The following is a 115343-nucleotide window of genomic DNA, read 5'->3' as shown; positions in this document are numbered from 1 at the left end:
TCCCACGACAAGTGATAATATCTCCTTCAAGTGTAACAATTCTGTCGTTAAATCCTTTTTTCAAAAGCTCTGTCCCAACTTCCAGACTTTCCACAACAACCGAATTTCCATACACAAACTGAATAACCTTTTCTACATCTTCATTCAAAAATTTCTTATCAACTTTTACAATGTTTCTTGCAAAATCAATAATTCCATTTTTCCCCTTTGTATTTAAAATAATATTTTGAACTTCATCTTGAGATATTTTATTTTGAAAATTCTTTTGTTGTGAAACTTGTTCAATTTTTGGCAAAAATTCGTTCATTCTTGAAATTCGAATATTTTCAATTGGTAAAAACGAAGCTCTTCCAAGTTTTCTGTCTTTCAGAATTTCAATACATTTTTTTCCAATTTCACTATCTCTTACTACAATATCCTGAAACATTCCACCAGACAAAGTCTGTATTGCTTCCTCAAATCCCGATGGAACATCAATTAAGTTAACAAAGGCTCCAATTACACCATCAATTTTTTCATTCAAAATATGTTTTATACTTCTGTTAAAAGTCTCATTTTTTTCAATTGCACTAGCTATCGCCTTATGTTTAACTTCAAAACTTTCAAGTTTGTAGCTAATTTCATTTTTTTGCTTATTTATTTCAGCATATTCTTTTCTAAGTTCATCAATCTTTTCGTTAAGTTTTTTTATTTTCAGCTCTTTTTCAAGCTTTTCTTTTTCTTTTTCTGACTTTTGAATTTCAAACGTCTGTTTTTCCTTATTTATTTTATTAAACTCAGCTTCTACATCATTTCTTTCGGCAATTTGTCTTTTATTTTCATTTTTTGCCCCTTGAACTCTTTTTTCAAGGTCTTCATTTTCTCCAGCGACTTTTATCTTATCCACTTCAAAATTAGAATTCTTTTGTGTCCGTTCTTTTAACTCAATTGTAATTTTATCGCATTTATGCTTGAGTTCTCCAACTTTTTCCTCCCATTTATCCTTTTCTTCTTCCTTCACAGCCAATTCCCTTGTTATCAAATCAAGCTCATTTCTGGAATTATTCAAAAGTTCTTCTTTTTCAGCAATATCTTTTTCCAAAATACTTTTTCTTTTATTTTTTTCATTGGCCTCGGTTTCTAAGTTAGAATTCTGATTTACAAGTTTTGAATATTCTTCTTTCAGAATTTCCATATTCTTAAAGTTTTCGCTGTTTTCATTTTTCTGGTTTTCCAGATTTTCGTACAATTCTTTTCTTATTTCATTCGTTTTTTCAAGTTCAACTTGCTTTTCTGAAAAATTATTTTCATTTTTTTCCAGTTCTTCCTTTATTTCCTGACTTTTTCCTCATATTCATATTTTAATGAAGTTTTTCATTAACATTGTATTCAAGAATCATAAACCGCTGTACATCAATTTTTTTTGTGTATGCTTTAAAAAGTCTAGCTTTTTCCTGCTCATTTTTTAAATAATCAACACGTTTTTTTAAATCTTTTTCTACATATTCAATTTTTTCAATTTCATTTTTCAAGTCCTGCAGCTTTTTCTCAGACTCTTCCTTTTCAATTTTAGCCCTCTTTACTCCCGCCGCCTCTTCAATAATTTCCTTTAATTCCTTTGGCGAAGATCCAATAATTCTCTCCACACGCCCTTGTCCAATTATAGAATAAGCCTGTTTTCCAATCCCAGTATCCATAAAAAGATTATGAATATCTTTAAGCCTAGATTTCTTATTATTTATAAGATATTCATTTTCCCCTGTCTTAAAAATTCTTCGAGTAATCTTAACCTCTGAAAAATCTACATCCAGATATCTATCTCCGTTATCAATAATAAGACTGACTTCCGCCATAGACTTTGGCTTCTTATTCTTCCCGCCAGAAAAAATAATATCCGAACTCTCTTTTGCCCGTATATTTTTATAACTTTGCTCTCCCAAAACCCACAAAATCGCATCCAAAATATTACTCTTTCCACTCCCGTTAGGTCCAACAATCGAGGTAATCCCATTGTCAAACTCCACAACAGTCCTATTTGCAAACGATTTAAACCCTGTCAGCTCCAATGCTTTTAAGTACATCTTTTCTCTCCTAATTTTTTAACTCTTTTTTATTTAATGTAATTTTATCATATTTTCCTCTACTAAGCCACATTCTTCCCTAATATTTTCTCCAATTTCTTCAATTACAACACTACTTTTTCCATCATTCACATCATAACGAATATAAATAGTTGAAGTATCTTCTGCAATATATTCTGTTTCTTTACTATCAAAATTTACTTTTTTACGTTCAATATACTTCCCGATTATCCCATCTTTATAATAAAATGAATCTTTTGGAGCCAAAAAAGCGTTAAAAAAGTGCATATCCTTTAACTTTTCCTTATCAATCTTACCATATTGAAAATAAAATTTAAAATCTTTTAATTCTGATATTTCTCTTTCGGTATTTTTATAATAAAATTTATCATTTCTATATACAATATCAAAAATTTTATCATTTAATTTATACTTTCCTTCCCAAACATTATTTTTTTTCTCCAAAATCAATTTCATCAAAAAATTATTTTTACGAATTTCCAGCCTGTAATCCTTCTCACAAAATTCATCCAATTTATTTTTTTTATATAATTTTTCTATATTTTCTTCTATTTTTGCAATTTCATTTGATATTTTCATTTCATTGTATATAAAATAAATTATTAATGAAAATATCGGTAATAATATAATTATTAATATTGTTAGTATTTTTTTCATATACATCTACAGCTTCTCCGTTTTATGCCTCAATACACATATCCACAAGTTTCTACAATTTTTGTTTTCGATTTAGAATCTATAAATTCAATCTCCCCCATAGTTCCTCCTCTATTTTGTGAATATATTTTTATTTTTTCAAAATTTTCTTTTATTTCAAACTGACTAATATAATTACTTATCGAATTTTTATCTTTGTATTCTCCAAATAATGCGGAAAACATCGAATCTTTTTTATCAACTTCACTCAAAATTTTAATTTCATTCTTTTTTATGGTATTTGTCTGAAAAAATAATTTAAAATTTTCTAGTTCTTTTATTTTTTTATTTTCTAAATCATAAAAAATTCCATTTTTATATTTAATTTTTGTAATTTTCTCATTTACTTGATACTCACCTTCCCAAATTCCATTCCCTATTTTTGATAAACTTATTTTTTTACTGTACTTTTTATTATTTTTAAAATAACTAATCAACAAACTATACCGATTTTCTTCGCAAAATTCCTCTATATTTTGCTTATTTTGATACATTTTTTCCAGTGCTTCTATCACAATTTGAGAATTTTTAGGTTTACACGATACTAAAATCAATAATAGCAATGAAATTGTCATTTTTTTCATATCATTTCCTTTTAAAATTTTATTTTATATATCTGCAACTTTCCCACAAATGTAATTTTTCATTTTCAGTTTTTATCTCCATCTGATAATAAAGAGTCCACTTACTTTGATAATACACGTTTATTTTCAAATCACCTTCTAAATTCCAATCTGAATCTTTAAAGAATTCCTTGAATGACTTCTTATCTAAATATTTTCCACGAAAATATCCTTTGTTTGGAGTGTAATCGGATATAATTCCCATACTTACTTCTTCTGTTGTCTCCAATTCATCATATTTTATTATGTCACTTTGAAAATACGGTATAAAATCTTTTATTTCTTTTCCTGTTTTAGAATCATAATATTTTTCATTTTCATATACGACTTCTGTTTCTATCCCTACCTCATTGATTGATTTATAATATTTTCCAGTCCATATATTTCCCCCTGTTCTTCTCAAATTCATTGATTCATAATATTTATCCTTATCTTTATTATATGCTTTTGCAAATTCATAATAATCACTGCAAAAAGTATTTATAGTTTTATTTTTATCATTATATTCAGATACCATAAATTTTTTTGTTTTTTCAGAAGTTTTATAATCATAGAATATTATTATGTAAAGTAGGATAAATAAAATTGTTAAAATAATTGAAGTAATTATAATAAATTTTTTCATTCTGATACTTCTCCTTAAAATTTTATTTTATATACCTACACTTTTCACCTAAAACCAACTCACCATTTTCTGTTTCAAGTCGCATTTGATAATATAATGGCTCTATACTTTGATAATATACATCTATTTTTATATCTCCTTCTAAATTCCAATCTGAATCTTTAAAAATTCCTTGAATGACTTCTTATCTAAATATTTTCCACGAAAATATCCTTCATTTGGGGTATAATCTGATATAATTCCCATACTTACTTCTTCTGTTGTCTCCAATTCATCATATTTTATTATGTCACTTTGAAAATACGGTATAAAATCTTTTATTTCTTTTCCTGTTTTAGAATCATAATATTTTTCATTTTCATATACAATTTCTGTTTCTACCCCTATTTCATTAGTTGATTTATAATACTTTCCAATCCATTTGTTTTTATCTACTCTTCGTAAATTTAATGTTTCACTATGCTCAATTCCGTTTTCAATATAAACTTTTCCAAGATGATAATAATCTGTACAAAAAGTATTTATAGTTTTATTTTTATCACTATACTGAGACACCATAAATTTTTTGTTTTTCAGAAGTTTTATAATCATGGAATATTATTACATAAAGCAGGACGAATAAAACAAATAAGATAATCAAAGTAATTAAAATAAATTTTTTCATTTTCATGACTCCATTAATAAATGTAAAAAATAACATTCATTACCTTCTCTCAAAAATTTAAAATCATTATCTCCCTTTTCCAAAAATTACAATCGTAACCGTCTTTAACAATATCTTCATATCAAACAAAATATCATGATTTTTTATATAATACAAGTCATACTGCAATTTTCTGTAAGCATCTTCAATGCTTGCTCCATACGGATACATAACTTGTGCCCAGCCAGTAAGTCCTGGTTTTACAGTATGTCTTAAATTGTAGTACATAATTTCCTTTTCCAGCTGTTTTATAAAAAATTCTCTTTCTGGACGTGGTCCTACAAAGCTCATTTCTCCACGTAGCACATTCCATAGTTGTGGCAATTCATCAATTCTTGTAAGACGCATAAATTTACCAAATTTTGTGACACGATTGTCATTTTTTGTAGCCCATTTTGGTCCATCTTTTTCGGCATCAGTTGTCATTGAACGAAATTTTACTATTTTAAACGGCTTATTTCCTTCACCAATTCTTTCCTGTATAAAGAATATCGGTCCTTTCGATTCCAGTTTTATTATTATTGCAGCAATAATCATAATTGGAATTACACAAACTCCGATTAAAAGTGCAAAAATTATATCGAGAATACGTTTGGCTTTCAAGTTAAAACTGTTGTAGTAAATTTCAAATCCTGTATTTTCCAAAAACCATTTTGGACTCAAGTTTGAAACTGGCAATTTATTCTCATACATTTCATAAAATTCTAAATAGTTATAATATTGCATTCCACCAAGTTTGTACTGTAAAAGCTTATCCACAAGTTTAGTATCGTATAAAAGATTGCTTGTAAAATCAACGATTATGTCAACTTTTTTATTTTCACATAAAGTTAACAGTTTTTCTGTCAAAGAACTCAAATTTTTTTCTTCTTTTAGAAAGTCCGATAATTTATATTGACGGTCTTTCTTTATACTCTCCAACAAATCATTTGTATATCCATTTTCTCCAACAAAAACAACTCTTTTTCGCTCTGAAAGTCCTACAATTATAATATAACGATATATAATCTGAAACATTGTAATCAACCCAAACAGAATTATTGCTTCATTTACAATAAAAATCCGTAAAAACGCTGTAATTACAACAAGTATAAAATTAATTCCAACAATAATTATAATATCCCTCAATCTGTAGATTCCAGTCATATTATATACATTTGCCACATAATATATTATCATTGAACAAACAATTACAGCCACATTTGTAAATCCAAGTCCACGATTTACAAGTAATAATCCTATAAAATACGTCACAATTGTCAATATCCCAAACAAATAGGAATAATTTTTTTTCATTCCGCTTACTGCCATTCTAAATTACACTTCCTTTTTTATTTTTCTTCTTTAAAATTAAATGTTAATAACTTATAATTCCATTTTTACAATATACATTCAGCAACTTAACACCTATTGCCTTATTCTTTCTGAATAATAGTTAATTATAATTTTACTTCATTATTTCATATTTCATTTCAAGTTTTTTTCTATAAAACGCGAGTCCAACACAGACAATTTTATCTATTTCTCTATTTTTTAATTCCACATCGTACTCTTTTTCTTTTATCTGCTCAAATCCAGTTTTTGCATAATTTTCCAGCTCGTCTTCATTATTTACAACTTTAAATTCAAATATGTACGCTGGATTTATTTTATTTTTAGGCTCTAAAACTAAATCTGCCCTTCCATAGCCACTTTCTCTTTCTGATAGTCTAATGTAGTCATTTGCAAGTATTATAAATATTCCAATTAAAAATATTTTGTAATACTTTTCATCTTTTTCCGTGTCAAAATAACTAAGTGAGGAAAGTATCTCATCTTGAAGCCCTTTTGCAAACTCTTCTATTTTTCCATTTTTTAAATTCTCTACAATATTTGAAAACTGTGTATAATTTCCAACAAATCTATCTATAAAAATTTTTCTAAAAAAAGTCTGTATTTCTTTATTCGGAAGCCTTAACGGATAGAGTTCCCCTTTTTTCTCGCCATCAGTTGTCAAATATCCGCTGTACAAAAATAATTCCCATATATCACTTGCATTAAATACATATTCCATATACTCATTTATTGCCTTATAAACTGTTTTCCCCACAAAAAGTTTTTCCAAATCTTCTATTACTTTTTTATCCGCTTTTCCTAATAAATCATATATTGTCTTGTTTCCTGAAACGCCTATCCAATAGGGACGTAATTTTTTTTCATCCAAAAAGTTAATAATCGACCACGGATTATAAATTTCAGTTTCTCCAAACTGATAACCGTCATACCACTCCCTGACATCTTCCATCTCGTATTCCAGCCCATAATATTTCACAGCCTCAACAACTTCATTTTCAGTAAGTCCATAATACTCTGAATATTTTTCACTAAAGATATTGTTTACCTTCAAATTATTTAACCCTGAAAAAATTCCTTCTTTTGCAATTCTCAATATTCCAGTCATAATTCCAAACTGTAAATATTCATTATCCTTCATTGCATCTCCATAAAACTTCTTAAAAAAAGAAATTGCCTGTTTATAATATCCCTCCTGATAAGCCTGAATTATCGGCGTATCATATTCATCTATTAGCACAACAGCTTTTTTCCCATAATATTCATACAAATATTTTGTCAACGCCTTCAATGAGCCTTTCCAATCTACTATATCTTTATTAAACCAGACATTATCAAAATAAAATAATTCTCTTTCATCCATTTCTTCTCTTATGAATTTAAATTCATCATACATATTACTTATTAATTGTCTAATTGCAATATGAGAATTTTCCCAACTAACCTCTTCCATGTTCCTAAAACTTATATATATAACAGGATATTGCCCCTGCTCCTGCATGTGTTCACTTTCAGAAATATTTAATCCGTCAAATAATTTTCGATTTTCTTCTTTATTTTCTATATCAAAAAAATATTTAATCATTGACATATTAAGGGTTTTTCCAAATCTTCTTGGACGTGTAAACAAGTTTACTTTTGCCCTGTAGTGTAAAATATCTTTAATTAGCTTTGTTTTATCAATATAATAATAATTATTTTCTACAATTTCCTTAAAATCAGACACCCCTATTGGCAAAGGCTTTCTATTTCTAGTCTTTTTTTCCGCCATATTTCTCCCTCCATTTATTCATTCCAGCTAAAAAATTATATATTCTATCTAATATTTCGCTTGTAAAAAATGATAGCAAAAATACTATTAAAAACGTAATAATTATATATAAAAAATAATTCATTCTAGATTTTAATATTCTTTCACAAAAAAATAAAAAAATCGGATGAATTAAATAAATATCATAAGTTTTTGCTGATACAGGCTTTATAATTCCTTTTACTTTGCCTAAAACTTTTTCTCCATCAAAAACATTTACAATATAATCATAAAGAAAAACTGTGGCTATAAATACACTAACTGAGTGATAATCATAAAAATAGTCAAAAAATTTTCCACTTGATTTTGTAAATATATACGTTAAAAAGACAGTTAATGACACTGCTATAAAAAAAACTGTGTATTTTTGCCATTTTTTCATATTCAAAGGCTTTTCTGCAAGTAAATAGCCAATTAAGAAATAACCGACATATTGCCCAGCTGGAGAATATATTTTTATATTTTTCTTAAAAATCACATTTAGAAATGGTACTAAAATCATAAATATTATCCACACAAAAACTAGATAATTAATACTTTTTCTATCGACTTTTGCTACAACTTTTCGTAAAAACGGAGTTATCAAATAAAGCGATAATATCATATAAATATACCACAAATGATAGTAAATTTTCCCTTGAAAAAAGTTTGAAAAAAAATTATTATAACTTTCTTTCTGGAAAAAAATCGAAATTATGGTCTTATAAGTTGATTTTCTAAAAAAAACTGAAAATAATTCATTATCCTTAACATCTTTAAAAATTATTGTAAATATAAAAAAAATAACAGAATATACAAAAAACTTAGGCAAAATTTTTGCAAATCTTTTTTTAAAAAATATTTTCACATTCTCGTCTTTTCTCAACAGAAAAAATCCACTAACCATAACAAATATCGGTACACACATTCTGCTAAATGAATCTATAATATTTGCCATCATCCATCTATTTCCAGATATTTTACCATAATTATATAGCTCGCTTGCAACAATATGAATAAATAAAACCATACTAATTGCAATACATTTTAAAATATCAAAATTAAAAAATCTGTCCTTATTTTTTACCATTTATAAATCTCCAAATTTATCAATTTCCCTCAATAAAAATATAACTAATTTTAACATAATTCAGGCTATTTTTCAATCAATTTTCCTTTATATAAATAGTCTTACGATTATACTTATTGGTCTCAAACACCAAATTTATATGACTTTAACAGTTTAATAACTATTTTTATTTTTTAAATAAAACTTGCATTTTGAATAAATGCGGGTATAATTCTATTAGATAGTTTGATAATCAAATTTTTTTGTGATAAGGAGGAACGTGTTATGGGAATAAAACTTGACAATGTTTCTGAAACTATGCTTGTTACCTTATATGCACGTGCAAAAGATGCTAACAGCAAAAATCCAATTTTAAATGACAAAAAATCTTTCGAGATTTTTTCACAGCTGGATTATGATTTTTCAAAATTTGAAAAGGCGTGGGCTTCATACTATGGAATTCTGTCACGTGCAAAAGTCATGGACAATCAAGTAAAAAATTTATGGAAAAGTATCCAGATTGTGTAATTGTATCCATAGGAAGCGGTCTTGATACACGATTTTTAAGAGTTGACAATGGGAAAATACGATGGTATAACCTTGACTTGCCTGAAGTAATTGAAGAAAGAAAATTATTTTTTGAGCCTAGCGAAAGGGTTACTGACATTCCAAAATCGGCATTTGATTCGAGCTGGACTAAGGAAATTAAGTTAAATGGTAAAAAACTGCTTATCATTTCAGAAGGTGTTCTCATGTATTTTGAGGAAAAACAGATTAAAGAGTTTTTGGAAATGCTGACTGACAGTTTTGATTCTTTTGAAGCTCAGTTTGACTTGCTTTACAAAGGAACAGTAAAAGCGACAAAACATCACGATGTACTAAAAAATATGAACGCAACTTTTAAATGGGGAGTAAAGGATGGAAGTGAAGTTGTAAAATTAAATCCAAAATTAAAGCAAACTGGACTTATTAATTTTACTGATGAAATGAAATTACATCTTCCTGGCTGGAAAAAATTACTTATTCCACTTTTTTACATTGTTAATAACAGGCTTGGAATTTATACTTTTGAAAAATAGAATTTTTCCTTAATTTATATTTATTGTCCTTGTTTACTAAGATTTCTTTATTATGTTTAAAATTTCTTAAAGCCAGATCTCCTGAAATTAAATATTCTTAAGTACAAATAAAAAATACTCAATCTGCAGACTTCATACATTTTTACAGTTTGAGTATTTTTGTTAACTATCTAATCCTTTAAAAGCGGATCCTTTTTCGTAACCTCGACCACCAGTTTATGCAATCCAATCAATGCTATCAAATTCGGAATTACCATAAGTCCGTTAAACATATCAGCCAGTTCCCACACTAAATCAACTTTTTGAAGTGAACCGGCAATTATGCAAATCATTACTAAAACTCTATAAATATTAAGCGCTTTTTTACCAAAGAGATATTTCACATTAGCTTCCCCAAAGAAATACCATCCAATTATAGTAGAAAACGCAAAAAAGAATAATGCAACTGCAACAAAAATCACTCCAAAATGCCCCAATACTGCGTGAAACGCCTGTTGTGTCAATGAAATCCCAGTTCCATCTGCTTTTCCATCTGCAATCAAAATTACTAGTGCTGATAATGTCAAAATTACAAAAGTGTCAATAAAAACTGTGACAATTGCAACATGCCCTTGATCTTCAGGATTTTTAACCTTTGCAATTGCATGAGCATGCGGAGTTGATCCCATTCCAGCCTCATTTGAAAATAGCCCTCTTGCCACTCCAAATCTTATCGCCTTTTTTATCCCCATTCCTAAAAATCCACCTAAAACTGCCTTTGTCGAAAAAGCATTCACAAAAATCGCTTTAAATGCCAAACCTGCATTTCCAATATTTAACACAATAATGAACAGACATATTACAACATAAAGAACTGCCATAATAGGAACTATTTTTTCAGTAACGGAAGCAATTCTTTTTACTCCTCCAAAAAATATAAATCCAGATAAAATTGCCAAAAATATACCTGTTATAACTGTCGGAACATGAAAAGCATTATGAAAAGCATCTCCTACAGAATTTGCCTGAACCGCATTTCCCATAAATCCTAAAGACAGTACGCATGAAACCGCAAAGAATCCTGCCAGAAATTTGGCCACTTTTCCTCCTTTAAATAATGTTTCAATGTAGTATGCTGGGCCTCCTGTCATTTCTCCATCTTTTTTCTGTTTAAAAATCTGACTTAATACAGCTTCTGAATAGATAGTTGCCATTCCAAAAAATGCACTTACCCACATCCAGAATATTGCCCCCGGTCCTCCTGATACAATCGCTGTTGCCGCTCCTGCAAGGTTTCCTGTTCCAACTTGTGCCGCAATAGCTGTTGCTAAAGCCTGAAACGACGACATTCCATTATTATCCGCCTTTTCTCCGCTTAAATCAAATCCGCTCGTCAACTGTTTCAAACCGCTTTTAAACTCCCTAACTTGAATAAATTTTAGCCGAAATGTATAAAATACTCCTGTTCCAACTAACAAAACAATTAAAATAACTCCCCAAAAAAATTCATTAAAATTTTTAATAATTTCTAACATCTAAATCCTTCTCCTTCGTTTTTTATTTCTGAATTTTAGAATGGATAGAAAAGTTTAAAGCGTTTTAATACAAATCTTATTATAAATCAAAGAAAAAGGCTGTCTTTTACTTAAATAAAGTCAAGACAACCTCTTTAAATTTCTTTTATATTAAAAAAGAAATATAAAATCCATAATTTTATATGTATCATTCTCTGTTCTTTTACCTGAGAGTTTAGGGAATAAATATTCCTTTGCTCCTTCGGTGCCGTCATTTAAGACAGTCTCTCCAGAGGCTCGTCCACTATGAGTCCTTTTACCTGAAAGAGTTACTTCTTCGGTGTTTTATTCTACATTTAAAAAATTTATAAATGAGACAAAATCTCTCCTCATACCTTCATCCAAATTATTCACTTTTCTATATGTTAGCATATTTTTTTCTGTGTGTCAAAAAATATTTTATTTTACTTTTCTTTCAAAAAAGCTTTTAATACATAGTTTTTTATTTACATTTCCTTTTTCCAAAATATTTTATTTACTTTTTAGTACAGCCCTGATTGCATAATGTAAAAAATAATAAACTGACTTCAAAAACGGTAATTTCTCAACTTTTCGATAAATTTCCCAACGAACTTTTGCCGTTTTAGCCTTATTGCTCGAACGGGAATTATCCAGCACTCGATAATAAGCCAAATTTTCCTTGAGTCCAAAAATTGTTTTCACATCTTTCACAATCTCCAGCCAAAGTACATAATCCTCATTTTTCTCCAGTTCCTTAAAATACCGCTTCCCGACTTTTTCCACATCATACATAACTGTAAGACAGCCTAGATAATTATTTTTCAGCATATCAGTATAAGAGATTTCTGGTTTAATTACAACTTCATTGATTTTTTCGCCATTTTCCTTAACTCTCGTGTACTCTGTACAGCTTATGCCTGCATTTTTTTCTTTCATAAATTGTATCTGCTTTTCCAATTTTTGGCTGTGCCAGTAATCATCAGCATCCAAAAATACAATAAATTTCCCAATTGCCAAATCAATCAAATGATTTCTCCCTTTTACAACACCCATATTTTTTTCAGTATTCAAAACCTTTATTCTATCATCCTTTTTTGCATATTCATTTACAACTGCAAGACTGTTATCTGTTGAAACATCATTCATAATAAGCATTTCCCAATTTTCATAAGTCTGTGAAAGCACTGATTCTATTGTTTTTCCAATAAACTTTTCTGCATTGTACATTGGCACAATTATTGAAACTTTTTCTTTATCCATTTTCTCTCCTTATTTTATTTTTTAAATTTTAAGAAATTTTATCCTCAAACCGCTTTAATAACCAATTAAAAGGCAACTATTCTATTAAAATCAAAGATTCATCCTGATTAATTAGGTATTAGAGACGTTCGAGCATACTTTTAAAGTATATCCATTATTTTTTTAAATACAATTTATCAAAAAATTCATCAAAGTTATCTCCTAATTTTATCCATTTCCATTTTTCCCTATTTCCTCCTTCAGTAAAAATTTTATGTATATCATCAGCAAAATAATACATAAAAATCTCCTTTGTTTCTTTAGAAATAAATATGTACTCATCTTCATCTGCACCTATTGCCACATAGTTGTTTCTCCAAAAATATGTTCTTTTTAAATTAGGATTTTTTTCATATTCCATCTCATCAAATTCCGTAAGCAGATTTTTTCCTCTCTCAACTGTTTCATCATCAAAATATAAATACGAAATAAATTTATCATTTATATTTTCATCATCAATGGGTATATATACAGTTTCCTTAAAATAAATTTCAGAATATTTTTTAACCATATCTCTGTATTCTTCTTTTTCAATTCCCAAACTTTCTATAAACTCATCGTCATAATAGTAGCTTTCCTCTTCCCTCACTTCACAATCTTCTATCTCCAGTATTTCTTCCAAATGCTTTTGTCTATCCATTTCTATCATCTCCTATCTTTCTTCATCCAATTGTTCCAGCAGTCCATCAACAAATTTTGTCAGTTGCTCTTTTTCTTCCTTAGACATTTCTTTATTGTCTTTTGGATCTACATACAGTTTTTCAATAAATTCATCAAAATTTTCTGCTAATTTTACCCATTTCCAATAAACTCCTTTACTTTCATCCTCTAAATCTGAATATGAAGAATACTGCACTATCCTATTTGATGCCTTTGATATATACATATAGGCATAAGATTCCCCACTTATTATTGGTATATAATTATCCTCTTCATAGTTTACTTCAATTTTTTTAGCATCTTTTCCATATTTCTTCTTATGAATTTTTTCGGAGTACCATCTTAATTTTTTTCTTCCATTTTCATACATTTCATCACTAAAATCTAATTCAAAAAATAAAGACTTGCCTTCTTCATTCGTTTCTGGGTCAATATTTTTACAACGAAGTAGTGGATTAAATGCTATCAATTCATAATCTAATACTAAATTAACATATTTTCTTACTCCATATTTCTCAAGCAACTCTTTTGTATAATATTTGCTTTTCTCTTTTCTCTTCCCTTCTTTTTCAGTATATTCTATATCCACAGATTCCCAAAATTTTTTATATTTTTCCATTCTTTTCACCATTATAATTGATTTTTACCAATTACTGCCTTTCTTTTTCTATCAATTCGTATTCTATTATTTCTTCTAAATGTTTTTCTAGCCATGTTTAATTTTTTTAGATTTGAAGCAGTAATTTTTTGAATTTCTTGATTAAAAAGCTCCCCCCTTTTATTAATCCTGCGGAAACTTAATACCCGCCCCAAGTCTAGCTTTTGTCTGCACTTGACTTACCAGCAGGCTTTTTTCCAGTTGTCTGTAGCAAAATTCCAAATCATTTTCATTTAATGCACGAATGAATGCTTTAAATTCAGGCACAACTCTATCTTTTGAAAATCCATCATCAAAGCTTTCTGTTGTTCCATCATACATTTTTAATGTGACTTTTCCGACAAGTGATGGTGCTTCTTCACTTATGATTTTCCCTTCACTTCCTTGAATCATGCCTATTCTTTTTCCTTCACTATCTTTTGCACATACACACATTGCATTGAAATTTTTGTATTCTATCATAAGAACTCCGCTCGTGTCAATATTTCGCTCAATGTTTGCATAGTATTTCACATTTTCAGGCTTTCCAAAAAGTCCTAAAACATAATGTAAATTATACAGTCCCAAGTCCATCAATGCTCCTCCAGCTTTTTCAGGATCAAATACAGGCAGAATTTCTCCTCTCTTAAAAGCGTCATATCTGCTGGAATACTGACTATACTGGCTCTGAACAAGTTTCACATCTCCGATTTTCCCAATCCAGTCTTTTATTTTTTTATAGTTTTCAAAATAAAGTGTCGTTATCGCTTCAAATAAAAATAGTTTTTTTTCCTTTGCTAAATCTGACAATTCTTTAGCTTGTCTATAATTAGTTGTCATCGGCTTTTCAACAATAACATTCAGACCTTTTTCCAATGCTTTTTTACAATATTCAAAGTGTAAAAAATTCGGAACAGCAATATAAACAGTATCAATTCCAAATTCACAAAGTTTGTTAAAATCATCAGTAAATTTCGAAATACCATATTTTACACAAATTTCCTCAACTTTTCCAATACTCTTTTTTGTCCCTTGTATCCCCACGATTTCCAGCCCTTCCAACCGAACAAGACTAGGCAAAAATTCCTGAACAATCATCCCTGAACCAACAATTCCTAATTTCATTCAAATTCCCTTCTTTCCACACACTTTACTTGAAGCTTCTTTTTAAAGTAAATTTATTTAAAATATTTTCTTCAATTCCAAATCTGCATAATTTCTAAAAAATTCAATAAATTATGCTTTTAAATCATCATATTCTCCACTTTCAAATTTTTTCACAATATAGCTGCAAATTGGCACAATTTTATACCCATTTTCTCTTGCATATTTCACACCAGCATCGAATAATTTTCCTGCAATCCCTTGCCCTCGCAATTCAGAAGATACGACTGTCGATTCAAAATACAATTTTTCCCCTTCTTTTCTATAAGTCAATTTTGCAAGTTCATCTCCATTTTCTCCAAATATAAAAAATCCTTCATTTACTACATGTCTTATTTCCATTTTTTCAAACTTCCTTTCAATATTTTATTTTATTATATAGTAAAATCATTTCAAAATCAAATTTAAAAAGTTTACAAATATTTCAATATTTCACGTTTATATTGAATAAATTTTTCAGACATTATAACTTCTTCATTATTATAGCCCTTGCTCTGACTATTTTTCAAGTCAACATTTATTTGTGCAGCAATTTTACCTGGACTTCCTGCCAAAATATAAATTCTGTCGGAAAGCAGTATCGCCTCATCAATATCATGAGTAATAAACAAAGTTGACATCTTAATTTTGTTCATTATGTTTAGATACCAGCTATGAATTTTATGCTTTGTAATGGCATCTAATGCACTGAAAGGCTCATCAAGAAGAGCAACTTCGCTGGAAAATAAATATGTTCTAAGCAATGCCGCTCTTTGTTTCATTCCGCCTGACAGTTTACTTGGATACAAATTTTCCGTACCTTCCAATCCAAAATCTTTAAAATACGGCTTTGCAATTTCCCGTGCCTTATTTTTATTTTCACCCCTTATCACAAGTGGAAGTGCCACATTGTCAATAATTTTTTTATGAGATAAAAGCAAGTCTTTTTGCAGCATGTAGCTTATTTTTCCAGATTTTCCAGTTATATCTTCTCCATTCATTTTCACATTTCCGCAATCAGGCTTTAAAAGTCCTGCAATAATGTTAAATAACGTTGTTTTCCCAGCACCACTTACTCCTAAAATACAAACCAGCTCATTTTCATACAAATCAATTGAAACATTTTCCAAAACTTTTTTATTTTCAAAAGAAATGGAAATACCTTTTATTTCAAGCTTTTTGTCTTTATTCACTTAATATTTCTCCTTTTGATAAATTTTTTATTTCAGATACTCGTTACTATATCCAAAATTCTTTGGTATTTCACGTTCTACAGCCTTATTTTTGTAAAGCCATTCATAAAATCTGTTCCAACGGCTTGCATCAATTATTCCCCATTCCTTTGCATCAGACTGATATTCTTTAGAAATCCATTTTTGACTGGCTGTTACAAGGTTTATATCAAGTTCTGGAGAATTTTTTACCAAGATTTTCGCTGATTCCTCTGGATTTTTCATTGCGTATTCATACCCTTTTTTTATTGCCTTCAAAACTTTTTTTGCAATTTCAGGATTTTTTTTCAGAAAGTCATTATTCGCGATAATTACAGGGCTGTAATAGTCAAGTTCTTCTCCATAGTCACGAATTTTTAGAAAATTTGTCTGAAGCCCTGCCCTTTCTGTAGCAATTCCATCCCACGCATAATAAACCCAGACAGCATCAACATCAGTCTTTAAGCCAGTTACAACATCTGTTATAGTATAAGGGATTAATTTTACTTTAGAAAAATCACCTTTATCATCTGTTACTAATTTTTTCAAGATAGCCTGCTCAATATTATCTTCCCAAGTGGCATATTTTTTACCTTCCAGTTTTTTTGGCGAATCTATTCCTTTTTTCTTTAATGAAATAATTCCAGATGTATTATGTTGAAGAATTGCCGCAACAGCAGTTACTGGTACAGGATTCTCCTTTGCAAACGATTTTGCCAATGTATCCTGAAAGCTTATTCCAAATTCTGCTCCTCCAGCTCCAATAAGTGCCGTTGTACTCCCTTCAGGCGGCTGCACAATTTCCACATCCATTCCTTCTTCCTTAAAATACCCCAAGTCTTTTGCCACATAAAGCCCCGTATGATTAGTATTTGGCACCCAGTCCAGTACGATTTTTATTTTCTGATTACTTTTAGATTTTCCACACGAAACAGCCAAAACCAAGATTAAACATAAAATTAAAATTTTTGAAATTTTTTTCATTTTTTATACCTCTCTTCACTTTTTATTTTGTTTTTTTGTTTTTTTTTAACAATAAATTTATTATAAACTTTTTTAGCAAAAGATAAAAACTTACTTTTCCCAAACCATGCACCATTTCTGTATTTTTTTTACAAGATACATAAGTAGCAGACTTATTGCAGAAATAAGAAAAATTACTGCAAACATCTTATCAAATGAATATGATTTTCTGACTCTTGTCATATAAACTCCAAGCCCGCTAAATCCACCAAGCCATTCTGCCACAACTGCTCCAATTATAGAATATGAAACCGAAATTCTAAGCCCTGCAAAAAAATATCCTAATGAGCCTGGCAATTTGACATGAATAAAATTCTGAAATGGCGTTGCTCCCATCGTTTTTAACAAATTCAGCATATCCTTGTCAGCCGAGCGAAATCCATCCAGAAGCCCAATAGTTATTGGAAAAAATGAAGTCATAACAATAAGCGTAATCTTTGGCAATATTCCATATCCCAGCCAAAGTACCAAAAGCGGTGCAATCGCAACTGTAGGTATTGTTTGACTAATTATCAAAACAGGATAAATCATTTTATATGCATATTCAAACCTGTCCATAATAACCGCCACGGCAAATCCAAAAATTATTCCCAGACCAAGTCCCAAAAATGCTTCAAGCAAAGTAATTTTTGTATGTTCCATAAGCAGCGGAAAATCCAAAACAAACGCTTTTACGACTTCAAATGGCGATGGCAACATAAATTTTGGAATAATATTCACCATTGACAAAATTTGCCAAATCATCAGCAATATAGCAATAATAATACTTGGTGCAATTTTATCTGTTATATTTTGAAATTTTTTCATCAATCTTTAAAATATCTCCTTTCGGTTTATAATTTATTTTTACATACGACATTACGCCCTCAGCCCCTGCCTTCACAGCCACAACTTGACATTCCTTCACAATTTCCATAAGCTCGTTAAAATCCCCTTCTACCGTTGTTTCAAATGGAGCAACATTCATTTTTAACCCTTTGCTTTTAATAAATTCAATAACTTCATCAACAACTCTTACAATTTCCTCATTTCCCACAACATTTGGTAATACCTGAATTGCAATACTCGCATTAATTTCTTTTCTTTCCATAATCTATCATTCCTTTCTCTAAAACTTTTTTTATCTAAACTTTCTTTATATAAAAAAATCCCCTTATCACAAGGAGATTCTATATTTCTATAAATTTTCTAAAATAATTTAAAAAGATATACAAAATAACTTTAAAATTATTTCTTATTTTATATAAAATACTCCCTCCGACAGCATTATCTGTACAGGTTATATGGGTTTGATTCTCAGCAAAATTGCTCCCCAGTATTTTTTACTATTCATTCTATTTATAAAATTGACTAATCAATATTCACGTCTTTAAAATCAGAATACAATTCTTTTAAGATGCGTTTATTTCTTTCGTTAATATTTACTATATACCATTTATTTTTATCCTCAAACACCAAAGATTTTTGATTCAGTTCTACTTTTTTTCCTTGACCAGAAACTATACTCTTTGTCGGTATAATTACATAATTTCTTCCAGTATTTGTCTGTCCTATTTTTACATTTTTCAAATCATATTCAACTTTTTCAATTTTTATATATTTTAAAGCATTCATCAATAGTTGTAATGTTATTTCTTTTGCTTTTTGAGGTGTTGTTGAAGCATTTTTTGCTTCCCATTCCCATAATCTTTCAGGTGCATTTTCCATACTTGTCGTAAAATTTCCAGCTAACAACTCTTTTGATATTTTATCTAACTTTGCTTCAATTTCAGGCTTTACTTTATTCCAAGCTTCTAATGCCAGTTCACTCTGTGCTTTTTCTACATTTTTACAGATTTTTTCATCTCTTTTTATTTTACATTTTTGGACTGTTTCTTTTAAAAGATTATTGTTTTTTTTCAAATTTTCAACGCTATATTTATTTCCACAGGCTGTAAAGATTGCTATAGAAATTGCAATTAAGTATAATATTCTTATTTTTTTCATTTAGCCTCCAAGTCTATTTTTCATTATTTCTATTTTATTTTAGCTAAATCTGGATACACATCCTTTAAGAAAATCATATACTCTTTTTCATAATTGATAATGTACCATTTATTTCCATCCTCAAATGCCATTGTTTTTCCTTCGCCATTTATTTTTTGTCCATTATAAATTATTGTAACTTTGGTTGGTATGATTGCATAATTTCTTCCTGTTTCAGTTTTCCCTACTTTAACATTTTCAAAATCATAGGTATTTTCAATTATTTTCATATTATCTGTTAGTTTACTCATCGTTTTTATAGTTAGATTTTTAAGTTCATTTACAGACATAGATCCCTTTTTAGCCAAGTATGTTAAAAATTTTTCTGGCATTTCATCAAAACTTGCTTTATAATTTCCTGCGACCAAATCTTTTGAAATTTTATTTAGCCGTATTTTAATCTCAGGTTTTACTCTTTCCCAAGCTTCCTGTGCTGTTTCTCCTTTTTTACTATTTTGAACAGTTGTATTCAAGTTTTGATTTCTATTTTTATTTGCAGGAGCAGCAAATGTAACAGCTGAAACAACTAACAATAATAAAATAATTTTTTTCATTTTTACCTCCAGAAGATTCATTTTTATTAATTATACCTCATATTTTTATATTTTCAAAATTTTTACTTTTTTAACAGATTATTTTCCAAGAATTTCAATGCTTTCTCAACATCAGCTTCTTTTCCTTCTTCAGAAACATATTCAATATATTTTACAGTATTATTTTCATCAAGAATCATAAGTGCCCTTGTTAAAAGACCTTTTTCCTTTATGAAAAATCCATTTTGAATACCAAATTGATGATATTTAAAATCAGAAACTGCTTTTAATCCATTAATTTCATTGGCAGTACAAAATCTTTCCTGTGCAAACGGAGTATCAACTGTTACCGAGTAAAATTTCACATTTGTATGAGTTTTTGCTGCTTCATTTAACTGTTTTGTCTGCAATGAACAAACTTTTGTGTCAAGCGATGGCGCTGTATAAACTACTTTTATATTTTTATCTTCAAAAATATTTTTTTCTTCCAGTTTTGTATTCACTACTAGAGGTACTTCCTTTATTTTATCGCCAACTTTTAATTCTTTTCCAACTATTGTTATTGGAACTTTTCCCATTGTAATTTTTAAATTATTATCAGCTTTTAAAGTATCCAAATATTGTGTATATTCTGCATTCTGTCCTGCCTTTCCTATTTCATTTTCTATTTTTGGTTTATTTCCGCAGGCAGCCAAAACTACTGTAATTGCTCCTAATAATAATATTTTTTTCATTTTTTTCCTTCTTTCGTAATTTATCTGTTGTTTGTAAAAATTTAAATTGTATGATTTTTACAGTTTTAATTTAAACTATTTTTATCTAATTTTATCATTTCTATTTTGATACTTCTCTAATTAAACTTGGATTATACAATAAACTTTCATTTTTTCTTACTTCTTCAAAAGTATATGTTTTTAAAATTTTTCCATTTTCAAAAACACATTCCATTACGGAATCTTCATGATATTGATTTTCAGGTAAATCTGAAATATTTACTGTTTCAAATTCTCCATTTTTATTTTTTATCAAGTCAAGCCGTCCTTTTTTACTGACTTTTCCTTTATCTGTAACAGGATTTTTGTAAACATCTCTAACTTCATTTCCAATTTTTATACAGCTACATTTCATGGCAAATTTATGAGTATCCCTGTTAATGCTAGATTTTTCATTTCCTTGCAAAAGAGATCCTCCGCAGCCCAAAGTAACATTTTCGGCAGAATATTTGTTATCCTTTAAAGATTTATAAATATCCCAGATTGTATCTTCATTAATTCCATCACCTTGTAAAATACGGACTTTATTAATTACTTTATATCCTTTGGAATTTATCGTATATCCAAAATTCTTTTCCAAACTTTCAAGCGCAAACAGAATATTTGTAATTGCGTCTCCACTATCTGGACGTATTGTAACCATTCCATCTCTTGCCAATATTTTTTCACGTAAATCTTTTCCGATAATATTTTCTACCGCATTAAAAAAATTATAACTGTCAAGAACGATCGAAACAATTCCTTTTGGAAATTTATCAAGCATATTTTCGTATGCTTCTTTTTCATATTTTTGAGTCCATGAAGTCATTGTGCTATGTTCAGAAGCAGGCACACTGTAAGCGGCTATTTTTTCATCATAATATTTACGGGCAAAGACAAGTGCATTTAAGGTATCTGTTCCATAAAAATTTGTAAGATGAGCCATTCCACCAATTCCGGCACTTTCCTCGCTGGAAACACCACGATAACCAAAATCATGCAATTTAAACTTCAATTCTGACTCCACATTATCACTTGTTTCCTCTAAAAAGTATTTTATAATCTGTTTTGCCTTGTATGAAAATGTCGCAACTGTAATTGGATACCATACTTTTAACAGCAATGTTTCCACCCATCCCACAATCCAAGGCACATTTTTGTCAGTTGATTCAACTGTAACCAGCACATTATGATTTTTTACAACACTGCCTTCTGGAACGGTTCTAATTCTAAGTGGCAATTTCCCGTCCAGTTTTTCTACAATATACCTCCATCCCTCTTCAAAAAATGTCAATCCATGCAATTCGCAAATTTCCTTAGCTTCATCTATCATTTCATTTGTAATTTTTTTTGTTAAATATTCCATTAAGTAATATTGGAGTCCAAAAAATTTTACATATCCGTACAAGCCACCACGACTTTCGATATAATCGTGCATATACGTCATATTTTCTGGATATTGAAATGGATGAGTAATTTTATAAGAATCTGTCGATAGTATTAAATTTTTCATTTTTATTTTGTATGATAATTTCAAGTTACGTAAAAATCATACTCTCCTTCCCTATACTTTTTTATTTGTATATTCAATTATAACTCTTTTTTCTTTGAAAACATACAAAAAATACAGTAAAACCTCTTTGAATTAAACAAAAAGATTTTTACTGTAATAAGATTTTTTTATTTTTCTAAAATTTTATCTGCCAGCACTAACGCTATTTTCTTTTCTCCAACCATAAATTCAACAATCATGCTTTTGGTATCCACTTTTTTTATTTTTCCACGTCCAAATTTCTTGTGATTAACCACATCTCCAACTTTATATTTAGAATTCACATTTGAAGTTGTTTGAGAACCTGATTTTTTACCAAATGTTCCCAGTTTATCTTTAGAAAATGGATTAAAGTTTTCTATTTTCGGTGTAAAACTTCTTGGAGCTGAAGATTGCCCTTTTAGGCTTGCATATTTTCCGCCCACATATTCCAGATTGTCTTGCTTCATTTCGTAGATAAATCTTGATGGACGACGTAAATTATCATCTTTTCCCCAAATTTTTCTTGATGAAGAATAAGAAATAAATAGTTCTTTTTTAGCACGAGTTATCGCTACATAACAAAGTCTACGTTCTTCTTCCAGCTCTTCTTCAGGAGCATCAAAAGAAATTGATGGGAACAGCCCGTCTTCCATTCCCGCAAGAAATACATAATCAAATTCCAGTCCTTTCGAGCTGTGAATTGTCATAAGTTTTACATAATTTTCATCATCTTCCATTTCATCAGTCGCTGAACTTAATGAAATCATATCAAGATATTCATTCAAGGACATACTTGGATTTTGCTTTTCAATTTCAGTAATACTGTTTAACAATTCCTCAATATTTCTAACTCTGTCTTCCTTATTGTCTTCAATTGAGTCAATATAACGTGTTCTTATAAGAATTTCATCAAATATTTCTTTAATTGACATTTCTTCAAGACTTGAGTAAATGCCTTGCATTAAATTGTAAAATTCCTTTAATGCCAGTTTTGTAGCTGCTCTTACAGGAATTTCATCAATGTAGTGAAGCGCTTCAAGCATCGAAATATTTTTTTCATTTGCAACTTCCTGTATTTTTTCGAGAGTCTTTTCGCCCACCGAACGTTTTGGAACGTTAATTATACGATAAAAATTATGATTATCATTTTTATTATTTAAAAGGCTTAAATATGCCAAAATATCCTTTATTTCCTTACGTTGAAAGAACTGCATCCCGCCGTAAATTTTGTAAGGAATATTTGCAGACAGCAGTTTTTCCTCCAGAACTCTTGACTGTGCATTCGTCCTGTACAGAATCGTCATATCCTTGTAATCGGCACCATCTCTTTTCTTTTTCTTCATCTCTGTCACAATAAAATCCGCTTCATCATAAACAGTCATTGCATTATAAATCTTGATTTTTTCTCCATCAGAACCATCTGTCCAAAGTGTTTTCCCTTTTGAGCTTTTATTATTTTTAATAAGCTCATTTGCTGTATCCAGTATTTTTTTTGTAGAACGGTAATTTCTTTCCAATTTTACTGTAAATGCTTCCTTATAATCTCTCTCAAAATTCAGAATGTTATTAATATTTGCCCCACGAAATGCATAAATACTCTGATCTTCATCTCCTACGACACAGATATTTCGATATTTTGCTGCAATTAGATTAATCATTTCATACTGAATATCGTTAGTATCCTGATACTCATCCACCACAATATACTGATATCTTTCCTGTATTCTTTCCAAAACAAAAGCATCATCCAGCAATTTTCTCGCATTCAAAAGCAAATCTGAAAAATCCATCGCATTATTTGCCTTCAAAACTTCATCATACTTTTGATAAATCTCACCAAAAAGCCTGTTCGCAGGAATTCTCATATCAATTTCACGTTCAAGCTCCTTAATTCCTATCCCCTGTTCCTTCAATTTACTAATTCTATTTGCAAGTTTTCCCGGCTGAACACCATCATTATCCTTAATTCCCATATCCTTTTTTATCTTTGTAATAATCGATTTCTGATCGTCCACATCATAAATATTAAAATTTCGCCCATATCCAATTCTTTCAGAATAAGTTTTAAGCAGTCTTACCGAAAACGAGTGAAATGTAGAAACTACAAGATTATTCGCCTCATGTCCAATAAGTGCCGCAGCCCTTTCCTTCATCTCCCTTGCCGCCTTATTCGTAAAAGTAAGTGCCAGAATATTAAGCGGCGAAATCCCTATTTCTTTTACCATGTGTGCGATTCTATAAGTAACTGTCCGTGTTTTACCACTTCCCGCTCCAGCCAGTATCAATACAGGCCCTTCTATTTTTTCTGCAGCTTTTCTCTGCTCTTCATTTAATTCATCTAAAATACTGCTCATATTTCTCCTTTTTTCTCATTATTTTTATATCTAATTTTTTATATTGTTTTTCATTTTGTATAATATATATTTTTTTGTATAAACAACTCAGAATATTCATTATTAAATAAGTTAATTTAAATCTTACAATTCTCTATATTTAACTTCCGTTATTTTCGATATTTTCTCAATAACACCATTTTCTTCCTTTTCTTCGCCAGCGTGACTACTCCCGTTCTTATAGACAATTTCTTTCAAGTTCAAATCCGATTTTTTTAGTAAATCCACTGTTAATAAAATCTGGTTAAGTACACCTTTTTTATTTTTTGAAACAATGATAACTTCTGAATTTTTTCTAAATTCACACATAAAATCGAGAATACTGTAGCTTCCTTCCAGCTTTAACAAAAGTCCGCCAGTAATTCTAACAAAGATATAATCGTTTTCAGCTAATGCCAAATTTATTTTTTCACGTAAATTTATTAAATCACTTTTTTCATTTTCCTCCATTTGCCCTTTTATAACTATTGTTGTTACTTTTTTATTTTCAAATAGCTGCTCTTCATACATTTTTTCAACAAATTTCTTGCCAACGTTAATTTCTGTTCCAACTACAAAATATATTTTTCCTTTTTTATCAGTTCTATGCCTTACAATATGATGCCTTCGGCATCTTGCCTCGTAATTTTCATTCGCACCGACCATAACCAGCGGATCGTCATAATAAGCAGGCTCCCCATTGATAAGACGCTGACTCGCATAAGCAGGCTTTCCACAAACCATACAAATTGCGTGAAGCTTATCCACCTGATCGGCAATGCTCATAAGTTCTGGCACTGGCTCGTAAGGCTCTGCCCTAAAGCTCATATCAAGCCCTGCGACAATCACTCTTTTCCCATATTCCACATACTTCTTACAAAACTCAACTATTTTTTCCCCAAAAAACTGCACCTCATCAATTCCAATTACTTCCGCATCAACATTTTTTTCCATAATTTCTTCCATTTGAGAAACATCACTCACGGGATAAGCCCTAAAACTGTCATTCCCATGCGAAAATACCCCTTCTTCCCCATATCTATTATCAATTGAATGCTTAAATGCCACAATTTTCTGCTTCGCATACTCAGCCCGTCTAAGCCTTCTTATAAGTTCCTCACTTTTTCCTGAAAACATGCTTCCAGTAACAACTTCTAATGTTCCTATTTTAGAATTTTGTATCATTTTATCTTCCTTTTTCTATCATTTTATAATTTACGTTTTAAAAGGGGGACTTGCCCCCATTCATTTTTAATTTTTATTTTGTCTAAATGAGTCAAATATATTCTTTGCATTACTGTATAAAACTTTGACTTCATAAGGTTTTACGTTAATTTGAATTTTTTTATCAGAAATTGCGTAATTTTCTTTTAAGTTCAGCTGATTTCGATAAAATCCAAATAATTTTGGTACTTGTAATGATAATGGATATTCATCTGGTCCGTTATTTACTACAACTATTATTGATTCATTCCCGTCTGAAATTTCATAGGAAATAAAGTCTGTATTTGGCCTTGCTGGCGTAAAATCACGTCCTTGGTACAATTTTGCCCGTCTATTCTGATCTGCTAAATAAGCAGATATTTCTGAATCAATACGACCTTGCGTTTTTGGATCGCTGTAAACTTCAAGAATTCTTAATTTACCATTTTTAAATAAATTTTTATGTTCTTTTCTAACTTTTAGTAGTGCTTTATAGTGGTTTTCTATATCTGCATTGCTATTTACAGGATACGAAATCCATTTTTGCACTTCGTTTACTTCCACAACGCTTGGCAAACTTCTAAGCCTGTCTTTATATTTAATAATATTGTCAGTTTCATTGTCATAAGGTTCATAATCCTCCCATAACATGGGCTTTCTATTTCGTGGCGAATCTGCTCCCCACATTCCCTTTTCATCACCATAATATATAACCGGTGTTGCAGGCAGCATCATTTGCATTGCAACGACTCTTTTAAGTTTACTTACAGCTGTTCCGTCATACAAATCAGGACGAATATTTAAGTATCCCTGATCCGACTGATTATTTCTATCATAAACTCTATTTGGATTTATCATTCCACTAAAGATTCTATCTGTATCAAGCGACCCAATAAAAACTTGTGTCATATTAAAACGATTGCTTGAATATCTGTTATAAATCTCATTTAATTTTGTTGCAAATTCTACACCGTTAATTCGGTAATTTGGATTAGTATTTACAGTATATTTTATAATATTATTGACAATATTGTAATCTGCCCCACTGTCATAAATTCCATCTTCAACATCTTTTGTAATACTATTTGAAACCTCTCCTGTAATTAACAAGTCAGGTTTATATTTTTTCAAATTTTCTGTAATTTGTGCAAGATATTCTTTATTCTCGTTGTCGTAATAAACATATCTTATTCCGTCAATTCCGTCATCATACACATCTTTTTTAAAAGTCTCATCAGGCCCTAAAATCCATTTTTTCATTGCATTTTCAATGTAATTTCTAACTTGCGGATTTTTTAAGTCAAGTACAGTATCCTTTAAATACCAGTTGGAAAATTCTTTATTATTTCTAGCAAAAAATCTGCTTGACGTTGTATCAGGAGCCACTTCCAGAACTACTTTCAGCCCTTTCTGGTGAGCCTGTTTTACAAGGCTTGCCAATTGTAAATCAGAATCTGTCCAAATCCAGCTTTTTACATTCAATAAATCCTCATCAAGTAAATTTTTATCCGTTTCAGGATTGAAAATAAGCAAGTTTAGCTCCTTATCTCCATTGTTATTATGAACTTTTGCCTTTATATCAAGCCCTTTTGATGTTCCAGTCTGCTCAATGTATCCAAAATACGGATCCACATGATTAAAATAAATCGTATCATATTTATGGTTTGAAAGCGAATAAAATGGCGATGATAGAATTATGTATTCCGCACCAAGATTTTTGATGTAGTCAAGTTTGTCAATTATTCCCTGTAAATCTCCACCATAGTAACGTGTGTAGTTTTGCACGTCATTTAGCGTATTTTCTTCCCATTCATTTTTTTCCTCATAGTTACTGTTCCATTCATTCAAAGAAAACTGCGGTTTTTCATTTCCACCCCAATATGCCAGCACTAAGTCTTTTTTTGAAGTTCCTGAACGAATTTCTCCAGTAGGCTCTGAAAAGTCATCTGTCCCAAATTCATTAAAAATCGCATCATTATCCACATCGCCATTTCTAAATGAATCAATATAAATCTGATATCCAACTGAGCCTCTAGCCCATTCTGGAATTGTTGTAAGCTTTGTAGAACGTGAATATTCAAATTTCTCTACATTTGCAGGATTTTTCGCAATATTTCTCCCCATATAATATTTAGTCTTGTCATCAGTCAATACAAAATAATAGCTTGACACATTGCTTGGAATTTCAGCCATAAAAATCTCGTTACCACCATAATTTCCAATTCCACGCATCATTTTTTTTCCGCCACTGTAGACAACTTCGGCAGAATAAACATCGTTATTTTTCGTTCTTAACATAATCTTTACATTATTTCCATTAAGTACCCTGAATTCAGAATCTTCCTTATGAACTAACGAATTCAAGTCAATAACTCCATCATTTCTTTGGCTATATTTCAATGATTCTGTTGAATTTTCCTCACTTTTCCCTGTTTCATTATTCTCTAGATTTTCAATATTTTCCTGTTTATTCTTATTTTTTCTTTTTACTGCACTAATCAAATAACCTTCACGATTGTTTACATCATTATTTTTAATATTCATTTGAAAATTTTCATTTTGTGCAGAAAATGAAACAACTGAACTTACCAAAAACAATAAAACTTTCATTTTTAATTTAAAACTCATATTTCTCCTCTATTTACCTTAATCTCCCTAGCCGCAGCCAGACAAAAAACAGTAATTTTTATATTATTTCCATTTTTTTTATCTTTATTATCAAATTGCCTTAAAATGCTATTTTTTATTTCCCTAAGCGTAGCTCCTGTCGTTACAATATCATCAAGTATCAAAATTTTTTTATTTCTCAAGTCAACATTTTTAGAAACTCTGAAAGCTCCCTCAATATTCCTGTTCCTTTCCTCTTCGTCTAAAATTCCAGCCATCTTTTTTGTATTTTTTATTCTCTCAATCCGAACATAATTCACTTTCAGACAGTTCAGAATCTCATCAACCTGATTATACCCTCTTTCATTCTTTCTTTTCCTGCTGACAGGCACACTCACGACAATATCTATCTTTTCACGTTTCAAGACATAATAAAATTCTTCCTTTATCAATTCAGCAATCAATTTTGCCATGATTTTTCTATGATTATATTTATAAGAATAAATTAACTTCTTAAACTCCTTATTGTAATCCCATACATAATAAATATTATTTAATTTTCGCAATTTTTTCAAACTTTTCAGAATATTTTTCGTATCTTTCGATACAATACCGTACTCAACTAATTCCACCCCTGAAATTATATCCTGGTTTCTAAATAAAATTCCTTTAAAATTAAATATTATTTCCTTAAAAAATTTAATATCCTTCAACGGGATCCTCAACCTTTTGAACTATTTTAGTTGAGTACATCTCTGTATATCCGCAATTTTTACATATTTTTAAATAAAATGTATCAATGGCAATCTGAGTTCCAGCAACTTTTTTTGTAGGAATTGCCACTTTTTTCATTTCAAACATTTCTTCTCCACATTTGCAACATTTCTCATCATTTCTCATACAATCACCTCAAAACGCATTTTTTAACCACTCAATACTGCTAGAGCCACGACTTACTCCAACAATATCATACCTTACATTTTTATCCCATTCCTTTTTTAAAAGATAAATTTGTGAACTTGCAAGAATCTTATTCTGCTTCTCCTCAGTCACCATCTCAATCGCCGATCCAAAAAAATCATTCTTCCGATATTTGACCTCCACAAATACCAGCGTCTGACTCTTCTTTTCAAAAAAAATCAAGTCAATTTCCCCAAACCTGGTATAAAAATTACTCTCAACAAACGTAAGCCCTTGCAAAATCAAATATTCCTTCGCCACATTCTCATACTTAAACCCAATTTCCCTTTTATTCATACTATATTCTCGTCCCATCCCCTTTTTTTACATTGTATCATAAATATCTATATTTATTCTTTTAATTTTATATTATATGATACCAATTTTTCACTTATTTTTCAAGACTGGAAAATTTCCTCTTCTTTTTTTATTATTTAATTTTTTCAAAATTTTCATTTACTTTAAAATTTTTAATTTTCTTACACGTTTCATGTTCATTTTTATTTTACTGAATAAATAAAAATCTACTTTTTCTTCCCGCTTCCATCCAATATCTTCTTCAAAAACGTCTTCCTATGATACCTACAAGCCCCTTTTTCAAGCAAGGTTTCTCTATGTTTCTTAGTTCCATATCCTTTATGTTTCTCAAATTGATACTCAGGAAATTCTTTTGCAATCTCACAAAGTATTCTATCTCTTGTAACCTTTGCCACAATCGAAGCTGTCGCAATAGCTAATGACTTGCTATCTCCCTTCACAATGCATTCCTGCTCTCCTTCATACTCACGAATCAAATGATTGCCATCAACTAGAACTATATCAAATGCTGATTTTTCAGCTACTTGATTAATCGCTCGACGCATTGCTAGAAATGTTGCATTCAAAATATTCATCTCATCAATTTCCTTTTCTGAAGCAATCCCGATTCCTACGATACAATTTTTTTCTATCGCTTCAAACAATCTTTCCCTTTTTTTCTCAGTCAACTTCTTCGAATCGTTAATCTCCTGCAATTCTGGGAAATCCTGAATCACAATTACAGCTCCAGCCACGACTGGCCCTGCCAAAGGCCCTCTCCCAGCCTCATCAACCCCAACAACAATCTTATTATATTTTTCGTCAAATTCCATTAATTCATTTTTTTTATCCATAAGCATATTCCTTTACTTTTTATAATATTTCTAAACTTAAAATTTGATAATCTATTTTTCATTCAATTAAATTAGTTTCTCAAATTCTATTTCAAATTTAATATTTTTTATTAGTTTTTAACGCAGAGGTATCAAACGCCATACCTCTGCACTCCCGCTTGACGCAAAAATTTCTTATAAGAGAAAAAGAAAACTCGCTTTTGATGTATAGTTTATTTTAAATTCGATAGTTGTATATAATTTAAGACTTATTTCAAAAGCTCAAACAGTTCTTTTTCTCTTAACAAAATTTTGCTTAATAATATTTCTAATTAATTTATCTAATACTAATAACTTATAATTCAACATTTTTAACTTAACTATAATAATTGATTTAATTAGAATGAATATTAAAAAAAATCAAGAAATTTCAAATTCCAGCCCACATTTTTTCAATGCCTTTTTAAAATCTTCTGGCAATTTTGCAATAAATTCTATATTTTCTTCTGTAATCGGATGTTGAAATTCAAGCTTATAGGCATGAAGCATTTGGCGTTTTTCGGTGTCTGTTCTGCCGTAGACACTGTCGCCTAAAATTGGGTATCCTAAATGTTTCATGTGAACTCTTATTTGGTGAGTTCTTCCAGTTTCAATATGAACTTTAACAAGCGTAAATTTTTCCGTCTGTGAAATTACTTCGTAATTCGTAATTGCAGTTTTTCCTGAATTTAAGTCATTTATTACGGTCATTTTCTTCCTGTCGTTTTTATCACGCCCGATTTGTGTTACAATTCTTCCGCTTTTCTGGTTTAGTTTTCCTTTTAAAATTGCAAGATAAGTTTTTTTTACAGTTTTATCGTGAAACATTTGTGACAATTTTAGATGTGACTTGTCATTTTTGGCGATTATTAAAAGTCCGCTTGTGTCCTTATCTAGCCTATGCACAATGCCAGGACGGATTTCTCCATTTATTCCTGACAAATCTTTGATGTGATACAAAATTGCATTTACAAGCGTTCCCGAATAATGCCCATTTGCAGGATGTACAACAATTCCAGCTTTTTTATTAATAACTGCCAAATCATTATCTTCATAAATTATTTCAATATCAATGTTTTCAGGTTTAATTTCAACAGTTTCCAGTTCTGGAATTACAACTTTTATTGTATCATTTTCTTCAATCTTATAAGCAGGCTTTGTCTTTTTTTTATTTACCAAAATATTTTCATCTTTTATAAGCTGTTGAATACGTGTTCGTGTCAACTCGAGCCTTTCTGACAAAAATTTATCAATCCTGCTCCCTGCCTCTTCCTTCAAAATAACAATATTTTCCTCATTTTCACTATTTTCAACATCTATTTCATCTTCAAATTCATTTTCAACTTCATATTTTTCATTCATAATTATCTATTTTTCTTTCTTTTATAATTTTTTATTTTCCAAAATTCTATTCTCTTTTAAAATTTATCCCGTCAATACAACGATTATAAATTAATTCCTTAATTGCACTCACATCATTAGTTTCATAAAATTTCACAAGCAATTCTAAAAATATTCTCCTCCAATGTCATTTTATACTTGTCTTTCATAAAATCACTCTTTTCTAAAAATTTTTCATCAATTTCTTAACTCTCATCATCACATTTCTGAAAAACACTCATTTCTTCTGAATATTCTCTATTATGATGATTTTTCGCCAAAACCGCTACTTCCTCATCGACTTTTTCCAACTTTTCAGAACTTCTTTGGGCGTGGTTTCGTAACTGCGTTTTAAATCCTAATTTATGCAAAACTCTCCTTATAATCGACACATTTTCTTTTCCACAGTCGTGCAGAAGTGCCAATTTTAAATATTTCTCATTATTTTTTAGTTCTGTTTTTTTTATCTTTTTATAAACTTCAAGCGAATGAAACTTATCATAATCAGACATTTCCAAAAATATTTTCTTTTCTTTTTCTGTCAATTTTTTCAAAGCCTCATTCATATAAGCCCTGTTAATTTTCGGTTTAAAATATTCCATTGCTTTTCTAATTATATACATTTTTCCACTCTTTTCCTAATCTTGATTTTTCTTATTTTTCTACATTTTCTGACAAAATACATCAATATCCTGTTATCAAATTTCATCATTCGATATTTTTCTATAAATAGTATCTAAAAACTTTTAAAAACAATAAATTTCTACATAATCTATAAAATATTTTCAATTTTTTCAAATCTCTTTTACAACTATATCTCCAAAAATCTTCTTTAACTTCCTAATATTTTTCCCTCTTTTCCCAATAAATTCGCCTTTATCTTTCTTCTCAACGAAAAATACCGTAAAATAACTATTTCTCTCAATTTTTTTAACTTTATCTGTGCTTTTTAATTGTTCATTCAAATCATCTATTTTGATTTCAGAATTTTCTATTTCAAAAATTTCATTATTATTCTTTTTCAAATTTATCAATTCTTCAATATTTTTCACATCAAAAAAACTGATTTTGTCCAATTTCTCTGAAAAATCAATTTTCATAAGTGTCAAATATTTCCCATCAAGCGGTTTATCTTTTATCCCTAATTTTCTATTTTCAAAATTTCCATCATTTAACTTTTCAATATCAAACTTTGTATTATTTAAAATAAAATTGCTCATAATCCGCACTTGCTGTGGCAAAAATCCATCTCCTACAAAATACAGCTTACCATTTTCATATTTCACAAAAATTTCTCTTGTATGATTTTTTAATTTTTTCCCCTTTTCCGAAGTAAACTCATAAAAATCCTTTTTTCCAGATACTTTCTTGCAAATCTGATTTATTTTCTCTTCATCGTTTTTCCTAAGTTTTTTTGGATATTCATAAATATAATATCTTTTTTCAATCATTTGTGGAAATTCAAGAAATGGCAATGTTCTCGCTATTTTATTGATTTTCATCCCTTCTGTTTCCAAAATTTTAATTTTGAAAAATCAATTATCCCTTTGGAATTTATATAAAGAATATTTCCTTTTGCACTTACATTTGCATCAGTTCTTCCAGCCTGCTGAATACCTTTAAAAATCTTGATTTTATTCTTTTCCAGAATTTTCCTAAATTCTGACTTAACACTCTTTTTATTAGGATTTTCATCAAAAGATTCAAATCTCTGTCCTTCATATTCTACAAAAAACATATATCCAAAATATTTTGTATTCTCAAAACCTCTTATTAATTTATCTAGCTTTATTTTTTCTGTATTAATATTTTCCATTTTATATCCTTTATCAATTTATTATTTACTTTTCTTTATAACACCAAAATACTTCATAAGTTAAAAACAATTTTACTAACATAATGTATTATATATTTTTAAAAAATATTATAATTCTAAATCTAATATTAAATTCCGTTAAATTTTTATAGTAGGGTTGTTTGATAGTTAATTCATAAATCATTCAACTAAATTGTTTTTTATTATTTTTTAGATATTTCAATTAATAAATTTTTTTCATTTTTATTTTCGTAGGATTGCTCATTGCCGCAAATCCTACAACCTATGGCTAGTCTACGCATTTTTCTGCACTGACAAAAAACTCGCTATGCTCAAACAGTTTTGCCAGTACATAAAAATGCTCCGACAGATTATATTTATACTAGACTTTATTTAAAAAATAAAAAATTATATTTTGATTATTTGAAATATTAGGTTTATATCTTTTATTAAAAAAGTTTTTAACGAATTCGTTATTTAAATGGGGTTTAGTATAAAATCTATTTAGTAAGCTCTCCCGCAATATTCATTAACAATCTTTCCTTAACTTTTTCAACATCATATTTCCCTAAAAGGCACATAAATTTCGTAATTGCAGCTTCTGGTGTCATATCGTATCCATTTACAACACCTAGTTCCGTAAGTATGGCATTTGACTCATAAAGTCCCATTTCCACACTTCCAACTGTGCATTGAGTTACATTCAGAATTATAACTCCCATGTCAATTATATATTTTATTGTTTCTAAAAATTCCTTATTTTGTGGAGTATTCCCACTTCCATAAGTCCGTAATACAAGTCCTTTTATACTATCATCATCTTGGAATATCCGTTTTAAAATTTTAGGATTAAATCCAGGAAATACATCCATCATCAGTACATTTGGATTAATTTTGTAATCTACATAAAATTTTCCCTCCGGCTTTGATAATAGCCTGTTTTCGTATATTTTTATTTTTGAGCCTGCCTGCCCTAATGGAAGATAATTTGGGGAAGAAAATCCAAAATAATTTGTAGAATCAAGCTTTCTTGAACGATTTCCCCTAAAAAGATGATCTCTGAAAAATACGCACACTTCTGGAATTACAGGCAGTATTTCATTTTCTGAATTACAAATTTCACTATTTACCTGAGTCTGTTTTTCAATTATTTCAATAGAAGTTAGCAAATTTTGCAGTCCATCACTTCTAATTTCCTGAATTGGACGCTGTGCTCCTGTCAAAATCACCGTTTTTCCAAGATTTTTTAACATAAAAGAAAGAACACTTGCAGTATAAGACATTGTATCCGTTCCATGCAGTATTACAAAACCTTTGTATTTATCGTAATTTTCTTCAATTATTTTACCAATTTCCAGCCAAATTTCATAATTCATATCAGAAGAATCAATGATTTTGCTTGTCTGAACATAATCAACATTCATATCCTTTAAAAATTGATAGTTATATATAACTTCCTCCCAAGATGAAGAGGGCTTCAATGCACTTTTATTGTCATCTTTATCTGAATGAACCATGCTGATTGTCCCACCTGTATTTATTACCAAAATCTTCTGACTTCTCTGCTCTTTCATACATCCCACCGTTCCTTCTTCTGCTTTTCATTTGTTACCCAAACTTTTTTATCTTGACTTTATTTTATCATTTTCTCTAGTAAATGTATAGCACTTTACAAATCAAAAAAAATCGCTTTAATATAAAATACTAAAACGATTTCTCTAAAAACTTTCTATTCACCTTTTATTCTCTCAATAATTTCCTGAACACCAGACACCTTCACATCTTCGTCAATTCCATCCTCGCCTTTCACTTCACCAAATCCCCATTTACAGTAAACAATATCAATTCCAGCATTTTTAGCTGTATTTACATCCACAAGCATATCTCCAACAAATAATATTTTTTCTTTTGAAATATTTAAATTTTGTGCCATTTTATCAACATTGTACGGATTTGGCTTATTTGGATATTCCTTTTCATTTGAGCCAAATATTCCATCAAATTTCCATTTGGATAACTTTTTATCAACAGCAGACAAAGCTGTTTCATGATCCTTATTTGTTACAATACCTTTTTTCACGCCATTCTGTTCCAAAAAATCAAGCAATTCAGGTATTCCTTCATAAGGCTCAACACCATAGTCAAAGTAAATATCATAATATTTTCTTATAACTTTTTCCATTTCCTCATTCGTTACATCCTCATATTTCTCTTTTCCCAAAATATTCCGTGCAAGCCCTGAAACTCCACCACCAACAAATTTTACACATTCATTAGCAGAATATTGCTTTTTCCCAAGTTCTTCCATCGCTGAATTTACAGTCTTTGTAATAGATTTCGACGTATCCATAAGCGTCCCGTCCAAATCAAATATAACTAAATCGTATTTCATAAATTTCCACTCACTCCCTTCCTAATCCACTTTAAACAATTACTAAAATCTCATCAATCCAACTTTGAATATTTTAAGAGATTAATCTCTAAATACTATTATTACTATTTTATTTACGCTTCAGGCTCAATAACATTCCCGTCATCATCAATTGGATTCCCATCATCATCCACTCTAACAACCTTAATGCTATCCAAATGCCCTCTCACACTTTCCTTAAATTTTTCAATATACATTTTTCTATATTTTTCACGCTCTTTCTTCTCTTCTTCGGTCAATTCCCTCTCACGTGCCAACTTTGAAAATTCATTTACTTTTTTAATAATATCTTCCATTTTTCTAATTTCCTTTCTAAAAAACATTATACATCATCTTGATTTTTATCTAAAATACAGCATAAAATAAAATTTATTGGTATTAAACTCTTAGTTTTGAGTTTATTTTTTATCTAATTTATAAATTTCATAATCCAAAAAGTATAGAACAATATTATTATACTGCATTACTCATAATTTATCAATACTTTTTCCTAAAGCATTTCCCTAAAAAAATTTAGACATTTCACAAATGTTTATATCAAAAAATCACAGTTAATCTTAATAACCGTGATTTTAATTTGAAGAAATTTTTTATTTTATATCAAATTTCATTTAAGAAACTGAAATTATATTTTAATTATTTAGTAACCCTATACCAGAAGAAATTCATAACAAACCTATTATTCAAATGAAAAATAGCATTATTTATTGTTTTCTTACTTCCTTTATTTAAATTCTTCCCATATTTTCGAACAACATAAAAGTTTTAAGTGAAATTGCAGATATATTGAGTAAATTAGCCATTATTAATGTTGAATATGTATATCTATTTAATCTATTATCATCTTTTACAAAATTTGCAATTATAAAAATCGGCATTTGTAAAACTATAATTCCATAAAATTGCATATTTCCATGATAAATCAATCCTAACAAATCAGTAAAAACTAAAGAAAAAGCAACATAAGACAAGAACTTGTTATTTTTTCTTTTCATTATCATAAACAATAAAACAACCAAAATACATACTATTACGTGCAAACCTTGGTTTTGTGAAAAAAAATCCTTGCCCAAAATTTTTATACATAAAAGCAAATACACTATTCCAAAAACTAAATCACCCCATAAAAACTTCTTAATTTCTTTTTTCTGAAAAACTTTTATAAAACAAAAAATAAATCTAAATAAGATATAAAGCATCAATAAATCTAAAAATATAAGCACAGTCAATTCTTCCAATTTATTTCACACTTCCAAATAAATCATTCAAAGCCTCACTCATTGTAGGGTGAGTAAATATCATATCTTTTAGGAATGTATATTTTTGTTCAGCTTTCATGGCTGCTGCAACAATGTTTATCATTTCGTGGGAAGTGTTGCATAATAAAGTACATCCTAGTATTTTGTCTGTTTTTGCATCTATAACTGCTTTAAGCAGTCCATCTGTTACACCTTCTATTTTTGCTTTTGGAATTACCATTGCTTCAAGTCTTCCTGTTTTTACTTCATACCCTTTGGCAATTGCTTCGCTTTCAGTCATTCCAACTCTTGATAAAGGTGGATTTATGAATACGCTGTATGGAATTACATTTCTGTCGTTTACCGTTCTGTTTCCTCCATTGTAAAGATTATCTCTTATTATTCTAAAGTCGTCAAGAGAAATATATGTAAATTGAAGTCCGCCTTTCACATCTCCCATTGCCCAAATGTTATCAGCTGTTGTTTTCAATGTTTCGTCAACTACAACAGCACCTTTTTCGTCAGTTTTTACTCCTGCCGCTTCTAGATTAAGCCCTTCTGTATTAGGTTTTCTTCCGATTGCCACAAGAATTGCGTCTGATTCAATTTCGCTCTTGCTTGCCCCTTGTGAAATTTGCACGTATCCTTTTCCATTTTTATCAACAATTTCCTCAATTTTTGATTCTAGTAAAAATTTAATTCCTTTTGCCTCAAATATAGCCTTTGCTCTATCAGCAATTTCTTCATCTTCTCTAGGCATAAGTCTTTGTGCCAAATCAATTACTGTAACTTCTGACCCAAAATCAGCATACATCGAAGCAAATTCCAGTCCAATGTACCCTGCTCCCAAAATAGTCAATTTTTTAGGAAGTTCCTTTAATTCCATAATTGAAGTGCTTGTATAAACATGATTACTTTCTTTAAGCCCTTTTATACCAGGAATTATGGTAGTCGAACCTGTATTTATAAATATTTTTTCTCCTTCAATCTGAACATTTTCACCATTACTCTCAATATTAACAACATTTTTTGAAGCAAAACTTCCAAATCCATCATAAATATCAATATTTTCCTTTGTAGCTAGCATTTCATAATTTTTTCCACGTAACGCACCAATTAATGTATTTTTATTATTTATGCTTTCTTCATAAAATTTTTCCTTTTCCTCAATACCGCTTAATCCTTTATTTTTAAGAACTTTTGTACTGTCAACAAGTTTTTTTGTAGGAATACACCCAATATTTATACAAGTTCCTCCATACATCTTGTCCGATTTCTCAATCAAAGCCACATTCTGACCTTTCCCAGCCAAAAATCCTGCCAAAGTTTTTCCACCTTTTCCAAATCCAATTATTATTGCATCATATCTTTTCATTTTCTTCGTCCTTTCCATTCTATACAATTAGTTACATAATTGTATTCATTATAAAATTAGATTTCCTTGTCTTAAGAATACCACATTTTTTATAAAAAAACAAGAGTATTTGTGTTTACAAATTTTATTATTAATATTTTTGTAATAAAAAACGCACCTCTTGTCATATATCTTAAAATTTGGGGTGCATATTTATCTTTATATGAATTTCTCTATCCTATTTTACTATTAAGAAATTCTATAAATTTATGATTAAATCCCTTTTTTGTTACAATACTTATATCGTTTAGTTCAATAAACGATGTATTTCTTTAAAAAAATATAAATCATTACAATTAACAAAAGATGTAATGGATAAAAACTGTAAAACATATATTTTGTAATTTTATTATGAATACCTTGCTTTCCATTGTAGAGCCATATGAAAACTAATGAAAATATTGCAAATGATTGTACTGGTGCATATATTTTATTTCCAAAAAGATTAAACGAAAAATCATATCTTGGTATAAGAAAAATATTTATCCATGCTAACAAGATAATTTGAATTACAAAATTCCACCATTTTCTATTTCTAAAAAAATAAAATACTAAAACCATCATAATTCCATATTCTAAATAATCACTAACTATAAGGCGTGTAATAAACATAGCTAAAATACTTATAATAATTTTTCCAAAAATTTTTACTATTACAGGTAAGTTATCTTTATTTTTAATTTTTTCAAGCAAAACTAACATATATAAAGCAATCCCAAAAGTCCATAAAACATTATTAAATGGAAAAAATATCGATGGACTCCCAAATACAGAAGTACTTACCAAAAGATTAAAAGGTATTTCTGAAATAACAGCAAAAATAAAAATACGCTTTAAATATTTACTCCTATTCTTTGTTTTATAAAACCCCTCTACAAGCATAAAGGCAAAAATAGGAAAGGCAAGTCTGCCTAAAAGATTCATCCATATCTGATTCTGATTAACAAAAAATACATTCCATAAATGGTCTAATATCATAAACGAAATAGCTAAAATATGCAGTGTGAAAGAATCTATCCCTTTTAAAAATATATTTTTTTGATTCATTTTATCTCCTAATTTTTTTGTCTAGATGAAATATTTTCGATGTATCTCATCAATTTCTTTTGCTTTTAACCTTTAATATCAAATCACAAAAATAACTATTATACTTTTCAATAGTTATTATTCAAAAAAACAGAAATCTAAATCCCAATAAAAATTTCCACTATATTTCTTATTTTCTGTAATACAGTCTGTTTTTTCACCTCTCTTGCTCCCTTTCTACGTGAAGTTGGTGGTAGGATGCTGTCTAATTCTGCACCAGCATAATCAACAAATCCTTTATTTATAGATTTTTCTATAAAACGTTCTGAATCTTTCTTTAAACCCTCATTTTCTATTAATTCATTAATTTTTATTTTCTTTTCTTTATTTGCATATTTATAGAATGATTCAAGAATATCACTGCTATTTTTCAGTTCAGATAAATCAGTTTTGTTAATAAAATTCATGACTAAATCTTCTTTAGCTCTTGTTCCTAGACTTGTTCTAATGATTCTACGTATTTCAGATTTTAAAGTTTCAATATCGTCGTGTTCTTCTGATTTTTTCAGAATCAGTGATAGAATATAATCTAAATTTATTTCATCTGTTTTCAGTAAATCAATCTGGAATTCAACATTAGAAAAATCGATTTCTTCTTCTCCATTTTTATTTTCATTATTTTTTCTGTCATTTCTTATATCTTCACAAATATCCACATAAACACTTTTCATATCCTGCATCTGTCTATCTGATATTATTTTTTCAAAGTTTTCAAATTCATCAAAATTCCTAAGTATATTTTCTGATTTAAGTAGCTCTCCAAATAATTCTGCAAATTCTTTTTTCTCTGAATCAAGTTCTATTTCTACTGGATTTGGAAACTTATCAACTATTTCATTACATAAATCAACATATCCTTTCATTGATTTTCCTGTTTCTTCATCTGTGAATCCATTAATGTATTCATCATAACTTTTTTCCAGAATTACATTAACACTGTTTTCATCTCCGAAAGTTTTTATTGCATCTTCGGTAGCTTTTTCAAGATTTCTGAAACATACAATGTTACCAAATGTCTTAACTTTATTTAAAATACGGTTTGTTCGGGAAAATGCCTGAATTAAACCATGGTATCTCAAATTTTTGTCAACAAAAAGTGTATTTAAAGTTGGAGCATCAAATCCAGTAAGGAACATTCCTACAACAATTAAAAGATCTATTTCCTTATCCTTAACCTTTTGGGATAAGTCCTTATAATAGTTCTGAAATTCCTTTCCATTTGTAGAATAATTAGTTTTAAAATATCCGTTATAATCAGATATTACTTTATCTAGAAATTCTTTAGAACTTGAATCCATCGCACCTGGTTCAAAATTTTCGTCAGGAATATCTCCTATTGCGTTCTGTTCTTCATTAGCAGTAAAACTATATATTGTCGCTATTTTTAGTCTCTTTTCTTCAGAAATATCCCTCTGCTGTTTTTTAAACTCTTCATAATAAAGTTTTGCCGCTTCTACGCTTTGCACTGCAAACATTGCATTAAACCCAATTAATCGTCTATGTTTCAAATCATACTGTTCATTTCTATGAGTTTTTGTATTATACACTTTTAAGATATATTCTGTTATCTCAGAAATACGTTCAGGATGCAAAAGCATTTTCTTTTCAATTGCCTTAATCTTTTTTTCGTCAGTTTCACTTTCAGCAGATTTGAATTTTGGTCTGATATCGTTGTAATCAACTTTAAATTTTAGAACTTTTTCATCCCGAATGGCATCCGTTATAACATAACTATGAAGCTGTGCTCCAAAAATTCCTGCTGTTGTTTCAACTCCAAGAGCATTTTCAGGAAAGATAGGAGTTCCTGTAAATCCAAACTGATAATAATGTTTAAAAGATTTTCTGATATTCTTCTGTGCATCTCCAAACTGTGAACGATGACATTCATCATATATTATTACACAATGTTTATCATAAATTTCGTGATTTGAATTTTTCTTAACAAATTCATTCAATTTCTGAATTGTTGTAACAACTATTTTATTGTCCTGTTTTTCTATACTTCGTTTAAGTTCCTTTGTATCCTTGCTTCCATTTACGCTATCAGGCTGAAACTTCTGATATTCCTTCATTGTCTGATAATCCAAATCTTTTCTGTCAACTACAAAAAACACTTTGTCTATATAATCAAGCTCTGTAGCAAGTTTTGCAGTCTTAAAGGAAGTCAAAGTCTTACCTGAACCTGTTGTATGCCAGATAAATCCTCCTGCTTCTATTTTTCCTGCTTTTCTACTTTGAAAGCTAGATTCTATTTTCCACAAAATACGTTCTGTTGCTGCAATCTGATAAGGTCTCATTATAAGGAGTGTATTATTTGAGTCAAAAACACAATATTTTGTCAGCACTTCAAGCATTGTACGTTTTTCAAAAAATGTTGCTGTAAAATCTTCCAAATCCCTGATAACTCTATTTTTTGCATCTGCCCATTCACATGTAAATTCATAATGATTTTTATTTTGTGCAGTAGTATTTGCAAAATAACGTGTATAAGTTCCATTTGAAATTACAAATATCTGCACATATTTATAAAGTGAATTTTCAGTATTGAAGCTTTCCTTACTATATCTATGAATCTGGTTAAATGCTTCATGAAGATTTACACCACGTTTTTTCAATTCTATATGAACAAGCGGCAGTCCATTAACCAGTATAGTTACATCATAACGGTTATTATGAGTGCCTTCCTGCCTAATCTGATTCGTTACCTGCAAGAAGTTATTGTGAATATTCTTTTTATCAATAATTTTTATATTTTTTAGATGTCTGTCATCAAATATAAAATCATAAATATGATTTTCCTGAATTTTTCTAGTTTTTTCTATCATACCGTCATTTGGTGAATCAAGAAATTCAGCTAAAAAACGTTTCCATTCTTCATCTGTAAAAGTTACTTTATTCAGCTTTTCAATCTGTATTTTTAAATTTTTATACAAATCATTTGATGTTTTTCCATTAAACTTCTCATAACCCTGCTGTACAAGATTTTTTATCATGCTTTCTTCTAATTCTGCTTCACTCTGGTAAGCTTCCTGTACTTGTAGTATTTTTTCATAATTAGCTAAAATAATTCCATTTGTCATTTCAGCAATAGTTGATGTTTCATAAACTGCACTTTTTTCTGACATTTAAAAATTCACTCCTTTTATATTCTCCCCCTTCTAAATGTCTATTTTTCAAAATTCAATAATTTTTCCCTGTAATATTCATACTGTTTCTGTCTTAATTCTATTTCTTTTGGTAATCCCTGTGATAAATCATTGACTAAAGCATCAAACTTATCCAGAATTGATACGATATATTCTTGTATTGGCAGTGGAGGTAGCATAACTTCTATTTTCGACAGTTCATTTAGGTTAATTGCTGGTACCCCAGCTTCTTTTTTTAATAATATAATCTGATTAGAATTCAATAAATAATAATATAAATATTTATTCATTAATATTTTTTCATCTTTTGACTTTATTCCATAACATAAAGCTCCAAGCCAAAATTTTTCTGATTGAAATCCTACAAATCCTATTCCTCCCTGTCCTCTTGATGGAGTTGTAACTGTATCTTTTTCATGATTAAAAGAAAAAATATATCCTGTTTCTGTTGTTCCAGCATTAATATATTTATATTTTGCTATTTTATTAGTTTCGTATATTTCTTCTTTAGGTTTTTTACCAGTTTTTATATTACAAATCTCTCCTAATGTTTTCCACTCAACTTTATCACTTACATCTATTCCAACAACTTTTCCTGCTTCTTTAAGTAATTCAAAAAATTCACTCGTTATTTGTCGCTGTGCTGTGCTGTGCTGTGCTGTGCTGTGCTGTGCTGTGCTGTGCTGTGCTGTGCTGTGCTGTGCTGTGCTGTGCTGTGCTGTGCTGTGCTGTGCTGTGCTGTGCTGTGCTGTGCTGTGCTGTGCTGTGCTGTGCTGTGCTTAGAGCATATCTTTCTTCTTTATCAAATGTCAATAGTTTTTCTCGATAATATTCATATTGTTTTCTTCTTTGTTCTATTTCTAAAGGAAGCAGTCCTTTTGTATCAGAAAGAAGTTCCTGAAACCTATCTAAAATTTTTACAATTTTATTTTGGATTTCTATTGGAGGTAATAAAACTTCTATTTTTTCAATATCATCTCTTGATAACCTTGGGACACTTGCTTTTCTGACTTTAGATTTTATTAAGTTTTGCTTATTTAGCAAAAAATAATATAAATACTTATTTAAAATATCATCTGTTGTTATTACAAGTACATCATCTGCAGCCCAAAAATCCCTATCTTGGTAAAAAATCTCTCCTGCTGCTCCAGCTGTGACAATGCAAGTCTTTCCTCCATCAAAATTTTTATTGTTATAATATCCTAAAGGAGTTAAACTATTTTGAAATACAGGATATTGACCATTTTCATGTAACTCCCTTCTTATTAATCTTTTTCCTCTACTTAATTTAGCTATTTCAATTAATTTTGTTTTATGAATTACATTGTTTGATTGTATAAAAATCTTATTTGAAATTTTATTTAAATAATCTTCACTTAATAACGTATCTCTATAATAGTTATACTGCTTATTTCTTGACTGTAATTCTGTCTGTAATTCTGTAACACATTTTGTGAAATTGTCAAGTATTTTTACAATTTTTTCTTGTATTTCTAGTGAAGGAATTGGAATTTTAAAATCTTTCAAAATTGGTAATGTAATATAAGGTATAGAGCCTGTTGTTTTATTTTTATCTATATATTTTTTTACAAATGCTTTGAAAAAATAATATAAAAATTTTATATCTATATTCTCTTCTGAAATTTCTATAACATATGTTCGTTGATATGCATCAAATTTACCTGAATATAAATTTACATGCCCTATTCTACTACCATTTCCAGATAATAAAATAGCTGTAGTATCAAAAGAATAAGTATCTATCTTACTTGGAATTTCATTACATGTAAAAAAAGGATACTTCCCATTTTCTACTTTAACATTTGCATTTAATTTACCTGTAGAAATATTACAAACTTCCCCCAACTTCTTCCACTCTACCTTTTCATCCTTTAAAAGTTCATCTATAAAATTCATTCCTTACCTCCCTTCTTACTACTTTTAACTTTTGTTTCGATATTCTTAATTTCCTCAAGATAATCTCTTTCAACTTTACTCAATGTATTTGCCTGATATTTCTTATATTCTTTTTCTACTTTATTTGTCATTTGGTTATGTGATATTTCCCCATTTCCGTCAAGCAAATTTTCTCCAGTAGCTGTCAGAATTCTATCTACATGCTCTATCCAATCTTTCATTGTCATTGTAACTTCTTTTTCTGCCTGTCTTTCTGCAAAGTCTAAATATCCTGAAACTAATTGATTTAAACCTTTAAGTTCCTTTTCTGTCAAATAATTCTTAGCAATTTTCGCTTCACTAAGAGTAGGTAGTTCACCCTTAAATGTTGAAAGTCCCATAAATTCCTTATCACTATCAACACGATTATAAATCAGTTCACTTGCTGTATGATTATGTATTGCAAAATGCATCTTATTCTGAACTGTAGCAAAAAAACATTTTGCTTCGTTGCTTTTTGAGTTATAGTCAACACTTGTTGCAAACAAGTCTAAAACTTGTCGATAAAAAACCTTTTCACTTGAACGGATATCCCTAATCCTATCCAAAAGTTCTTTAAAGTAATTTCCACCACCTAAGTTTTTAAGCCTTTCATCATCCATAGCAAAACCTTTAATTAAATATTCTTTCAAAATAGTTGTAGCATAATTTCTAAACTGTATTCCTCTTGGCGAACGTACACGATATCCAATAGCCAATATCATATCAAGATTATAGTAGGCAACTTTACGTCTAACCTCTCTTATTCCTTCATTTTGAACTGTCAACTGATAGTTGACAGTTGCTTTTTCCAATAATTCTCCATCTTCAAATATAGCTTTTATATGTTTACTCACATTCTGTTTCGTTGTTTCAAAAAGTTCTGCAATTTCCAGCTGACTTAGCCATACTGTTCCATTTTCCAGCTTTAGACTTATCTTTGACTTTCCGTCCTCTGTATTATAAATAATCATATCATTACTCATTTTCAAGCTCCTTTACTATCTCATTTATGGAAGCTCTGAGTACATCCATTCTTTTTACTGTTTCCTCAATTTCCTTATTTAGCACTTTAATATCAATTATCTCTCGTGTATCTTCTTTTTCAACATACATAGAAACTGACAGATTATAGTCATTTTCCATAATTTCACTATTATCTACCAATCTTGCAAAATATTCTACATCTGCTCTTTCCTTAAATTCCTTAACTATCGTTTCAATATTTTCAGGATTCAAAATATTATTATTTGTTTCTTTTTTAAATTCCTTGCTTGCATCTATAAAGAGCGTCTTATTTTCTGCCTTATTTTTTGCCATTACTAAAATACAAGTTGCAATAGATGTTCCAAAAAATAGATTTTCCGGCAGCTGTATCACACAATCTACAAAGTTATTATCCACTAAATATTTACGAATAGTTCTTTCTGCTCCTTTACGATAAAAAATACCAGGAAAACATACTATTGCTGCTCTACCTTTGCTAGATAAATAACTTAAAGAATGCATTATAAATGCATAATCTGCATAAGATTTTGGTGCGAGCTTTCCAGCAGGTGCAAAACGTACGTCGTTGATAAGTGTCGGATCGCCGTCCCCTATCCATTTTATCGAATACGGAGGATTGGAAACAATTGCATCAAAAGGCTTTTCATCATTATGTAACGGATTAAGTAATGTATCTCCACGTTTTATTGAAAAATTATTGTAGTTTACATTATGTAAAAACATATTCATACGAGCCAGATTAAAGTTAGTCATATTTATTTCCTGCCCAAAAAATCCTTCATCAATAATATGTTCTTCAAACTGTTTTTTCATCTGAAGTAATAAAGAACCACTTCCACAGGTTGGGTCATATACCTTATTGATACTTGTTTTTCCTTCCATTACAAGTTTTGCCAAAAGTTTAGAAACTGTCTGTGGTGTAAAGAATTCTCCTCCAGATTTTCCAGCATTACTGGCATAATTTGAAATCAAATATTCGTATGCATCTCCAAAAGCATCTATATCATTATCCTGAAAACTTCCAAAATTAATTTCAGAAATCCCTATTAAAATATCTGCTAATCTTGTATTCTTCTCTGCTACCGTTCCACCTAGACGGTTACTGGTTGTATCGACATCTTCAAACAATCCTTTAATATCATTTTCCGATTCAAAACCGATAGCACTTGCCTCAATGGATTTAAAAATATTAGCCAAATCAGTATTTAAATTTTCATTATTTCTCGCTGTTTTTACAACATTCTGAAATAATTGGCTTGGCAAAATAAAAAAACCTTTATCTTCTACTGTATTAGGTCTAAAATCTTCTTCTGCTTCTGCATCAGAGATATTTTCATAATTGAATTCTAAATCTCCAGCTTCATGTTCTGCCTTATTAAAAAATTCCACCATGTTCTCAGAAATAAATCTGTAGAATAAAATTCCTAAAATATACTGCTTGAAGTCCCAGCCATCTACTGCTCCACGTACATTATCAGCAATAGACCATATTTTTCTATGCAGTTCTGCTCTTTGCATCATCTCATTTGACCCTTTATTATCCATTTTTTATTTCTCTCCTAATTTTAAAATTTTTGTATTTTTTGTATTTTTTGTATTTACAATATATTTTATTATAAAATTTTTTAAAACACAAGTTTTAATAAATAAAAATTTGTCTTCTTCCAGCATATTTTAAATTCTTTTATTTTATTCCTGATTATTAAAAAATTCATCAAAAATATACAATTTTTCCTTTAAACTATTGCATTTCTGTCACTTTAAAGGTAAAATTATATTATAAAAACTTTTTTAGGGAGGAAAACTTATGAATTTATAGATACTTATTGGTATTGTTATTATTGTAGTAGGATTCACATTGAAGCTTGATGTGCTGGCAGTGGTGCTTACTGCTGGTATTGCTACAGGAATCGCTGCGAAAATGGATTTTTTAGAAATACTTGGAATTATTGGAAAGGCTTTTGTGGATAATAGACTTATGTCGATACTTCTTATAAGCTTGCCAGTTATTGCAGTCCTTGAAAGATATGGACTTAGAGAGAGGAGTGCAACTTTAATTGAAAAATTGAAAAATGCGACTGCTGGTAGAATTTTAGGACTCTATATGGTTATTCGTTCTATTGCAAGTGCGTTATCAATCAGAATTGGAGGGCATGTGCAGTTCATCCGTCCACTTATTTACCCAATGGCTGAAGCAGCTGCAAAATCTCACAAAGAACAGGAGCTTACAGAAAAAGAAACTGAAGAACTGAAAAGTTTGAGTGCTGCAATTGAAAATTACGGAAATTTCTTTGCTCAGAACATATTTATCGGTGCATCAGGACTTCTTCTGATTCAGACTACATTACAGGAAAATGGATACAATGTGTCATTAAAGCAATTAGCATTATTCTCAATCCCAATGGGAATTATCACAATAATCTTGACCTTTATTCAAGTTTATATTTATGATAAAAAAATAACAGCAAACAAAGGAGGTAATAAATAATGGATGTAAAAGCCCTTTTAAAAATTTTAACAGAAATTGTTTATATCCTTTGTGGATTTGTCAGTATTGCTACTGCGATTAGAGGTCTGAAGAATGAAAAATCAAGAATAGGAACATTTTTATTCTGGTTTATTCTTGGAATAATATTTATTTTTGGACCTGTTATTCCATACAAAGTTACTGGTGGACTACTTGTAGTTCTTGCTATAATTACTGTAACAAAACAACTTCATATAGGAAAATTTGAAAATATTTCATCACAATTCAAAATTGCACAAAGTGAAAGACTAAAAAACAAAATTTTCATTCCTGCCGCATTAATTGGAATTGCCGCTTTTCTAATACTTCAGTTTAAAATTGGAAAAACTGCAATACCGCCTGCATTAGGTATCGGTGGAGGTTCACTTGTTGCACTGTTAGCAGCTGCTATTATTATAAAACCAACATTTAAAGAAACAAATGAAGATACTTCAAGACTTCTTATGCAAATTGGTGCTACTGCCATTCTTCCACAGCTTCTTGCAGCATTAGGTGTAGTATTTACAAAAGCTGGTGTTGGAAAGGTCATAGCCGGAAGTATTTCTTCAGTTGTACCAACAGGAAATATTTTTATAGGAATTATTATTTATGCAGTTGGAATGGCTGTATTTACTATGATTATGGGAAATGCCTTTGCTGCTTTTTCAGTAATAACTGCAGGTATTGGTATACCTTTTATCATAAAGCACGGTGGAAATCCAGCTGTTATAGGTGCTTTGGGAATGACTGCAGGTTATTGCGGTACCCTTATGACTCCAATGGCGGCAAACTTTAATATCGTTCCTGCTTCAATCCTTGAAATAAAGGACAAGTATGGAATTATTAAAATTCAAGCTCCAATGGCTTTATTGCTACTTTTATCACACATTGTACTTATGCTATTTCTTTTTGGAGTAAAATAAATATCAAAAATTTAATTAATATAAAGAAAGGAGTGCATGAAATTATAAACCGTTATAGTATCGTGCAAAAAATATATGAAAATACTTGTTACAGGTTTTGACCCCTTTGGAGGAGAGCCTATAAATCCTGCTATTGAATCAGTAAAAAAATTACCTGATAATATTGCAGGAGCCGAAATTATCAAACTGGAAATTCCGACAGTGAAAAAAAAATCTATTGAAAAAATTGAAAAGGCTATTGAAGAATACAATCCAGATGTTATCCTGTCAATTGGGCAGGCAGGCGGAAGATTTGACATTTCCATCGAACGTATTGGAATAAATCTTGATGACTTCCGAATTCCAGATAATGAAGGAAATCAAACTATTGATGAACCAATTTTTCCAGATGGAGAAAATGCCTATTTCGTAAATCTGCCTGTAAAAGCCATGGTAAAAAATGTACAAAAAAATGAAATTCCAGCTTCAGTTTCATACACTGCAGGAACTTTTGTATGTAATCACGTTCTTTATGGTACTCTTTATCTCGTAAACAAAAAGTATAAAGGTAAAAAAGCTGGATTCATCCACATTCCATTTTTACCACAGCAAGTTATCGACAAAAAAAATACACCTTCAATGGAACTAAATGCCATTGTAAAAGGATTGACTGCAGCGATTGAAGCTATTGTAAAAAACGATGAAGACATCAAAGAAACTGGCGGAACTGTATGCTAAGAACTATAAATTAATTTGAATTTCAGACAAAAACCTGTTTTCATTTAAAAATATCTTGAAGCAGGTTTTTTCTATTACAAAGTCTATTTTTCTTATTCTCTAAGTCTTGTTGTTTTTAAATCCTAACTTTCTTTCTATACAATTACTTCCTTTTATAATTCAAATTTTTCTAAGACATTTTGAAATAATTGCTCTATAGTTATATAAATATTAAAATTAATATAAGTAAAAATAAATTGAAAAAACAAAAAAATTGTGGTAAACTTATTAAGTAAGGTATGATTGGATTTTTTTAAGTAATTATACAATAAATAATTTCTTGAAATTATTCAAATATATTTTTATTTTACTTTGTCTAAAGTAAAATTAGGAGGTAATTTATGAAGAATAAAAAGAAATTGGTAATTATAACTTCCATTTTGGCAGTAGGTATTCCACTACTGGCTATTGGGACACAATCAATATTAAAAAAAGTAAGGGATGATTATTACAAAACTCAAAAAGAGCAGATTGAAGCTGAAAAAGCCAGGGAAAAAGCTGAAAAAGAACAAAGATTAGCTCAAGAAAAAGCCGAAAGAGAAAGGCAGCTTCAATTAGAAAAAGCTGAAAAAGAACAAAAAATTGTCAGCGAAAAAACTGAAAAAAAACAACCAATAATTACTGGTCAATCTTCACAAAAAAATAAAAATGGAAAGGAAAAAGTTAAGATAAATAACGCAACTCCAACTTTTACTCCTACAACAACCGTTGTAGAAAAACGTGAATTAACACCAGAAGAAATAAAAAGAGCTAAAAAAGCTTTAAAAGAAGCAAGAGCTAGTTACTTTAGCGGTAATAAAGCCGCAAAATTGTCAAAAAGTTCAAAAAGTACTGATAAGATTATAATAAAATCTGACAGTAAAGGAAATGTTGAAGCAATAAGACAGACCAAAGAACAAAATGACAAAGCACAAAAAATCTTAAAAGAAATAAGAGAAAGTTATTACAAAGACAAAAAGAAATAAACACATATCAAAATGACTCATTTATGGGTCATTTTTATTTATAAATAAAAAACCTATTTCAAATCAAATACATCTAAAATAGGACATTTTTTTATAAATTGTTTTCAAACACATAGAAATTTTTTACAGTTTTTTATTATATACTCAAACCTATTTGAAATTAAACTACTAAAAATTATATTGATTAGGGTTTGAGTAAAATAGTCATAGCCTTTTGAGTTTAGTTTTAAAGCAGTTTTACTATACAATTTTTATCTTTTCATTATTTCAAATCCTTACTTCCCTCTTCCAAAATCTTTATTTGACAAATTATTTGTAACAATAGTCTTAACTTTTATTTTGTCTTTTCTCTGCAGTAAAAATGGAAGATGGTATCTGTTTGCACTTTTTCCATTTCCTATAATTCCTATTTTCATCATAATAATTATCCCTTCTATTCAATTTTATAAGTCAATCTGCTTAAAGATAAAGTACGAATATCTAAAAATCAATGGAATAGCTGTATACAACCTAAATTCTACACTCACTTTAAACTAAGATTTATTTTAAAATATTGTATAATTTAAAAGAGAAAAATTCAAATAAAATATCACAAAATGATTTTTATTCTAAAAATTCCCCTTTTAAACAATTTATAATTCTTTAGTATCTTTTACAATTTCTTATGATAAAAAAGTTTTTTATAACTTCATTATTTAACAAGATTTAGTCTAAATTTCTATATTTAGAATACAGGACATTTACACATAAAAGGATATTTTTATACCCAATTATACTGTTTAATATATTTTAAAATTCAATACAAAACTATTTTTGTTCCAGCCTCTTATACACTTCGATAAATTCATTCGCTAATTCTTTAAACAAAATTGCTGTCATCAAGTGATCCTGTGAGTGTACCATGATTAATCCAACATCAATTTTTTCTCCTCCAGCTTCGCTTACAATCAAATCTGTCTGTAATTCATGTGCCTTTAGCATTTCCTCGTTAGACTGCTTCATAAATTCTTCCGCTTCATCAAACTTCCCTGCTTTTGCCGCATTCATAGCCTGATAAGCCAAACTTTTAGTTTCTCCTGCATGTCCAATCAATGTCATCGCAATCATTTCAATATCCAATACTTCTTCAGCCATAGTAAATCCTCCTAAAAATAATTATATTTTATTGTATTAAAATTTATTCTTAATATTGTTATAACACACGTTTTTAACTATGTCAATTTTATATATTTTATTAATTTTTCTATTAATTAACCCATAATTTCAATATTTTCTTAAAATAGACGATTTAAAAATCTACATTTTTTCGTGTATAATATTTATTAAGAAGTTAAAAAATATAAAATTATATTTTAATTTTTAAAAATATTAGATTTATATCCTTTATTAAAAAAATTTACAATAAATTCATTATTAAAATAGAATTTTGTATAAAACAATTTATAGATTAAAAAACATAATTTTTTATAAAATTTGACTTCTAAAAAATTGGTGGTATACTATGAATGTAAAAGTTAACCTTATTCAGAACAAAACAATGAAAATATATTTAAAAGTAAATTTTTTGGCAAGAGAAGAAAGGGTGATTAAAAATGAAAAAAATCTTATTATGCTGTGCAGCAGGAATGTCTACTAGTCTATTAGTAAACAAAATGAAAGCTGAGGCTGAAAAGAGAGGGATTGAAACTAAAATCTGGGCAGAGCCTCTTGATAAAGCAAAAGAAGAATTTAAAAAAGCAGATGTTGTCCTATTGGGACCACAGGTTAAATATGCTTTACCTGAAGCAAAAAAAATTGCTGAAGAAAATAATATTAATATAGATGTGATTAATATGGTTGACTATGGAATGATGAACGGGGTAAAAGTACTGGATCAAGCCTTAAATTTGCTTAAATAGTTCCATTTAATTGTGTTTTATTAGAAGTTCAAATACTGAAAAAATCATTTTAATCATTAATAAAAGTTATGGTTAAATTAATAAAATATATTTTACAAAATACATTTTTTGTGGTATATTATTTGTAGAGTAAAATAATAAATAAAATTTTAAGGAGTGATTACAATGATTAAACAAACTTGGATTTGGTGGAAAAAATTAAATACAATTTAATATTTTTTTGCCAGCTATGTTGAAATTTATTGTAATTACTATTATTAAATATTGTGAGAAAAGCATTGGTGAAACAAAATCAATGCTTTTATTTTATACAATTCTCTTAGTCGGTAAAACGATTTAAGAGAATTTTTTTTATAAATTTCAACTAACACTAAACCTCATTTAGAAAATAGAAATAAAATTCTATAACAATTAATTTTATAATCTTAATTAAAAAAATTAAATCTAATTTTTAAGTATCCCTCTTAAAGACTTTTATAATTTTATTTATAAATAGTATGGTTAATAATAGTTCTTTTATTTTTTTATTCAAGTTTTTTGTAACGTAAGGGCATCAAACACCATGCCCTTACAACCCCGCTTTACGCAAAACTTTCTTATAAAGAAAAAATAAAACTCGCTTCGTAAAACTATGCTCAAACAGTTATTTTTCCTTTAACGAAATTTTGCTTATTTAGTATTTTCAAAATGTAAAAACCTAAAACTTAAATATAATAATCTTTATAATTTAATATAGAATGTCGTGATTTTTTTTGAAATGAAAACGACTAAACACATTTATGTGTTTCTTTCGCTAGAACCTTTATAGCAGATATATTTTATAGAGTTGTTCTAATTATTTATTTGCAAAAGTGAGTGTTAGTGAGTTTCGTTTTCGTAGTAATTCAAGTTTATCCAAATATAAATGTTTAGACTACTTTCCCAAATAAAATTTGGGAATATTTCAAAAAAATGCTTAGACGAGCCAGGGTTAGTGCATAGCACTTTCGCCATTCTCTTTAATATACCATTATTTAAAGATGTTAAAATAACTTTTATTGCGAAATAAAGGGAAATGGCGATTGATTTCCCTTGCTTATATAAAAAGAAAAAACATGAAATTATGAAAAAACATTTATTAACAGTAAGCAGTTTTTCAAATTTTAAATAAGAATTCTTATATAAATACTTGATGATAAAATTTAATTAAAGAATAATTTAATAGTTGGATAGATTGTAAAATAGTATAAATAAAGAAAAATACAATAATATAGAAAGTGAGATATTTTATGTTAACAAACAAACCTACTTATTACTACTCTATTATCAGAAAAAAATTTAGCAATTCCTATTTTGCTGAAGATGAAAGGCAAGTTATTATTGGGATTGACTGTGAATATTTTGATTCTAATGAATACAGTTATGACTCGTTAAAAAAAATATACAATTCTTTTGTAAAACAGAAAAGACTTTCCCCTTTTGTAGGACTTTTTGGAACATTTGCTTATGAGTCGATACATTTTTTTGAAAAAATTGGAAAAATTGAAAAAGAGCAGTTTAAATTTCCACAGTTTATTTTTGCCAATGCAAAGGCATATTTACACTATTCAAAGACTAGTAAAGAATTTTCATTTTATGGAGATGAAGAAAAATATTTTAGTTTTTTAAATGATGAAATTTCTGAAAAATTTAATGATTCTGATTTATTTTATGATATAAAAACAGATTTTGAAGAGGAACAATTACATTATTATAGAATTATTGAAAAAGCAAAGGAATATATTAAGTCTGGAGATATTTTTCAAGTTGTACTAAGCGAGCAGTTAAAACTTACGTCAAATATGGATTCTCTTGATTTTTATGAAAAATTGTCAAAGGCAAATCCGAGTCCATATATGTACCATTTTCCTACGAAATATGGAGATATTGTTGGTTCTAGTCCTGAAATACTGGTTGATATTTCATCGGATAATATTTATATCGCTCCTATCGCTGGAACTCGTCCCAGAGGAAAAGATGCCAACGAAGACGCATTTTTAGCAAACGACTTATTAAATGATGAAAAAGAATGTGCTGAACATAGGATGCTTGTTGACTTGGCTAGAAATGATATTGGGAAATTTGCAGAAAGTGGCTCAGTTGTTGTAAAAAATCTTATGCATATTAAGAATTATGAACATGTAATGCACATTGTAACTGATGTTTATGGGAAAAAGAGAAAAGATGTGTCGATATTTGAAGTTATCGCTCAGGCTCTTCCAGCGGGAACGCTTTCTGGATCGCCAAAAATTCGTGCTATGCAAATCATTTCAGAACTTGAGACATTTAAAAGAAATGTTTATGCTGGCGGAATTGGATTTTTGAGATTTAATGGTGATGTTCAACTTGCGATTATTATTCGTACTGCATTTTTTGAAAATAAAAATTATGACTTGAATAAAGTTGATGAGGTTCGGAATGTATTTATTCAAGCTGGAGCAGGAATTGTGTTTGATTCTGTGAAAGAGAAGGAATATGATGAAATTTGCCATAAAAGAGCATCTGTGCTAAATATTTTTAAAAAATTCTGTAATGAAGAAAAAAATAAAAACAATGAAAATAAAAGTGGAAAGGATGTGAAATAAATGATTTTGATGATTGACAATTATGATTCTTTTGTATTTAATGTTGAGCAGTATTTGAAGGAAATGACTGATGATGAAGTTATTACTGTTAGAAATGACGCAATAACAATTGATGATATAAAAAAAATGAATCCTAGTAAAATAATTTTTTCTCCAGGTCCAAAACATCCAAAGGACAGCGGAATTTGCCTAGAAATTTTAAATAATACTGATGAACTAGGGAATATTCCAATTTTAGGAATTTGTCTTGGGCATCAGGCAATTGGAATGAATTTTGGCGGAGAAATAAAAAGGCTTGAAAACCCATTACATGGTAAAACTTCAGAAATTACAGTTTTATCCGAGAATTCTGTATTATTTAAAAACTTGCCAAAAAAATTTAAAGTTATGAGATATCATTCACTTTATGTTGACGATATTCCAGAAAATCTTGAAGTTACGGCAAAATCTGAGGATGGGGTTGCAATGGCTGTGGAACACAAAAGTAAAAATATTTTTGGAATACAGTTTCATCCAGAATCAATTTTTACTGAATATGGAAAAAATATGATACGAAACTTCTTAAGTATTGAAGTTTCAGAAACTTTGCAAAATGATGAAAATTCTAATAATACTAACGAGAAAGGAAACTTTATAGATATGAATAAATATTTAAAAAAATTACAGGAAAATATTGCATTAACAGATACTGATTTTCGTGAAATCTGCAAAATTATTGATAGCAAAAATTATGACATTGTACAGCTTGGAGCCTTGCTTGTACTAATTTCAGAAAAAAGCCTTTATCCTGAATCGCTTACAGCATTTGTGAAAAATATTCTGGAATACAGTACAACTTTTGAAGATGATTCTGATATGATTGATGTTTGCGGGACTGGTGGCGATGGATTCAAGACGATAAATATTTCAACAGCTGTCGCATTTATTCTAGGAGCAATGGGAGTAAATGTGGCAAAACACGGAAACCGTGCAATCTCAAGTAAAAGCGGAAGCAGTGATGTGCTTGATAAACTAGGAGTACCGCTTGAAAACTCACTTGCAAATCAAATTGAAAAACTACACGTAAAAAATCTTGCTTTCTTTCATGCCCCATTTTTCCACAAATTAGTTGGAGAAGTTCGAGAAGTTAGAAGCCGTCTTGGAATAAGAACAGTATTTAACATTTTAGGTCCACTGCTTCATCCAAATACAAAATTAAAATACCAATTGGTTGGACTTTATCACGAGCCTGTACACAGATTGTACGCTGAAACATTACAATTACTGGGAAGAGAACATGCCTTAGTTGTTCGTGGAAATGATGGACTTGATGAAATCACGATTTGCGATGATACAAAAATTATCGAAGTAAAAGGAGATCAAATTCTTGAATATACAATATCTCCTGAAAGTTTTGGCTTTAAGCGTGCTTTCCATTCTGAAATTGAAGGCAGAACTCCAGAAGAAAATGCTGAAATCTTGATAAAAATCTTAAAAGGTGAAGAAAAATCAGCAAAATTTGATATTGTTGTATTAAATGCAATGTTCGCACTTTATACTGCGGATGTAGTAGATCACCCTGCGAAAGCAAAGGATATGGTTTTAGAAGCGATTGAGAGTGGGAAGGTTTATGAGTTTTATAAAGATTATGTGAAAATCACAAAATAATTTTTTGGATATAATTGATAAAATTACTAATTTGTAATTTTTTATAGATTGTAACTGATAAAAATTTCAAAAATATCTTTTTTATTAGTTGTAAGTATGATAAAATATTTATAGAGGTGATTTTATGATAGAAAGAAAAATTTATTTTGAAAAAATTAAACCCTTTATAGATAAAGATATTATTAAAGTTTTGACTGGAATTAGGAGAAGCGGTAAATCTGTAATGTTAAAATTGATTATGAAAGAATTGAAAAAAAACGGTGTTGATGAAAATCAATTTATTTATATCAATTTTGAAAATTTAAGAAATAGACATCTTTGCTATGCGGATACATTGAATGAATATATATTGGAAAAAGCAGAAAATATTCAAGAAAAATGCTATTTATTTTTGGATGAAATTCAGGAAGTAAAAGAATGGGAAAAGTGTATAAATTCATTAAGAACAGAAGATAAGCAATTTGATATTTATATAACAGGTTCCAACGCTAAACTATTATCAGGAGAACTTGCAACTTACCTTGCAGGAAGATATGTTGAAGTTGAAATTTATCCTTTTTCATTTAAAGAGTTTTGTTCAATATACCAAAATATAAATCAAAATATTTCAAAAGAAGAAATGTTTGAAAAGTTTGTCAAACTAGGTGGAATGCCATTTTTACATAATTTGAATTATGAAGTGGAATCAAGCATGCAATATTTAAAAGATATATATTCATCAATAATATTAAAAGATATTACTCAAAGAAACAATATAAGAAATACTGAATTATTAGAGCGAATCATCAATTACCTTGTAATGAACATTGGGAATACATTTTCTGCAAATTCAATTTCAAAATATTTTAAAAGCGAAAATAGAAAAGTTGCAGTAGATACTGTGCTAAATTACATAAAAGCCTGTGAAAACGCATTTCTGATTCACAAAGTCCCTCGTTACGAAATACAAGGTAAAGAAGTTCTAAATGTGAGTGAAAAATATTATATTGCAGACCATGGAATAAGAGAAGCAATTTTAGAAACAAACGAAAGAGATATAAATCAAATTTTTGAAAATATTGTATATATGGAATTATTGCGAAAAGGCTATAACATAAAAATTGGAAAATTGAATAATTTAGAAATAGATTTTGTCTGTACAAAAACAAATAATGAGAAAATTTATATTCAGGTGGCATATTTACTTGCATCTGAAGACACTATAAAAAGGGAATTTTTACCATTTGAAAAAATTAATGATAATTATCCTAAATATGTAATTTCTATGGACAGGTTTGATATGTCAAGAAACGGAATAAAACATTTGAATATTATTGATTTTTATTAAAAGACTAAAAAGAAACTGAAAATATTTATAAATTAAAATTTTTAGAAAGAATAATGCGAATATGATAAAAACTTTATATAGGGAACATTGTTTAAGATATTTTATAGTACCTGACATAATATTGCTTTTATTAGTTACAATTTTTTCTATCCTATGTTAGAATTTTTATTTTTTTGTTATTGGAAATATTCCTTTAATTTATATTTTGTTTAAAATAATAGCAATGTATTTAAGTTCGATAAAATTAAACAAAATAAATAAAGTTAAAGATGAAGAAAAAAGAAAAAAATCTAAAAATAAATTAAAATTAGTAATTTTTTTAATAAATTTAATAATGTTTAGTATCTATGTCAGTTTAGTAAAAAATGAAATTTTCATACCAAATATTTAAAAACAAAAGGAGAAATATGGATATTTTAGAAAAAATAAAAATTAAAAGAGATATACAGCTTGAAGATGAATTAAAGTCTTTTGAACAACCATCTTTAAAAAAGGCACTTAATCAAAAGGGAATTCAGATTATTGGGGAAATTAAGAGGGCTTCTCCATCGAATGGAAAAATTGCGAAAGATGATTTTGATTTGTTAAAACAGGCACAAAGTTATGTGGATAAAGGAATTTCCGCTTTTTCGATATTAACAGAAAAGGAATATTTTAAAGGAGAGAATGATTTTATAAAAGTTGTAAGGGAAAAATTTCCAGAAATGCCGATTTTGAGAAAGGATTTTATTTATACTCCGTTTCAGGTGGCTCATGCTAAATTTTTAGGGGCTTCAGCGATTTTGCTGATTGTGAGAATGTTAGATGATAAGACACTTTTGGACCTTCATAAGCTGGCACAGGATTTGGAAATGGATGTTCTGGTGGAAACTCATAATGAAGAGGAAATAAGAAGAGCTTTGAAGATTCCAAATTTGGAGATTTTGGGGATAAATAACCGAAATTTGAATACTTTTGAAGTTGATATTAAAACTACGGAAAAACTGATAAATGAAATTCCAAACGATGTTTTGAAAAATTTGACTATTGTAAGTGAAAGTGGATTTTTGTCAAAAGAAGATGTGAAATATGCAGAAAAATTGAACGTGGATGGACTACTAATTGGAGAGGCACTTATGAAAGGACTTCTTTAGAATTTGATAAAATAAATATTCTGAAACAAGGAGTCAAAGATCCTTGAGAAAATAAAAAACTTAGGTTGTTAAACTGGTCTTAGAAAAATAACTTTAAATTTATGGAAGGAAAAAAATTGGAGAAAAAAGAAAATAATGTAGCAACTGATAATCTTGCAGAAAATACTACCAAATTAAAAGTTTGTGGAATTAGGAGCATTACTGAAATTAATGAATTGAAAACTTTGGATATTGACTATTTTGGATGTATTTTTGCAGAAAGTCAAAGGCAAGTGGATAGTGAACTTGCCGCTAAAATTACACGGATTGCACATAGGCATGGGAAAAAGACAGTTGGAGTATTTGTAAATGCGATGATTGAGAATATTGTAAAAATTGTGGAAGAAACAGATATTGATGTCGTTCAGCTACATGGAGATGAGTCAGTAGAATATTGCATGGAACTTACTCAAAAATTAGAAAAATTGTACGAAAAAAATTGTTTTAGAAAACGTAAAAATTTCCCTGCTAAAACGAAGCTTTGGAAAGTTTTTGGCGTGACTGATGAACTTCCGAATATTACTGACTACAAGCCATATATTGAATATCCTCTATTTGATGCAAAAGGAGTAAATCGTGGGGGAAACGGAATTGTCTTTGACTGGGATATTTTGAAAAAATTGGAGAAATATTCATTTGTACTGGCTGGAGGGCTGTCGCTTGAGAATATTCAAAAAGCGCTTGACTACAATCCTGCCATTTTGGATATAAACAGCAAAGTTGAAGTTAATAATAGAAAAAGTAAGGAATTAGTTGAAAATGTTGTAAATTTGGTAAAAAAGAAATAATAATAATTTAAAAAGATTGATATGAAAGGAAAAAAATATGGAAAATAAACATTTTAATGAAAAGGCATATTTTGGGCAATTTGGTGGACAATTTGTACCTGAAACTGCGATGTTTGCTTTATCGGAACTGGAAACCGAATATGAAAAGCTAAAGAATGACAAGGAATTTTTTGAAGAATTTGATAATTTGCTAAAAAATTATGTTGGGCGTGAGACTCCGCTCTATTATGCCAAAAATTTGAGTGAACATTATAACCACGATATTTACTTGAAAAGAGAAGACTTGAATCATACTGGTGCTCATAAAATTAATAATGCACTTGGACAGGTTTTGCTTGCTAAAAAAATGGGAAAGAAGAAAGTTATTGCTGAAACTGGGGCTGGACAGCATGGAGTTGCTACTGCTACTGCCGCCGCTCTATTAGGTTTGGAGTGTGATGTTTACATGGGGGCTGTTGACATTGAACGGCAAAAATTAAATGTTTTTAGAATGGAACTTTTGGGTGCGAGAGTTATTTCCATTGAAGATGGGCTTAAAACTTTGAAGGAAGCTACAACTGCGGCTATTCAGTCTTGGGTTGCAGAGATAGAAACTGTGTTTTATGTAATCGGTTCTGTTGTAGGACCTCATCCATATCCGACTATCGTGCGTGATTTTCAGTCAATTATCGGTTACGAAGCAAAAGCACAGCTGGAGGAACTTGGAAAGCATGCTGATCATGTGATTGCCTGTGTTGGTGGAGGAAGTAATGCTATTGGTATTTTTAGTGCATTTTTAGAAGATAGCTCAACAAAACTTTACGGAGTCGAAGCTGGAGGATATGGAATTGACACAGATATGCACGCTGCCACATTGACACTTGGAAAACCTGGAATTATCCACGGAATGAAAACTTATGTTCTTCAAAACAAATACGGACAAATAAGCCCAGTTCACTCAATTTCAGCTGGGCTTGATTATCCAGGAGTAGGTCCCGAACATTCACATCTATTTGATACAAAAAGAGCAACTTACGCGCCGATTACTGATGATGAAGCAATGAAGGCGTTAATGCTTGTTACAAGAAAAGAAGGGATTATTCCAGCAATTGAGAGTTCCCATGCGTTAGCCTATCTTGAAAAATTATGTCCTACTCTTTCTAAAGACAAGAGAGAAACTATCATTGTAAATGTATCTGGACGTGGAGATAAAGATATGCATACTGTTTTTTCTGTACTAAAAGATAAGGAAACTGACGGAAAAAACGGAATTTATGAGTTAAATGGAGGTTTAGAAAATGAGTGAAAAAAATTTAGATAAAAAAATTATTGATATTTTTAGAGAAAAAGAAAAAGTAAACATTGGTTATATTGTCGCAGGCTATCCAAGTGTTGATTTTACAAAACAATTTTTACAAAATTTGGATAATACAGCTCTTGATATGCTTGAAATCGGAATTCCCTACTCCGACCCCCTAGCTGATGGAAAATTGATTTCACACTCTTCATTTCTTGCTTCAGAAGCTGGAGTTACTACCGATACAGTCTTTAAATTATTAACAGAAGTAAAAAATGATATTTCAAAACCTCTAATTTTTCTAGTTTATTACAATTTAGTCTTTGCTTATGGAATTGATGAATTTATCAAAAAATGCTGTGAAACTAATATTAAAGGAATAATCATTCCAGACTTGCCTTACGAAGAAGCCTTTGAAATGTCAGAAAAATTAAAGGAAAACAATATCGCTCTTATCCCTCTTGTAAGCGTTACTTCTGGAAGCAGAATGAAAAAAATTATTTCTCAAGGTAACGGCTTTATTTATGCAATCGGATCTCTTGGGGTAACAGGTTCAAAACAAGTTGATTTACCACGTTTGGAGTCTTTTATTAATGAAATTAGAGAAGTTTCAGACTTGCCAGTTTCATTAGGTTTTGGAATAAAAAATAACGATAATGTGAATACGATGAGAAAATATGCGGATGGGGTGATTGTTGGAACGAGTATTGTTGAGTTTACCCAGAAAAATGATGTGGATTATGTGATTCAAAAAATTAATGAACTTTTTAAATAGATATTTATACTAAATCCCGTTTAAAAATAGGAATATTTTTTTAGATATTTTGATTAATAAATATTTTTTCATTTTTATTTTCGTAGAATTGCTCATTATTTAAATGGGGTTTAGTATTAGTAAAGATAGTTAGAAATGACTATCTTTTTTGTAATATTGACTAAATTAAAAAAATACCCCTAAATAATATCAAATATCTAGGAATATTTTTTATTTCAATTATGACAATCTATTTCTAAAGTCCTCGTATCCGAACTTTCTAATAACCTCAACTCCACCTTTTTCTGTATAAACTGCAATCACAGGCAAATTTATACCATTGAAAGTATTCGTCTTCACCATGCTGTAATGTGCCATATCAGTAAAAATCAGCTTATCTCCTACTTTTACAGGATCATCAAAAGAGTAATCTCCAATTACATCTCCAGCAAGGCAAGTAGGCCCTCCCAATCTATAAGTGTATTTCTTTTCATTTGGCATTCCTGAGCCGAAAATAAATGGACGGTATGGCATTTCGATTACATCAGGCATATGACACGAAGCTGAAGTATCCATTAACAATATATCCATCTCATTTTTTGTAATATCTAAAACTTCTGAAACTAAAAATCCTGTATTCAGAGCAACCGCTTCTCCTGGCTCCAAATACACTTCCACATCATATTTTTCTTTTATATAATTTATGCAATTTACAAGTTTTTCAATATCATAATCTTCTCTTGTAATGTGGTGTCCCCCACCAAAATTAAGCCATTTCATATTATGTAAATATTTTCCAAATTTTTCTTCAAAAATTTTTAATACATTTTCAAGGGCATCCGAATTTTGTTCACAAAGTGCGTGAAAATGAAATCCATCCAATCCTTCAAGTTCATCTTCCTTGAAATTTTCAAGTGTTACTCCAAATCTCGAAAATCTTCCCGCTGGATTATAAATCTCAGTTTCAACTTCTGAAAATTCTGGATTTAATCGAAGTCCACAGCTAATTTTCTTACCATTTTTTTCTTCAAATTCCTTTACTTTACTTTTAAATTTTTTCCATTGATTGAAAGAATTAAAAACAATATGATTTGTTATTTCCATTATTTCATCAAACTCATCATCCCTGTAAGACGGATTAAAAATATGTGTTTCCAATTTTTTGTCAGGATTTTTTAGCTCCATTTCCTCATAGCCAAGTCTTGCCTCAAATAGGGAGCTTGCAGTCGTTCCATTTAAGTATTCACTAATTAACGGATAGAAATAAAACATTGAAAATCCCTTTTGTGCAAGCAATATTTTACATCCTGTTCTATCAATTACACTTTTTAATGTTTTAAGATTTCTTTTTAACAGCCTTTCATCGACTATAAAGGCTGGTGTTGGCAAATTTGTTATATCCATATCAAGATATTTATTTTTTGACATTTTTTATCATCTCCTTTTATACTTTACACTTTTTATTAATATGTAATTCAAATATATCTAAAATTTATTCCTTATTATATCACACTTTTCTCAAAATCTATAAAAAAAGATTATCCTAATTTAATATTTTTAAGATAATCAATTTTTATTTTTATCAAATTGTTAATTCTAATCTGTTCGCAGCGCTTCCATTGGCTCCAATGCAGCAGCTTTTTTCGCTGGATAAACTCCAAAAACTAATCCTATCATTGTAGAAACAAATATACACACAAACACTATAACTGGACTTAATATTGGCGATGCCTGTATAAACATGCCAACTAGAAGTGCTAATGAATATCCAATTACAACTCCAATTATACCACCAAAAAATGTCAAAATGACAGCTTCTATCAAAAATTGTATAAGAATGTGTATTGTTTTGGCTCCAATAGCCTTTCTTAGTCCAACTTCCCTTATTCTCTCGGTAACACTTACAAGCATTATATTCATAACTCCGATTCCACCTACAAATAACGAAATTGCAGCAACTCCACTTATGAAAAGTGAAAGCATGTTAAGAATGTTATTAAATTCATCCAAGCCTTGACTTGTTGAATATACATTGTAAATATTAGGTTCACTTCCCCTTGTTTTCAATAAATTTTTTACCACTTCCATTACTCTGTTCATTTCGTTGGCATCTCTTGCCTTTGCCTGTAATGCCATAAATTTCTCTTGTTCATTTCCTTCCAGATAATTCAAGTAATTATTGGGAAAAAGTGCTAAAGCAGCCATTCCATCTCCACCACCACCTAAACTAGCAAACGGATTTTTAAATACTCCAACAATTGTTACAGTTTGACTATTTTTTTTAAAGTTTAAAATCATTTTTTTCCCTATAGGATTCTGTCCAGGATATAATTGATCCGCCGTTGTACTGTCAATCATTATATATTTTCCATCTTTTCTGTATTCGTTTGGCAAAAATTTTCTTCCCTTTATTACCGTATAGTTTGACATTTTAAAATAATCTTCTGTCACTCCTGTGCCTGAAAGCATCATATCCGAGCCATTGCTCATTGATATTCTGGCAAATGTGCTTGAAGTTGGAGTAACCGCTTCAATACCTTCTATACTCTTTATTTTTTCAATATCTTTTTTTGTAAGTAAATCATGCGATTTATAGGTCTGTCCTGGAGAAGTGTCAATTGATATTTGAAAATTTGATACTCCAAGCTTATTCAAATCTCCCGTAATATTTTCCTTAACTCCTGCTCCTAATGAAGACATCATTATAACCGAAGATATTCCAATTATTATTCCAAGCATTGTCAAGAAGGAACGTACCTTATAGCTAAATAAATTTGATACTGACAATTTTAGTAATTCCATAAAATCCATTTACACTACACTCCTCTCCGATGCTGAACAATTTCATCCTTTTCTATTACACCGTCTTTTAATCTGATAATTCTTTTACAATGCTCTGCCACATCTTCCTCATGCGTAACCATTACTATCGTTGTCCCGTTATCGTTCAGTTTTTTAAAAATTTCTAAAACCTCTTCTCCAGATTTTGAATCTAGATTTCCTGTTGGCTCATCTGCAAGAAGTATTTTAGGATTGTTTATTATCGCTCTTGCTATTGCCACTCTCTGTCTTTGTCCCCCTGACATCTCATTCGGCTTATGATGAATTCTTTCACCAAGTCCCACACTTTCCAATGCTTCAGTTGCTCTTTTTATCCTTTCGGCTTTCTTTACTCCTGCATACAAAGCTGGAAGAGCCACATTTTCAACTGCCGTCATCTTTGGAAGTAAGTTAAACGTTTGGAATACAAACCCTATTTTTTTGTTTCTTACTTCAGCAAGTGCATCTCCTTTTATAGTTGAAACATCTTGATTATCCAATATATAAGTTCCAGAGGTAAGGCTGTCAAGACAGCCTAAAATATTCATAAGAGTAGATTTTCCACTTCCTGAAGGTCCCATAAAGGCCACATATTCCCCTTCACTTACAGAAAGATTAAGCCCTTTCAAAACTTTTAATTCCATGCTTCCATTTTTATATATTTTTACTATATCGCTCACTTTTATCATAAAAATTTACCTCTAAAGTTAAAGTTTATTTTTCTATCTTGGCGGTGGCCCATCAGGCCCTCCAGCATTTCCTGCCGGTTTTTCTTCCTTAAACATTACACCATTAGGAGCTACTTTCTGTTTTGACGGATCGGCAATTTTTATTTTTTGTCCATCTTTCAATCTCTCATCCGCAACAGTGATCACTCTTTCTCCCACTGATACACCAGATTCCACAGCATAAAATGTATCATCATTCATTCCAACTTTAATTTCTCTTTTTGAAACTTTATTACCTTTTCCTACAACAAAAGCATAATATTTACCATTTTCATTTATAACTGAACTATATGGAAATCTTGGTACATTTTTACTTTCTTTGTAAAAAATAGTCGCTGTTATCGTAGCACCAGGCTTCAATCCCTTAGTTTCATTTATCTGAATTTTTACAGTAGTGTTACTTTCATCAAGAGACGAACTCTTTTCAGCCACTCCAGAAATTTGCAAAACAGAGCCTTCTATTTTTTCTCCATCTGGCAATGAATCCGAAGTAATTTCAACTCTTTGCCCAACTTGAATATTTTTTACCTCATTGTCTGAAAGATTTACCTCTACCCTCATGTTTGTTGAATCCGATACTTTAAATAAAGTCGTTTCAGTATTTACACGATAATTTTCATCTGCAGTCATTTCTGTAATAACACCGTCAACTGGACTTGTTATTTCATCTTTTATAAGTGCCAGATCTTCTTGTAATGTTGCCAATTCTAATTTTGCTGTCTTTAATGATGTTCTTGCATCTTCAATGCTCGCCTTCTGCTCACTGTCAACCGTATCTAAATCCAGCCTTGAATTTCTTAGAGTCTTTCTTGCATCATCTACATTAACCCTTGTTTCCCCACCAACTTTATATAGCTCTTCTGCGTTATGCAAATCTCTTGATTTTTGTTGAATTTCTAAACTTTTCGATTCTTTTTTTCTTCTAAGTGAACCTTGAGCATCAGCTATATTTCTTTCATATTTTTGAATTTCCAAAGTTTTCATTTGTATTTTTCTCAAAGTTTCATTTTTATCAACTGGATAAAATGTCAGCACTACATCACCTTTTTTCACATTGTCTCCTTTTTTAAAGAACACTTTGTTTACTCTTTGACTTGAAGTTGTAAATACTGAAACCGCATTATCTGACACAACTTGTCCATTCTTTGAAACTGATAGCGAAATATCTCCCCTATCAACAGTTGTTACTTCATATTCAGGCTCAGCTTCTTTTTTTCCACATGAAACTGTAGCAAATAATATTACAGCAAATATTGTCATAAATTTATAAAAATAATTTTTATTTTTTGACTCTTTCCTCTTTGATTCAATAGTTTTAGCTATTTCAGAAAATTCTGTATTTATTTCCACAAAATCACCGCTTTCTTAATTTTCGTTTTTATTTTTCATATTAATAATTTCTATTTATAATATTTTATTTTTTTAGTAAATGCTGCAAGTTCATTTTTGGCTGTTTCGTAATCTATTACAGCTTTCTTATAGTTATTCCGTTTTTCCACATAGTTGGAATACGTGTCAACTCCCAGCTCGTACTTCTTAGCATAAATTTCATATTCTTTTTTCTTAATATTCATTGTATTTTGTGCTGTTAATTCATTTGTCTGATAGGTTGTGTAAGTTATCATCTGCTGTCCTGCATTTGACACTAGTTCATTTTTTTTCTGTTCATATTGTAATCTCAATTTATCTGCTTCATTTTTCAAATCTTCAACAGTATCATTATATCTTTTGAAAGTTTTTGACACAGATAATCCGACAACAACAGAATGATCCTTTAAGGAATATCCAATATCTCCTGATAATTTAGGATACTTGTAATCAATATTTTCCTTTCTTAGCTGTTCACTGTTAAGCTGCGAATTCAATTCTATTGTTTCAGCTTCTGAGAGTCTAAGAGCATAAAAATCATCCTTTTTCAGTTCAATTTTTTTCAGGTCATCAAGCTTCTCTTTTTCAGGTAAAGTCACATTGTAAACTGTAAATCGTTCTCCTAAAATTTGCAGTTCCCGACCAAGATTTTCATATTTCAGCTGAGAATTTTCATATTCTGTTTTTGCTAGTTCATAATCATACTGCGATGCTGTCCCCAGCTCATATTTTTTTGCCTGAATAGCATAATCTTTTTTAGTATCTTCTAAGGTAAGCGCTTCCTGTTCAATTTCCTTCTGTTTATTCTTATAATTTTTATATAAATCAATCAAATCACGTATTTCAGAATTTTTAGTAGTTTCATCGTTAATTTTCTGTATATTTCGTGAAATTTGATTAGTTTTTTTATTATAATTTACATCACTATATCCAAAATAATCGTTTAAAGTTTTAGAAATACCAATTTTATTTTCTGTAAGCTCACTACTTCTAAAATTATATTCATTTCTGTAATAAAGCATTCCATACTTTACATTATTTTGCATAGTTAGTCCATTTGCTGTTACGTGTAATGTATAATTATTATCTGAAGTTATACTGACTTCATTCCACTCCCCATTTTTCAAAGATTTCTCTTTTATATCAAACTTTCTCATATTTTTTTCATTAATTTTTGTCGTATATGAATTTTTTTCATACTGAGAAATCAAATCATCCACATTAACTGCAAAACTCACCGCACTAAATGTAAATAATGCTGATAAAATCTGTATCTTACTATTTTTAAAATTCAAAAATATCCCAACCATGTAATCTCCTTTCTTCTAGAATAAACAGCTTATTTCTTATTAAAATATATTATAACACTTATTTCATAGAATATCATTTTTTTTTGACAAAATTATGTCATTTTCAAATTTTTTTATTCTTTTTATTCTTAAAATCTAACACATTTATAAAATTTCATTTGTTAACAAAAAATTGTAATTAATACTAAACTCCGTTTAAATAGCGAATTTATTATAGACTTTTTCCAAGAGGAATAGCAACCTATTTTTCTAAATAATTATAGTAAAACTAGTTTAAAACAGAACTCAAAAATTATGACTATTTTACTCAAACCCTAAATTATATAATTTCTATCAGTTCAATTTTAAATGGGTTCGAGTGTAAAATATAATTTTTGCTTTTTAAATGAGAAATAGAATTCTCTTAGATATTAAAATAAAAATAACATAAAAATGATGGATTAAAGACAGATATATCCAAAATAAAATTAACATATTCTTATCAATATCAAAAAATGGGTATATTAAGTTAATACCCATTTTTAAAATTTATATTTTTATCCTCTACTTTCAATCATTTTTTCAACCAAGTTTCTAGCATGGTCTCCGATTCTTGTAAAGTGAGATACAACATCTATATAATAAAGCCCTGATTTTATGTCACATTCTTGTTTGCTTACACGGCTTATATGTGCTTTTCTTACTTCCTTCTCCTTTGCGTAAAGTTTGTTGTGTAAATCTACTACTGCAAAAGCTTTTTCTGAATCATTGTTTTTAAGAGCTTCTTCAGCCGTTTCAATGATTTGTTTTGAAATTAAGTATAATTTTTGCACTTCTTCATGAGCTGTTTCAGTAAATACTAATTTTTTCTTAATTTCATACCGTACATCTCGTACAATTCCAATCGCATGATCTCCTATACGTTCTACATCACGGCACATATCAAGATACATGCTGATTTCCTCTCCATCTTTTTCAGTTATATGTTCTTGTGACAATGAAGTTAAATATTTTGTAATTTCCTGATCGATATTATTTATTGCTTCTTCTCTTTTCTCAACTTTTTCCGCTAATTTTTCATTTCTTTCATGGAAAAATTCAACTGCTCTTCCTAAGCTCTTTAATGCTATTGAAATCATTGAAAGCATTTCCTGTTTTACCTGTCCTAATGCAATTGAAGGTGTGTAAATCAATGCTGAATCTAAATATTTTGGTTTATGTTCAACTTGATCTTCATCTTTTTCCCTAATCAATTTTACAACAACGTATTCCAAAACTCTAATGAATGGAAATAATAAAATTGTTGTCATAACATTAAATGATCCGTGTGCAAATGCTATTGTCACTTTTGGATTCAAATGCAGAATCTCCGCCATTTTTTGTACAAACATTGTAAACGGTGACAATAAAATCATAAAAATTATTGTTCCTATAACATTAAACATTGTATGTGACAAAGCAAGCCTTTTTGCTGAGGTATTTGCTCCTATTACTGCAATTATCGCTGTTATTGTTGTTCCTATATTATCTCCAAAAAGTACAGGCAATGCCGCTTTTAATGTTATAAGATTTTCCTGATACACATTTTGTAAAATACTAATTGTAGCACTTGAAGCCTGAACCAGCACTGTAATCATTGTTCCAATAAATACTCCTAAAACTGGACTATTACTTAATTTTATTGTTAATTCTGTAAATGCCGGTAAATGTTTAAGTGGCTCCATTGCACTCGACATTAATGTCAATGCAAAAAATATTCCTCCAAAACCAAATAAAATTCTACCCAAATTATTTATGAAATTATGTTTTACAAAAAATAGACATGCTGCTCCTAAAAACAGTATCGGCAAAGCATAATGCGTTATATTAAACCCAATTATGAAAGTCGTAATTGTTGTACCAATATTGGCTCCCATAACAATTCCAATAGCCTGCCTTAAAGTCAGTAGCCCTGCTCCAACCAGCCCTATTGTAATAACTGTTGTTCCTGAACTCGATTGTATCAAAGCTGTTACTAGAATTCCAACTAGAACTCCTAAAAATGGTGATGTGGTATATTTATCCAAAATATATCTAAGTCTATCTCCAGCTGCCATTTGAAGACCATCCCCCATATATTTTATACAAAATAGGAATAGTCCCAGTCCACCCAGGAATCCAAACGCCATCTGCTGATAGTTGATTGCACTAACTGCTACTCCGTTCATCAAATCAATCCTCTCTTTTAGTTTTTAATTTGTTTAGATTTCTTCCTCAAATATACTTATATCATATTTTTCCCAAATTTGCTATCGTTTTTTATATATTTATATAATTTTTTTCATTTCATTTATTACAATAACAAAGAATCAAAAATTTCAAATAAATAATAAAAATCTTGTAAAATCATTTGACTTAGCCTATTTTTTTTTGCTATAATAAATTTAATAAGATAAAAAGATTATAAATTTTAGGAGGAATGTAAAAATGAAAATCGTAGTTTTCGATGCGAAACCTTATGACATTGAATTTTTTGACAAATGGAATGAAAAATTTGGGGCGGATATTACATATTTTGAAGAAAAATTAAGTTTAAAAAATGTAATGCTTACGAAATATCAAGATGTTGTCTGTACTTTCGTAAATGATGACTTAAATGCAAAAGTATTAAATATACTTGCAAAAAATGGTGTAAGGGTTATTGCCGCAAGATGTGCTGGTTATAACAATATCGATTTAAAGGCTGCCCGTGAAAACAGAATTACTGTTTTAAGAGTACCTGCTTACTCACCATTTGCTGTGGCTGAACATGCTTTAGCATTACTTATGACTGTAAATAGAAAAACGCATAAAGCATATAATAGAACTCGTGAAGGAAACTTCAGTCTTGCTGGATTAACTGGTATTGACTTGCATGGTAAAACTGCTGGAATTATCGGTACTGGAAAAATCGCAAGAATTTTTATAAAAATCTTAAATGGACTTGGAATGAATGTAATTGCATACGATTTATATCCAAATGAACAAGCTGCAAAAGAAGAAAACTTTACTTACACAACTTTGGATGAGGTGCTTGAAAAAGCTGATGTTCTTTCACTTCATTGCCCATTAACACCGCAAACTAGACATATTATCAATGCCGAAAGCCTTGCAAAAGTTAAAAAAGGGGTTATTATTATAAACTCTGCACGTGGTGGATTAATTGAGACAGAAGCCTTGCTTGACGCTGTAAAATCTAAACAAGTTGGTGGAGTTGGACTTGACGTTTATGAAAATGAATCAAGCTACTTCTTTGACGACAAATCTAGCCAAGTATTAGAAGATGATGTTTTAGCAAGATTATTATCGTTCAACAATGTAGTATTGACATCTCACCAAGCATTCTTAACAAATGAAGCATTAGATAACATTGCCGAAGCTACATTTAACAACATTTTATCTTATGTAAAAGAAGAAACTTTACAAAATGAAGTTTGGTACGATGAAGAAAATGATAAAATCGTTGAAGGTGTCAGAGTTCAAAAATAATTATTATTTAAAATTTTGATATAAAGTTTTACTATCAGAAAACTTTACGAGAGGCTGTTTTAAAAAGCAGCTTCTTTTAATATTTTCCTAAAAATACTTAAAGTCTCAATTCAAAAGATTTTTTGTATTATATACTCAAACCTATTTTAAATTAAACTGCTAAAATTATATAAATTTATGGTTTGAGTAAAATAGTCATCGCTTTTGAGTTTAGTTTTAAATAAGTTTTACTATAAATTTATTTAATTAACAATTATTTTTTTTTCTTGAAAAAAATTTTACTTGTAGTTAAAGATAAAAATTTGAATGTATAAAGAAAGGTTTAAAAATATGGATTTATTTGAAATAAAAAAACAAAACGAAATAAATGAAATTAACATTGAAGAAATTAGGAGGCATCTTTGACATTGAAAATTTAAAAAATGAAATTGATGACTTGGAAAAAAAGACATTTGAAGCAGATTTCTGGAATAATGAGAACAGTCAGGAAATATTAAAGACTATTAGTGCAAAGAAAAAGTTGCTTGAAGAATACGAGAATTTAAATGGGCTTTTTGAAGATGTTTCCACTATTATTGAGTTTATTGAGATGGGGGACAATTCGTTTGAAAATGAGCTTGAACAGAAGGCACAAGATTTGACAAATGAAATTGATAATTTTAAGACAAAATTACTTCTAGATGAGGAATACGACATGAATAATGCGATTCTTACAATAAATTCAGGGGCTGGTGGAACTGAAGCTTGTGACTGGGCTGAAATGCTTTACAGAATGTACGACAGATGGGCAAATCGGCATGATTTCAAAGTTGAAATCCTTGATAGCCTTGCTGGAGAAGAAGCTGGAATAAAAAGTGTAACATTAAATATAAAAGGAAATTACGCTTATGGATATTTAAAAGGAGAAAAAGGTGTACACAGACTTGTCAGAATTTCTCCATTTGACTCTAATGCCAGACGGCATACTTCATTTGCCGCAGTAAATGTTACTCCAGAAATAGAAGATGACGTTGAAATTGATATTCGTACAGAGGACTTGAAAATTGATACTTACAGGGCAAGTGGCGCAGGCGGACAGCACGTAAACACAACAGACTCAGCCGTTAGAATTACCCATATTCCTACAAATACAGTAGTTACATGCCAAAATGAACGTTCACAGCTAAAAAACCGTGAAACTGCAATGAAAATATTAAAATCAAAATTATTCGAGCTGGAACTGGAAAAGCGTGAGAAGGAAATGGCAGAATTAAAGGGAACAGAATCAAAAATCGAATGGGGAAGCCAAATCCGTTCGTATGTCTTCCAACCTTATAAAATGGTAAAAGATCACAGAACAAAGGCAGAAGAAGGAAATGTGGAAAAAGTTATGGATGGAGACATTGACTTATTTATAAACGAATATTTAAAATATGCTAAATCCTAATAACATGTTTAAAATTTAAAACAATTTTACTTACAATAACTAAAAAAATTGAAAGGATTGGAATATGAAAAAAACTAGATGTCCATGGGCAAAATCTGAAAACGACATTATCTATCATGATACCGAATGGGGAGTTCCTTCCCACGATGATAGTTATCTTTTTGAAATGCTAATATTGGAAGGATTTCAGGCAGGACTTAGCTGGAATCTTATTTTGAATAAAAGAGAAAATTTTAGAAAGGCTTTTGATAATTTTGATTATAAAAAAATTGCAAAATATGATGAAACTAAATTGGCTGAACTGGCTCAAAATGAAGGAATTGTGAGAAATAAATTAAAAATATCCGCTTCTGTTAAAAACGCTCTTGCATTTATGGAAGTACAAAAAGAATTTGGCTCATTTGACAAGTACATTTGGAATTTTACAGATAACAAGCAAATTATCAATAACTGGAAAGAAATATCAGAAGCACCTGCTACTACAGAATTATCTGATAAAATCAGCAAAGATTTGAAAAAACGTGGCTTTAAATTCGTTGGCTCTACAATCGTTTATTCTTTCTTACAGGCAATCGGAATAGTCGATGACCACTTAATCAGTTGTCCTTATAAAAAATCAGCTAAATAATTAAAATATAGTTTTTGCTTTTTTAATAACATAAATTGCAATATTAATTGCGACATTTTAATAATTTATCGTAAGGGCATCAAACGCCATGCCCTTACAACCCCGCTTCTCGAATTTCAATTATCAAGATAAACTATTTATTTCTTCAACAGCTTCTTCAAACTGTTCTTTTGAAATATTAAATGAATTAAGAGCCTTTAAAAGTTGTTTTGCATTATAATAGCCAATTTTTAAAATATCTCCGAGCATTATTCTACGTTCTTTTGCATTACTTCCAGAAATAAGCCCATTATCAATCAAGTCACTGATATTAAATCTATCTTCAATATTTTGACTAGCTGTAATAACATTTTTTAATGCCTCTAAAATTGCTTTGTCATTGGCATTTTCAACTCCTATATTATCATTTTTAGTTGCATCTTTCTGACTTACAAAAGCATGCTTTATGCTCGGAATATATCTTTTTAATGTATCACGAATTTTTTTCCCTGCGAAATCAGGATCTGTAAATAAAATTAAATCATTAGTTTTTGACAATTCAATCATTTTATTTATCGTTTTTTTAGATAATGCGGAGAAGCCGTTTAAGGCGATAATATGTGCATCTACAACTCGTTTTATGGCTGTTATGTCATCTCGCCCTTCAACAACTATAATTTCATTTATTTTTAGTTTTTCTTTTTGTTTATTTGGCTCTTTTTTCATTTAATATTCCTTTTGTTTTTATTTTTTATTTAATGTTATAATCTTCCATCACTTTTAGCAATAATTCCCAAGTTTTTCCAACTGAATCTATTTCCATTCTTTCTTCAGGTGTGTGTGCACCGTAAATATTAGGCCCAATTGAAACAATATCAACATTTTCCATATTGTTGTCAAAAATTCCACATTCAAGTCCAGCGTGAATTGCCTTAATTTCAGCATCTTTTCCTGTTATTTTTTTAAATGAGTTTACAACTATTTCACGAATCTTTGAATCTTTTCGATATTCCCAAGATGGATATGGAGAATTTATTTTTACTGCCACTTCGTATTTTTCAGAAAGTTCCTTCACATCATTTAGTAATTTTTCAAGTGATTTATTTACTGAACTTCTTGGCAATGCCTGAATTTTTATAACAATTTTTCCATCTTTATTTTCAGTTTTTATAACTCCCAGATTTATTGAAGTTTCTACAAGTCCCTCGATATCTTTGCTCATTGAGATAACTCCATTTGGAAATTCGTGGAAAAATGAAATAACGGCATTTGTGTTGGAAATTGATAATTTCCCTTGATTTTTTAGTTCCTCTTTCTTAACTTCCTTCACTTCAATAACTGGATTTTTATCAATAATTTTAAAATCCTTTATTATATTTCCAAAAGCAAGGTTTGCTAATTTTTCAAAATCACTGACTTTTTCATCTTCAAGTTTTACAGCTAGTAACGCCACAGCCTCTCTCGGTATTGCATTAGTTTTTTCTCCACCGTCAATATCCATTATTGCAAGAGTGTATTTTTTATTTAAATGATTCAGAACTTCTGCCAAAATTTTATTTGAATTTCCTAATCCTAAATGAATTTCAGCACCTGAATGCCCACCTAAAAGCCCTTTCACATCAACACTTATTACAGTATCGTCTTCTTCTAATTTTTCAGCATCAAAATTAAACTCATTAAGGATTCTCGCACCACCTGCACTACTCACATAAACTTGTCCATATTCTTCAGTATCTAAGTTTATAAGTGTCTTTCCAGAAAAAATTCCAAAGTCAAGGTTATTAACTCCGCTCATTCCGTCTTCTTCGTCAGTTGTGATGATAATTTCAAGTGCCGGATGTTTCAAGTCATTGCTGTCAAGTATCGCAAGTGCATAAGCCACAGCAATTCCATTATCTGCCCCAAGTGTTGTTCCATTTGCCTTTAGGTATCCATCTTCCACAACAAGTTCAATTCCTTGTGTTTCAAAATCAAATTGTGTATTTTTATTTTTTTCCCAAACCATATCCATATGTCCTTGCAGGATAAGTGGTGAGTATTCCTCGTATCCAGCTGTTGCAGGCTTTCTTATTAATACATTTAATGCCTTGTCCTGAATAACTTCCAGATTTCTTTTCTTGGCAAATTCAACAATCCAGTCACTAATCTTTTTTTCTTTTCTTGAACCTCTTGGTATTTTTGAAATTTCACTAAAATAGTGAAAAACTTTTTCAGGATATAAATTTTCTATTTTCATTTTATTTTCCTTTCTTTTAGTTTAAATTAACAACAAGGGGATAACCCCCTTGTCTCAAAGATAAAGATTTCTTAAATATCTTTATTTATAAAATATTTTCCAGTAATTCTTCAAGCTCTGACATTTCTCTCTGTGTCAAGTCATACCCGCTTTTTAACTTTTTCAAAATTCTATTTTCAGAGCCAACTGAACTACGTTCCAAAATTTTTATAACTAATCTTTTATAAAATTCCACTAATTTTTTCTCCCTTTAGTTATTTTCTTTAATTATTTTAAAGTTGTAATGCTGTTTCTAAGGCTACTTCTATCATTTCATTAAAAGTTGTCTGTCTTTCTTCAGCACTTGTAACTTCGTGAGTAATGAATGAATCACTTATTGTAAGTAAAGTTAATGCATTTACTCCTAATTTTGCCGCTGTTGTATAAAGTTGTGCTGTCTCCATTTCCACACATAATACTCCAAATTCAGCCCATTTTTTCCAAGCATTAGGATCATCTCCATAGAAAGTGTCACTTGTAAATACATTTCCAGCCTTTACATTCAATCCTTTTGCCTTAGCAATTTCATAAGCCTTGAAAACTAAATCTGAACTTGCTGTAGGCGCATAGTCTGCTCCATTAAATCTCAATTTGTTAATAGCAGAATCAGTCGAAGCTGACATTGCAATAACAACATCTCTAACTTTCACATCTTCTTGATAAGAACCAGCTGTACCAATTCTAATCAAGTTCTTTACTCCGAATTCAGTTATCAGTTCATGTGAATAAATCCCAATTGAAGGCACTCCCATTCCAGTTCCTTGAACAGATATTTTTTTCCCTTTATAAGTCCCGGTAAATCCTAACATTCCTCTAACATTATTATACTGAACAACGTCTTCTAAAAATGTTTCTGCAATATATTTTGCTCTAAGCGGGTCTCCTGGCAATAGTATAGTTTCTGCAACATCTCCTCTATTTGCTCCAATATGCGGTGTTCCCATTACATTACCTCCTAAATTTTTTATAATTATTTTTATTTCTTCTAAAAAGTTTTTACTTACTATATTTTACTTCAATTTGTTAAATTGTTCAAGGAGTTTCTTAAATTTTTTAATATTTTCTTACTAAAATATTTCATTATTAGAAAAAACAAACAAAATAGTATTATTAAAAATTTTTTATTGCAATATAAAATTAGATTCATATTAAATATATTGAATATTCTTTTAAATTAAGATATACTAATAACGAAAACTTAACAAAAGAAAGGATAGAATTATGATAAAACTAATTGCAATTGATATGGACGGAACTTTGCTTAATGAGAAAAAGCATATTGATAAAGCACAAAAGGAGGCAATTCATGAAGCAATAGAAGTAGGGATAAAAATTGTACTTTGCACTGGAAGACCTTTATACGGTATTTTGCCATTCTATAAAGAGCTTGGACTTCATGAACTTGACTTAGAAGGTTACGTTATCTTAAATAACGGATGTTCAATTCATAGGACAAAAGACTGGGAATTAATTGACTGGGCAGAAATTACACCTGACGATATTGATTATTTATATAAATTTTCTGAAGAATACAATATAAATTTTACACTGGTTGACGATACACATTATTTTAATATAGGCAGAAAACCTACAGATGAACTTATTATGGATGCAAAATTTGTCTTTTCAGATATTACAGAAATAAGTCTTGAAGAAGCAAAAAGTGGAAAATATAAAATAATCAAGGTATTGTTTCTTGGAAATCCTAAAGAAATGGAAAATTTTCAAAAAAAATGTGAAAATATATTAAAAGATAGTTATAGTGGAGTGTTAAGCCAGCCATACGTGTATGAAGTATTACCCAAAAATAACAATAAAGGAACAGGTTTAAAAAAACTTGCAGAAAAGCTAGGAATAAAACAGGAAGAAGTTATGGCAATTGGAGATGGAAATAACGATGTTGAAATGTTTGAATATGCCAATTACAGTGTTGCAATGGAAAATGCCACAGAACTTGCTGCAAAAGCTGCAAAATACAGAACTGACAGCAATGAAAATGACGGAGTAGCAAAAGCAATTAGAAAATATGCACTAAATAAATAATTAAATATTTCTTTTTGATTGTAGCCGTTGCTATTTCATTTTTTTTATAGTACAATATGTGTAGATATACTTAAAACTTTTATGTTTATTAATTTTCACATCTTATTTTAAGTATAATTTACGATTCCTTCAAAAAATATTTAATAGAAAGGTCCGAATTTTATGAAAATAAAAGAAATAGGAAAAAAAATCAAAATTGGAATAGATAAAATTGGATTTGCAATGCCAAAATACTTTTTAGATATACGAGATTTAGCACTTGGAAGAAATGAAAATGAAAATAAGTTTGTGAAAGGTCTTATGCAAAGCGAAATGAGCATTGCACCTGTAACAGAGGATATTGTGTCGCTTGGGGCAAGTGCGGCTGAAAAAATTTTAGATGAAGAAGATAAAAAAAATATTGAAATGGTTATTGTTGGAACAGAATCTGGAATTGATCAAAGCAAAGCTTCTGCTGTTTTCATCCATCATCTGCTTAATATCCAGCCATTTGCACGATGTATTGAGATTAAGGAAGCCTGCTACGGGGCAACTGCCGCTTTAAGTTTTGCCAAAAACTATATTGAAAAAAACGAAAATGCCTCAGTTCTCGTAATTGCTTCAGATATTGCAAAATACGGAATTGACACTCCTGGAGAATCTACACAGGGAGCAGGAAGTATCGCAATGCTAATAAAAAAAGACCCCAAAATTGCTGTAATAAATGATGAAAGTGTATGTCAAACACGTGATATTATGGACTTCTGGCGTCCTAACTACTCAAATTTTCCAATAGTAGACGGACATTTTTCAACAAAGCAGTATCTTGACTGCCTTACAACGACATTTGATGAATACAAAAAAAGATATAATCAAGATTTATCCGATTTTGATGCTTTCTGTTTTCATTTACCATTTCCAAAACTTGGATTAAAAGCGATTAATTCACTTTTAGAAAAAAATGTGGAAAAAGAAACAAAAAATAAATTTTTGGAAAAATTTCATACTTCAATAATTTATGGAAAACGAGTCGGAAATATCTACACAGGCTCTCTTTATCTAAGTTTGCTTTCATTACTTGAAAACTGTGATAGCTTGAAAGCTGGTGACAATATTGGAATGTATAGTTATGGAAGTGGTGCTGTTTGTGAATTTTTTAATCTAACCCTTGCAGAAGACTTTAAAAATCATCTAAGGCACGATAGATTAGACGATTTTGACAATAGAAAGCAATTATCAATAAATGAATATGAAAATTTATTTTTTGAAAAAATAATTTTAGATAATGAAGGAAATTGTGATTTTTCAAATAGCAAACTTATTCAAGAAAGTGATAATGCGTTTGCGTTGGACTTAAAAGTGGAAAATGCGTATTTAAAAGAATTTACAAAAAAATAAACTAAATCTATCCTAAAGGAGCTAATTAATATGAATTTAGAAGAACAACGACAGTTTATTTTATCTGGAAAAGTTTACAATGATTTAACTCCAGAGCTTATAAAAGCTAGAGAAAATACTGTTTTTTTAACAAATAAATATAATGAAAGTTTTGGAAAAACGTCATCAGAAAGAGAAGCAATCCTAAAAAATCTTTTAAAATCAATTGGTAAAAATGTGCATTTTGAACCAACATTCCGATGTGAATTTGGATTTAATATTTCAATAGGAGATAACTTTTATGCAAATTTTGACTGTGTAATGCTTGACGGTGGTGGAATTGAAATTGGAAATAATGTTCTTTTTGGTCCAAGAGTAGGAATTTATACTTCCAATCACAGCATTGATGCAGAAGAAAGAATAAACGGAGGATGTTATGCCAAGCCTGTAAAAATCGGAAATAATGTCTGGATTGGTGCAGGAGTCCACATTAATCAAGGAGTTACAATTGGAAACAACACTATTATTGGCTCTGGAAGCGTTGTTACAAAAGATATTCCAGATAATGTAATTGCCGCAGGAGTGCCGTGCAAAGTTATCAGAAAAATAACAGAAAAAGATAAAACTGGCTATAAACCTTGAAATTTAAACTATATTTTCACTCAAGCATTAGAAATTGACAATTTTTTAAGTGCTTGAGTTTTATTATAACCCCAAAATGAAAGGAACTGATTTCAAATATGAAAAAAGAAAATCAAAAAAAATTAAATTGGCTTGGCTTTCAAAAAAAAGAACGAACTGAACGAATACAAATGTTAAAAGATAATGGCTTTTTAACTGAAGAATTTGAACAACTTCTGAAAAAAAACGAGAACTTGCCACTAGAAACTGCAAATCAAATGGCTGAAAATGGAATTGGAACATTTGCCTTGCCATTCAGCGTTGCTCCAAACTTTGTTATTGATAAAAAAGATTATGCTGTGCCAATGGTTACAGAAGAACCATCTGTTGTAGCAGGGTGCAGTTACGCAGCTAAAATTATAGGAAAATCTGGTGGTTTTTCGACAAAAATTTTAGACAGGAAAATGATTGGACAAGTTGCGTTATATGATATTTTGGACTTTGATAATGCTATTTCGATGATTTTAGAAAATAAAAATGAGATTTTAAAAATTGCAAATGAGGCTCATCCTTCAATTGTAGGACGTGGTGGTGGAGCAATTAATATTGAAGTGAAGAATATTGATGAATTTTTAATTGTTTATCTAATTGCCGATGTAAAGGAGGCCATGGGGGCAAATATTTTGAATACAATGCTTGAGTCAATAAAAATGCCGCTTGAAAATATTACAAACGGAAAAAGCCTAATGGCAATTTTATCAAATTATGCAACTGAATCTCTAGTAAAAGCCGAATGTGAAGTAAATGTAAAACTTCTTAGCAGCTCAATGGAAACATCTATTGAAACTGCAAAAAAAATAGAACTTGCGAGCAAATTTGCAAAACTTGATATTTACCGTGCAACAACGCATAATAAAGGAATTTTCAATGGAATTGACGCTGTGGTAATCGCTACTGGAAACGACTGGCGTGCAATTGAAGCTGGAGGAAATGCCTTCGCCGTGAAAAATGGCAAATATGAAGGACTTACAACTTGGACTTTTGATGAAAGCACAAATAAATTAAAGGGAGAACTTACCCTTCCAATGCCAATTGCAAGTGTAGGTGGATCAATAGGACTAAATCCAAGCGTAAAAGCTGCATTTAATATTTTAGGAAATCCTGACGCAAGGACACTGGCAAGCATTATTACATCAGTAGGACTCGCTCAGAACTTTGCCGCAGTAAAAGCACTTGTTACAACTGGAATACAGCATGGACACATGAAGTTACAGGCTCGTTCATTGGCACTTTTTGCTGGTGCAAAAGGCAAAGAAATTGATATTGTCGTAGAAAGGCTTTTGGAAAGCGGAAAAAGTATTAATTTGGAAAATGTGAAGACAATTTTAGAAGAAATGAAAATTAAAAAATAATATAGCAGAAAAAAAGAGGTAGTCTATAATGACTACCCCTTATTTTATTAGATTTCATAGATTACATCATTCCTGGCATTCCCATTCCACCTGGCATTCCACCAGCTGGTGACTCTTCTTTTTCATTACCAACTGCAACTTCAGTTGTTAATAATACTGATGATACTGATACTGCATTTTGAATCGCAGAACGTGTTACTTTAGCAGGATCAATGATTCCAGCTTTTACCATATCTACATATTCTTCTTTTGCAGCGTCAAATCCTATTCCATTTTCAGAATTTTTTACTTTTTCAATTACGACACCTGCATCAATTCCAGCATTGATAACAATTTGTCTAAGTGGTGCAGATAATGCTCTTTTCACAATTTCCACTCCAAGCCCTTCTTCACCTGATAATTTAAAGTCTTCAATTGCTTTTGCAATTTGAATCAAGATTGTTCCTCCACCAGGCACAATTCCTTCTTCCACAGCTGCTTTTGTTGCATTTAAAGCATCTTCAATTCTCAATTTTCTTTCTTTCATTTCAGTTTCAGTTGCAGCTCCAACTTTTATTACAGCTACTCCACCTGATAATTTAGCAAGTCTTTCCTGTAATTTTTCTCTATCATAATCAGAAGTTGTTTCAGCAATTGAATTTTTTATTTGTCCAATTCTTGCTTGTATTGCATTTTTTTCTCCAAGACCGTCTACGATAACTGTGTTATCTTTAGTAATTCTAACTTTTTTAGCTTGTCCCAAGAAATTAATATCAGCAGTTTCAAGTTTAATTCCTTTTTCTTCAGAAATAACTTCTCCACCTGTTAAAATTGCAATATCCTGTAACATAGCCTTTCTTCTGTCCCCAAACGCTGGAGCTTTTACAGCGGCAATATTTAATGTTCCACGAAGTTTATTTACAACAAGAGTTGCAAGTGCTTCTCCTTCCACATCTTCAGCAATTATAAGCATTGGCCGTCCTAATTCCACTGTTTTTTCCAAGATTGGCAATAATTCTTTCATATTTGCAATTTTTTTATCTGTTATTAAAATAAATGGATTATCCATTTCCACAACCATTCTTTCAGAATCTGAAACCATATAAGGTGACAAATATCCGTTGTCAAACTGCATTCCTTCTACAACTTCCAGAGTTGTATCCAAAGAACGTGCTTCCTCAACTGTAATAACTCCAGATTCGCCAACTTTTTCCATAGCTTGAGCAATTAATTGTCCTATTTCTACATCTCCTGCCGAAATTGCCCCAACTTGTGCTATTTCTTCATTTGATTCCACTTTTTTAGCTCTTTTTGTAAGTTCTTCAATAACTTTTTTAGAAGCAAGCTCCATTCCACGTCTTATAAATACAGGATTTGCTCCAGAAGCTACCATTTTCAGTCCTTCTTTGATTAAAGCCTGTGCCAGTACAGTTGCGGTAGTTGTACCGTCTCCAGCCACATCATTTGACTTTGTAGCCACTTCTTTTACAATTTGTGCTCCAAGATTTTCGATCGGATCTTTAAGTTCGATTTCTTTTGCTATTGTAACACCATCATTTGTAATCATTGGTGCTCCAAATCCTCTATCTAATACTACATTTCTTCCTTTTGGTCCAAGTGTAATTTTTACAGCGTCAGCTAGTGTATCTACTCCCACTTCAAGCGCTTTTCTCGCATCTTCATTAAATTTTATTATTTTTCCCATTTTTTATCATCTCCTTCTAAAATTTGTAAATTTTTTATTACAAAATTCTTTCGTAATTTAATAATATAATTTTTATTTTAATAAGAAATCAAAATTACTTGTTTTGTAATGTCTGTCTTATTTTTTATACATTTAATTTCCATACAAATTTATTTTTTTAAATTTTTATTATTCAACGATTGCCAAAACATTGTCTTTTTCTAAAATTAAGTAGCTTTCTTCCCCATCCTTAACTTCTGTTCCAGAATATTTTTCAAAAATTACTTTATCTCCAACTTTAACTTCCTCAATTTTTGAACCAACGGCTAAAACTTCTCCAATTATCGGTTTTTCCTTTGAAGCTGTACCTGGCAATACAATTCCACTTTTTGTAACTTCTTCCTGTTCTGTCTGTTTTATTAAAACTCTTTCTCCCAATGGTTTAATTATCATTTTTCCCTCCTAAAATATTTTAATCTTTAATTCAATTTTATTTTTAGCACTCTTTAACTTTAAGTGCTAACAATATAATAATACATTTTTGAAAATTTTTCAAGTCTTTTTTGAAAATTTTTAAAATTATTTTTCAACATATCAACACTTAAATCCATACCAGTAACATTACTGAATTTTTTTTAATCTATTAAACCTAAAATTTTAAAAAATTATCCAAGAATTTAAGTTTATTTTTAAAAATGCTTTTACAATGGAAAAAATAAATTTTAAAAATAAGTACAAAAAGGCAAAAAATGTGGTATAATAGTATGTACAAAAAATTTTTTAAAAATAATGAGTATAAATATAAAATGAAAGAAGGTAAATAAAAAAGTAATGCAAAGATTTGAAGATTTTGGATTAAGTACAGAGATGCTTAACGCTTTAAGTAAAAAAGGATTTGAGGAGCCAAGTGAAATACAAAAATTGGTAATTCCTGAATTATTAAAGGAAAGAACGCACTTAATAGGACAAGCTCAGACAGGAACAGGAAAAACAGCCGCATTTGGTATTCCAATTTTAGAAACAATTGAAGCTGATAAAACAGTTAGAGCTTTAATTTTAGCTCCAACAAGAGAACTTGCCAATCAAGTTGCCGATGAAATTTATTCATTGAAAGGAACAAAGGATTTAAAAGTGCTTGCTGTTTATGGTGGGGCTTCAATAGAAAACCAGATAAAAAAATTAAAATCTGGAATAGATATTGTTGTTGGAACACCTGGACGTGTAATGGACTTAATGAGAAAAAAAGTACTAAAAGTTGACAATTTAGATTATTTTGTATTGGATGAAGCCGATGAAATGCTAAATATGGGATTTTTGGAAGACATCGAAGCGATTTTAGAAAAAACTAACGATGAGAAAAAAATGCTATTCTTCTCAGCAACAATTCCTAAAGCAATTATGGCGATTGCCAAAAGATTTATGCCAGAACACAAATTATTAAAAGTTGAGAAAAAAGAACTTACTACTAATTTGACTGAACAAATTTACTATGAGGTAAAACAGGAAGATAAATTTGAAGCTTTATGCAGAGTTCTTGATTATGAACAAGATTTTTATGGAATTGTATTTTGCCGTACAAAATCTGAAGTAGATGATGTTACAAACAAATTAAAAGCTAGAAACTATGATGCTGAATGTATTCACGGAGATATTACTCAAGCACTTAGACAAAAAGCACTTGATTTATTCAAGAAAAAAATATTAACAATATTAGTTGCAACAGATGTTGCTGCACGTGGAATTGATGTAAGTAATCTGACACACGTTATTAACTATTCTATCCCACAAGAAGCTGAGTCTTATGTTCATAGAATTGGTAGAACAGGTCGTGCCGGTCAAAAAGGTATCGCAATAACATTTGTAACTCCAAGAGAAGCTAGCAAGCTTGCTCAAATTAAACGTATCACAAAAACAGACATTAAGAGAGAAAATATTCCAAACGTAGAAGAAATTTTAGAAGCAAAAAAAGAAGCATTAATTGCTTATGTAGATGAAATCATTAAAGAAAACGATTTTGATACATACTCAGAACTAGCTGAAAAATTAATAGATGGAAGAGATCCAAAACAAGTTCTTGCTTCTGTATTAAGACATGTTTACGAAGATGAATTCTTGCCTGATAATTATAATGAAATCGAAGATGTAAAAGTCAAAATTAATGATAAGACAAGACTGTTTATTGCACTTGGAAGTAAAGATGGCTACAATGTAGGAAGATTGCTTGACTTATTAAATAAAAAAGCAAAAACACCAGGAAGAAAAGTAAAAGATGTAAAAATTATGGATAAATATTCTTTTATTACAGTTCCATTACAAGAAGCAGAATACATAATGCGTGCTTTAAATTCCAAAAAAGATGCCAAACCACTTGTTGAAGAAGCTACAGGGGGAAGAAACGGTGGAGAAAAGTCTAGCAAAAAATCAGATAAAAGAAGAGATAGAAAAGGAAGAAAAAAATCTTCCGATAAAAAGTCATCAAAAGGAAAGAAAGATAGCAAAAAAGATAAAAAAACTAAAAAATAGTATCAAAAAAACTCAGAAGATAAATTTGTTTTCTGAGTTTTTATTTTTTATTATTTCTAACTTTTATTATTTGGATTATTTCTATATTCCTTTAACAATTCATCATTTTCCATAATAAATGGTCTAGCAACTGGCTGTCCCCAAGCAGTATCGTATTTATTCATAAGATAATCATTCAATTCTGTCCTATTATTAAATTTCAATACTTGGTAAGGTTGCTGAAATGCCAATTTTTCAATAAACATTAATTTTCCATCCTTTTCAGGAATCAAAATTCCAACATGCCCAATAAATAAAATATTTTCTTGCGGCTCATCATTAAAATGGAAAAACACAGAAATCATTGATATTTTACTATTTTTATCAAATGTAACTCCTCGCTCTTTCCAAACATTTTTTACATTTTCAACGTGAACTTTCACATCTTTAGTAGCTTTCGTAGGAATTTCTGAAAATAAATTAACAAATTTGTCTTTTTCATTTTTAGAAAATAACTCAAATGGCATATTTTTTAGCGATTCTACATCCATAAAAAGCATTTCTCCAGTTTTTACAACAGGTTTTTCTACTTTTACATAATCTTTCATAAAAGTAAATGCAGTTATTCTACAATTAAATCCTGAAAGTTTTTATTTTTTTTATCCCAAATTTTCTGTATAGCAACTTCATCATAGGTCGGATTTATATTGTTAGAATTAATAAATCCTGATTTTATAAGCCCTTCATTTTGCGTTGCCTCATTATAATAATTCACACTTTTGAAAAAGAGATTTATACTATTTGAATCAATTCCAGCATTTTCTAAACTTTCCTTAACTTTTTGCTGAGTATCTTTATCTGCTAAATTTGAATAATTTATACTTTTTAAATACTCTTTTGTCAAATTTTCTGTAACTTTTTCGTTTTTAGATATATTCTGACTTTTCAAATTATTAATCTTACTATCATTTTTTTTAGAACATCCTACAGTGAGTACAGCCATTAATGTTAAGATTAATACCAATCTTTTATTTTTCATTTTATCACCATTCTATTAGTTTTTTTATATTATTCTATGATTTACTGTTTACATTAAAACTTTTACTATTTGTAAAATAATTTGCTTTATCTTGTGAAATTGATATTTTTATACTTTCAAGGTTTTCCTGTGCAGATTCCTTATTAGAATTTTTATCTTCAGCAAGTTCTAAATAAAGATATTTCCCATTTTTTGCTTCTACATTGTCATCTATCTTGTCACTTGTGTATATTTTTGAAACTTCTCTATTTATCTTAGTTTCAGTTGTATTAACTATTGGCTCATCTTCTTCATCTCCGATATTATTTTTGGAAATGCTCTTTTGAGTAACAGTAACTGCATTTTTTGATAATTTTTCACTTTTTATTGTTTTATCAAATTCAATAATTACAGCCTTCACCTTTTTTCCAGAACCTTTTTTCTCTGTTACTGCTGTTACATTTTTTATATTATCTAAACTCAAATTTTCCTTATCTGCAATTTTTATATCAATATGATTATCATTACTTTCAGTCAAAATCACAAGTCCAACTAAGCTAATCAAAGCTCCAAGCACTATATTTCCTATATTTTTCATAGTGAGTCCTCCTTTTAATTCAAATTTCTCTAATTGTATATCTATACTCTTTGATATTATACCCTATATTTTTGTTAATTTTTTGTTTTTTTCCTTAAAAATTCTTGTAACTTGCTATTGTTTTTCTAAGGAAAATTTTTATAGTAAAACTTCTTAAAAATTAGAATGAAAATTATGAATATTCTATCTGATACCAAATTTTATTTAAATAATAAATTTATTACAAACTTTCTTATTACTAAAAATTAGTTTAAATAACCCAAAATAATAAATGCTGTTATCAAGCAAAATAATCTAATATTAAATTGTTAACTAACTTATAAAAAGCAAAAGGAACTATCTCCATAAAGTAGAAATAATTCCTTTAATCAGTATCATTTTTTATTTTGTATTTATAGTCAATCCACTTGAATTAGAGTAAAAATCTATAATTTATTTTGATTTCTTTTGAAAATCATCAACTTTCTTCATAAGGCTATCCCATAGTTTATTTCCTTCTTGAACAGCCTGCTGTCCAATTTCACTATTTTTTACGTCATTTATACCTTTTTCAATATTTTTTAACACATCCAGCATTTTCTCAACATCAATTTGTTTTGAAGAATACAGTTCCTTACCTTTTTCAAGCAGTTTCGGACATTCTTTATCAAAAGTGGCATCTCCAGTTGGATTACATTTTGCTTTTTTAAATAAATTATTAGACTTTTTAACATTTTCTAAAGCTTTTTCTCCATTTTTAATTCCAGAATTTGTATCTTGCTTTTCCAAACTTTTTTTTAACATTTCTAATAAGCCTTCTGTATCTTTTTGACTATCCGAAAACATCTTATCAATTCTAGCTTGTTCTCTTTTTACATTTTCCTGAACTTGTGCATCATTTGGATTTGAGATTATATTATTCTGAATAACTGGTGTTCCTTGATTCTGCTGATTTTGGCCTTGCTGATTCTGATCTGTTGTAATTTGAGCCATTGTTCTTTCAGATTGCTGTTGAACTCGCATATTGTCAGAATTTTCATTTTCATATAAATAAAAGCTATAAAATCCTCCTCCAAGCAAAGCTATAAGCGACAAGTAGAATAATCCTTCAATAACTTTATCATTAGTTGTCTTCGTATCCTTTATTTTCCCAATTGCTTCATGTTTTCCAAGTGCTTGCTCATCCATATATTCTTTCATTAATTTTTTATTTTCAATCATTTTTTTTACAACTGGTATTCCTGTCGCAACAACAATAACCAATGCAAATATTACAAATAGCATCATATTCATTCCTCTTTTCTTTTAATTTCAATTTTTAATGAAAAAAGATACAAATCCACACACAACAAGGTTCTTTACTTGTGTAACTTACCCTGTGCCGTTCTCCCTTATTGATTAATACAGTATCTCCTCTTACTAATTGTAGTTTTTTATTATTAGTATTTCTTTGATTTTTCATTATATTTTTTTTATAATCATTGTTTTTAAAATACTCAATTTCAGCTTTACCCTGAATTAAAATTACAAATTCATTTTTATCTGATTCCTGCCAATCCGTAGTCTGTCCAGTTGAAATAATTTTTTCAATTTTAACATTTTCATTCTCAGTCAAAATCCTTACAACTTCCTCTTTTTCAGACAAATCTTTTAAATCAAAAATATTCATTTTCCCCATTTCTTTCTAAAAAACAGAAAATAAAATTATTAATGCTTATTTCTATCCTTTTCAGAAATATCAATAAATTTATATTCTTTTTTTTCTTTGATTGGCGGAACTTTTCGCCTTTTTTCAAGTTCTTGAACACGTTTTACAATCTCATCCTGCTTTTCAATTAAATCATCTAGTTTATAATGCATATCTTCTATTATAATCTCATTTTTTAAATTAACTTTATAATCATTTTCAGACTTTTTTTCGTCAATTTTCTTTTTTTTATTTTGATTAAAAATTATAATTGAACAAAAAATTAACATAATAAAAGATAAAATAGCATTCATTATTACAAACGAATACGGATTAAATCGACCTTTTAAAAAAAAGAATACATCTGCTACAATCCACACTGAAACAAATATTATCACAAAAAGAATAAATCTATTGCTTCCTGCAAAATTTGAAACTTTATATGAAAATTTTCTTTTTTCCTCTTCTTCTTCTTTTATAACTTTAGAAACTTTCTGTTCTAGCAGCATGTGGATAATTTCTTCTCTTTTTACCTCATCATCCACTTCCTTTAACATATCTTTTAGTGTTTCTTCTTTTCCATTTTTTATTTTTTTTTGGTTTGATTCTATATTTGATGCTATATTTTCACTTCTTGTCTTACTCTTTTGTTCTTCAATATCACTTTTCAATTTTTTACTTCCCTCCTTCTACACTCTCCATCTGTATGATACCATTTTCAGAAAAAAAATACAAGTATATATATTTTTATTAAATTTAAAAGGATTGACTCTCATTTCTTATAAAAGTCAATCCGTTATCCGTAAGTAAAATCAAATTTCTAAAAGCTCACTTTTTATTTTTAAAATTTATATCCATTTTTATAAATTATATCGATTCTAAGTTTACCAATATTTAGAATATACTTACGATTATTTTTTCAAATAGCTTTCTGCTTCATTAAAGAATATATTTGCCTTATTTCCCAAATTTTCCTTGTTAAGATTCAACTCTGTCACATAAAGAATTGAAGTATAGCCATTTTTTACTTTAGAATTTTTTCCTGTGATAAGATAAATGTACATTTCTTCGCTTGAATCATAGTATTTGCTAATGTAATATTTTTTAGTTTCAAAAAAATCTTGAGATTTTACATTCTCATTTATAATTTCACTCTTAAACATATCGTTAATATCTTTTGCACTTGAATTTTGATCATAAACATGTGTTACTGTTTCTACTGCTCCATCTTCAAATATTTTATAATATGACAATACCTCATCAATATCAGCAATAATATTATAATTTTTTCTTTCTATCTCTTTCACGTTTACAAAACTTGGTGCTGAGAATGATAATGCTGTTAATCCTAAAAATAAACCTAATAAAATCTTTTTCATAAAAATTCCTCCTAAAATATTTTTGTATTTTTTTTACTTTGTATATTTTACAGTAAATATTATACCATATTTATATAAAAAGTCAATACTATAAGAAATAAAAGTGAAAAAATACTCTATTTCAATTGATTGGGGTATTTTTTTATGTTATAATACTTTATAAACAAAATAATTAAAAAGAGGTGTAATTATGAATTATAAAAGTACAAGAGGCGGCGAGTTACAAAGCTCTACTTTTGCGACATTACATGGACTTGCAAACGGCGGAGGGCTTTATATTCCTGAAAAATTGCCAGAAGTGAAATTGACTTATGATGAACTGAAAAATTTATCTTATCAAGAACTTTCAGAAAAAATTATAAAACTATTTTTTACCGAATTTTCAGATGAGGAAATAAAAAAAGCTGTTAATAGTGCTTATAATAGCTCTACTTTCAATGATGAAAATATTGTTCCTATACATAAACTAAATGAAAAAGTGAGTTTCGGAGAACTGTTTCATGGAAGAACATTGGCATTTAAAGATTTAGCTCTTTCATTATTCCCGTATTTACTGCTTTTAAGTAAAGAAAAACAAAAAGAAGATAAAAAAATATTGATTTTAGCTGCAACTTCTGGAGATACTGGAAAAGCTGCACTTGAAGGATTCAAAGATATTGACGGAATTAACATTGTCGTATTTTATCCTAAAAACGGAGTTAGCCCAATGCAGGAAGAACAAATGCGAAAACAGCTTGGAAACAATGTAGAAATAGTCGCAATAAACGGAAATTTTGACGATGCTCAAAGTGCCATAAAAGTCATTTTTTCAAGTGAAGAATTTAAAAAATACGCAAACGACCATAATGTAATGTTTTCCAGTGCAAACTCAATCAACATCGGAAGATTATTCCCACAAATTATATATTATGTATCGACTTACGTAAATTTGGTAAAGGCTGGAACAATTAAACCTAATGAGGAATTTAATGTTGTAGTTCCAACTGGTAACTTTGGAAATATTTTGGCTGGATTTATTGCTAAAAAACTTGGGATACCAATCAAAAAATTTATTTCGGCTTCAAACAAAAATAAAGTTCTAGCTGACTTCTTCCAAACTGGAATATACAATAAAAATAGAGATTTTTATGCAACAAATTCTCCATCAATGGATATTCTTCTTTCATCAAACTTTGAGAGATATCTATATTACGCATTAAACGAAAACTCTGAAAGAGTAAATGAATTAATCACAAACTTGCTTTCAGGAGGAGAGTTGTCTGTAAATGAAGAGGAATTGAAAAATATTCAAAATGAATTTTATGGAGAGTTTGCAAATGACGATGAAACTGTAAATGCAATTAAGAGTGTGTATGAAAATTATCATTATTTAATGGATCCTCACACAGCAGTTGCTTATTCTGTTTATGAAAAATTAGATAATAGTAATTTAGACAAAAACACTCACACTGTAATAATGTCAACAGCACACCCATTCAAATTCCCAACTCCAATTGCAAAAGCATTGGGAATTGATGAAACAAAAGATCCTTATACAATTTTAGATGAAATATCAGAAACTACTGGGGTAAAATTTCCAGAAAAATTAACAGAAGTCAGAAATTCAGAAATAAGATTTTCGAATGTAATTAATAAGACTGATATTCAAGATTTTGTGAAAAAATATATAAAAGATTTAAAGTAAAGAAATCAAAAGGAGATTTTTAAAAAATATTCAATATATACTCAAACCTACTAAAAATTATATAAATTTAGGTTTTGAGTAAAATAGTCATAACTTTTGAGTTTTGTTTTAAAGTAGTTTTACTATAAAAAGAGCCGCAATTAAGCGACTCTATTTTTTTATTTCAAAATAAATTTATAATTTTATGCTTTTTCTGCCATCATATCCTTAACTTTCATAAGCCTTGTGATACTTGATCTTTCATTTTCATCAAGTTTCATCTGAATATAACGGATTGTTTCTTCAAGCTGAGGAATTGTCATATATTCCAGTGCGTTTACACGCCGTCTTGTTTTTTCGACTTCATCTGCCATAAGCTGACATGCCTTTTCGGTTTCTGCCAGTTCCAGCAAGTCTTTCATTACTCGATTCAAGCCATCAACAGCATCATCTAAATCAGCAGATGTTTGAGCATATCCGTAGGGATAAGATACTTCTGCATTTTCTATATCTCTATTGAAAGTCATTGTTGGCACAATTACACTCATTACATTTTTAGTTTTTATATTTGCTAAAAGTTTATCTTCCGAATATGCAATAGCATTTTCTAGCATTTCATCAGACATTACTCCTCTTGCAAGTAAAAAATCCTTAAATGAATTTTGTAATTTTCCTTCCACTTCTTCACGCAATTTTCTATTCTGTTTTATTAAAATAATAAATTGACGCATAAGTTCGTCTTGCTTGTCCTTTAACAGTTTATGTCCACTTTTAGCAGTTTTTAGACGTATTTTTAAACGGCTCAGCTCCATTCTTGTAGGATTTACATTTAATCTTGCCATAGTCTATTCATCTCCTGCAGGCAAATATTTTTCCAAATATTCGTCTCTAATTCTTTTCAACTCTGTTCTTGGTAATATTTTTAGTAAATCCCATCCTAAATTTAAAGTGTCTTCAATAGTTCTGTTATTATCAAACCCTTGAGCTACATATTGTTCCTCAAATGCAGTTGTAAATTTAACAAATGCTTTATCAGTTTCAGATAATGCTGATTCTCCTAGAATTACAGCAAGTTCCTTTGCTTCCTTACCAGTTGCATAAGCTGCAAATAATTGGTTCATTGTATCTGCATGATCTTCTCTAGTTTTTCCTTTTCCAATCCCTTTATCCTTCAATCTTGAAAGTGATGGTAAAACATTTATTGGAGGCATTAAGTTCTGTTTGTATAAATCTCTTGACAAGATTATTTGCCCTTCTGTAATATATCCAGTCAAATCTGGAATCGGATGTGTCTTGTCATCTTCTGGCATTGTCAAAATTGGTATTTGCGTAATTGAACCTTCACGCCCTTTAATTCTTCCTGCTCTTTCATAAATTGTGGATAAGTCAGTATACAAGTATCCAGGATATCCTCTTCTTCCAGGAACTTCTTTTCTTGCTGCTGAAACTTCCCTTAACGCTTCACAATAGTTAGTCAAGTCAGTCAAAATTACAAGTACGTGCATTCCTTTCTCAAATGCCAAGTATTCTGCACAAGTAAGTGCCATTTTTGGTGTAGACAAACGTTCAATTGCAGGATCGTCAGCCAAGTTCATAAACAATACTGCCCTGTCAATTGCTCCTGTTTTTACAAAATCTTCCGTAAATGTCTGAGCTTCTTCAAAGGTAATTCCAATCGCTCCAAACACTACTGCAAATTTTGAATCTGTTCCCAAAACTTTTGCCTGTCTTGCAATTTGAAGTGCTAATTCTGCATGTGGAAGCCCTGAACCAGAGAAAATTGGTAATTTTTGACCTCTAACAAGGGTGTTTAGTCCATCAATCGCAGAAACTCCCGTTTGAATAAATTCTGACGGATAATCACGTGCAACTGGATTTATAGCCGTTCCATTTATATCCAATGTTTTTTCAGGAATTATTTTTGGTCCATTATCTTTTGGTCGACCCAATCCATCAAATACACGCCCTATCATATCTTCTGATACTCCAAGTGACAAAGGTCTACCCAAAAATCTTACTTTTGAATCCTTTAAATTAATTCCAGCTGAATTTTCAAATAGCTGTACTACTGCCTTATCACCATTTACTTCAAGTACACGTCCACGACGAAGTTCGCCGTTTTGTGTTTCAATTTCAACAAGTTCCTCGTATTTTATTCCTTCAACACCTTCAACAACCATCAACGGCCCTACTATTTCCTTAATAGTTTTGTATTCCTTAAGCATTTGCTACACCTCCTTTATTTACAAGTTCGTCAATTTCTTCTTCCAATTCTTTTGCTATTTCTTCAATTTTACCTAACTCTGCCTCAGGTAAATATTTTGCTCTTGCGATTCTTTCTCTTACAGGCATTGCAACGATTTCATTTAAATAAGCTCCATTTTCAAGCCCTCTTAATCCTTCATCATAGAACTTCAATACTAAGTCAAGCATTTTATCCTGTTTTTCAAGCGAAGTATAAGTATCTGATTCCATAAACGCATTTTGCTGCAAGTAATCTTCTCTTATTGATTTTGCAATTTCAAGCTTAAGCTGATCTTTTTCTGACAAAGTGTCCTTACCAACCAGCCTAACAATTTCCTGTAGACTATTTTCTTCTTGTAGTAATGAAATTGCACGTGCTCTATTTTTAGAAAATTTAGGCCCTACATTCTGATCCATCCAGTTATCAACTTTTCCTTGATACAATGAATATGAATTTAACCAGTTAATTGCTGGGAAATGACGTCTATATGCCAAATTGGCATCTAATCCCCAGAATACTTTAACAATACGAAGTGTAGCCTGAGATACTGGCTCTGAAATATCTCCACCTGGAGGAGAAACCGCTCCAATAACTGTCAATGCCCCTTCTCTTCCATCTTGTCCAAGACAAATTACTTTTCCTGCTCTTTCATAAAATTCAGCAGCTCTTGAACCTAGATAAGCTGGGTATCCTTCATCCCCTGGCATCTCTTCAAGCCGTCCAGACATTTCCCTAAGAGCTTCTGCCCATCTTGAAGTAGAATCTGCCATTATTGCCACTGAATATCCCATATCCCTAAAATATTCTGCAATTGTGATTCCAGTATAAATACTAGCTTCTCTGGCTGCAACTGGCATATTTGAAGTATTTGCTATAAGTACAGTTCTTTTCATTAATGATTGTCCAGTTTTTGGATCTATAATTTCTGGAAATTCCATAAGAACGTCCGTCATCTCATTTCCACGTTCTCCACATCCTACATAAACTATAATTTCAGCATCTGCCCATTTAGCCATTTGGTGTTGTACAACTGTTTTTCCAGATCCAAAAGGTCCTGGAACACATGCAGTCCCACCTTTAGTTACAGGGAAGAATGTGTCAATTACTCTTTGTCCTGTAATTAATGGAGCTTCCGGGTTTAATTTTTGTTTATATTTTCTTCCACGTCTTACTGGCCATTTTTGCATCATTTGAACTTCTACTTCACCTTTTTCAGTTTCAATTACTGCAATTGTGTCAACTACTGTGTAACTTCCACTTTTAATAGTTTTCAACGTTCCTTTAATTCCAGCTGGAACCATAATTTTATGATTTACAACAGAAGTTTCCTGAACAGTTCCTAATATATCCCCAGTTTCAACTGTTGCTCCAACCGATAGCACAGGTTCAAATTCCCATTTTTTCTCTCTATTTAAAGGTTTTACTTCTATTCCTTTTTCCAAAAAGTCTCCTGCTATTTCCTGATATTCCTTTAGTGGACGTTGAATTCCATCAAACATCGCTTCAATAAGTCCAGGTCCCAATTCAACACTCAAAGGCTCTCCAGTTGTGAAAACCTCTTCTCCTGGCCCAATTCCTGATGTTTCTTCATATACTTGAATAGAAGCCTGATCGCCTCTCATTTCAATAATTTCACCTATCAATTTTTTCTCCGAAACTCTTACCACATCATATACATTGGCATTTTCCATACCTTCTGCAACAACAAGAGGTCCAGAAACTTTTATTATTCTTCCTGTTTTCAATGAATTTCTCCTTTCATCTAAAATATATTAGATCCTATCGCTTTTTCAACATACTCATCTATCTTTTTAAGCCCAATTCCCAAACTTCCCTGATTATTCGGAATCAAAATAACAGCTGGAAGCACTTCACGGTTGTATCTTTCGATGGTATTTTCAATTAATGCGGCAATTTGTTCAGTCACAAAGATAATACCATAGTCATTACTTGCCATCTCATCAATCGTACTTCTTGCCTCTTCCTTTGTAACAACAGGATATACATCAATTCCTAGTGCCTTAAACGATAAAATAGAATCCTTATCTCCAACTACACCTATTTTATGCATAAGTTTCACGCAACCTTTCCCTTATTTTATCTGAACTTATGTTGTTTATTTTGCTTACCATTATCATTCTAACTGCATTGATTTCACGCTCTTTTGCAACTAGATATGTGAATAATGGCTCTGGTCCAAATACAACATATTTTGATTCTTTATTTAATTCCATCAGGTAATTATCTGAAATTTTTTCAAGTTCTGACAATCTTTTTGTTTCGCTAAATGCTTCTAATCCTTTTACTAGATATGTCCCCAGTTTTTCTTTCTTAAACTTATTCAAGATAGTGTCTGTATTATCATTTATTGATGCAACAATTTTATTTTTTGAAATTGTCCCACCTTCAAAAATAACAGTTTCGAGAAATCTTGCATCACGTTTTTGCTTCTGAACTCTAAATAGAGTTATCATATTTTGAAAGTCTATCAATCCTTCTACATAATCAGTAATTACTTTTACGTCAATTTCCTTTGCAAGCCTTGATAGATTTCTAAAATAATGTTTATCTACAATTATATCAATTCTCTGAGGATTATGATTTTCTTCAAAATCCTTCTGAACTTCAGCAATTGCCTCCATTATTTCTTGTGGCAAGTCGTTGCTTTGTGATTCAAATTTTGCCTTAAATTTACTAGCATCAATCATTCCAGCCTGCATAAGCAAACTTGAAAAATCTTTTCCTGTTATTTTACTTTTTAACAACACTTTTAAATTATGATAATCATATTTAAGAGATAAAATGTCAACAATTCCAGTATTTTTTATCATATTTCTTACAATTGAAAATACACGTTCTGTTTCTCTTTTTAAGATTATTTCATAATCCTGGCTTCCATGAATATCAGCCATATCTTGAGAATATTCTGTTTCTCCCAGTAATTTTAGCACTTCTTCGGGAGTCTGGGCTTCTATCATTCGTTCCAGCCTATTTCTAGTCAAAAGCCTTTTTTCCAGTATTCTAATAGTTACGACACTTTGTCCGTAATCCATTCTATCCATTTTTTTCTCCCTTTAATTACAAATTCCAGTTAATTATAAAATTTATTTTATAAAAACAGTCATAAAACTTAAATTTTTATAAATTTTATTTAAATTATGAAAAAAGTAGTCTGGAAATTTCGACTTCCAGTTCATCTCTCATAAAATCCAATTTTACTTCAAAAGTATAATTTTCCTGAATTCCATTTTCTTCAATGATAAATCCTGAACTTACAAACTCATTTTCCTTAACTTTTGCAGTTGAAAACTCTTGTTTCACTTTATCTACAAATTCTTTTTTTACAATTAACTCTTTTCCAACTATAGAATTTTTATCAATATTCTGATTCAAATAATTGATGTAGTCATTCTCATTCATATTAACAAGTTTTGCTTTTAGTTTATCTATAACTTTGTTAATTACTGTCTGTTTTGCCTTCAATTTTTCATTTCTAGACTTTAAGTTTGCACTTGACTTAATTCTATCTGAAAGCAGTTCACGTTCTCTTCTTGCATTTTCAAGTAATGTTTGTTTTTTCGCATCAACTTTTTTTATTTCCAAATCATATTTTTGCTTTGCTTTTTCTTCAGCATCTTTTATGATTCCATCTGCTTTCGATTTAGCATCAGTTATTATTTTTGATGTTAAATTATCTAAATTAGACATACTTACTCCTTTTCCGTTTTTTATGTCATATTTACACTCTATCTGTTTATTTTATAAAATAAAATTAGAATTTCGCTAATAACATAATTGATACAACGAATGCCAATAATGCATAAGTTTCAACCATTACTGCATAAATAATTCCTTTTGTATTTTGTTCCTCATTTTTTGCTAGCAAGCTAATTCCAGATGCTGCAACTCTTCCTTGTGCAATCCGCTGAACCATACCCTGCAAGAGCAACTGGAAGACATGCCATTAAGATTCCAAGTCCATTTTGGAAAGTCATACTTGCATTTAATTTTCCTAATACCATAAGTCCAATAACGAATCCATATAATCCTTGTGTTCCTGGAAGCAATTGTAATACTAACGATTTACCAAATTTTTCAGGCTCTTCACTCATAAGCCCTGTTGCCACTTCTCCAACTATTCCTACACCTTTTGCTGATCCAATTCCTGATAATAATGTCGCTAACGCCGCACCTAATGTCGCCATCACGATTCCTCCATTTTGTACTAAAAACTGTGAAACATTCATTTTATTTCCTCCTAATTTTTTATATTTTTATTTTAACAATTTAACTTAATTTTTTATTTTTCACAAACAAAATTTATTCAATTAAAATAAATTCATTATTAAATTAATCATCCATGTTTATATATTTACTTTCTGTTCTAAAGTCCTTAAATGGTTTTCCTCCACCTTCGTAGAACTTACCAAAATATTCAACATACATAAGTCTTGAAGTATGGACATAAGCTCCTAAGAAAGATAAGAACATATTAAATAGATGCCCACCTATCAATATTACTGGTACAAATATCATTCCAAACCAATTTCCACTAATCATTCCAGCAATCATATTTATGGCCGATGCGATAAATCCACCAGAAAGGCCTAAAGCCATAAGTCTTGAATACGATACAAAATCACCTACATAACTTGAAATTCCGTAAAGGCTGTAAAGTCCTCCACCTAATTTTGCACCAACTCCTTTAGCCTCACGTCCACCAGTAAGTACAATTCCGACCATTCCAGCAATCATAATCCACATCGAAATACTTGTTACAATAGGCGATAAATTCATCAATTTGAATATTAAATACACCATTCCGCCCATAAGTGCCATATACCAGAATAGCACATCATAAACTGCATCCAGCGATTTTCCATCTCTAATCAATAGATACGCCTTTATTCCAAGCCCAATAAATATATGAACTACACCAAATATAATTGAGCCAATTAATAAGCTATTATATTGTTTTGCAGGATTTACAAGTCGCCATACTCCATTTATTTCTGCACCAAAATACGAACCATACAAAATTCCCCAGAAAATAACAGAAAAACTTAAATAAAAGAAAAATTTAACAGATTTTCTCATTTGAGAACTTAAATTAACTACTTTTAAAACAAATATTGTTGCAAGCAATAACACAAGCCCGTAACCCACATCTGCTCCCATCATCCCAAAGAATAAAATATAAAATGGTGTAAATAAAGGCGTTGGATCGATTTCATTATATCTTGGATAAGCATACATCCCTGTCAAATTTTCAAATACAGTTGCAACCTTTCCATTTTTTAACTTAATCGGCACTGTCTCGTCATTTTTATCTGCTTCTGTAACTTTTAGATAATAATTATCATCCGCTTCACTTTTTACAACTTTTTCAAATTCCTCTATTTTTTCTTCTGGAATCCATCCTTTTATTAAAACAGTATTTTCAGTTTGTGCTAATTTTTCTGATTCCACAATACGCAATTTTTATTTTGTAAATATTCATAAACCGCTTGTAAATCGTTCAAATCTTCACTATAAGTTTTAATTTGAGATTTTAATTTACGTTTTTGTTTTTTCAGCTCTTCTATTTCTTTTTGCAACTTAACTTTATATTCACGTGGAACTGCATCAATATCAAGATTTTCCACACTAAAACTATTATTTCTAAAAATTTCAGATAATTTTTCCTTTTCGTTTTCGTCATTACTTGAAATTACAAGATAATAGACTTCATCTTTAGAAATTCTTAGTTCCTCATAATAAATCTTATCAAGTTCAGAAATTCCTTCAATAAAGTTACCTTTGAGCTTTATTGGTATTGTTCCTAAAAATGTATTTACCTTTTTCAGACTTTTTAACTCTTTAGGATTTACATCTAGCCGTTCCCATAACTCTATTTCATCATAGTGTGCGTATTTTTTTGAAATTTCTGATTTTATCTGTGAATACTGCACTCCAATCGAATTCAATTCTGAAGAAATTTTTTTCCAGTCATAATCCAATGCCTTTTTAGACAATGTATCAAAAGTATAATTATCATTTCCATGAATAATATCTCTTAAACGTGTTTTTCTCTCATCGTACTTTTTAATAAGAGAAATTGCATTATTCAACTGATAAAGTCTTTCGTCAATATGTGTTAATTCTTCGTTGTTCACATATTTTGTAACACCTTCAACTGCATCCTTGTCTATTTCTCCATTTTCATCATGTAATTTAATATCAACAAAATTTACTTCCTTGAATTTTTGAAGTGCCTTCAATATTTTAGCTCTTTGTTCTGCGAAAACAACTAATTCAAATTTACTCATTTTAACTATTGCCATTATTTCACAATCCTCTCCGCTAATAAATTAACAACTTCATCTATTCTCTTTTCATCAATATTAAGAATCCTGTTTACATCCTCCTCTTCACTATTCAAGAGGGAGTTCACTTTTTTTTCAGCATCCTCTATTGACTGATTTTTTAGATTTTCAGCTTCAATACTGGCTTCAGAAATTATTTTATCGCTGTCATCTTTTATCTTTTGCTCAATATTTTTCAAAATATCTTTTGCTTTTTCATTTGCATCAGCAATAATTCTATCCGATTCACTTTCAGCATTTTTTATTTTTTCTAAAACTTCTTTTGCCAAGATATAACCTCCTTCGTAAATTATTTTTACTATTACCAAATGTTTTATTTTTTTATAAATAAAAACACAAAAACAAATTGACTTATTAGTCATTATATATATTATGTTATCAATTTTTTGGGCTATTGTCAAGCCTTTATTCCTATATTTTACAACTCTTTCTCGTATAAAAAAATATAACACTCTTAAATTATGCTATTTTTTTTTACTACTAATTTTTCAAATCTATATATGTTGGATTATTTGGAATAGAAAATCCTTTTTCTTTTGCTTTTTGTTCTTTCGTTTTCAAATCATCGCTATTGACATACTTATTATCTAGTCTCTCAACTTCTTTTTTCAATTCTTTCAACTGCAATTCTTTTTTTTGTATTTTTCTACCCAAATTAGCTACATCATATCCAACAAAAGCTCTTAACAATGCTACTGCAGTTACAATTGTAACATAAAACAAAACAGTTTTTATAACCTTTTTATCAAGTCCTGCAGTTCTAGAAAGCTTTCTTTTAATTCCTTTAGGAGCTACTATTCTTTCTCTTCTTGCATCTTCATGAGATCTTGCTGTATTTGTAATTTTTGGAACATCAAGTATTTCCATTTGCATTTTTTTGTTTTTTGAAACACCATTCATAATCTTTATTAACTCCTTTCAAAAATTCTTAATTTTGCTGAATGTGCTCTGTTATTTTCTTCTAACTCTGATTCTTTAGCAATAATTGGCTTTCTTGTAATTATCTTTCCTAGACTTTTTTTGTTGCATACACATATTGGTATGTCTTTTGGACAAGTACATGGATTTTCATATTCACGAAATTTTTCCTTCACAATTCTATCTTCCAGCGAATGAAAAGTAATTACTAAAAGCCTGCCATTTTTATTAAGCAGTTTTACTGCCTTATCCAATGTTTCATTTAAAACTTCAAGTTCTTTATTTACAAAAATCCTGATAGCCTGAAATGTTCTTTTGGCAGGATGTCGCTTCATGCTTTTTCCTATTGATTTTATAACAATATCTGCAAGCTCTGTTGTAGTTTCAATCGACTTATTTTTTCTATATTCTACGATTTTTTTAGCAATCTTTCTTGATTTTGGCTCTTCACCATATTTATAAATAATATCAGCTATTTCCTTTTCAGAAAAATCGTTAACAACTTCATAAGCACTTATTTCCAAGTTATTATCCATCCGCATATCCAACTTTGCTTCAAACCTGTATGAAAACCCTCTTTTAGCGTTATCCAATTGATTTGAGGAAACTCCTATATCCATCAATATCCTGTCTACTTTTTCAAAACCTCCTAGGTAAACAGCCGTGTCGATATTTCTAAAATTATCTTGAAATATCTGGAGTTTATTTCCATACTGTTCAAGTCTTTTTTTAGCAAATTCAATCGCCTGTATATCCTGATCAATTGCAATAACTTTTGAATTTTCAGAAGATTTTTTTAGGATACCTTCTGTATGCCCACCACCACCAAGCGTGCAGTCAACATAAACTGCATCATTATCTGTTATTATATTTTCTATCACTTCATCAAACAACACAGGTTTATGGTATTCCATAAAATTCTCCTTTAAATATTTTTAATTATGAAGTTCAATTTTATACAAAACTCCTTGAAATTAATTCTAAAATTTTAACATTCATTATTAATATAATTTCATTGAATCAATAGTTACAATCTCATTAATTATCAAATTATTTTATTTATTTCATAATTACTGAAACATTTTACCACACTTTTCTTATTTTTTCCATATAACTTTTTAAATTTTTTATTTTTTGTTTTACAACTTTTTAAAGCACAATTTCCTTTGAAACTTTTTCAGCATTTTCTTCACCCAAAAGTTCACTAATAATCATAAGTGAAAAGTCCATTGCCGTTCCAGCACTTCTGCTCGTTACAACATTTCCATCTGTAATTACTCTTTCTTTTACCAAAATAGCCTTGCTCTTTAGCAAATCCTCTTCACAAGCTGGAAAACATACCACCTTTTTCCCCTCCAATATTTTAAGACTTGCTAATACAGTCGGAGCTGCACATATAGCCGCAATTTTTTTGTTTTCTTCATCTTTTGAAAATTTTAGTATATTATCTAAAAGTTTTTGAGAGTTAAAATAATTTTTTACCCCAGGACCGCCAGGTAATATCAACATATCATATTCAGAAAAATTAATTTCATCAATTATCTTATCTGCCAATATTCTCATTTTTCTTGCACTTTCTACAAGATTTTCTTTTGTAATTGAAATTGTATCTACAGTAATTTCAGCTCTTTGAAGTAAATCAATTGGTGTAACTGCTTCAATCTCCTCAAATCCGTTTGCTAAAAATACTGCCACTTTTCTATTTTTCATATCTTTCACTCCTAAACTATAAACTCGAAAAACGGTTATTTGTTAATATTCAATATCAATAAAGAAACAAATAATAATTCTATTTTTAAGGCGAAAAAAGGCTAATAAAACTAACTAGCCTTTTTTACAATTTATTATAATTTTTCTACAACCTCTTCAGGTGTATCTTGCTGTAAAATTAAATCTCTAAATTTTTTTGCATCTGCATAATTACTGTTTCTAATTATCTTTTTGATAGTCAATCCTGACGATGCACTCATACTGAATGAATCAAGTCCCATTCCTAGCAATAATTTAGTCGCTCTTTTATCTCCGGCAAACTCTCCACACATACTAACGTTTATATTAGCTCCATGCGCAGCATCAATTACTTTTTGAATAGCTTCTAATACTGCAGGATTGAATGAATTGTATAAGTTTGCAACCATTTCATTTCCTCTATCTACAGCTAGGAAATATTGTGTCAAGTCATTAGTTCCTATTGAGAAGAAGTCAACTTCTTTTGCAAATTTATAGGCAATAATTGCTGTTGAAGGAGTTTCAACCATTATTCCTACTTTTATATTTCTATCATAAATTTTTCCAATTTCATCAAGTTCTCTTTTACATTCTTCCAAAATAGCATTTGCTTTTCTGATTTCATTAACTGAACTTATCATTGGATACATAATTTTAATTTGTCCATATTGAGAAGCTCTCAAAATAGCTCTTAATTGAGTTTTGAACATATCTTTATTTTCTAACGAAATTCTGATTGCTCTATATCCTAAAAACGGATTTAATTCTTTTGGCAAGTCTAAATAAGGTAATTCTTTATCTCCACCAATATCCATTGTTCTTATTGTTACAGGTTTTCCTTGCATTTTTTCAGCAACTACTCTATATGCACGATATTGTTCTTCTTCTGTTGGGAAATGATCAGAGTTCATAAATAAGAATTCTGTTCTATACAATCCAATTCCTGTAGCTCCTGATTCAATTACAGCGTCAACATCATTAGGGCTACCAATATTCCCCCAAATATCAACTTTTCTACCATCAAGAGTTACTGCATCTTCATGAATTAATTTTTTCAATTCCTCTTTTTCTTTTCTCAATTCTTCTTGTTTTTTGATATAGTCCTTTACTAAATCTTCTGTTGGATTCAAGTATAATTCACCTGTTTCTCCATCCATAACAACAACTTCTCCATCTTTAACTTCACTAAGAATCCCTTTTACTCCAACTACTGCTGGTAATTCAAGTGATCTTGCCATAATCGCAGAGTGAGCTGTTTTCCCTCCAATTTCTGTAATAAATCCTATGCAGTTTTCTAAATCTAATTGAGCTGTGTCAGATGGTGTCAAATCCTCTGTTACAACTATTGTTCCTGGCTCTAAATTACTTAGGTCATGTATTTTCATTCCCAACAAGTTTTTAAGCCATCTTTTACCAATATCTTGTAAATCAGCAGCTCTTTCTCTTAAATACGGATCATCCAATTTTGAAATCATATCACAATATTCATTAATTCCATCATGCAGCGCTTTTGCAGCAGGAAGACCTTCCCCTTTAATCTTATCCTCAACTTCCATAATTAAATCTTCATCTTCAAGAAGCATAATATGACCATCGAAAATTGCTGCTTTATCTTCTCCCATTTTTTCCTTTACTTTTTCTCTAATTGCGATTAATTGTATTTTAGATTGTTTCAATCCATCTCTCAATTTCGCTAATTCAGCCTCAATTGTTGAATTCTCAGCTTTAGTTTCTGGGATAACAATTTCCTCTGCGATAAAAAGTAATACTTTACCTATAGATACTCCTTCTGAAGCACCAATTCCTGTCATTCGTTTCATTTTTTTCTCCTCTATATATAATTTTTTTTATTACAAACAAATTTAAAGTGGCTTCTCATATATTTTTTTATATTTGAAATATTTCATAACTAATAATATTTACTTCGATTAGCCTTTATATGATCCCTCAATATCTTAACAATTTCACCTTTTCCAAATTTTGTTGCCATATCCATCGGAGTTCCTCCATGTTTATCAGTAATTGTAGGATTTGCACCGTATTGCAACAGCATTTTTACAATTTTTGCATTTGCTTTCAATGTTGCATCCTCAAGCGGAGTCCACCCATCAATAGTACTTCCAATATTTACAAGTCTAGAATCTTTTTTTAATAAAATTTCCACAGCTTCTTCATTTTCGTAGTATGCAGCTGTTCCAAGAGTTGTTCTGTTAAAAATTGGATGTGTTTCATAAAGATTCGCACCATTTTCTATCAGAAGTTTTAAAATTTCCTGATTCTTCGCTTCAATAGCGACAATAATTGGAGTATACCCATCCTGACTCTTTGCATTGACATCAATCAGTTTTCCTCCACCTTCAAATAATAATGATTCATCTATATTAACTCCATATACTCCCACAGGCCTATTTACAATCTCATCTGTCACTCTTTTACGATTTGCAATATTTCTTTCTGTTGCAAGAAAAAACTGTACATATTTATTATTATGGCCACGTATAGCATCAAGAACTGATTTTAGATGTCTTTCTTTTTCATCTGCCTCCCTTTTTTTTGTCACAAGATTTTCTCCAGTATTGTATTTAAAATTTAAAGGAAACATTATGTGACTGAAAGTTACCAAAATCATAATAAAAATCATTTTATTTTTTTTAATTAAAAAAAACTTTTTCACTTTTATACCTCACTAATAATATTATACCATATCATTTAAAAAGTGCAAACACTTTTTCCTGCTTTACACATTTTTTTCTTCTTTTATATTTTTTGCCAAATTTATAATAATTTTGCAGAATTACTTTTTATAGTATATGTTTAACAAATTTTGAATCGCATATAGTTTCTAATAGTATTAGTATTAATATTTAATTTTTAAATTGTACTCAAACTTATTTAAAATTTAACTAATAAAAATTATATGAATTAAAGGCTTTAGTAAAATACTCATATTTTTTAAGTTCGGTTTTAAGCAAATTTTAGTAGAACAAATAAAAATAGTTATGAAATATACCTAACTTTCTTTAACAGTGAAATCCTCAAAGTTATTTTGTTGTGTATTTATTCCATAACTATTAATTTATTTCATTTTAATCAACTTTTTTACAATAAATCAAAATCCTTTTTTAATTTAACCTAATATTCTAAATACTATTTAGAAAGATTGTCATATCTTTTTGCAAGCTTCAAAGCTCTTTCTTCTGTCATAGAAAGTCCAGTTCCAGCTGCTCCAAACACAGCCATTTTAGGTCCATCCTCTTCATCATTCAGTGCTTTTTTTATAGCCGCTTTCCTGTCATTTAGCCATTTTGCCTGTTCAGCCTTAAATTTTGACTGTTCTTTTGCTGGTAATTTTTTCAAAATTAAATCATACACTTTGTTCATTTCTTTTTCCCATTCATCTGTTAATTCAGAGCTGGCATTCAACATATCTGCTGTCGTTCCTTCAAATTTTGATTCAAGTTTTTCTTCCGCAACTTTCATACGTTCCTTTAACCCATCTTCATATTTTCCAGCAAACGCAACTGCTCCTACAAGCAACATTCCTGCTATTAATAATATTTTTTTCATAAATTTCTCCTCCTAAAATATAAATGTTATATTTTATTTACTTTTATTTAATCTATCGTATTTTTTAGCCAGTTCCAAAGCTCTATTTTTTGTTATATCTAGTCTATTATTAGCCGACAATTCTCCCGCCATTCTTTCTCCATGTTCGGCAACATAGTTATTATAAGCCTTAGTTGTTTTTGTTTCTCTATCTTTTATCCATTTTTGCTGCTCAGCTTTAAATTTTGTTTTTTCTTTTGCTGGTAATTTTTTCAAAATTAAATCATACACTTTATTCACTTCTTTTTCCCATGCATCATCTAAATCTACTGAAGCATTAACCATATCAGCTCTTACTCCGCTATCCCATCCAGCTTGTGCTTTTTCTTCTGCAGCTTTCATTCTTTCTGTCATTTCATTTTCATAATTTCCAGCAAATGCAACTGCTCCTACAAGTAATAATCCTGCTATTAGTAATTTTCTCATTTTTTATCAACTCCTATTTTTATTTTTTTATATTTTGTATTAAATCATAAACTCTTTTTTTAGTCAACTTAATTTTAAATAAAATTCAGATATTAATTATATCCTGTTGGACAATAATCTTTTAATATATATGGAAGAATTATATTCCCGTCCTTATCAATTTCAACCATTGTTTGAAGTTTTGTATCAAAAGTAAATCTTCTGTCATCTTCAGTATCTTTAGTTCCATATTCAACGGTAAATCCATTTTTTGCTACAGTTATAAGTTCGTCCCATCCGTCGTCATCCTCACCATGTAAATACCACTTTCCATTTTTCTGAACAATTTCAAATAATTGATCACACCAGTATCCCTTCACTTTATTCATATTAAAGTTTGTATCTACTGTTGCTTTTGTTTTTTCAGGCAGTTCAATAAAAAGTATCTGATCTGTATCATTTTTAGCAAGGGTTACTAAAGTTTTCATTTTTGTATCATAAGCATAAGTTTCTTTTTCATGTTTTTTGTAATTTGCTGAAAATTTTCCATTTTTTTCAATTACTATAGGAACTGTTTCTGTTGCGTCAAATCCGTCATGTATTTTTGTTATGTACCATTTTTCATTTTTTTTAAATATTTCAATACCTTGATATTTTCCTGCCGCCTTCTCCAAATTATGTTTTCCATCTGTAGTAACCTTTACTGCAAATGCTGGTATTGCAGCTAACGCCATAATTAAAAATAATATTTTTTTCATAATTATTACCTGCTCTTTCTATTTAAATTTATCATTTAATAATTTTTCATTTTTTAATCACAATTTATTTGTATAATTTATAATAATCACGATATAATTTATACATTTCAGGATTATCCTCAGGGAATCTTCTCAAAGTTTCAGGATCATCAACTTTATCGTAGTTTTCATCACGTACAATACTGATTATTCTTTTCGTTTTTCTATTCAAAATTACTGGTTCTTTTAATTTTGTATCGTATCCAACACAGATATATTCATCACAAAGAACATTTTTTTCCTTAACTGCATCTGAAATTAGTGGTGGTTCATTTTCATCTCCAGTATCAGAAGCGTAATTCCAGAATTGATACTTCCCATTTTTTAATTTCTTAATTTCTATCGAAGTATCATCAGCAGTTATCTCTCTTTTCAGTAATATTTCCTCATGCAATTTTCCATCACTTGTAAAAGGTAAATCATAGCCTTTGTAACTAAATTCTTCTTCTGAAAACCCAATAACCCCTATTAATAACAATAATGCCATAATAATTTTTTTCATTTTTATTTCCTCCAATTTTTTATTTTTTCTACTAACAATATATCATAATTTTATTAAAGAAAAATGAGAGTTTTTCTTTTACTTCTTATTTTTTCTAGTCTGCTTTTACTGTTTCATAAATTTTATTTTTATCTTTTATTTCATATACACCTTTTTCATGATTATATTTCATATCAAAACTTTCATAATCAGCACCTGTCAGAACTTTACCTTTAAAATAGACATTTCTTCTTCCTTTTGCATATTCTGTATCGCCATATGCACGAAACTCATGGCTTTCTGCTTTTTCAAGTTTTTTAAATGCACCTTCATCTGTGTCTAAGTAATAAACTACATCATACTTATTTATATACTTGTCATTATATGTCGATAAATTATACGGATCAACTTTAGGAGCGTCTTTTATTTTTACAAGTTTATGATTTTTTACAAAATACATACTGTCCTTATCATGATACAAATTAGTTTTGACTGCTAACTGTGAAAGATTTTCAATATCCACTTCCTTACTATCTATTGGAGCTACACTTCCATCTTCCTCAACAATGTAAAATCCATTTTTATCTTCTATAAGAAAATTGTCAACTAATCTGCTTACTTTCTTAAATGTTTTTACATCTATACCTTTTAATTTCTTGTTTTCATAATAGACATTGTTTTTATCTTTTGAATAATAATTATTTACTACAGATTTAAAATCATATGTTAATTCAAATGTGTTTTTATCTGCTCCTTCTATTTTTTTATTTCTATAATAAACATTATTTTTATCCTCTATATAAGGAAGTTCTATTATCTTAACAGTATCTTTATCAATACCCAATATCCTCTTACCTTCCAAATAAATATTATTTTTATCTTTTGAAAAACCGTCACTTCCTATTTGGAATGTAGATAAATCTGCTCCTATTATTTTTCTACCTGAGTAATAAATATTATTTTTATCTCTCGTATATAATTTGTTTATCACTTCAAAAGTTTGACTATCATATGGTAATTTTTCCAGTACCAAATTATCGCTATCTCCATCCATACTGTAAATGATACTGTAAATTCCATTTTTATCTTTTAGATATTGATGTACACTTCCGCTAACATTTATAATTTGAAAAGTAATTGGATCTAGCTCTTCTAATTTTTTCCATCCTGTATTTTCCCAAACATAAACTCCATTCTTATCTTTTGAATATGTAGCAGTTATTTCCTGAAATGTTGCTTTATCTATTTTTGGATTATTTCCTGCATAACTTACATTTGCTACTAAAATCATAATTAGAAATATTTTAAAAATTTTGCTTTTCATAGATAATATCTCTCCTTCGTTATTTTTTAATCTATAAATATTATTTATTATTTAATAAATCATACCTTTTTGCAAGTTCCAAAGCTCTTTCCTCTGTTTTAGTTACCCAAGCGTTTCCTCCCATAACCCCTGATATTGTTCCACCTTCTACTTCTTTGGTAGCTTCATCGGCATTCTTTTCTACTTCTTTCTTCCAATCTTCCTGCTCTTTTTTCAATTTTGCCTTTTCACTATCAGATAATTTTGCTTCAAGCAATCCATAAACTTTTTTCATTTCTGCTTCCAAAAGTTCTTCCTGTTTTGAAACCGCATTATTCATATCTGCTGTTACACCGCTATCTAGTCCTGGCTGAACCTCTTTTTGAATATCCTCTATTCTTTTTTTTAGGCTTATTTCATAGTTCTTATTGCTATTCTGATTTTGTACATTATTTTCAGAAATATTGGAAACTGTCTGTTTATCATCAATTTTTTTCTCAAATGATTTATTTTCTGAAGATTTTGAACATCCAATAATTCCAGCGATTAATACTATTATTGTTAATATTATCTTTTTCATATAAATCTCCTCCATTTAATATTTTTAATTTTTATCTTACAATTTTTATTCTCTACATTATAGTATACCATACAATTTATCAAAAGAAAGATACACATGTAACTTCTGTTTATTCATAAACTGGTTCATTTGACCAGTTAAGACATTGTCTAACTCCGCCATAACTGTCAGAATATGCAGTACATACTCTCTTTGTTCCTTTATATGTTTTGGTTTTTCCACTTTTTTTATCTGCCCACGCAGCTGCTCCAGCTATTCCAGCGAATCCTAGTGCTGCTGCATTATAAATTAATGTACAACTGTTAACGCTAAACATCATCACAAAAATCATAATTCCGATTTTAATTTTACTTTTCATACAATTATCCCTTTCAACTCTTAAATTTTTACGGTAATTGATTTTCTCTTTTATTTTACAACATAATTATACAACACCTTTTTAAAAAAGTCAATATATTTTTTAAATTATATTTATGCTTATTTTTATGGTAATGAATTAACTGTTTATTAGATTAAAAAAAATAGAAAGATAACAAAAATTTAAAATTAATGTCAACTTTCTATTTAAATATACAAATTAATTTTTATATTTTATTCCATAAAACTTGGTAATTTAAAATTACTTTTTTTCTTTTCACTGTTTTCAGATTTTTCATTTATATCTTCATTTCCTAAATCAGAATCATTATCGTTATTTTCTGAAGAATCATTTGGATTATCATCATTATCCTTTTTATCTTTATTTTCTGTAACTTTTTCCAGTTCACTTTCAGAAGAATTATGTTTTTCATCAACCGATACTTCATCTGTTTTTTCAGCACTCTCTATTGTTCCTTCAGATGAGTTTTGAGTTTTAATTTTTTCTTCTAACTCTTCAACTTTTTCTATCAATTTTTTTTCTGATACCTTTTCTGTATTTTCTTCTTCAGATTTTTTTTCTTCATCAATATTCAAGTTATTACTATCTTCTTCAATATTTTCAGAAGCTTTCAAAATTTGCTCTGAAGTCTCTCCTTTGATAATTCTTCTAACTTCATCTCCAGTAATTGTTTCTTTTTTCAGTAATAATTTTACTACTTCTTCTAGTTTGCTCCAGTTATCCTGTAAAGTGTTTAAAGTATTTAAATACTCTTCTGTTAAAATTTTTCTTATTTCAAGATCAATTTCCCTTACTGTTTCATCACTTTTATTTGGAGCAAATGAATATTCATCATCTGAGTTTTCAAAGTTAATTGGTCCTAATTTCTTACTCATCCCAACACTTTCAACATAAGCTCTTGCTACCTTTGTAGCACGTTTTATATCAGAATAAGCTCCTGTACTTACATCATCAAGTCCAATTTCCTCAGCTGCACGCCCACCAAACAGCACCTTTATCTCAGCTAGCATTTGTCTGCTTGTAGTTACTAACTTTTCTTCAGGAAGTGGCATCATAAATCCACCAGCATCTCCCCTAGGAATTATTGTTACTTTATGAACAGGGTCAGCTCCTGGTGTCAATTCAGTCATAATAGCATGACCAGCTTCATGGTAAGCTAATAGTTTTTTCTCTTCTGGTTTAATAATTTTACCTTTTTGACCAAGTCCCATTCCAATTTTATCCACAGCTTCATCTAAATCAGTCATTTTTATCGTGTCACTTGCTCTTCTTGCTGCTAAAATTGCCGCTTCATTTAATAAGTTTGCTAAATCAGCTCCAACAAATCCTGGTGTAATTTTAGCAATATCTTCAAGTCTTACATCGCTATCAAGTTTTTTATTTCTTGAATGAACTTTCAATATTGCAACACGCCCTTGTAAATCAGGAGCATCAACCGTAACACGTCTGTCAAAACGTCCAGCACGCAATAATGCAGGATCTAATACATCTTCTCTATTTGTTGCCGCAAGCACGATAACTTTTGTATCTGTTTCAAATCCATCCATTTCAACTAACAATTGATTTAGCGTTTGTTCACGTTCGTCATTGCTTCCACTATTTTTCCCAACACTTCTTCTTCTACCAATGGCATCAATTTCATCTATAAATATGATTGAAGGACTTGATTCTTTTGCTTTTTCAAACAAATCCCTTACACGTGATGCTCCAACACCAACAAACATTTCTACAAATTCCGAACCTGAAATACTAAAGAACGATGCTCCAGATTCTCCTGCCACTGCTTTTGCAAGTAATGTTTTACCTGTTCCCGGTCTACCTAGCAAAAGTACTCCTTTTGGAACTCTTGCTCCAGCCTTTGTATATTTTTCAGGATTTTTAAGAAAGTCAACAACTTCTTTCAGCTCTTCTTTTGCTCCATCAACTCCTGCAACATCATCAAATTTTACATCTGGTTTTTTATCGATCTTATTTACTCTTGATTTTCCAAACCCAAAGATATTTCCAGGTCCTCCACCTTGAGATCCGCCAACCATCTTTCTAGCAAGATATACCATAAGCCCAATCATTATAATCATTGGTAAAAATTGACCTAATAACAGCAAGAAAAAGTTCCCGCCAGAAGGTTGCAATGAATTTAACTTAACACGTTTCTGTGCAATTGCATTGATAATTATTGGCTCATTTCCAACTCTATCTGTTATTTTTTTTGTAAAATAAAGTACTTCCTTGCCATCTTCCTTTACTTGTGCAATTAACTTATCATCTTTTTCGTTGATTTCAGTAAAATCACCTTTTTGTGTCTTACCTACAAATTCTGTATAAGAAATTTCCTTTTTATTTTGAAAAGCAGTTTGTATATCACGATGGAATATCGCTGTAAAAACTACCAGCAGTACTACAAAAACAAAAAAAAGAAATCCTGAAAATGGTGGTTTATCTCCATTATCCTGTCTATTATTTTTTCTATTATTATCTTTTCGTAATTCTTCCAGTCGTTTTCTAATATCGTTTTTATCTCTTTCTGCCATTTTTCCTCCCTATTATTAATAGTTTACTTTTATTGCTATTTTCTAAATTTTCAATATCTTTATTTGAGATTTTTTCCAAAAATTTTGAAAACTTTATATCTGAAATTGCTAATATTTCTTTTATTTTTTTATTCTTATCAATTTCTATTTCACTAATTTCAGTTTCTAAATTTTCCAAAACTTGAACATCTTCAATCTCTACAATGGGAATAAAATCCCTCTCCCATTTCATAATCTTTTCATCAATAAGAATTTTTTTAACTTTTTTATGTCCCAAATTTTTTAGAAAAATTCTATCCCCATCTTTTCGACTTCTGACAATAATTTTTCTATCTTTTATTTTTTCATCATCAAATTTATAAAAAGTATAGTTTATATTTTTTTGTTTATAAAATAAGTTTTAAAATCCTGAATATTTTCATATAAGATTATCTCGTAATTATACCATTCAATACTTTGATTTCCCTTTAAAATTTTGATTTTATCAAAGATTTTACTATTTTTATCGCTTGTTACAGGTTATTATCTAAAGTATTAACAATTTTTAATTCCCCATATATATTTTGCAAAACTTTATTTTTACCTAAATAAAATTCTTTTGAACCTTCATTTTGTAATTTCCCATTTTCCAAAAAAAGACTTTTGTAAATCTGATTAATTTTTTCTCTTGAGATTTCTACATTATTTTGCTTCAGAAGTTGAATTAATTCATCTTTATGATTTATAGTCTTCTCATAAACATTAGAAAATGTCAATTTACAATTTTCTTTTTCATTAATTTCTTTTATCAGAGAATCTATTTTTTGCCTAAAATTAGGGTTAATATTTTCGAAATCAGGAAAAATTTTATTTCGGATAAAGTTTCTTGTATAGTCATTTTTATTATTAGTATAATCAATTATGTATTTGTAATTTTTATTTTTTAAAAAAGATAAAATTTCACTTTTTTCAAAATCTAAAATTGGTCTTACTATATTTTCTCTTATTTTCGGAATACTTTTTAATCCTGTTACTGATGTACCCCTTAAAAGACGGAAAATAAAGGTCTCTACATTATCATCCAAGTTATGGCCTGTAGCAATCTTGTTATATCCTATCTTTTTTCTAATAGTCTCAATAGCCTCATATCTCAATTCCCTTGCTGCCAATTCTATTGACTTTTTATTTTTTGTTGCATACTTTTTTACATCAACACTTTCGATATAATAGTTAACATTATTGGAATTTGAAAAATCATTTATAAATTTCAAGTCGTTTTCAACATCATGACGTAAGTTATGATTAATATAAACTATTGAAATCTCTATTGAAATTATATTTTTTAGTAAATTAAGAAAATGATAAAGAAAAACTGAA

Annotated in this window: 109 protein-coding genes, 3 pseudogenes and 3 riboswitches (2 of these 115 running past the window's edge); of the genes and pseudogenes, 22 read left to right on the top strand and 90 right to left on the bottom strand. The window is 29.6% G+C overall.

What is annotated here, in order from left to right; all coding sequences use genetic code 11:
- The 9 genes from FVE75_RS11825 to FVE75_RS04355 form a co-directional block, all read right to left on the bottom strand.
- Positions 1 to 1228: the 5' portion of a coiled-coil domain-containing protein gene (locus FVE75_RS11825; RefSeq protein ID WP_232052635.1), read on the bottom strand. Its footprint begins 146 nt before the window's first position; 1228 of the gene's 1374 nt are visible here — the first part of the coding sequence; the start codon lies at positions 1226 to 1228; the stop codon falls past the left edge of the window.
- A 112-nt stretch (positions 1229 to 1340) separates the two neighbouring features.
- Entirely contained in the window at positions 1341 to 2060 is a 720-nt protein-coding gene (locus FVE75_RS11820; protein ID WP_232052634.1) for an AAA family ATPase, read from the bottom strand.
- Between the two features lie 33 nt (positions 2061 to 2093).
- Entirely contained in the window at positions 2094 to 2738 is a 645-nt protein-coding gene (locus FVE75_RS04385) for a hypothetical protein (RefSeq protein WP_147005382.1), read from the bottom strand.
- 29 nt (positions 2739 to 2767) lie between these two features.
- Positions 2768 to 3361: a hypothetical protein gene (locus FVE75_RS04380; RefSeq protein WP_147005380.1), complete on the bottom strand. Its 594-nt coding sequence runs from the start codon at positions 3359 to 3361 to the stop codon at positions 2768 to 2770.
- Positions 3362 to 3380: 19 nt separating this feature from the next.
- Positions 3381 to 4025, bottom strand: a complete 645-nt coding sequence (locus FVE75_RS04375; RefSeq protein WP_147005378.1) for a hypothetical protein — start codon at positions 4023 to 4025, stop codon at positions 3381 to 3383.
- Positions 4026 to 4166: 141 nt separating this feature from the next.
- Positions 4167 to 4616, bottom strand: a complete 450-nt coding sequence (locus FVE75_RS04370; RefSeq protein WP_232052633.1) for a hypothetical protein — start codon at positions 4614 to 4616, stop codon at positions 4167 to 4169.
- Positions 4617 to 4755: 139 nt separating this feature from the next.
- On the bottom strand, positions 4756 to 6039 hold the full coding sequence (locus FVE75_RS04365) for an exopolysaccharide biosynthesis polyprenyl glycosylphosphotransferase (protein WP_147005376.1): 1284 nt from the start codon (positions 6037 to 6039) through the stop codon (positions 4756 to 4758).
- A 136-nt stretch (positions 6040 to 6175) separates the two neighbouring features.
- Positions 6176 to 7831, bottom strand: coding sequence for an AAA family ATPase (locus tag FVE75_RS04360; RefSeq protein ID WP_147005375.1), 1656 nt, complete (start codon positions 7829 to 7831; stop codon positions 6176 to 6178).
- Positions 7812 to 8939, bottom strand: coding sequence for an acyltransferase (locus FVE75_RS04355; protein WP_147005374.1), 1128 nt, complete (start codon positions 8937 to 8939; stop codon positions 7812 to 7814). Before FVE75_RS04355 ends, FVE75_RS04360 begins: the two co-directional genes overlap by 20 nt.
- A gap of 264 nt (positions 8940 to 9203) precedes the next feature.
- Here FVE75_RS04355 and FVE75_RS04350 point away from each other — a divergent pair.
- Positions 9204 to 9997: pseudogene (locus FVE75_RS04350) on the top strand (class I SAM-dependent methyltransferase).
- 170 nt (positions 9998 to 10167) lie between these two features.
- On the opposite strand, the gene FVE75_RS04345 reads toward FVE75_RS04350, so the two are convergent.
- The 36 genes from FVE75_RS04345 to FVE75_RS04170 form a co-directional block, all read right to left on the bottom strand.
- Complete coding sequence (locus tag FVE75_RS04345; RefSeq protein ID WP_147005373.1) at positions 10168 to 11511, bottom strand: alanine/glycine:cation symporter family protein; 1344 nt, start codon at positions 11509 to 11511, stop codon at positions 10168 to 10170.
- A 192-nt stretch (positions 11512 to 11703) separates the two neighbouring features.
- A riboswitch (glycine riboswitch) is annotated at positions 11704 to 11785 on the bottom strand.
- 3 nt (positions 11786 to 11788) lie between these two features.
- Positions 11789 to 11891: riboswitch (glycine riboswitch) on the bottom strand.
- A gap of 130 nt (positions 11892 to 12021) precedes the next feature.
- Positions 12022 to 12771: a glycosyltransferase family 2 protein gene (locus FVE75_RS04340; RefSeq protein WP_147005372.1), complete on the bottom strand. Its 750-nt coding sequence runs from the start codon at positions 12769 to 12771 to the stop codon at positions 12022 to 12024.
- Between the two features lie 154 nt (positions 12772 to 12925).
- Complete coding sequence (locus FVE75_RS04335; protein ID WP_147005371.1) at positions 12926 to 13450, bottom strand: hypothetical protein; 525 nt, start codon at positions 13448 to 13450, stop codon at positions 12926 to 12928.
- 12 nt (positions 13451 to 13462) lie between these two features.
- The gene (locus tag FVE75_RS04330; RefSeq protein ID WP_147005370.1) at positions 13463 to 14089 is read right to left on the bottom strand and encodes a hypothetical protein; all 627 of its coding nucleotides are present in this window, start codon (positions 14087 to 14089) and stop codon (positions 13463 to 13465) included.
- A gap of 162 nt (positions 14090 to 14251) precedes the next feature.
- Entirely contained in the window at positions 14252 to 15232 is a 981-nt protein-coding gene (locus FVE75_RS04325; RefSeq protein WP_147005369.1) for a Gfo/Idh/MocA family protein, read from the bottom strand.
- Between the two features lie 111 nt (positions 15233 to 15343).
- On the bottom strand, positions 15344 to 15613 hold the full coding sequence (locus tag FVE75_RS04320; protein WP_021743146.1) for a GNAT family N-acetyltransferase: 270 nt from the start codon (positions 15611 to 15613) through the stop codon (positions 15344 to 15346).
- Positions 15614 to 15684: 71 nt separating this feature from the next.
- Positions 15685 to 16443, bottom strand: coding sequence for an ABC transporter ATP-binding protein (locus tag FVE75_RS04315; RefSeq protein ID WP_147005368.1), 759 nt, complete (start codon positions 16441 to 16443; stop codon positions 15685 to 15687).
- A 27-nt stretch (positions 16444 to 16470) separates the two neighbouring features.
- A complete protein-coding gene (locus tag FVE75_RS04310; protein ID WP_147005367.1) occupies positions 16471 to 17445 on the bottom strand; it encodes an ABC transporter substrate-binding protein in 975 nt (324 codons plus the stop codon).
- Positions 17446 to 17535: 90 nt separating this feature from the next.
- Positions 17536 to 18291, bottom strand: a complete 756-nt coding sequence (locus FVE75_RS04305; protein WP_147005366.1) for an ABC transporter permease — start codon at positions 18289 to 18291, stop codon at positions 17536 to 17538.
- Entirely contained in the window at positions 18263 to 18574 is a 312-nt protein-coding gene (locus FVE75_RS04300) for a thiamine-binding protein (protein ID WP_147005365.1), read from the bottom strand. The genes FVE75_RS04305 and FVE75_RS04300 overlap by 29 nt, the downstream gene beginning before the upstream one ends.
- 145 nt (positions 18575 to 18719) lie before the next feature.
- A riboswitch (TPP riboswitch) is annotated at positions 18720 to 18809 on the bottom strand.
- A 25-nt stretch (positions 18810 to 18834) separates the two neighbouring features.
- Positions 18835 to 19470, bottom strand: coding sequence for an EexN family lipoprotein (locus FVE75_RS04295; RefSeq protein ID WP_147005364.1), 636 nt, complete (start codon positions 19468 to 19470; stop codon positions 18835 to 18837).
- A gap of 29 nt (positions 19471 to 19499) precedes the next feature.
- Positions 19500 to 20063 carry a hypothetical protein gene (locus FVE75_RS04290; RefSeq protein WP_147005363.1) on the bottom strand — a complete coding sequence of 188 codons (564 nt, stop codon included), beginning with the start codon at positions 20061 to 20063 and terminating at the stop codon, positions 19500 to 19502.
- Positions 20064 to 20125: 62 nt separating this feature from the next.
- Positions 20126 to 20776, bottom strand: coding sequence for a thiol peroxidase (gene tpx, locus FVE75_RS04285; protein WP_147005362.1), 651 nt, complete (start codon positions 20774 to 20776; stop codon positions 20126 to 20128).
- Positions 20777 to 20876: 100 nt separating this feature from the next.
- A complete protein-coding gene (locus tag FVE75_RS04280) occupies positions 20877 to 22307 on the bottom strand; it encodes a nicotinate phosphoribosyltransferase (protein WP_147005361.1) in 1431 nt (476 codons plus the stop codon).
- Between the two features lie 167 nt (positions 22308 to 22474).
- Positions 22475 to 24682 (bottom strand): ATP-dependent helicase, encoded by a 2208-nt coding sequence (locus FVE75_RS04275; RefSeq protein ID WP_147005360.1) that lies wholly within the window; start codon positions 24680 to 24682, stop codon positions 22475 to 22477.
- A gap of 123 nt (positions 24683 to 24805) precedes the next feature.
- Positions 24806 to 25885 carry a thymidine kinase gene (locus FVE75_RS11670; RefSeq protein ID WP_147005359.1) on the bottom strand — a complete coding sequence of 360 codons (1080 nt, stop codon included), beginning with the start codon at positions 25883 to 25885 and terminating at the stop codon, positions 24806 to 24808.
- A 66-nt stretch (positions 25886 to 25951) separates the two neighbouring features.
- On the bottom strand, positions 25952 to 28531 hold the full coding sequence (locus FVE75_RS04265; protein ID WP_147005358.1) for an alpha-amylase family glycosyl hydrolase: 2580 nt from the start codon (positions 28529 to 28531) through the stop codon (positions 25952 to 25954).
- A complete protein-coding gene (locus FVE75_RS04260) occupies positions 28528 to 29223 on the bottom strand; it encodes a ComF family protein (protein ID WP_147005357.1) in 696 nt (231 codons plus the stop codon). The genes FVE75_RS04265 and FVE75_RS04260 overlap by 4 nt, the downstream gene beginning before the upstream one ends.
- Positions 29210 to 29410 carry a zinc ribbon domain-containing protein gene (locus FVE75_RS04255; protein WP_006804457.1) on the bottom strand — a complete coding sequence of 67 codons (201 nt, stop codon included), beginning with the start codon at positions 29408 to 29410 and terminating at the stop codon, positions 29210 to 29212. Before FVE75_RS04255 ends, FVE75_RS04260 begins: the two co-directional genes overlap by 14 nt.
- Positions 29411 to 29419: 9 nt before the next feature.
- The gene (locus FVE75_RS04250) at positions 29420 to 29767 is read right to left on the bottom strand and encodes a YraN family protein (protein WP_039901037.1); all 348 of its coding nucleotides are present in this window, start codon (positions 29765 to 29767) and stop codon (positions 29420 to 29422) included.
- 227 nt (positions 29768 to 29994) lie between these two features.
- Positions 29995 to 30621 (bottom strand): ribonuclease HII, encoded by a 627-nt coding sequence (locus FVE75_RS04245; RefSeq protein ID WP_232052632.1) that lies wholly within the window; start codon positions 30619 to 30621, stop codon positions 29995 to 29997.
- A 399-nt stretch (positions 30622 to 31020) separates the two neighbouring features.
- Complete coding sequence (locus FVE75_RS04240) at positions 31021 to 32001, bottom strand: RluA family pseudouridine synthase (RefSeq protein ID WP_147005356.1); 981 nt, start codon at positions 31999 to 32001, stop codon at positions 31021 to 31023.
- Between the two features lie 224 nt (positions 32002 to 32225).
- Positions 32226 to 32642 (bottom strand): HD domain-containing protein, encoded by a 417-nt coding sequence (locus FVE75_RS04230; protein WP_147005355.1) that lies wholly within the window; start codon positions 32640 to 32642, stop codon positions 32226 to 32228.
- A 171-nt stretch (positions 32643 to 32813) separates the two neighbouring features.
- Positions 32814 to 33521: a pseudouridine synthase family protein gene (locus FVE75_RS04225; protein ID WP_232052631.1), complete on the bottom strand. Its 708-nt coding sequence runs from the start codon at positions 33519 to 33521 to the stop codon at positions 32814 to 32816.
- A complete protein-coding gene (locus FVE75_RS11270; protein ID WP_232052630.1) occupies positions 33518 to 33835 on the bottom strand; it encodes a pseudouridine synthase family protein in 318 nt (105 codons plus the stop codon). The genes FVE75_RS04225 and FVE75_RS11270 overlap by 4 nt, the downstream gene beginning before the upstream one ends.
- A 500-nt stretch (positions 33836 to 34335) precedes the next feature.
- Complete coding sequence (locus FVE75_RS04220) at positions 34336 to 35409, bottom strand: asparaginase (protein ID WP_147005354.1); 1074 nt, start codon at positions 35407 to 35409, stop codon at positions 34336 to 34338.
- A 155-nt stretch (positions 35410 to 35564) separates the two neighbouring features.
- On the bottom strand, positions 35565 to 36227 hold the full coding sequence (locus FVE75_RS04215) for an HAD family hydrolase (protein WP_006804471.1): 663 nt from the start codon (positions 36225 to 36227) through the stop codon (positions 35565 to 35567).
- 113 nt (positions 36228 to 36340) lie between these two features.
- Positions 36341 to 36562 carry a DUF896 domain-containing protein gene (locus FVE75_RS04210; RefSeq protein ID WP_015769634.1) on the bottom strand — a complete coding sequence of 74 codons (222 nt, stop codon included), beginning with the start codon at positions 36560 to 36562 and terminating at the stop codon, positions 36341 to 36343.
- Positions 36563 to 36994: 432 nt separating this feature from the next.
- A complete protein-coding gene (locus tag FVE75_RS04205) occupies positions 36995 to 37267 on the bottom strand; it encodes a hypothetical protein (RefSeq protein ID WP_172618769.1) in 273 nt (90 codons plus the stop codon).
- A 238-nt stretch (positions 37268 to 37505) separates the two neighbouring features.
- Entirely contained in the window at positions 37506 to 38879 is a 1374-nt protein-coding gene (locus FVE75_RS04200) for an FAD-dependent oxidoreductase (protein WP_147005352.1), read from the bottom strand.
- A gap of 291 nt (positions 38880 to 39170) precedes the next feature.
- The gene (locus tag FVE75_RS04195) at positions 39171 to 39965 is read right to left on the bottom strand and encodes a TraX family protein (RefSeq protein WP_147005351.1); all 795 of its coding nucleotides are present in this window, start codon (positions 39963 to 39965) and stop codon (positions 39171 to 39173) included.
- 137 nt (positions 39966 to 40102) lie between these two features.
- A complete protein-coding gene (locus FVE75_RS04190; RefSeq protein ID WP_147005350.1) occupies positions 40103 to 43129 on the bottom strand; it encodes a type I restriction endonuclease subunit R in 3027 nt (1008 codons plus the stop codon).
- 41 nt (positions 43130 to 43170) lie between these two features.
- Positions 43171 to 43731, bottom strand: a complete 561-nt coding sequence (locus tag FVE75_RS04185) for a restriction endonuclease subunit S (RefSeq protein ID WP_147005349.1) — start codon at positions 43729 to 43731, stop codon at positions 43171 to 43173.
- A 40-nt stretch (positions 43732 to 43771) separates the two neighbouring features.
- Positions 43772 to 45067: a restriction endonuclease subunit S gene (locus FVE75_RS04180; RefSeq protein WP_147005348.1), complete on the bottom strand. Its 1296-nt coding sequence runs from the start codon at positions 45065 to 45067 to the stop codon at positions 43772 to 43774.
- The gene (locus tag FVE75_RS04175; protein WP_147005347.1) at positions 45064 to 46071 is read right to left on the bottom strand and encodes a virulence RhuM family protein; all 1008 of its coding nucleotides are present in this window, start codon (positions 46069 to 46071) and stop codon (positions 45064 to 45066) included. Before FVE75_RS04175 ends, FVE75_RS04180 begins: the two co-directional genes overlap by 4 nt.
- Positions 46064 to 47638, bottom strand: coding sequence for a type I restriction-modification system subunit M (locus FVE75_RS04170; protein WP_147005346.1), 1575 nt, complete (start codon positions 47636 to 47638; stop codon positions 46064 to 46066). The genes FVE75_RS04175 and FVE75_RS04170 overlap by 8 nt, the downstream gene beginning before the upstream one ends.
- 274 nt (positions 47639 to 47912) lie before the next feature.
- Between FVE75_RS04170 and FVE75_RS04165 the strand changes: the two genes are divergently transcribed.
- The 4 genes from FVE75_RS04165 (at position 47913) to FVE75_RS04150 (ending at position 51243) form a co-directional block, all read left to right on the top strand.
- On the top strand, positions 47913 to 48581 hold the full coding sequence (locus tag FVE75_RS04165) for a DUF969 domain-containing protein (protein WP_147005345.1): 669 nt from the start codon (positions 47913 to 47915) through the stop codon (positions 48579 to 48581).
- A complete protein-coding gene (locus FVE75_RS04160) occupies positions 48581 to 49522 on the top strand; it encodes a DUF979 domain-containing protein (protein ID WP_147005344.1) in 942 nt (313 codons plus the stop codon). Before FVE75_RS04165 ends, FVE75_RS04160 begins: the two co-directional genes overlap by 1 nt.
- Before the next feature lie 75 nt (positions 49523 to 49597).
- Positions 49598 to 50239, top strand: coding sequence for a pyroglutamyl-peptidase I (gene pcp, locus FVE75_RS04155; RefSeq protein ID WP_147005343.1), 642 nt, complete (start codon positions 49598 to 49600; stop codon positions 50237 to 50239).
- A 380-nt stretch (positions 50240 to 50619) separates the two neighbouring features.
- Complete coding sequence (locus tag FVE75_RS04150; protein ID WP_147005342.1) at positions 50620 to 51243, top strand: hypothetical protein; 624 nt, start codon at positions 50620 to 50622, stop codon at positions 51241 to 51243.
- Between the two features lie 275 nt (positions 51244 to 51518).
- On the opposite strand, the gene FVE75_RS10915 is transcribed toward FVE75_RS04150, so the two are convergent.
- Entirely contained in the window at positions 51519 to 51662 is a 144-nt protein-coding gene (locus FVE75_RS10915) for a hypothetical protein (RefSeq protein ID WP_172618745.1), read from the bottom strand.
- A 388-nt stretch (positions 51663 to 52050) separates the two neighbouring features.
- Positions 52051 to 52377, bottom strand: coding sequence for a PTS lactose/cellobiose transporter subunit IIA (locus FVE75_RS04145; RefSeq protein ID WP_147005341.1), 327 nt, complete (start codon positions 52375 to 52377; stop codon positions 52051 to 52053).
- 458 nt (positions 52378 to 52835) lie between these two features.
- Between FVE75_RS04145 and FVE75_RS04140 the strand changes: the two genes are divergently transcribed.
- From FVE75_RS04140 to trpA, 8 genes are all read left to right on the top strand, one after another.
- Positions 52836 to 53141 (top strand): PTS sugar transporter subunit IIB, encoded by a 306-nt coding sequence (locus FVE75_RS04140; protein WP_147005340.1) that lies wholly within the window; start codon positions 52836 to 52838, stop codon positions 53139 to 53141.
- Between the two features lie 1268 nt (positions 53142 to 54409).
- Entirely contained in the window at positions 54410 to 55744 is a 1335-nt protein-coding gene (locus FVE75_RS04135; RefSeq protein ID WP_147005339.1) for an anthranilate synthase component I family protein, read from the top strand.
- Positions 55745 to 57391 (top strand): anthranilate phosphoribosyltransferase, encoded by a 1647-nt coding sequence (gene trpD, locus FVE75_RS04130; protein WP_147005338.1) that lies wholly within the window; start codon positions 55745 to 55747, stop codon positions 57389 to 57391. It abuts the gene before it with no gap.
- A gap of 124 nt (positions 57392 to 57515) precedes the next feature.
- The gene (locus FVE75_RS04125) at positions 57516 to 58718 is read left to right on the top strand and encodes an ATP-binding protein (RefSeq protein WP_147005337.1); all 1203 of its coding nucleotides are present in this window, start codon (positions 57516 to 57518) and stop codon (positions 58716 to 58718) included.
- Positions 58719 to 59083: 365 nt separating this feature from the next.
- Positions 59084 to 59851, top strand: a complete 768-nt coding sequence (gene trpC / locus FVE75_RS04115; RefSeq protein WP_147005336.1) for an indole-3-glycerol phosphate synthase TrpC — start codon at positions 59084 to 59086, stop codon at positions 59849 to 59851.
- 116 nt (positions 59852 to 59967) lie between these two features.
- Positions 59968 to 60678, top strand: coding sequence for a phosphoribosylanthranilate isomerase (locus FVE75_RS04110; RefSeq protein ID WP_232052627.1), 711 nt, complete (start codon positions 59968 to 59970; stop codon positions 60676 to 60678).
- A 37-nt stretch (positions 60679 to 60715) separates the two neighbouring features.
- The gene (trpB, locus tag FVE75_RS04105) at positions 60716 to 61963 is read left to right on the top strand and encodes a tryptophan synthase subunit beta (protein ID WP_147005334.1); all 1248 of its coding nucleotides are present in this window, start codon (positions 60716 to 60718) and stop codon (positions 61961 to 61963) included.
- Positions 61956 to 62729, top strand: a complete 774-nt coding sequence (gene trpA, locus FVE75_RS04100) for a tryptophan synthase subunit alpha (RefSeq protein ID WP_147005333.1) — start codon at positions 61956 to 61958, stop codon at positions 62727 to 62729. Before trpB ends, trpA begins: the two co-directional genes overlap by 8 nt.
- Before the next feature lie 219 nt (positions 62730 to 62948).
- On the opposite strand, the gene nspC is transcribed toward trpA, so the two are convergent.
- The 6 genes from nspC to FVE75_RS04070 all read right to left on the bottom strand — a co-directional run bounded on the left by nspC (position 62949) and on the right by FVE75_RS04070 (position 71120).
- Positions 62949 to 64136 carry a carboxynorspermidine decarboxylase gene (gene nspC, locus FVE75_RS04095; protein WP_147005332.1) on the bottom strand — a complete coding sequence of 396 codons (1188 nt, stop codon included), beginning with the start codon at positions 64134 to 64136 and terminating at the stop codon, positions 62949 to 62951.
- A gap of 168 nt (positions 64137 to 64304) precedes the next feature.
- Positions 64305 to 65519, bottom strand: coding sequence for an ABC transporter permease (locus tag FVE75_RS04090; protein ID WP_147005331.1), 1215 nt, complete (start codon positions 65517 to 65519; stop codon positions 64305 to 64307).
- A gap of 5 nt (positions 65520 to 65524) precedes the next feature.
- Positions 65525 to 66217, bottom strand: a complete 693-nt coding sequence (locus FVE75_RS04085; RefSeq protein ID WP_147005330.1) for an ABC transporter ATP-binding protein — start codon at positions 66215 to 66217, stop codon at positions 65525 to 65527.
- Positions 66218 to 66250: 33 nt separating this feature from the next.
- Entirely contained in the window at positions 66251 to 67606 is a 1356-nt protein-coding gene (locus FVE75_RS04080; protein WP_147005329.1) for an efflux RND transporter periplasmic adaptor subunit, read from the bottom strand.
- Between the two features lie 50 nt (positions 67607 to 67656).
- Positions 67657 to 68934 carry a TolC family protein gene (locus FVE75_RS04075; RefSeq protein ID WP_232052626.1) on the bottom strand — a complete coding sequence of 426 codons (1278 nt, stop codon included), beginning with the start codon at positions 68932 to 68934 and terminating at the stop codon, positions 67657 to 67659.
- Positions 68935 to 69470: 536 nt separating this feature from the next.
- Positions 69471 to 71120, bottom strand: a complete 1650-nt coding sequence (locus tag FVE75_RS04070; protein ID WP_147005328.1) for a Na/Pi cotransporter family protein — start codon at positions 71118 to 71120, stop codon at positions 69471 to 69473.
- Between the two features lie 259 nt (positions 71121 to 71379).
- Here FVE75_RS04070 and FVE75_RS04065 point away from each other — a divergent pair, with 259 nt between their 5' ends.
- The 3 genes from FVE75_RS04065 (at position 71380) to FVE75_RS04055 (ending at position 74474) form a co-directional block, all read left to right on the top strand.
- A complete protein-coding gene (locus FVE75_RS04065) occupies positions 71380 to 72420 on the top strand; it encodes a 2-hydroxyacid dehydrogenase (RefSeq protein ID WP_147005327.1) in 1041 nt (346 codons plus the stop codon).
- 330 nt (positions 72421 to 72750) lie between these two features.
- A protein-coding gene (gene prfB / locus FVE75_RS04060) for a peptide chain release factor 2 (RefSeq protein ID WP_197735203.1) occupies positions 72751 to 73846 on the top strand; the annotation gives its coding sequence in 2 pieces (ribosomal slippage) (positions 72751 to 72822 and positions 72824 to 73846; 1095 coding nt in all).
- A gap of 64 nt (positions 73847 to 73910) precedes the next feature.
- Positions 73911 to 74474: a DNA-3-methyladenine glycosylase I gene (locus FVE75_RS04055; RefSeq protein ID WP_147005325.1), complete on the top strand. Its 564-nt coding sequence runs from the start codon at positions 73911 to 73913 to the stop codon at positions 74472 to 74474.
- Between the two features lie 123 nt (positions 74475 to 74597).
- Here the strand turns inward: FVE75_RS04055 and rnmV are convergent, their stop codons facing one another.
- The 4 genes from rnmV to deoD form a co-directional block, all read right to left on the bottom strand.
- The gene (rnmV, locus tag FVE75_RS04050; protein ID WP_147005324.1) at positions 74598 to 75179 is read right to left on the bottom strand and encodes a ribonuclease M5; all 582 of its coding nucleotides are present in this window, start codon (positions 75177 to 75179) and stop codon (positions 74598 to 74600) included.
- A gap of 25 nt (positions 75180 to 75204) precedes the next feature.
- Positions 75205 to 76689, bottom strand: coding sequence for an aminoacyl-histidine dipeptidase (locus tag FVE75_RS04045; RefSeq protein ID WP_147005323.1), 1485 nt, complete (start codon positions 76687 to 76689; stop codon positions 75205 to 75207).
- A gap of 85 nt (positions 76690 to 76774) precedes the next feature.
- Positions 76775 to 76924, bottom strand: a complete 150-nt coding sequence (locus tag FVE75_RS10910; protein WP_006803764.1) for a hypothetical protein — start codon at positions 76922 to 76924, stop codon at positions 76775 to 76777.
- Positions 76925 to 76961: 37 nt separating this feature from the next.
- Positions 76962 to 77672 carry a purine-nucleoside phosphorylase gene (deoD, locus tag FVE75_RS04040; RefSeq protein WP_147005322.1) on the bottom strand — a complete coding sequence of 237 codons (711 nt, stop codon included), beginning with the start codon at positions 77670 to 77672 and terminating at the stop codon, positions 76962 to 76964.
- A gap of 277 nt (positions 77673 to 77949) precedes the next feature.
- Here deoD and FVE75_RS04035 point away from each other — a divergent pair, with 277 nt between their 5' ends.
- The 4 genes from FVE75_RS04035 (at position 77950) to FVE75_RS04020 (ending at position 82160) form a co-directional block, all read left to right on the top strand.
- Complete coding sequence (locus tag FVE75_RS04035) at positions 77950 to 78771, top strand: Cof-type HAD-IIB family hydrolase (RefSeq protein ID WP_147005321.1); 822 nt, start codon at positions 77950 to 77952, stop codon at positions 78769 to 78771.
- 162 nt (positions 78772 to 78933) lie between these two features.
- A complete protein-coding gene (locus FVE75_RS04030; protein ID WP_232052625.1) occupies positions 78934 to 80148 on the top strand; it encodes a hydroxymethylglutaryl-CoA synthase in 1215 nt (404 codons plus the stop codon).
- Between the two features lie 30 nt (positions 80149 to 80178).
- Positions 80179 to 80769: a sugar O-acetyltransferase gene (locus tag FVE75_RS04025; RefSeq protein WP_147005320.1), complete on the top strand. Its 591-nt coding sequence runs from the start codon at positions 80179 to 80181 to the stop codon at positions 80767 to 80769.
- A 98-nt stretch (positions 80770 to 80867) separates the two neighbouring features.
- On the top strand, positions 80868 to 82160 hold the full coding sequence (locus FVE75_RS04020) for a hydroxymethylglutaryl-CoA reductase, degradative (RefSeq protein WP_147005319.1): 1293 nt from the start codon (positions 80868 to 80870) through the stop codon (positions 82158 to 82160).
- A gap of 61 nt (positions 82161 to 82221) precedes the next feature.
- Here the strand turns inward: FVE75_RS04020 and groL are convergent, their stop codons facing one another.
- Both groL and FVE75_RS04010 read right to left on the bottom strand, forming a co-directional pair.
- Positions 82222 to 83844 (bottom strand): chaperonin GroEL, encoded by a 1623-nt coding sequence (groL, locus tag FVE75_RS04015; RefSeq protein ID WP_147005318.1) that lies wholly within the window; start codon positions 83842 to 83844, stop codon positions 82222 to 82224.
- Between the two features lie 168 nt (positions 83845 to 84012).
- Positions 84013 to 84276 (bottom strand): co-chaperone GroES, encoded by a 264-nt coding sequence (locus tag FVE75_RS04010; RefSeq protein ID WP_021745275.1) that lies wholly within the window; start codon positions 84274 to 84276, stop codon positions 84013 to 84015.
- A gap of 378 nt (positions 84277 to 84654) precedes the next feature.
- Here FVE75_RS04010 and FVE75_RS04005 point away from each other — a divergent pair, with 378 nt between their 5' ends.
- Positions 84655 to 86346: a DEAD/DEAH box helicase gene (locus FVE75_RS04005; protein WP_147005317.1), complete on the top strand. Its 1692-nt coding sequence runs from the start codon at positions 84655 to 84657 to the stop codon at positions 86344 to 86346.
- Positions 86347 to 86402: 56 nt separating this feature from the next.
- On the opposite strand, the pseudogene FVE75_RS04000 reads toward FVE75_RS04005, so the two are convergent.
- The 6 genes and pseudogenes from FVE75_RS04000 to FVE75_RS03970 all read right to left on the bottom strand — a co-directional run bounded on the left by FVE75_RS04000 (position 86403) and on the right by FVE75_RS03970 (position 90986).
- A pseudogene (locus tag FVE75_RS04000) lies at positions 86403 to 87328 on the bottom strand (DUF4300 family protein).
- 70 nt (positions 87329 to 87398) lie between these two features.
- Positions 87399 to 87941 (bottom strand): hypothetical protein, encoded by a 543-nt coding sequence (locus tag FVE75_RS03995; RefSeq protein WP_021744896.1) that lies wholly within the window; start codon positions 87939 to 87941, stop codon positions 87399 to 87401.
- 432 nt (positions 87942 to 88373) lie between these two features.
- Positions 88374 to 89207: a hypothetical protein gene (locus tag FVE75_RS03990; RefSeq protein WP_232052624.1), complete on the bottom strand. Its 834-nt coding sequence runs from the start codon at positions 89205 to 89207 to the stop codon at positions 88374 to 88376.
- Between the two features lie 31 nt (positions 89208 to 89238).
- On the bottom strand, positions 89239 to 89589 hold the full coding sequence (locus FVE75_RS03985; RefSeq protein WP_147005316.1) for a cupin domain-containing protein: 351 nt from the start codon (positions 89587 to 89589) through the stop codon (positions 89239 to 89241).
- Positions 89590 to 89627: 38 nt separating this feature from the next.
- Positions 89628 to 90278: a DUF1003 domain-containing protein gene (locus FVE75_RS03980; RefSeq protein WP_147005315.1), complete on the bottom strand. Its 651-nt coding sequence runs from the start codon at positions 90276 to 90278 to the stop codon at positions 89628 to 89630.
- A 240-nt stretch (positions 90279 to 90518) separates the two neighbouring features.
- A complete protein-coding gene (locus FVE75_RS03970) occupies positions 90519 to 90986 on the bottom strand; it encodes a hypothetical protein (protein WP_147005314.1) in 468 nt (155 codons plus the stop codon).
- A gap of 190 nt (positions 90987 to 91176) precedes the next feature.
- On the opposite strand from FVE75_RS03970, the gene thrC reads away from it, so the two are divergent.
- Positions 91177 to 92670, top strand: a complete 1494-nt coding sequence (gene thrC, locus FVE75_RS03965; protein ID WP_147005313.1) for a threonine synthase — start codon at positions 91177 to 91179, stop codon at positions 92668 to 92670.
- A 182-nt stretch (positions 92671 to 92852) separates the two neighbouring features.
- Here thrC and FVE75_RS03960 read toward each other — a convergent pair whose 3' ends face one another.
- From FVE75_RS03960 to tilS, 25 genes and pseudogenes are all read right to left on the bottom strand, one after another.
- Complete coding sequence (locus FVE75_RS03960) at positions 92853 to 93491, bottom strand: V-type ATP synthase subunit D (protein WP_147005312.1); 639 nt, start codon at positions 93489 to 93491, stop codon at positions 92853 to 92855.
- A 3-nt stretch (positions 93492 to 93494) separates the two neighbouring features.
- Positions 93495 to 94874: a V-type ATP synthase subunit B gene (locus tag FVE75_RS03955; protein ID WP_006803744.1), complete on the bottom strand. Its 1380-nt coding sequence runs from the start codon at positions 94872 to 94874 to the stop codon at positions 93495 to 93497.
- Positions 94867 to 96639: a V-type ATP synthase subunit A gene (locus FVE75_RS03950; RefSeq protein WP_147005311.1), complete on the bottom strand. Its 1773-nt coding sequence runs from the start codon at positions 96637 to 96639 to the stop codon at positions 94867 to 94869. Before FVE75_RS03950 ends, FVE75_RS03955 begins: the two co-directional genes overlap by 8 nt.
- Positions 96640 to 96656: 17 nt before the next feature.
- Positions 96657 to 96965 (bottom strand): V-type ATP synthase subunit F, encoded by a 309-nt coding sequence (locus FVE75_RS03945; protein WP_147005310.1) that lies wholly within the window; start codon positions 96963 to 96965, stop codon positions 96657 to 96659.
- Positions 96958 to 97956: a V-type ATP synthase subunit C gene (locus FVE75_RS03940; protein WP_147005309.1), complete on the bottom strand. Its 999-nt coding sequence runs from the start codon at positions 97954 to 97956 to the stop codon at positions 96958 to 96960. Before FVE75_RS03940 ends, FVE75_RS03945 begins: the two co-directional genes overlap by 8 nt.
- A 94-nt stretch (positions 97957 to 98050) precedes the next feature.
- Positions 98051 to 98602 (bottom strand): V-type ATP synthase subunit E, encoded by a 552-nt coding sequence (locus FVE75_RS03935; protein ID WP_147005308.1) that lies wholly within the window; start codon positions 98600 to 98602, stop codon positions 98051 to 98053.
- A gap of 64 nt (positions 98603 to 98666) precedes the next feature.
- Positions 98667 to 99141, bottom strand: a pseudogene (locus FVE75_RS03930) (V-type ATP synthase subunit K).
- A 103-nt stretch (positions 99142 to 99244) separates the two neighbouring features.
- Complete coding sequence (locus tag FVE75_RS11265) at positions 99245 to 100363, bottom strand: V-type ATP synthase subunit I (protein WP_232052623.1); 1119 nt, start codon at positions 100361 to 100363, stop codon at positions 99245 to 99247.
- Positions 100345 to 101217 carry a V-type ATP synthase subunit I gene (locus tag FVE75_RS11260; RefSeq protein ID WP_232052622.1) on the bottom strand — a complete coding sequence of 291 codons (873 nt, stop codon included), beginning with the start codon at positions 101215 to 101217 and terminating at the stop codon, positions 100345 to 100347. The genes FVE75_RS11265 and FVE75_RS11260 overlap by 19 nt, the downstream gene beginning before the upstream one ends.
- On the bottom strand, positions 101217 to 101528 hold the full coding sequence (locus FVE75_RS03920) for an ATP synthase F0 subunit B (RefSeq protein ID WP_147005307.1): 312 nt from the start codon (positions 101526 to 101528) through the stop codon (positions 101217 to 101219). Before FVE75_RS03920 ends, FVE75_RS11260 begins: the two co-directional genes overlap by 1 nt.
- Before the next feature lie 211 nt (positions 101529 to 101739).
- Positions 101740 to 102159 carry a cell division protein FtsL gene (locus FVE75_RS03915; protein ID WP_147005306.1) on the bottom strand — a complete coding sequence of 140 codons (420 nt, stop codon included), beginning with the start codon at positions 102157 to 102159 and terminating at the stop codon, positions 101740 to 101742.
- A gap of 8 nt (positions 102160 to 102167) precedes the next feature.
- A complete protein-coding gene (gene rsmH, locus FVE75_RS03910) occupies positions 102168 to 103091 on the bottom strand; it encodes a 16S rRNA (cytosine(1402)-N(4))-methyltransferase RsmH (RefSeq protein ID WP_147005305.1) in 924 nt (307 codons plus the stop codon).
- Between the two features lie 235 nt (positions 103092 to 103326).
- Positions 103327 to 103887, bottom strand: a complete 561-nt coding sequence (locus tag FVE75_RS03905) for a DJ-1 family glyoxalase III (RefSeq protein ID WP_147005304.1) — start codon at positions 103885 to 103887, stop codon at positions 103327 to 103329.
- A 134-nt stretch (positions 103888 to 104021) separates the two neighbouring features.
- Positions 104022 to 105725, bottom strand: coding sequence for a phosphoenolpyruvate--protein phosphotransferase (gene ptsP, locus FVE75_RS03900; protein WP_147005303.1), 1704 nt, complete (start codon positions 105723 to 105725; stop codon positions 104022 to 104024).
- A gap of 89 nt (positions 105726 to 105814) precedes the next feature.
- Positions 105815 to 106465, bottom strand: a complete 651-nt coding sequence (locus tag FVE75_RS03895; RefSeq protein WP_232052621.1) for an ankyrin repeat domain-containing protein — start codon at positions 106463 to 106465, stop codon at positions 105815 to 105817.
- A 587-nt stretch (positions 106466 to 107052) separates the two neighbouring features.
- Positions 107053 to 107472: a lysozyme inhibitor LprI family protein gene (locus FVE75_RS03890; protein ID WP_147005301.1), complete on the bottom strand. Its 420-nt coding sequence runs from the start codon at positions 107470 to 107472 to the stop codon at positions 107053 to 107055.
- Between the two features lie 33 nt (positions 107473 to 107505).
- Positions 107506 to 107937, bottom strand: coding sequence for a lysozyme inhibitor LprI family protein (locus tag FVE75_RS03885; protein ID WP_147005300.1), 432 nt, complete (start codon positions 107935 to 107937; stop codon positions 107506 to 107508).
- A 92-nt stretch (positions 107938 to 108029) separates the two neighbouring features.
- Positions 108030 to 108674, bottom strand: coding sequence for a hypothetical protein (locus tag FVE75_RS03880; protein ID WP_147005299.1), 645 nt, complete (start codon positions 108672 to 108674; stop codon positions 108030 to 108032).
- 64 nt (positions 108675 to 108738) lie between these two features.
- Entirely contained in the window at positions 108739 to 109215 is a 477-nt protein-coding gene (locus FVE75_RS03875) for a hypothetical protein (RefSeq protein WP_147005298.1), read from the bottom strand.
- Positions 109216 to 109309: 94 nt separating this feature from the next.
- Positions 109310 to 110518 (bottom strand): DKNYY domain-containing protein, encoded by a 1209-nt coding sequence (locus tag FVE75_RS03870; protein WP_147005297.1) that lies wholly within the window; start codon positions 110516 to 110518, stop codon positions 109310 to 109312.
- Between the two features lie 40 nt (positions 110519 to 110558).
- Positions 110559 to 111077, bottom strand: coding sequence for a lysozyme inhibitor LprI family protein (locus FVE75_RS03865; RefSeq protein ID WP_147005296.1), 519 nt, complete (start codon positions 111075 to 111077; stop codon positions 110559 to 110561).
- Positions 111078 to 111186: 109 nt separating this feature from the next.
- Positions 111187 to 111435 carry a hypothetical protein gene (locus tag FVE75_RS03860; protein ID WP_147005295.1) on the bottom strand — a complete coding sequence of 83 codons (249 nt, stop codon included), beginning with the start codon at positions 111433 to 111435 and terminating at the stop codon, positions 111187 to 111189.
- 233 nt (positions 111436 to 111668) lie between these two features.
- On the bottom strand, positions 111669 to 113987 hold the full coding sequence (gene ftsH / locus FVE75_RS03855) for an ATP-dependent zinc metalloprotease FtsH (protein ID WP_147005294.1): 2319 nt from the start codon (positions 113985 to 113987) through the stop codon (positions 111669 to 111671).
- Positions 113971 to 114219, bottom strand: a complete 249-nt coding sequence (locus FVE75_RS11255; RefSeq protein ID WP_232052683.1) for a hypothetical protein — start codon at positions 114217 to 114219, stop codon at positions 113971 to 113973. The genes ftsH and FVE75_RS11255 overlap by 17 nt, the downstream gene beginning before the upstream one ends.
- A 280-nt stretch (positions 114220 to 114499) precedes the next feature.
- A protein-coding gene (gene tilS / locus FVE75_RS11245; protein WP_232052620.1) for a tRNA lysidine(34) synthetase TilS crosses the window boundary here: on the bottom strand, positions 114500 to 115343 show its 3' portion. It continues 116 nt past the right edge of the window; the window shows 844 of its 960 coding nt (coding positions 117-960); the start codon falls outside the window, past its right edge — the gene reads right to left on this strand; it ends in the stop codon at positions 114500 to 114502.

The sequence above is a fragment of the Leptotrichia hongkongensis genome (assembly GCF_007990635.1).
GTDB classification, from domain to species: domain Bacteria; phylum Fusobacteriota; class Fusobacteriia; order Fusobacteriales; family Leptotrichiaceae; genus Leptotrichia; species Leptotrichia hongkongensis.
Note: the sequence above shows the minus strand (reverse complement) of the source record. Positions and strands in the feature narration are given on the sequence as shown.

Coding starts and splice junctions, on each gene's coding strand:
- ftsH (WP_147005294.1), bottom strand. CDS start 113,987: ATGGCAGAAAGAGATAAAAACGATATTAGAAAACGACTGGAAGAATTA.
- FVE75_RS04295 (WP_147005364.1), bottom strand. CDS start 19,470: ATGAAAAAAATAAGAATATTATACTTAATTGCAATTTCTATAGCAATC.
- FVE75_RS03985 (WP_147005316.1), bottom strand. CDS start 89,589: ATGAATATTTTTGATTTAAAAGATTTGTCTGAAAAAGAGGAAGTTGTA.
- FVE75_RS04175 (WP_147005347.1), bottom strand. CDS start 46,071: ATGAGTAATGATATGATTATTTATAATACAGAGGACGGAAAGTCAAAG.
- FVE75_RS04180 (WP_147005348.1), bottom strand. CDS start 45,067: ATGAATTTTATAGATGAACTTTTAAAGGATGAAAAGGTAGAGTGGAAG.
- trpD (WP_147005338.1), top strand. CDS start 55,745: ATGATTTTGATGATTGACAATTATGATTCTTTTGTATTTAATGTTGAG.
- FVE75_RS03995 (WP_021744896.1), bottom strand. CDS start 87,941: ATGAAAAATATAGGAAATATAGTGCTTGGAGCTTTGATTAGCTTAGTT.
- FVE75_RS04030 (WP_232052625.1), top strand. CDS start 78,934: ATGAAAATAAAAGAAATAGGAAAAAAAATCAAAATTGGAATAGATAAA.
- FVE75_RS04320 (WP_021743146.1), bottom strand. CDS start 15,613: ATGGAAATAAGACATGTAGTAAATGAAGGATTTTTTATATTTGGAGAA.
- FVE75_RS11260 (WP_232052622.1), bottom strand. CDS start 101,217: ATGGCAATAGTTAAAATGAGTAAATTTGAATTAGTTGTTTTCGCAGAA.
- FVE75_RS04025 (WP_147005320.1), top strand. CDS start 80,179: ATGAATTTAGAAGAACAACGACAGTTTATTTTATCTGGAAAAGTTTAC.
- FVE75_RS04385 (WP_147005382.1), bottom strand. CDS start 2,738: ATGAAAAAAATACTAACAATATTAATAATTATATTATTACCGATATTT.
- FVE75_RS04045 (WP_147005323.1), bottom strand. CDS start 76,689: ATGAAAATAGAAAATTTATATCCTGAAAAAGTTTTTCACTATTTTAGT.
- FVE75_RS04375 (WP_147005378.1), bottom strand. CDS start 4,025: ATGAAAAAATTTATTATAATTACTTCAATTATTTTAACAATTTTATTT.
- FVE75_RS03945 (WP_147005310.1), bottom strand. CDS start 96,965: ATGCATAAAATAGGTGTAGTTGGAGATAAGGATTCTATTTTATCGTTT.
- FVE75_RS03860 (WP_147005295.1), bottom strand. CDS start 111,435: ATGAAAAGTAAAATTAAAATCGGAATTATGATTTTTGTGATGATGTTT.
- FVE75_RS04310 (WP_147005367.1), bottom strand. CDS start 17,445: ATGAAAAAAATTTCAAAAATTTTAATTTTATGTTTAATCTTGGTTTTG.
- FVE75_RS03915 (WP_147005306.1), bottom strand. CDS start 102,159: ATGAATGGTGTTTCAAAAAACAAAAAAATGCAAATGGAAATACTTGAT.
- FVE75_RS04010 (WP_021745275.1), bottom strand. CDS start 84,276: ATGATAATTAAACCATTGGGAGAAAGAGTTTTAATAAAACAGACAGAA.
- FVE75_RS10915 (WP_172618745.1), bottom strand. CDS start 51,662: ATGATGAAAATAGGAATTATAGGAAATGGAAAAAGTGCAAACAGATAC.
- FVE75_RS04325 (WP_147005369.1), bottom strand. CDS start 15,232: ATGAAATTAGGAATTGTTGGTTCAGGGATGATTGTTCAGGAATTTTTG.
- FVE75_RS04355 (WP_147005374.1), bottom strand. CDS start 8,939: ATGGTAAAAAATAAGGACAGATTTTTTAATTTTGATATTTTAAAATGT.
- trpA (WP_147005333.1), top strand. CDS start 61,956: ATGAGTGAAAAAAATTTAGATAAAAAAATTATTGATATTTTTAGAGAA.
- FVE75_RS04335 (WP_147005371.1), bottom strand. CDS start 13,450: ATGGATAGACAAAAGCATTTGGAAGAAATACTGGAGATAGAAGATTGT.
- FVE75_RS04005 (WP_147005317.1), top strand. CDS start 84,655: ATGCAAAGATTTGAAGATTTTGGATTAAGTACAGAGATGCTTAACGCT.
- FVE75_RS04140 (WP_147005340.1), top strand. CDS start 52,836: ATGAAAAAAATCTTATTATGCTGTGCAGCAGGAATGTCTACTAGTCTA.
- FVE75_RS11820 (WP_232052634.1), bottom strand. CDS start 2,060: ATGTACTTAAAAGCATTGGAGCTGACAGGGTTTAAATCGTTTGCAAAT.
- FVE75_RS04220 (WP_147005354.1), bottom strand. CDS start 35,409: ATGAAAGAGCAGAGAAGTCAGAAGATTTTGGTAATAAATACAGGTGGG.
- FVE75_RS04360 (WP_147005375.1), bottom strand. CDS start 7,831: ATGGCGGAAAAAAAGACTAGAAATAGAAAGCCTTTGCCAATAGGGGTG.
- FVE75_RS04135 (WP_147005339.1), top strand. CDS start 54,410: ATGTTAACAAACAAACCTACTTATTACTACTCTATTATCAGAAAAAAA.
- FVE75_RS04370 (WP_232052633.1), bottom strand. CDS start 4,616: ATGATTATAAAACTTCTGAAAAACAAAAAATTTATGGTGTCTCAGTAT.
- FVE75_RS04070 (WP_147005328.1), bottom strand. CDS start 71,120: ATGAACGGAGTAGCAGTTAGTGCAATCAACTATCAGCAGATGGCGTTT.
- FVE75_RS04380 (WP_147005380.1), bottom strand. CDS start 3,361: ATGAAAAAAATGACAATTTCATTGCTATTATTGATTTTAGTATCGTGT.
- thrC (WP_147005313.1), top strand. CDS start 91,177: ATGAATTATAAAAGTACAAGAGGCGGCGAGTTACAAAGCTCTACTTTT.
- FVE75_RS04300 (WP_147005365.1), bottom strand. CDS start 18,574: ATGGAAAGAAAAGAAATTAATGCGAGTATTGCAATTCAGGTATTACCA.
- trpC (WP_147005336.1), top strand. CDS start 59,084: ATGAAATTTTCATACCAAATATTTAAAAACAAAAGGAGAAATATGGAT.
- FVE75_RS04145 (WP_147005341.1), bottom strand. CDS start 52,377: ATGGCTGAAGAAGTATTGGATATTGAAATGATTGCGATGACATTGATT.
- FVE75_RS03940 (WP_147005309.1), bottom strand. CDS start 97,956: ATGGATAGAATGGATTACGGACAAAGTGTCGTAACTATTAGAATACTG.
- FVE75_RS03870 (WP_147005297.1), bottom strand. CDS start 110,518: ATGAAAAGCAAAATTTTTAAAATATTTCTAATTATGATTTTAGTAGCA.
- rnmV (WP_147005324.1), bottom strand. CDS start 75,179: ATGAAAAAAGAGCCAAATAAACAAAAAGAAAAACTAAAAATAAATGAA.
- FVE75_RS04365 (WP_147005376.1), bottom strand. CDS start 6,039: ATGGCAGTAAGCGGAATGAAAAAAAATTATTCCTATTTGTTTGGGATA.
- FVE75_RS04075 (WP_232052626.1), bottom strand. CDS start 68,934: ATGGTTGGGATATTTTTGAATTTTAAAAATAGTAAGATACAGATTTTA.
- FVE75_RS04125 (WP_147005337.1), top strand. CDS start 57,516: ATGATAGAAAGAAAAATTTATTTTGAAAAAATTAAACCCTTTATAGAT.
- rsmH (WP_147005305.1), bottom strand. CDS start 103,091: ATGGAATACCATAAACCTGTGTTGTTTGATGAAGTGATAGAAAATATA.
- FVE75_RS04230 (WP_147005355.1), bottom strand. CDS start 32,642: ATGTATATAATTAGAAAAGCAATGGAATATTTTAAACCGAAAATTAAC.
- FVE75_RS03905 (WP_147005304.1), bottom strand. CDS start 103,887: ATGAAAAATAGAAAAGTGGCAGTATTTTTAGCAAACGGATTTGAGGAG.
- FVE75_RS03890 (WP_147005301.1), bottom strand. CDS start 107,472: ATGAAAAAAATATTATTAATAGCAGGAATGTTGCTTGTAGGAGCAGTT.
- FVE75_RS04225 (WP_232052631.1), bottom strand. CDS start 33,521: ATGAAAATCAATAAAATAGCGAGAACATTGCCATTTCTTGAATTTCCA.
- FVE75_RS04340 (WP_147005372.1), bottom strand. CDS start 12,771: ATGGATAAAGAAAAAGTTTCAATAATTGTGCCAATGTACAATGCAGAA.
- FVE75_RS03955 (WP_006803744.1), bottom strand. CDS start 94,874: ATGCTTAAGGAATACAAAACTATTAAGGAAATAGTAGGGCCGTTGATG.
- FVE75_RS04190 (WP_147005350.1), bottom strand. CDS start 43,129: ATGTCAGAAAAAAGTGCAGTTTATGAAACATCAACTATTGCTGAAATG.
- deoD (WP_147005322.1), bottom strand. CDS start 77,672: ATGGGAACACCGCATATTGGAGCAAATAGAGGAGATGTTGCAGAAACT.
- trpB (WP_147005334.1), top strand. CDS start 60,716: ATGGAAAATAAACATTTTAATGAAAAGGCATATTTTGGGCAATTTGGT.
- FVE75_RS03960 (WP_147005312.1), bottom strand. CDS start 93,491: ATGGCAAGATTAAATGTAAATCCTACAAGAATGGAGCTGAGCCGTTTA.
- FVE75_RS03875 (WP_147005298.1), bottom strand. CDS start 109,215: ATGAAAAAAATTATTATGGCATTATTGTTATTAATAGGGGTTATTGGG.
- FVE75_RS04265 (WP_147005358.1), bottom strand. CDS start 28,531: ATGAGTTTTAAATTAAAAATGAAAGTTTTATTGTTTTTGGTAAGTTCA.
- groL (WP_147005318.1), bottom strand. CDS start 83,844: ATGGGAAAAATAATAAAATTTAATGAAGATGCGAGAAAAGCGCTTGAA.
- FVE75_RS03970 (WP_147005314.1), bottom strand. CDS start 90,986: ATGAAAAAGATTTTATTAGGTTTATTTTTAGGATTAACAGCATTATCA.
- FVE75_RS04305 (WP_147005366.1), bottom strand. CDS start 18,291: ATGAAAAAATTTCAAAATATAACAGATAAAATTGCACCAAGTATTATT.
- FVE75_RS04245 (WP_232052632.1), bottom strand. CDS start 30,621: ATGGATAAAAAAAATGAATTAATGGAATTTGACGAAAAATATAATAAG.
- FVE75_RS04195 (WP_147005351.1), bottom strand. CDS start 39,965: ATGAATCAAAAAAATATATTTTTAAAAGGGATAGATTCTTTCACACTG.
- FVE75_RS03935 (WP_147005308.1), bottom strand. CDS start 98,602: ATGTCTAATTTAGATAATTTAACATCAAAAATAATAACTGATGCTAAA.
- FVE75_RS11270 (WP_232052630.1), bottom strand. CDS start 33,835: ATGGAAAATATTAATACAGAAAAAATAAAGCTAGATAAATTAATAAGA.
- FVE75_RS04215 (WP_006804471.1), bottom strand. CDS start 36,227: ATGAAATACGATTTAGTTATATTTGATTTGGACGGGACGCTTATGGAT.
- FVE75_RS04210 (WP_015769634.1), bottom strand. CDS start 36,562: ATGGAAGATATTATTAAAAAAGTAAATGAATTTTCAAAGTTGGCACGT.
- FVE75_RS04150 (WP_147005342.1), top strand. CDS start 50,620: ATGAAGAATAAAAAGAAATTGGTAATTATAACTTCCATTTTGGCAGTA.
- FVE75_RS04240 (WP_147005356.1), bottom strand. CDS start 32,001: ATGAATGAAAAATATGAAGTTGAAAATGAATTTGAAGATGAAATAGAT.
- FVE75_RS04205 (WP_172618769.1), bottom strand. CDS start 37,267: ATGATAATGAAAAGAAAAAATAACAAGTTCTTGTCTTATGTTGCTTTT.
- FVE75_RS04085 (WP_147005330.1), bottom strand. CDS start 66,217: ATGATAAAAGTGAGCGATATAGTAAAAATATATAAAAATGGAAGCATG.
- nspC (WP_147005332.1), bottom strand. CDS start 64,136: ATGTCAAAAAATAAATATCTTGATATGGATATAACAAATTTGCCAACA.
- FVE75_RS04255 (WP_006804457.1), bottom strand. CDS start 29,410: ATGAGAAATGATGAGAAATGTTGCAAATGTGGAGAAGAAATGTTTGAA.
- FVE75_RS03880 (WP_147005299.1), bottom strand. CDS start 108,674: ATGAAAAAAATATTATTTTTAATTATGGCGTTAGCTGCAATACCAGCA.
- tpx (WP_147005362.1), bottom strand. CDS start 20,776: ATGAAAAAAATATTATTATTAGGAGCAATTACAGTAGTTTTGGCTGCC.
- FVE75_RS04055 (WP_147005325.1), top strand. CDS start 73,911: ATGAAAAAAACTAGATGTCCATGGGCAAAATCTGAAAACGACATTATC.
- ptsP (WP_147005303.1), bottom strand. CDS start 105,725: ATGAAACGAATGACAGGAATTGGTGCTTCAGAAGGAGTATCTATAGGT.
- FVE75_RS04250 (WP_039901037.1), bottom strand. CDS start 29,767: ATGAATAAAAGGGAAATTGGGTTTAAGTATGAGAATGTGGCGAAGGAA.
- FVE75_RS04035 (WP_147005321.1), top strand. CDS start 77,950: ATGATAAAACTAATTGCAATTGATATGGACGGAACTTTGCTTAATGAG.
- FVE75_RS04020 (WP_147005319.1), top strand. CDS start 80,868: ATGAAAAAAGAAAATCAAAAAAAATTAAATTGGCTTGGCTTTCAAAAA.
- FVE75_RS11670 (WP_147005359.1), bottom strand. CDS start 25,885: ATGATACAAAATTCTAAAATAGGAACATTAGAAGTTGTTACTGGAAGC.
- FVE75_RS03990 (WP_232052624.1), bottom strand. CDS start 89,207: ATGATGCTATTTGTAATATTTGCATTGGTTATTGTTGTTGCGACAGGA.
- FVE75_RS11255 (WP_232052683.1), bottom strand. CDS start 114,219: ATGAAATGGGAGAGGGATTTTATTCCCATTGTAGAGATTGAAGATGTT.
- FVE75_RS04160 (WP_147005344.1), top strand. CDS start 48,581: ATGGATGTAAAAGCCCTTTTAAAAATTTTAACAGAAATTGTTTATATC.
- FVE75_RS04065 (WP_147005327.1), top strand. CDS start 71,380: ATGAAAATCGTAGTTTTCGATGCGAAACCTTATGACATTGAATTTTTT.
- FVE75_RS04330 (WP_147005370.1), bottom strand. CDS start 14,089: ATGGAAAAATATAAAAAATTTTGGGAATCTGTGGATATAGAATATACT.
- FVE75_RS04170 (WP_147005346.1), bottom strand. CDS start 47,638: ATGGATAATAAAGGGTCAAATGAGATGATGCAAAGAGCAGAACTGCAT.
- FVE75_RS04090 (WP_147005331.1), bottom strand. CDS start 65,519: ATGGATTTTATGGAATTACTAAAATTGTCAGTATCAAATTTATTTAGC.
- FVE75_RS04290 (WP_147005363.1), bottom strand. CDS start 20,063: ATGAAAAAAATTATTTTATTATTGTTAGTTGTTTCAGCTGTTACATTT.
- FVE75_RS03885 (WP_147005300.1), bottom strand. CDS start 107,937: ATGAGAAAATTACTAATAGCAGGATTATTACTTGTAGGAGCAGTTGCA.
- FVE75_RS04200 (WP_147005352.1), bottom strand. CDS start 38,879: ATGAAAAGATATGATGCAATAATAATTGGATTTGGAAAAGGTGGAAAA.
- FVE75_RS03865 (WP_147005296.1), bottom strand. CDS start 111,077: ATGAAAAAGATAATATTAACAATAATAGTATTAATCGCTGGAATTATT.
- pcp (WP_147005343.1), top strand. CDS start 49,598: ATGAAAATACTTGTTACAGGTTTTGACCCCTTTGGAGGAGAGCCTATA.
- FVE75_RS04275 (WP_147005360.1), bottom strand. CDS start 24,682: ATGAGCAGTATTTTAGATGAATTAAATGAAGAGCAGAGAAAAGCTGCA.
- FVE75_RS04280 (WP_147005361.1), bottom strand. CDS start 22,307: ATGAAAAATTTAATACTATCGACAGATTCTTATAAAATTACTCATCCA.
- FVE75_RS04345 (WP_147005373.1), bottom strand. CDS start 11,511: ATGTTAGAAATTATTAAAAATTTTAATGAATTTTTTTGGGGAGTTATT.